109 protein-coding genes, 1 tRNA gene, 1 other RNA gene, 1 pseudogene and 1 CRISPR repeat array (1 of these 113 cut by a window edge) are annotated in these 115,343 nt (G+C 44.9%); of the genes and pseudogenes, 99 read left to right on the top strand and 13 right to left on the bottom strand.

What is annotated here, in order from left to right; genetic code table 11:
• The 29 genes from ACQCV8_RS02025 to ACQCV8_RS01885 all read left to right on the top strand — a co-directional run.
• Positions 1-387 carry the 3' end of an ADP-ribosylglycohydrolase family protein gene (locus ACQCV8_RS02025; protein WP_426842869.1) on the top strand. 1,725 nt of this gene lie to the left of the window's left edge, so only the last 387 of its 2,112 coding nucleotides appear in the window; its start codon lies beyond the left edge, outside the window; the stop codon is at positions 385-387.
• A gap of 309 nt (positions 388-696) precedes the next feature.
• The gene (locus tag ACQCV8_RS02020; protein ID WP_426842868.1) at positions 697-1,017 is read left to right on the top strand and encodes a WXG100 family type VII secretion target; all 321 of its coding nucleotides are present in this window, start codon (positions 697-699) and stop codon (positions 1,015-1,017) included.
• Between the two features lie 20 nt (positions 1,018-1,037).
• Positions 1,038-2,303: a hypothetical protein gene (locus ACQCV8_RS02015; protein ID WP_426842867.1), complete on the top strand. Its 1,266-nt coding sequence runs from the start codon at positions 1,038-1,040 to the stop codon at positions 2,301-2,303.
• Positions 2,304-2,315: 12 nt separating this feature from the next.
• Positions 2,316-3,110: a hypothetical protein gene (locus tag ACQCV8_RS02010; protein ID WP_426842866.1), complete on the top strand. Its 795-nt coding sequence runs from the start codon at positions 2,316-2,318 to the stop codon at positions 3,108-3,110.
• 13 nt (positions 3,111-3,123) lie between these two features.
• Positions 3,124-3,618 carry a DUF5381 family protein gene (locus tag ACQCV8_RS02005; RefSeq protein WP_426842865.1) on the top strand — a complete coding sequence of 165 codons (495 nt, stop codon included), beginning with the start codon at positions 3,124-3,126 and terminating at the stop codon, positions 3,616-3,618.
• A gap of 117 nt (positions 3,619-3,735) precedes the next feature.
• Positions 3,736-4,080, top strand: coding sequence for a flagellar protein FlaG (gene flaG, locus ACQCV8_RS02000; protein ID WP_426842864.1), 345 nt, complete (start codon positions 3,736-3,738; stop codon positions 4,078-4,080).
• Between the two features lie 18 nt (positions 4,081-4,098).
• The gene (locus ACQCV8_RS01995) at positions 4,099-5,595 is read left to right on the top strand and encodes a flagellar hook-associated protein 2 (protein ID WP_426842863.1); all 1,497 of its coding nucleotides are present in this window, start codon (positions 4,099-4,101) and stop codon (positions 5,593-5,595) included.
• A gap of 16 nt (positions 5,596-5,611) precedes the next feature.
• The gene (gene fliS / locus ACQCV8_RS01990; protein ID WP_426842862.1) at positions 5,612-6,013 is read left to right on the top strand and encodes a flagellar export chaperone FliS; all 402 of its coding nucleotides are present in this window, start codon (positions 5,612-5,614) and stop codon (positions 6,011-6,013) included.
• Positions 6,013-6,363, top strand: coding sequence for a flagellar protein FliT (locus ACQCV8_RS01985; RefSeq protein WP_426842861.1), 351 nt, complete (start codon positions 6,013-6,015; stop codon positions 6,361-6,363). The genes fliS and ACQCV8_RS01985 overlap by 1 nt, the downstream gene beginning before the upstream one ends.
• Before the next feature lie 227 nt (positions 6,364-6,590).
• Complete coding sequence (locus tag ACQCV8_RS01980) at positions 6,591-6,791, top strand: hypothetical protein (RefSeq protein ID WP_426842860.1); 201 nt, start codon at positions 6,591-6,593, stop codon at positions 6,789-6,791.
• A 530-nt stretch (positions 6,792-7,321) separates the two neighbouring features.
• A complete protein-coding gene (locus ACQCV8_RS01975; protein ID WP_426842859.1) occupies positions 7,322-7,714 on the top strand; it encodes a hypothetical protein in 393 nt (130 codons plus the stop codon).
• A gap of 206 nt (positions 7,715-7,920) precedes the next feature.
• A complete protein-coding gene (gene hpf / locus ACQCV8_RS01970) occupies positions 7,921-8,490 on the top strand; it encodes a ribosome hibernation-promoting factor, HPF/YfiA family (protein WP_426842858.1) in 570 nt (189 codons plus the stop codon).
• 193 nt (positions 8,491-8,683) lie between these two features.
• Positions 8,684-8,989, top strand: coding sequence for an antibiotic biosynthesis monooxygenase family protein (locus ACQCV8_RS01965; protein ID WP_426842857.1), 306 nt, complete (start codon positions 8,684-8,686; stop codon positions 8,987-8,989).
• Positions 8,986-9,339: a hypothetical protein gene (locus ACQCV8_RS01960; RefSeq protein WP_426842856.1), complete on the top strand. Its 354-nt coding sequence runs from the start codon at positions 8,986-8,988 to the stop codon at positions 9,337-9,339. Before ACQCV8_RS01965 ends, ACQCV8_RS01960 begins: the two co-directional genes overlap by 4 nt.
• A 241-nt stretch (positions 9,340-9,580) precedes the next feature.
• Positions 9,581-10,843, top strand: coding sequence for an arginine deiminase (arcA, locus tag ACQCV8_RS01955; protein WP_426842855.1), 1,263 nt, complete (start codon positions 9,581-9,583; stop codon positions 10,841-10,843).
• 394 nt (positions 10,844-11,237) lie between these two features.
• Positions 11,238-13,751 (top strand): preprotein translocase subunit SecA, encoded by a 2,514-nt coding sequence (gene secA / locus ACQCV8_RS01950; RefSeq protein WP_426842854.1) that lies wholly within the window; start codon positions 11,238-11,240, stop codon positions 13,749-13,751.
• 179 nt (positions 13,752-13,930) lie between these two features.
• Positions 13,931-14,863, top strand: a complete 933-nt coding sequence (locus ACQCV8_RS01945) for an alpha/beta hydrolase (protein ID WP_426842853.1) — start codon at positions 13,931-13,933, stop codon at positions 14,861-14,863.
• A 112-nt stretch (positions 14,864-14,975) separates the two neighbouring features.
• A protein-coding gene (gene prfB / locus ACQCV8_RS01940) for a peptide chain release factor 2 (protein ID WP_426842852.1) occupies positions 14,976-16,074 on the top strand; the annotation gives its coding sequence in 2 pieces (ribosomal slippage) (positions 14,976-15,038 and positions 15,040-16,074; 1,098 coding nt in all).
• Positions 16,075-16,216: 142 nt separating this feature from the next.
• Positions 16,217-16,573 carry a hypothetical protein gene (locus tag ACQCV8_RS01935; protein ID WP_426842851.1) on the top strand — a complete coding sequence of 119 codons (357 nt, stop codon included), beginning with the start codon at positions 16,217-16,219 and terminating at the stop codon, positions 16,571-16,573.
• 399 nt (positions 16,574-16,972) lie between these two features.
• A complete protein-coding gene (locus tag ACQCV8_RS01930) occupies positions 16,973-17,839 on the top strand; it encodes a YitT family protein (protein WP_426842850.1) in 867 nt (288 codons plus the stop codon).
• A gap of 47 nt (positions 17,840-17,886) precedes the next feature.
• The gene (gene cccB, locus ACQCV8_RS01925; protein WP_426842849.1) at positions 17,887-18,195 is read left to right on the top strand and encodes a cytochrome c551; all 309 of its coding nucleotides are present in this window, start codon (positions 17,887-17,889) and stop codon (positions 18,193-18,195) included.
• Positions 18,196-18,489: 294 nt separating this feature from the next.
• Positions 18,490-19,176: a cell division ATP-binding protein FtsE gene (gene ftsE / locus ACQCV8_RS01920; RefSeq protein ID WP_426842848.1), complete on the top strand. Its 687-nt coding sequence runs from the start codon at positions 18,490-18,492 to the stop codon at positions 19,174-19,176.
• Complete coding sequence (gene ftsX, locus ACQCV8_RS01915) at positions 19,169-20,059, top strand: permease-like cell division protein FtsX (RefSeq protein WP_426842847.1); 891 nt, start codon at positions 19,169-19,171, stop codon at positions 20,057-20,059. Before ftsE ends, ftsX begins: the two co-directional genes overlap by 8 nt.
• A gap of 73 nt (positions 20,060-20,132) precedes the next feature.
• Complete coding sequence (locus tag ACQCV8_RS01910; RefSeq protein ID WP_426842846.1) at positions 20,133-21,527, top strand: murein hydrolase activator EnvC family protein; 1,395 nt, start codon at positions 20,133-20,135, stop codon at positions 21,525-21,527.
• 181 nt (positions 21,528-21,708) lie between these two features.
• Complete coding sequence (locus ACQCV8_RS01905) at positions 21,709-23,178, top strand: S41 family peptidase (protein ID WP_426842845.1); 1,470 nt, start codon at positions 21,709-21,711, stop codon at positions 23,176-23,178.
• 296 nt (positions 23,179-23,474) lie between these two features.
• A complete protein-coding gene (locus tag ACQCV8_RS01900; RefSeq protein ID WP_426842844.1) occupies positions 23,475-23,915 on the top strand; it encodes a swarming motility protein SwrAA in 441 nt (146 codons plus the stop codon).
• A gap of 135 nt (positions 23,916-24,050) precedes the next feature.
• Complete coding sequence (locus tag ACQCV8_RS01895) at positions 24,051-25,232, top strand: PDZ domain-containing protein (RefSeq protein ID WP_426842843.1); 1,182 nt, start codon at positions 24,051-24,053, stop codon at positions 25,230-25,232.
• 194 nt (positions 25,233-25,426) lie between these two features.
• Positions 25,427-26,473, top strand: a complete 1,047-nt coding sequence (locus ACQCV8_RS01890; protein WP_426842842.1) for an acyltransferase family protein — start codon at positions 25,427-25,429, stop codon at positions 26,471-26,473.
• A 653-nt stretch (positions 26,474-27,126) separates the two neighbouring features.
• Complete coding sequence (locus ACQCV8_RS01885) at positions 27,127-27,660, top strand: STM3941 family protein (RefSeq protein WP_426842841.1); 534 nt, start codon at positions 27,127-27,129, stop codon at positions 27,658-27,660.
• Between the two features lie 105 nt (positions 27,661-27,765).
• Here ACQCV8_RS01885 and ACQCV8_RS01880 read toward each other — a convergent pair whose 3' ends face one another.
• A complete protein-coding gene (locus tag ACQCV8_RS01880; protein WP_426842840.1) occupies positions 27,766-27,999 on the bottom strand; it encodes a hypothetical protein in 234 nt (77 codons plus the stop codon).
• Positions 28,000-28,025: 26 nt separating this feature from the next.
• Between ACQCV8_RS01880 and ACQCV8_RS01875 the strand changes: the two genes are divergently transcribed.
• The 9 genes from ACQCV8_RS01875 (at position 28,026) to ACQCV8_RS01835 (ending at position 37,866) form a co-directional block, all read left to right on the top strand.
• On the top strand, positions 28,026-28,388 hold the full coding sequence (locus ACQCV8_RS01875; RefSeq protein WP_426842839.1) for an Ig-like domain-containing protein: 363 nt from the start codon (positions 28,026-28,028) through the stop codon (positions 28,386-28,388).
• A 159-nt stretch (positions 28,389-28,547) separates the two neighbouring features.
• Positions 28,548-29,927, top strand: coding sequence for an MATE family efflux transporter (locus tag ACQCV8_RS01870; RefSeq protein WP_426842838.1), 1,380 nt, complete (start codon positions 28,548-28,550; stop codon positions 29,925-29,927).
• Positions 29,928-30,047: 120 nt separating this feature from the next.
• On the top strand, positions 30,048-30,662 hold the full coding sequence (locus ACQCV8_RS01865) for an esterase/lipase family protein (RefSeq protein WP_426842837.1): 615 nt from the start codon (positions 30,048-30,050) through the stop codon (positions 30,660-30,662).
• A gap of 532 nt (positions 30,663-31,194) precedes the next feature.
• A complete protein-coding gene (locus tag ACQCV8_RS01860; protein WP_426842836.1) occupies positions 31,195-32,187 on the top strand; it encodes a LacI family DNA-binding transcriptional regulator in 993 nt (330 codons plus the stop codon).
• Between the two features lie 111 nt (positions 32,188-32,298).
• Positions 32,299-33,603, top strand: a complete 1,305-nt coding sequence (locus ACQCV8_RS01855; RefSeq protein ID WP_426842835.1) for an ABC transporter substrate-binding protein — start codon at positions 32,299-32,301, stop codon at positions 33,601-33,603.
• Positions 33,604-33,743: 140 nt separating this feature from the next.
• On the top strand, positions 33,744-35,072 hold the full coding sequence (locus ACQCV8_RS01850; RefSeq protein ID WP_426842834.1) for a carbohydrate ABC transporter permease: 1,329 nt from the start codon (positions 33,744-33,746) through the stop codon (positions 35,070-35,072).
• Between the two features lie 13 nt (positions 35,073-35,085).
• Positions 35,086-35,913 (top strand): carbohydrate ABC transporter permease, encoded by an 828-nt coding sequence (locus ACQCV8_RS01845; RefSeq protein WP_426842833.1) that lies wholly within the window; start codon positions 35,086-35,088, stop codon positions 35,911-35,913.
• 309 nt (positions 35,914-36,222) lie between these two features.
• Positions 36,223-36,846, top strand: a complete 624-nt coding sequence (locus ACQCV8_RS01840; RefSeq protein WP_426842832.1) for a DUF47 domain-containing protein — start codon at positions 36,223-36,225, stop codon at positions 36,844-36,846.
• A gap of 21 nt (positions 36,847-36,867) precedes the next feature.
• Positions 36,868-37,866 carry an anion permease gene (locus ACQCV8_RS01835; RefSeq protein WP_426843349.1) on the top strand — a complete coding sequence of 333 codons (999 nt, stop codon included), beginning with the start codon at positions 36,868-36,870 and terminating at the stop codon, positions 37,864-37,866.
• Positions 37,867-38,274: 408 nt separating this feature from the next.
• On the opposite strand, the gene ACQCV8_RS01830 is transcribed toward ACQCV8_RS01835, so the two are convergent.
• On the bottom strand, positions 38,275-40,974 hold the full coding sequence (locus tag ACQCV8_RS01830; RefSeq protein WP_426842831.1) for a M14 family metallopeptidase: 2,700 nt from the start codon (positions 40,972-40,974) through the stop codon (positions 38,275-38,277).
• 243 nt (positions 40,975-41,217) lie between these two features.
• On the opposite strand from ACQCV8_RS01830, the gene ACQCV8_RS01825 reads away from it, so the two are divergent.
• From ACQCV8_RS01825 to ACQCV8_RS01815, 3 genes are all read left to right on the top strand, one after another.
• Positions 41,218-41,367 carry a hypothetical protein gene (locus ACQCV8_RS01825; protein WP_426842830.1) on the top strand — a complete coding sequence of 50 codons (150 nt, stop codon included), beginning with the start codon at positions 41,218-41,220 and terminating at the stop codon, positions 41,365-41,367.
• A gap of 64 nt (positions 41,368-41,431) precedes the next feature.
• Positions 41,432-42,184 (top strand): VOC family protein, encoded by a 753-nt coding sequence (locus ACQCV8_RS01820; protein ID WP_426842829.1) that lies wholly within the window; start codon positions 41,432-41,434, stop codon positions 42,182-42,184.
• A 74-nt stretch (positions 42,185-42,258) separates the two neighbouring features.
• On the top strand, positions 42,259-42,825 hold the full coding sequence (locus ACQCV8_RS01815; RefSeq protein ID WP_426842828.1) for a biotin transporter BioY: 567 nt from the start codon (positions 42,259-42,261) through the stop codon (positions 42,823-42,825).
• A gap of 153 nt (positions 42,826-42,978) precedes the next feature.
• Here the strand turns inward: ACQCV8_RS01815 and ACQCV8_RS01810 are convergent, their stop codons facing one another.
• Positions 42,979-43,761, bottom strand: a complete 783-nt coding sequence (locus tag ACQCV8_RS01810) for an alpha/beta hydrolase (protein ID WP_426842827.1) — start codon at positions 43,759-43,761, stop codon at positions 42,979-42,981.
• Between the two features lie 202 nt (positions 43,762-43,963).
• Here ACQCV8_RS01810 and ACQCV8_RS01805 point away from each other — a divergent pair, with 202 nt between their 5' ends.
• The gene (locus ACQCV8_RS01805) at positions 43,964-44,542 is read left to right on the top strand and encodes a histidine phosphatase family protein (protein ID WP_426842826.1); all 579 of its coding nucleotides are present in this window, start codon (positions 43,964-43,966) and stop codon (positions 44,540-44,542) included.
• A 393-nt stretch (positions 44,543-44,935) separates the two neighbouring features.
• On the opposite strand, the gene ACQCV8_RS01800 is transcribed toward ACQCV8_RS01805, so the two are convergent.
• Positions 44,936-45,991, bottom strand: a complete 1,056-nt coding sequence (locus ACQCV8_RS01800; RefSeq protein WP_426842825.1) for an NAD(P)H-dependent flavin oxidoreductase — start codon at positions 45,989-45,991, stop codon at positions 44,936-44,938.
• A 318-nt stretch (positions 45,992-46,309) separates the two neighbouring features.
• Here ACQCV8_RS01800 and ACQCV8_RS01795 point away from each other — a divergent pair, with 318 nt between their 5' ends.
• Together ACQCV8_RS01795 and ACQCV8_RS01790 are read left to right on the top strand one after the other, a co-directional pair.
• Entirely contained in the window at positions 46,310-47,896 is a 1,587-nt protein-coding gene (locus ACQCV8_RS01795) for a peptide chain release factor 3 (protein ID WP_426842824.1), read from the top strand.
• A 74-nt stretch (positions 47,897-47,970) separates the two neighbouring features.
• Positions 47,971-48,111 carry a hypothetical protein gene (locus ACQCV8_RS01790; RefSeq protein ID WP_426842823.1) on the top strand — a complete coding sequence of 47 codons (141 nt, stop codon included), beginning with the start codon at positions 47,971-47,973 and terminating at the stop codon, positions 48,109-48,111.
• 53 nt (positions 48,112-48,164) lie between these two features.
• Here the strand turns inward: ACQCV8_RS01790 and yidC are convergent, their stop codons facing one another.
• The 3 genes from yidC to ACQCV8_RS01775 form a co-directional block, all read right to left on the bottom strand.
• The gene (gene yidC / locus ACQCV8_RS01785; RefSeq protein ID WP_426842822.1) at positions 48,165-48,977 is read right to left on the bottom strand and encodes a membrane protein insertase YidC; all 813 of its coding nucleotides are present in this window, start codon (positions 48,975-48,977) and stop codon (positions 48,165-48,167) included.
• Entirely contained in the window at positions 48,923-49,291 is a 369-nt protein-coding gene (locus ACQCV8_RS01780) for a hypothetical protein (protein ID WP_426842821.1), read from the bottom strand. Before ACQCV8_RS01780 ends, yidC begins: the two co-directional genes overlap by 55 nt.
• A 96-nt stretch (positions 49,292-49,387) precedes the next feature.
• Positions 49,388-50,482 carry an NADH:flavin oxidoreductase gene (locus ACQCV8_RS01775; protein WP_426842820.1) on the bottom strand — a complete coding sequence of 365 codons (1,095 nt, stop codon included), beginning with the start codon at positions 50,480-50,482 and terminating at the stop codon, positions 49,388-49,390.
• Positions 50,483-50,617: 135 nt separating this feature from the next.
• Between ACQCV8_RS01775 and ACQCV8_RS01770 the strand changes: the two genes are divergently transcribed.
• From ACQCV8_RS01770 to ACQCV8_RS01630, 29 genes are all read left to right on the top strand, one after another.
• A complete protein-coding gene (locus ACQCV8_RS01770; protein WP_426842819.1) occupies positions 50,618-51,274 on the top strand; it encodes a haloacid dehalogenase type II in 657 nt (218 codons plus the stop codon).
• 77 nt (positions 51,275-51,351) lie between these two features.
• Positions 51,352-51,588 carry a CsbA family protein gene (locus ACQCV8_RS01765; protein ID WP_426842818.1) on the top strand — a complete coding sequence of 79 codons (237 nt, stop codon included), beginning with the start codon at positions 51,352-51,354 and terminating at the stop codon, positions 51,586-51,588.
• A 457-nt stretch (positions 51,589-52,045) separates the two neighbouring features.
• Positions 52,046-54,025, top strand: coding sequence for an excinuclease ABC subunit UvrB (uvrB, locus tag ACQCV8_RS01760; protein ID WP_426842817.1), 1,980 nt, complete (start codon positions 52,046-52,048; stop codon positions 54,023-54,025).
• A 7-nt stretch (positions 54,026-54,032) separates the two neighbouring features.
• Positions 54,033-56,900, top strand: coding sequence for an excinuclease ABC subunit UvrA (gene uvrA / locus ACQCV8_RS01755; protein ID WP_426842816.1), 2,868 nt, complete (start codon positions 54,033-54,035; stop codon positions 56,898-56,900).
• Positions 56,901-57,058: 158 nt separating this feature from the next.
• Positions 57,059-57,376 carry a hypothetical protein gene (locus ACQCV8_RS01750; protein WP_426842815.1) on the top strand — a complete coding sequence of 106 codons (318 nt, stop codon included), beginning with the start codon at positions 57,059-57,061 and terminating at the stop codon, positions 57,374-57,376.
• 63 nt (positions 57,377-57,439) lie between these two features.
• Complete coding sequence (locus ACQCV8_RS01745; protein WP_426842814.1) at positions 57,440-58,561, top strand: DUF4097 family beta strand repeat-containing protein; 1,122 nt, start codon at positions 57,440-57,442, stop codon at positions 58,559-58,561.
• 7 nt (positions 58,562-58,568) lie between these two features.
• Entirely contained in the window at positions 58,569-58,766 is a 198-nt protein-coding gene (locus ACQCV8_RS01740) for a PspC domain-containing protein (RefSeq protein WP_426842813.1), read from the top strand.
• Positions 58,759-59,124 (top strand): phage holin family protein, encoded by a 366-nt coding sequence (locus tag ACQCV8_RS01735; RefSeq protein WP_426842812.1) that lies wholly within the window; start codon positions 58,759-58,761, stop codon positions 59,122-59,124. Before ACQCV8_RS01740 ends, ACQCV8_RS01735 begins: the two co-directional genes overlap by 8 nt.
• A 99-nt stretch (positions 59,125-59,223) precedes the next feature.
• Complete coding sequence (locus ACQCV8_RS01730; RefSeq protein ID WP_426842811.1) at positions 59,224-60,087, top strand: metallophosphoesterase; 864 nt, start codon at positions 59,224-59,226, stop codon at positions 60,085-60,087.
• Between the two features lie 252 nt (positions 60,088-60,339).
• Positions 60,340-61,266, top strand: coding sequence for an HPr(Ser) kinase/phosphatase (gene hprK, locus ACQCV8_RS01725; protein WP_426843348.1), 927 nt, complete (start codon positions 60,340-60,342; stop codon positions 61,264-61,266).
• Between the two features lie 24 nt (positions 61,267-61,290).
• On the top strand, positions 61,291-62,103 hold the full coding sequence (gene lgt / locus ACQCV8_RS01720; protein ID WP_426842810.1) for a prolipoprotein diacylglyceryl transferase: 813 nt from the start codon (positions 61,291-61,293) through the stop codon (positions 62,101-62,103).
• A gap of 15 nt (positions 62,104-62,118) precedes the next feature.
• Positions 62,119-63,078, top strand: a complete 960-nt coding sequence (locus ACQCV8_RS01715) for a nucleoside recognition domain-containing protein (RefSeq protein ID WP_426843347.1) — start codon at positions 62,119-62,121, stop codon at positions 63,076-63,078.
• Positions 63,053-63,700 (top strand): pyrophosphatase PpaX, encoded by a 648-nt coding sequence (ppaX, locus tag ACQCV8_RS01710; protein WP_426842809.1) that lies wholly within the window; start codon positions 63,053-63,055, stop codon positions 63,698-63,700. Before ACQCV8_RS01715 ends, ppaX begins: the two co-directional genes overlap by 26 nt.
• Positions 63,697-64,227 carry an acyltransferase gene (locus tag ACQCV8_RS01705; protein ID WP_426842808.1) on the top strand — a complete coding sequence of 177 codons (531 nt, stop codon included), beginning with the start codon at positions 63,697-63,699 and terminating at the stop codon, positions 64,225-64,227. Before ppaX ends, ACQCV8_RS01705 begins: the two co-directional genes overlap by 4 nt.
• A 1,134-nt stretch (positions 64,228-65,361) precedes the next feature.
• Entirely contained in the window at positions 65,362-66,534 is a 1,173-nt protein-coding gene (locus tag ACQCV8_RS01700) for an ATP phosphoribosyltransferase regulatory subunit (protein ID WP_426842807.1), read from the top strand.
• Positions 66,527-67,159, top strand: a complete 633-nt coding sequence (gene hisG, locus ACQCV8_RS01695) for an ATP phosphoribosyltransferase (protein WP_426842806.1) — start codon at positions 66,527-66,529, stop codon at positions 67,157-67,159. Before ACQCV8_RS01700 ends, hisG begins: the two co-directional genes overlap by 8 nt.
• 12 nt (positions 67,160-67,171) lie before the next feature.
• Complete coding sequence (gene hisD, locus ACQCV8_RS01690; protein ID WP_426842805.1) at positions 67,172-68,374, top strand: histidinol dehydrogenase; 1,203 nt, start codon at positions 67,172-67,174, stop codon at positions 68,372-68,374.
• 1 nt (position 68,375) lies between these two features.
• Complete coding sequence (hisB, locus tag ACQCV8_RS01685) at positions 68,376-68,963, top strand: imidazoleglycerol-phosphate dehydratase HisB (protein ID WP_426842804.1); 588 nt, start codon at positions 68,376-68,378, stop codon at positions 68,961-68,963.
• Positions 68,964-69,596 (top strand): imidazole glycerol phosphate synthase subunit HisH, encoded by a 633-nt coding sequence (hisH, locus tag ACQCV8_RS01680; RefSeq protein WP_426842803.1) that lies wholly within the window; start codon positions 68,964-68,966, stop codon positions 69,594-69,596.
• Entirely contained in the window at positions 69,593-70,330 is a 738-nt protein-coding gene (gene hisA, locus ACQCV8_RS01675) for a 1-(5-phosphoribosyl)-5-[(5-phosphoribosylamino)methylideneamino]imidazole-4-carboxamide isomerase (protein ID WP_426842802.1), read from the top strand. The genes hisH and hisA overlap by 4 nt, the downstream gene beginning before the upstream one ends.
• Positions 70,327-71,085, top strand: coding sequence for an imidazole glycerol phosphate synthase subunit HisF (gene hisF, locus ACQCV8_RS01670; protein WP_426842801.1), 759 nt, complete (start codon positions 70,327-70,329; stop codon positions 71,083-71,085). The genes hisA and hisF overlap by 4 nt, the downstream gene beginning before the upstream one ends.
• Positions 71,082-71,693, top strand: coding sequence for a bifunctional phosphoribosyl-AMP cyclohydrolase/phosphoribosyl-ATP diphosphatase HisIE (hisIE, locus tag ACQCV8_RS01665; RefSeq protein WP_426842800.1), 612 nt, complete (start codon positions 71,082-71,084; stop codon positions 71,691-71,693). Before hisF ends, hisIE begins: the two co-directional genes overlap by 4 nt.
• Positions 71,694-72,002: 309 nt before the next feature.
• Positions 72,003-73,439 (top strand): tetratricopeptide repeat protein, encoded by a 1,437-nt coding sequence (locus ACQCV8_RS01660; RefSeq protein WP_426842799.1) that lies wholly within the window; start codon positions 72,003-72,005, stop codon positions 73,437-73,439.
• 151 nt (positions 73,440-73,590) lie between these two features.
• Positions 73,591-74,541, top strand: coding sequence for a thioredoxin-disulfide reductase (trxB, locus tag ACQCV8_RS01655; RefSeq protein WP_426842798.1), 951 nt, complete (start codon positions 73,591-73,593; stop codon positions 74,539-74,541).
• A gap of 281 nt (positions 74,542-74,822) precedes the next feature.
• Complete coding sequence (locus tag ACQCV8_RS01650) at positions 74,823-75,281, top strand: 8-oxo-dGTP diphosphatase (RefSeq protein ID WP_426842797.1); 459 nt, start codon at positions 74,823-74,825, stop codon at positions 75,279-75,281.
• Between the two features lie 43 nt (positions 75,282-75,324).
• Positions 75,325-76,245 carry an RNase adapter RapZ gene (gene rapZ, locus ACQCV8_RS01645; protein WP_426842796.1) on the top strand — a complete coding sequence of 307 codons (921 nt, stop codon included), beginning with the start codon at positions 75,325-75,327 and terminating at the stop codon, positions 76,243-76,245.
• Positions 76,242-77,201: a gluconeogenesis factor YvcK family protein gene (locus ACQCV8_RS01640; protein WP_426843346.1), complete on the top strand. Its 960-nt coding sequence runs from the start codon at positions 76,242-76,244 to the stop codon at positions 77,199-77,201. The genes rapZ and ACQCV8_RS01640 overlap by 4 nt, the downstream gene beginning before the upstream one ends.
• A gap of 38 nt (positions 77,202-77,239) precedes the next feature.
• A complete protein-coding gene (gene whiA / locus ACQCV8_RS01635) occupies positions 77,240-78,190 on the top strand; it encodes a DNA-binding protein WhiA (RefSeq protein ID WP_426842795.1) in 951 nt (316 codons plus the stop codon).
• Positions 78,191-78,267: 77 nt separating this feature from the next.
• Positions 78,268-78,525, top strand: coding sequence for an HPr family phosphocarrier protein (locus tag ACQCV8_RS01630; RefSeq protein ID WP_426842794.1), 258 nt, complete (start codon positions 78,268-78,270; stop codon positions 78,523-78,525).
• Positions 78,526-78,606: 81 nt separating this feature from the next.
• Here the strand turns inward: ACQCV8_RS01630 and clpP are convergent, their stop codons facing one another.
• Positions 78,607-79,212 (bottom strand): ATP-dependent Clp endopeptidase proteolytic subunit ClpP, encoded by a 606-nt coding sequence (gene clpP, locus ACQCV8_RS01625; protein WP_426842793.1) that lies wholly within the window; start codon positions 79,210-79,212, stop codon positions 78,607-78,609.
• 282 nt (positions 79,213-79,494) lie between these two features.
• On the opposite strand from clpP, the gene ACQCV8_RS01620 reads away from it, so the two are divergent.
• The gene (locus ACQCV8_RS01620) at positions 79,495-79,752 is read left to right on the top strand and encodes a DUF2164 domain-containing protein (protein WP_426842792.1); all 258 of its coding nucleotides are present in this window, start codon (positions 79,495-79,497) and stop codon (positions 79,750-79,752) included.
• 54 nt (positions 79,753-79,806) lie between these two features.
• Positions 79,807-79,885: transfer RNA gene (locus ACQCV8_RS01615), tRNA-Arg, on the top strand.
• 293 nt (positions 79,886-80,178) lie between these two features.
• On the opposite strand, the gene yvfG is transcribed toward ACQCV8_RS01615, so the two are convergent.
• Positions 80,179-80,400 carry a protein YvfG gene (yvfG, locus tag ACQCV8_RS01610; protein WP_426842791.1) on the bottom strand — a complete coding sequence of 74 codons (222 nt, stop codon included), beginning with the start codon at positions 80,398-80,400 and terminating at the stop codon, positions 80,179-80,181.
• A 125-nt stretch (positions 80,401-80,525) separates the two neighbouring features.
• Here yvfG and rpoN point away from each other — a divergent pair, with 125 nt between their 5' ends.
• The 8 genes from rpoN to eno all read left to right on the top strand — a co-directional run bounded on the left by rpoN (position 80,526) and on the right by eno (position 89,499).
• Positions 80,526-81,860 carry an RNA polymerase factor sigma-54 gene (gene rpoN / locus ACQCV8_RS01605; RefSeq protein WP_426842790.1) on the top strand — a complete coding sequence of 445 codons (1,335 nt, stop codon included), beginning with the start codon at positions 80,526-80,528 and terminating at the stop codon, positions 81,858-81,860.
• On the top strand, positions 81,853-82,104 hold the full coding sequence (locus ACQCV8_RS01600; RefSeq protein ID WP_426842789.1) for a glutaredoxin family protein: 252 nt from the start codon (positions 81,853-81,855) through the stop codon (positions 82,102-82,104). The genes rpoN and ACQCV8_RS01600 overlap by 8 nt, the downstream gene beginning before the upstream one ends.
• A 120-nt stretch (positions 82,105-82,224) precedes the next feature.
• Positions 82,225-83,241 (top strand): sugar-binding transcriptional regulator, encoded by a 1,017-nt coding sequence (locus tag ACQCV8_RS01595; RefSeq protein ID WP_426843345.1) that lies wholly within the window; start codon positions 82,225-82,227, stop codon positions 83,239-83,241.
• Positions 83,242-83,290: 49 nt separating this feature from the next.
• Positions 83,291-84,298: a type I glyceraldehyde-3-phosphate dehydrogenase gene (gene gap / locus ACQCV8_RS01590; RefSeq protein WP_426842788.1), complete on the top strand. Its 1,008-nt coding sequence runs from the start codon at positions 83,291-83,293 to the stop codon at positions 84,296-84,298.
• A gap of 133 nt (positions 84,299-84,431) precedes the next feature.
• A complete protein-coding gene (locus ACQCV8_RS01585) occupies positions 84,432-85,616 on the top strand; it encodes a phosphoglycerate kinase (protein WP_426842787.1) in 1,185 nt (394 codons plus the stop codon).
• A 186-nt stretch (positions 85,617-85,802) separates the two neighbouring features.
• Positions 85,803-86,564: a triose-phosphate isomerase gene (gene tpiA / locus ACQCV8_RS01580; protein WP_426842786.1), complete on the top strand. Its 762-nt coding sequence runs from the start codon at positions 85,803-85,805 to the stop codon at positions 86,562-86,564.
• Positions 86,557-88,086: a 2,3-bisphosphoglycerate-independent phosphoglycerate mutase gene (gene gpmI, locus ACQCV8_RS01575; RefSeq protein WP_426842785.1), complete on the top strand. Its 1,530-nt coding sequence runs from the start codon at positions 86,557-86,559 to the stop codon at positions 88,084-88,086. Before tpiA ends, gpmI begins: the two co-directional genes overlap by 8 nt.
• Positions 88,087-88,203: 117 nt before the next feature.
• Positions 88,204-89,499, top strand: coding sequence for a phosphopyruvate hydratase (gene eno / locus ACQCV8_RS01570; protein ID WP_426842784.1), 1,296 nt, complete (start codon positions 88,204-88,206; stop codon positions 89,497-89,499).
• 128 nt (positions 89,500-89,627) lie between these two features.
• On the opposite strand, the gene ACQCV8_RS01565 is transcribed toward eno, so the two are convergent.
• The gene (locus ACQCV8_RS01565) at positions 89,628-90,641 is read right to left on the bottom strand and encodes a S66 family peptidase (RefSeq protein ID WP_426842783.1); all 1,014 of its coding nucleotides are present in this window, start codon (positions 90,639-90,641) and stop codon (positions 89,628-89,630) included.
• A 682-nt stretch (positions 90,642-91,323) separates the two neighbouring features.
• Between ACQCV8_RS01565 and secG the strand changes: the two genes are divergently transcribed.
• The 5 genes from secG to ssrA all read left to right on the top strand — a co-directional run bounded on the left by secG (position 91,324) and on the right by ssrA (position 96,298).
• Positions 91,324-91,557: a preprotein translocase subunit SecG gene (secG, locus tag ACQCV8_RS01560; RefSeq protein ID WP_426842782.1), complete on the top strand. Its 234-nt coding sequence runs from the start codon at positions 91,324-91,326 to the stop codon at positions 91,555-91,557.
• A gap of 429 nt (positions 91,558-91,986) precedes the next feature.
• On the top strand, positions 91,987-92,733 hold the full coding sequence (locus ACQCV8_RS01555; protein WP_426842781.1) for an alpha/beta hydrolase: 747 nt from the start codon (positions 91,987-91,989) through the stop codon (positions 92,731-92,733).
• 63 nt (positions 92,734-92,796) lie between these two features.
• Positions 92,797-95,094: a ribonuclease R gene (gene rnr / locus ACQCV8_RS01550; protein ID WP_426843344.1), complete on the top strand. Its 2,298-nt coding sequence runs from the start codon at positions 92,797-92,799 to the stop codon at positions 95,092-95,094.
• 90 nt (positions 95,095-95,184) lie between these two features.
• Complete coding sequence (gene smpB / locus ACQCV8_RS01545) at positions 95,185-95,655, top strand: SsrA-binding protein SmpB (protein WP_426842780.1); 471 nt, start codon at positions 95,185-95,187, stop codon at positions 95,653-95,655.
• A gap of 278 nt (positions 95,656-95,933) precedes the next feature.
• Positions 95,934-96,298, top strand: a transfer-messenger RNA (tmRNA) gene (gene ssrA / locus ACQCV8_RS01540).
• 120 nt (positions 96,299-96,418) lie between these two features.
• Here the strand turns inward: ssrA and ACQCV8_RS01535 are convergent.
• Both ACQCV8_RS01535 and ACQCV8_RS01530 read right to left on the bottom strand, forming a co-directional pair.
• Positions 96,419-96,841 carry a DUF6526 family protein gene (locus ACQCV8_RS01535; protein WP_426842779.1) on the bottom strand — a complete coding sequence of 141 codons (423 nt, stop codon included), beginning with the start codon at positions 96,839-96,841 and terminating at the stop codon, positions 96,419-96,421.
• Between the two features lie 193 nt (positions 96,842-97,034).
• On the bottom strand, positions 97,035-97,487 hold the full coding sequence (locus tag ACQCV8_RS01530; protein WP_426842778.1) for a hypothetical protein: 453 nt from the start codon (positions 97,485-97,487) through the stop codon (positions 97,035-97,037).
• Positions 97,488-97,641: 154 nt separating this feature from the next.
• On the opposite strand from ACQCV8_RS01530, the gene ACQCV8_RS01525 reads away from it, so the two are divergent.
• From ACQCV8_RS01525 to ACQCV8_RS01475, 11 genes and pseudogenes are all read left to right on the top strand, one after another.
• A complete protein-coding gene (locus tag ACQCV8_RS01525; protein WP_426842777.1) occupies positions 97,642-98,481 on the top strand; it encodes an aldo/keto reductase in 840 nt (279 codons plus the stop codon).
• Positions 98,482-98,765: 284 nt separating this feature from the next.
• Positions 98,766-101,181, top strand: a pseudogene (cas3, locus tag ACQCV8_RS01520) (CRISPR-associated helicase Cas3').
• 233 nt (positions 101,182-101,414) lie between these two features.
• On the top strand, positions 101,415-102,116 hold the full coding sequence (gene cas5c, locus ACQCV8_RS01515) for a type I-C CRISPR-associated protein Cas5c (RefSeq protein WP_426842776.1): 702 nt from the start codon (positions 101,415-101,417) through the stop codon (positions 102,114-102,116).
• Positions 102,117-102,127: 11 nt separating this feature from the next.
• Positions 102,128-103,993 carry a type I-C CRISPR-associated protein Cas8c/Csd1 gene (gene cas8c, locus ACQCV8_RS01510; RefSeq protein ID WP_426842775.1) on the top strand — a complete coding sequence of 622 codons (1,866 nt, stop codon included), beginning with the start codon at positions 102,128-102,130 and terminating at the stop codon, positions 103,991-103,993.
• A 20-nt stretch (positions 103,994-104,013) separates the two neighbouring features.
• On the top strand, positions 104,014-104,874 hold the full coding sequence (gene cas7c, locus ACQCV8_RS01505) for a type I-C CRISPR-associated protein Cas7/Csd2 (protein WP_426842774.1): 861 nt from the start codon (positions 104,014-104,016) through the stop codon (positions 104,872-104,874).
• The gene (gene cas4 / locus ACQCV8_RS01500; protein WP_426842773.1) at positions 104,864-105,520 is read left to right on the top strand and encodes a CRISPR-associated protein Cas4; all 657 of its coding nucleotides are present in this window, start codon (positions 104,864-104,866) and stop codon (positions 105,518-105,520) included. Before cas7c ends, cas4 begins: the two co-directional genes overlap by 11 nt.
• Positions 105,517-106,548 (top strand): type I-C CRISPR-associated endonuclease Cas1c, encoded by a 1,032-nt coding sequence (gene cas1c / locus ACQCV8_RS01495; protein WP_426842772.1) that lies wholly within the window; start codon positions 105,517-105,519, stop codon positions 106,546-106,548. The genes cas4 and cas1c overlap by 4 nt, the downstream gene beginning before the upstream one ends.
• Positions 106,549-106,557: 9 nt before the next feature.
• Positions 106,558-106,848, top strand: a complete 291-nt coding sequence (gene cas2, locus ACQCV8_RS01490) for a CRISPR-associated endonuclease Cas2 (RefSeq protein WP_426842771.1) — start codon at positions 106,558-106,560, stop codon at positions 106,846-106,848.
• Positions 106,849-107,005: 157 nt separating this feature from the next.
• Positions 107,006-110,340: a CRISPR direct-repeat array (repeat unit 32 nt; unit sequence GTCGCACTCTATGTGAGTGCGTGGATTGAAAT).
• A 339-nt stretch (positions 110,341-110,679) separates the two neighbouring features.
• Positions 110,680-111,369: an MgtC/SapB family protein gene (locus ACQCV8_RS01485; protein WP_426842770.1), complete on the top strand. Its 690-nt coding sequence runs from the start codon at positions 110,680-110,682 to the stop codon at positions 111,367-111,369.
• Between the two features lie 159 nt (positions 111,370-111,528).
• Entirely contained in the window at positions 111,529-113,658 is a 2,130-nt protein-coding gene (locus tag ACQCV8_RS01480; RefSeq protein WP_426842769.1) for a peptidoglycan D,D-transpeptidase FtsI family protein, read from the top strand.
• A 109-nt stretch (positions 113,659-113,767) separates the two neighbouring features.
• Complete coding sequence (locus ACQCV8_RS01475) at positions 113,768-114,031, top strand: hypothetical protein (protein ID WP_426842768.1); 264 nt, start codon at positions 113,768-113,770, stop codon at positions 114,029-114,031.
• A gap of 60 nt (positions 114,032-114,091) precedes the next feature.
• Here ACQCV8_RS01475 and ACQCV8_RS01470 read toward each other — a convergent pair whose 3' ends face one another.
• Positions 114,092-114,811, bottom strand: coding sequence for a YebC/PmpR family DNA-binding transcriptional regulator (locus ACQCV8_RS01470; RefSeq protein ID WP_426842767.1), 720 nt, complete (start codon positions 114,809-114,811; stop codon positions 114,092-114,094).
• Positions 114,812-115,343: the final 532 nt, after the last annotated feature.

The following is a 115,343-nucleotide window of genomic DNA, read 5'->3' as shown; positions in this document are numbered from 1 at the left end:
TACACAGGAAACTATTATGCAAAAAACTACAGCTGGTCAGCTGAATGGACCGCCCTCGAAGGAGAGAGCCACCTCCTGCTGTTCAGGGCCCGGGGAATTATGCGCCACTATCTGGCAGGCTTTGACGGAAAGGGCTTTGTTTCCTTGTACAGAAACGATTTTGGGCTGGAGAAATTGAAAACGGTTTCGTTTGAGTGGGAGCTTGGAAGAGCCTATCATATAGAAATTAACTGCTCCGGACCGCTATTCACCTTTTTAATAGACGGGACCCCGATCCTGCAGGGTGAAGACGGGCGGTTTGCGTATGGCATGTTCGGAATGGGGTTTTTACAGCCTGGTGCGGCCATGATCCGGAGCATGACCATAAACACGAGTGAAAGCATTTGACTGTCAGCAGCCAAATGCTTTTTTGTACTTGTCAATCATTGGATGAAAACATGACTTTTTTATCATTTATAATCTAAAGCTATTTTGGTACTGTTTTATATAGATGATTTAGGTTTTATTTCCATATGCGGAAGCTTTATACAGCCTTGAATATCAGCCTGATAAGCTTTTAAAATTATTTTTACATAACAGGAAAAAATTAATGTATTAGGGTTATTTATCAAATAAGATAAAAATTTGGAAAAATAGGTTTTTATGCCCCGTAAAAAGGTAATAGGGAAAATACGAAAAGTTTGCAGAGGTGACGAAATGGATACAGGGCAGGTATTAGCATTAGCAGGGAAATATAGTGCCGCGGCTGACGAAGTGGAAAGTTCCGCTCATAACCTGAAAAACGCAATAAATTTGCTGTCATTAGACTGGAGCGGCAAAGGAAGAGATGAATTTATTTCAGAATTCGAGGAGACCCTTCAAGCCTTTACAAAGCACGCGGAAGACTGCAGGGAAACAAGCGAGGAACTGAAAAGTGCAGCGGCGGAAATCGAGAAGGTAAACGAAGAGAAAAAGAGATTGGAAGAATTGAGAAGACAGGCAATGATCAATGCAAAATTAAACGATACATTCGCATAAGGGGAAGGAGCTTAATCAAAGTGGGATACAAAATAGAAGCCAATCCGGATAAACTGGAGGCTTTTGCTAACAGCATTGTAAAAGAACTGGCTTTTCTGGAAAAACAGGCGGATACACTGGATGACGAGCTGGACAACATCATTAAATACTGCTCCCCGGAGTACTTACACTGCTTCAGCGGTGTGGGAAATACGGCAGCTACCAGCGATCAAGTCATTGAGCGGCTGGATAAGCACGAAAGGGATATTCGGGATGCCGGGGGTAAGCTTGTGGAGCAGGATGATATTTTAATGAAATTGTATGATTTTTACGATCAATACAACACAGCGATGATTTTTGGCGGTTCCATGTTAGGGGCAGGCAAATATATGGCTTCAGGTGTAACTCAATTTTTGCTCAATGCGGATGGGAATTTCATTGTAAAAAACATGCAATTTTTAGATGATTTCGGAAGAATGGTTGATCAATCGAAATATAAAACTATCATTAAAGCTTTTATATCTCCTACTATGATGGGATTTAAAAACAAGTCAGTTTCTGAACTTCTCTTTAAGAGAATGACTGGTTTTTTTGCAGACGATGCTGCAAATTTCAATAATAATGTTCGGAACTGGGTTAACGGGAGCGTTGACGATCTAGGAAAAAAAGTATCTTTTATGGATGTTGTTAAAACTGGTGGAAAGTTTGCTAAGGGTAACTTTCTCCTGACTACCGTGGTTACAGCTGGTTCGGAAACATTTGGAGCAGGAGTTACAATCGCTGATAATTATAATAAATATGGGGACAATCCAGAGGTGTTAAAAAGAGAAAATGCAAAAGCTGTAGGGAAAGCTGCGAATAAAACGTTTTGGGTTACTGCCGGATCAGGTGTAGGTACTGTAATTGGAGGAGCTCTAGGAAGTTTCGGTACACCTGTAGGTACGGTTTTAGGAGGAGCAGCAGGAGGTGCTGCCGGAGCTTATGTAGGTGAAAGAATAGCCGAAGCGACTGCAGGTGCTGCAGAGTCTTTGGCGCTAAAATACGATGATACAATTCAAAGCGGGATAACTGGAATAAGGAATCTTGGTGGAGATGTATCGAAAGGGATCGAAAAAGCTTCTGCGGTTGCGTCCAAGGTTACTGAAGAAGTGGATAAACACTTAAATAAAGGCATAGATATGGTTGAAAAAGGGATCAATGATGCTGGAAAAAAAGTAAAAAATGAACTGAAGAAGGTTGAAGATACAGCAGCCTCTATGGTTAATGGAGCAAAAGACTTTTTATCAAATCCATTCTCATTTGGGTAAGGAGCTAATATTATGACAACTAAAATTAAATTAAGTTCAGACGAATTGCTATTTTGCTTATATAGTGAGAATTTATTTGAACAGGGTATTTCCATGAAACAAATGTATTATCCAAATATTAGTGATGAAGAGTTAAATCTTATTTTTCAAGTGGCCTGCCGGTCTTTGCTTTCTAAAGATATGGTAGAATACATTGAAAATAAGTATATACTAAAGAAGGAATATTCGGGATTTATTCAAGTTTTAAGTTTTAGTTCCTATAGCATTAAAGCTTCCAGATTTTCAGATGAACAAGACCAGGTTTCATGGAACGGGTATTTTAATGGAGCAGAGTGCTATCTCCATTCGATCATGGATAATCAACAGGTACATATGATTGAGTATTTTAAAGATCATGATAAATTAGTTCATGTTTTAACTGCTTTAATGGATGTAAAGCATTCATCAGACACAGCAGAGGATCTATTTGTATGTACCGGAGAACTGTTCGAAACTCTTTTAGTTGGAATTCAGGAGGATGAGCAAAAAGTAAATGACTTTATTAATTCTGCAGAGATTAAAAATCTAAAAGTCCATGAATTTATTAATGACTTAAAACTAAGAAATGGAAAAATGGATAGTGTAATGAGTTTTGAAACTAATAAAGGGGAAGACCAAGCGCTGCATAACTTATCATTTATAGTTCCAGGTGTTAATCATACGTGGTTCATTACTGGAAGTGCGAGAAATGCTTTCACGCTTAATTCTGCTACCCCTGACTTGTTTAAAAGTATCATTACAGAAAATAGAAGCTTTCAGTTAGCTTGAGAGGGGAATATTATTGAAGCAGATTAATCAAACCGACACCATTGAAGTAAAAGCAAACCCCAGGTTAGTGGGCTTTGGATTAGCAGCAATAGCAGTGGCCATCCTGGTTTGCGGCTGGCTTATGATTGACGCGTTTAATTCAGGATTAAAAACAAGCCTTCTCGGACTGGCAGGGGGGGTATTAGGAACCTTTTTAGGTTTATACTTTTTAATCCATTCTGGGCCTGTATTTTTTGGAGATAAGGTTCTGTTCAAAATTATTCCTGGACCTGACGGGAGAATAGAGTCGAAAAAACAATCCGTGCCTCTTCGTGACATAAAAGATATTACGGTCCAGCATGGGGGAATGACCCTTCGATCCTGGCTTTACTATGACCTGGTCATCCTGACAAAGCAAAATAAAAAAATTAGAATACCAACCTACAATGTTTTAAATGATCAGGAATTTAACTCCTATAAACGGGATTATATCCTTCCATACTTGAATCATGAGCAAATCAGGGTTTAAATAGATCCAACCATTACCAGCCTCCTAATCCAAAAGGAGGTTTTTTCGTATTCGTATAAACAACTTCCGGAACGCTCCGATATAACCATTAGATGAATAAATTGAGGAGTGTCCATAATGGCGGTTAATTCAATTTCTGCTCAAGCTATGCCACGTACGCAAGAAGCAGAATCAGTGAAAGTGAATCCTGTGCAGGCGATGAATTCGGCAGTTCAAGTAAAGGAAGCGGTACCGGCTTCAAAAGAAAAGCTTGAAAAAATTGTAGCGAGTTTGAATGAATTTATGGCACCGGCCAATACTCATACAGAATTTGTGCTTCATGAAAAGCTGAATGAGTATTACGTGACCGTTGTGGATGATGTGACGAGAGAGGTAGTCCGTGAGATTCCGAACAAAAAGGTATTGGATATGTATGCAGCCATGACGGAATTTGTTGGTCTGTTTGTAGATGAAAAAAGCTAAATGAGGCGGTGAATCATAATGACAATGAGAATTGGCGGTCTGGCAAGCGGTATGGATATTGACCAGATGGTAAGCGATTTGATGAAAGCAGAACGGATGGGCGTCGATAAACTGAAGCAAAAGAAAACCACACTGGAATGGCAGCGTGATAACTACCGTGACATGAATAAACTGCTGAAGGAATTGGATGATATGCTCAGTCCGATTAACAAAAATTCCTTAAGCCTGCAGTCAACCTTTAATCAAAAATCGGTCAGCAGCTCCAATGACGCCGCAGTTAGTGCGAAAGCAATCAGTGCCTCTGCAAATTTTTCTTCTTCCATCGGTGTGACGAGCCTGGCAGAATCAGGTTCTTGGAAATCTAATACAGGACATGCCTATGTTCAAGGAGAAAGAGAGCTTGTCTTTAAGGTAACCGATCCGGGAACCACTGCTGAAAGAGAAGTGAAGGTATCCATCGGTGCAGCCGATACGCTAGAACAGGTTCTGTCGAAGCTTAATTCATCTTCACTTGGTGTCTCTGCCATGAAGGCAACTGTAAATGGTGAAGGCTTTGAAAGTGTCATTCTTTCAAATAATAAGGCAGGTGCCGGCGGGGCAATTAAGGCCTCCGATGACACGACCAAAGCGTTTCTGGAAAGTCTCGGAATGTCAGTTGATGCCAGCAATACAATGGTTAAGGATAAAGAGGGGAAAAATGCCCTTGTCACGATTAATGGCTATGAGATGGAGCAAACCTCCAACACTTTTAATGTGAACGGCGTTGAATACACAATTAAACAGGAAACAACAAAGCCTGTCAGCATATCAAGCAGCACCGATACAGATGGAATTTTGGATTCCATTGTAAAGTTCGTTGATAAGTACAATGAAATCATCGGGAAAATCAATGGCGAAATTACGGAAGACCGCTACCGCAGCTACCAGCCGTTAACCGATGAAGAGCGTGATTCGCTTTCCGATAAGCAGGTTGAGCAGTGGGAGGATAAAGCGAAAAGCGGCTTGCTTAAAAATGACTCCATTCTTGCTTCCGGTTTGAACAAAATGAGAACCGATTTTTATTCTCCGGTAAATGGTACAGGAAACATTGCAGGGTTTGGCCAGCTAGCTGATATCGGCATCAAAACGACCTCGAACTATATGGAAAAAGGAAAGCTCGTCATCGATGAGACGAGGCTCCGGGAAAAGATAGCAGAGAATCCGAATGCCGTCTATGAACTTTTTAATGCAAAAGGAGCAACCCCCGAAACCACTGGTCTAGCGGGGCGTCTGCGCAGCACCATTAAAGATACGATTACAAAAGTGGAAACGAAGGCTGGAAACAGCTTAATGACAACACAGAAATTTTCGATTGGAAAAAACCTGGATAATCTGGACAATCAAATCGACCGTTTTGAAGACCGCCTCATTCAAATTGAGGACCGATACTGGCGCCAGTTTACGGCAATGGAAACCGCCATCCAGCGCGCCAACGAGCAATCCGCCCAGCTAATGAACTTTAACGGCGGATATTAATGAGGAGTGAATCAACTTGGCAGTAAATAATCCATACCAGGCCTATCAGCAAAATTCCGTGACCACCGCTTCTCCCGGTGAGTTGACCCTTATGCTGTACAACGGCTGCCTTAAATTCATTAAGCAGGCGCGTGCGGCTATGGACCAAAAGCAAATTGAACTGAAAAACACCAATCTTCAAAAAGCACAAAAAATTATTCAGGAGCTTATGGTTACCTTAAATATGGACCAGGAAGTCTCTCAAAATATGATGGCACTCTATGAATATATAAACCGCCGTCTTATGGAAGCCAACCTGGGGAACGACACATCCATACTGGATGAGGTAGAAGGCTATGTTACAGAATTCCGTGATACATGGAAGCAAGTCATCCAAATGAACCGCCAGCAGCAATATAAGCAAGGCGGCTCTGTCTAATGAGCTCGGTTGCGGATGTCCACTCCCTTACACAACAGCTGCTGAACCTGCTCGATCAATCCTCAGAAAAAGATGAACGGGACCCGTTAATTGAGCAGATTGATGTAAAGCTGAATGAAAGAGAAGCCATCATGAAACAGCTGGCTCCCCCTTTCTCAGTAAAAGAGCAGGAGCTTCTTCAGGAGCTGAACAGGTGGAATAAACAAATCATCCAAAAGATGACCGCCATTAAAACATTTATCCAAGCAGACATGCAGCGGCTGAAGAAAACAAAAGACGGCGCAAACAAATATGTAAATCCCTATCAATCTGTTCAGACTGATGGCATGTTTTATGATAAGCGGAAATGAAAGAAAAGCTCCCGGGTGTTTAACCGGGAGCTTTTTAGGTATTTGTTCTTCTTCACAAGCTTTGGGAAATGAGTCTTTTTGGACTGCTGGCATTCAGACTCTTTCCTTATAATGAGTTATGGTGTAATTTGTTGGATAAATTAGGTTTTTTATCCTTTATCGCTGGGAATTAACCTATAGGAAATGAGTAGCACAAAGCTTACATGAAAATAGAGGGAGAGATGAATATGAACTATACCAATCATCAAAACAACCATAACCAGGGACCGAAGCAGCCTTTTCCTCCAAAAAATAAAAAAGAAGAGAAGAAGGATAGACTGGATGGCTGTGGAGACGGCTGCTGCAGCTTTGATGGCTGTATGGTATTAATTGCGCTTCCAGCCCAGGCGATTGTAGCAGGGTATCTGCTGATAGATAAACTTTTCTAGATTCAAAAAATTAGGCTGCCTGACTCCAGGAAAATTGGTGCAGCAGCCTGATCGGATGTTCCTATATGTGTCTTAGAGAATCATTGATGTTTTTTTGAACCTGTTCTTCAGTAGCATACTCTTCATCTGCGGCTACAGCCCGTAATTGAACAGAATCATAACCGCCAGAATAAACACAAATCCGCCTGCTTCATAACAGTCCCCTATGAAAATCGGGAATCTTAGATTAGATAAGAGTCATAAAGGCAGTAGTATACATAAAGAGAAAGATCCCATTCACAAAAAGTAAGAATACATAAGGCAATGACCGGACTGCCCGCCACTGCTCTTCCTTTCTTTCGTGTGAGACATGATAGGAGTTCATTGCATCCCGCTTAACAATAACTTGTGTACAAGGCTCTTAACGATTCGAAAGGTTCATAGAATCAACGGGAATACTGGATAAACATGTTAGCTTTGAATGCTCTTTCCTCTCAACAATTCTCTCCCTGAACCGATATTAAATATAGTATAAGAGACCTATATCGAGGGTGGATAAATTGAACGAGTACGAGAGATTTGAACTTTATCATTTCTATTATCACTTGCTGAACACAGTTCAGGAAGGTCTTGATTATGTGCTGGAGAGCTTCCATCGTTTAGAATTGAACGAAGCGGAGAAAGTCTTTTCGGATATTATGCGGGCTTTTTATCATATTGACAGCTCCAACGTGCTGATCCTGGATAAAACGGCTGAAGAGGATCCTCAGCTAACCCTTCAAATCCGAAGGTTTGATGAAGTCATTAATGAACTGGATCATCTGGAGTTTATGTATTTTCAGCCCCTCACGTACGAAACGTATTTAAAGGATCGGCTGGCCCCCGCCTTCATTTCCTGGAGGGAAGGAATTCAGACAAGACTGCAGCCGTATATTCTGCATTAGCCGCTTATCTCAGGTGAGCGGTTTTTTTCTTAAGTGATTCCTTCCTTTCTAGCTTCCTGCCCACCCGGTAAGGACCTTCCTCCTGCCTGTTCAACACTTTTTTACAAAATTCACGATTTATTCACATTAATTTTACGTTTGAGCAGGAATACTAGAGGGGAAAGTAGAAGTAAGTTTACATATCCTTTACAAAGGAGGAGTTTTTAATGAGATACAATGTCAGAGGGGAAAATATTGAGGTAACTCCAGCTTTAAGAGATTACGTGGAGAAGAAGATTGGGAAGCTTGAAAGGTACTTTCAGGAGTCCGTAGATGCTGACGTGCACGTGAATCTGAGCTACTACAGCGATATTGAATCCAAAGTAGAGGTTACAATCCCGATGACAAATCTCGTCCTTCGCGGCGAAGAGCATAACGGGGATATGTACGCAGCCATTGATCTTGTAACTAGCAAGCTTGAGCGCCAAATCCGGAAGCACAAAACGAAAGTGAACCGCAAGTTCCGTGAACAGGATTCTGCTAAATTCATGTTCGCTAATGGAAATCCGGTCGAGACGCCAACCGCTGTTCAGACTCAAGAGGAAGATGAGGACAGCATGGAGGTTGTGAGAACGAAGCGATTCACCCTGAAACCGATGGATAGCGAGGAAGCAATTCTTCAAATGAATATGCTCGGCCACAGCTTTTTCGTTTTCACGAACGCAGAGACAAACCGTACCAATGTAGTATATAAACGTAAAGATGGCAAATACGGCGTCATTGAGCCGAACGAATAAGATCTGAATGCAACCGAAAAAGAGGCGCCGAGTCATGAGGTGCCTCTTTTTTGTGGTTCAATTTGACTAGAAAATTGGTATCTCATACCTTATAATGGTGAATAGAATGGAAAAATCTTGAGGCTGATCATTGTGGGCAAGCCCTATAAAGTATGGTAGGTTGAAAGGGATACAAAAAGAGGAGATGAAGTTGTTGTATATCGTTCATTCTACATTCCATGTACCTGAGAATAAAGCAGATGAGGTCATTTCCATCTATAAAACCCGTTCTAAAATGGTTGATCAGTACGAAGGGTTCCGTTCCTTCCAGCTGCTTCAAAATGAAAAGAAAAAAGGGGAATTGACCGTTCAAATAGAATGGGAAACAAAGGATCATTATATGAAATGGGTTCAAAGTGACGCCTTTAAAAAGGTGCACGAGCATGAAAAAAACTATCCTGATCAAGAGCTTGCGTCCATTGTTCCGATTGTAAAAAAGTATGAGGTGGTTGCAACATGAAGGATGAGCATAAAAATAAAGTGATTGACGAGGTTGTAGCTGGCATTTATGAGCACTATCCAGAGCTGCATGAGCGTTATGGGGAAGCTGGAAAACGCAAGTGCCGGGAAGACAATGAGCATCATTTTAAGCATCTGGCAACTGCCTATACAGCGGATATGCCGAAAATCTTCACAGATTATGCTCTCTGGCTGAACAACGTTTTGACCTCCAGAGGCATGAAAAGTGAGCATTTAATCGATAATTTTGAGCGGATTGAGCATGCGCTTGAATCTGTGGATTCTCCTGAGAAGGATGTTTATAAGCGGTTATTAGAAGAAGCAAATCAATTACTCTTAGTGAAGAGTTAAGGGCTCGGGATACAATCCGGAGTCTTTTTTTATTTCCAGGAATGAAGAAATGCTTCTTCATTCCATAGGTATTCATAGCCCCTTGTAATAAAAAATAACAGATTGGTGGAAAAAGTTTTTTTGTTCATATACATATAGATAAATATCCTATTTTTACTGATGAAGAATATTATTCATTGTGAAAGTTATCACTTTGCTGATTCCGGGTACAGACAAGGAGATAAAAAGGAGGCAGGACACGATGAATCAAACAGTAACCGCAGGTGCTGCAACGGGGTCATTACATGTAACGTCTGAAATAGGAACACTAAAAACGGTTATGCTGCACAGGCCTGGCAGAGAAGTGGAAAACTTGACGCCTGAGCTATTACATAAACTGCTGTTCGATGATATTCCATACCTGCCTGTCATACAGGAAGAGCATGATCAATTTTCAGAAACTCTGAGAGATCAAGGGATAGAGGTTCTGTATCTTGAAAAGCTGGTGGAAGAAGCGCTTCATTTTGGCAATGCAAGAGAAGATTTTATTGACCGGATTTTAAAGGAGAGCAAGTCCAACATCAATGGAGCAAGTGAGAGCCTTAAGGAGTTTTTGATGGATTTGCCGGGTGGACAGCTCGTCTCCAAAATCATGGCAGGCGTCAGGACGTCTGAAATCGATGAGGGACGGAAACGGCATTTATACGAATTTATGGCAGATCAATATCCATTCTATTTAGACCCGATGCCTAACCTGTATTTTACAAGGGATCCGGCCGCTGTCATCGGAAACGGGCTTACGATTAATAAAATGCATGAGGGTGCAAGAAGGCGGGAATCCCTCTTCATGGATTACATTATCCGCTATCACCCGCGCTTTTCAGCATCCAAAGTGCCAGTCTGGCTTGACCGCGACTACGACTTCCCGGTTGAGGGCGGGGATGAACTGGTTTTGAGCGGGGATACGATTGCCATCGGGGTAAGTGCGAGGACCTCCGCGCGGGGAATTGAACGTCTTGCCTTAAACTTATTCCAAAAACAGGACCGGGTGAAAAAGGTCGTTGCCATCGAAATTCCAAAGTCACGTGCCTTTATGCATTTAGATACTGTATTTACGATGGTCGATTATGATAAGTTCACGATTCATCCGGCTATCCTGGGACCGGGTGGCAATATGAACATTTACGTTTTAGAAAAGCATGAGGAAGATCCAAATCGGGTAGCGATTTCCTCACGCACCAATCTTATTGCGACACTGAAAGAAGTGCTTGACCTTGATGATGTAACGCTGATCCCCTGTGGAGGCGGAGATGCGATCGTTGCTGCCAGAGAGCAGTGGAACGATGGCTCGAACACGCTTGCGATTGCGCCTGGAGTAGTCGTGACCTATAACCGGAATTACGTATCGAATCGGATCATGAGGGAGCATGGCATTGAAGTCATCGATATTCCAAGCTCTGAATTGTCACGGGGCAGGGGCGGTCCGCGCTGTATGAGTATGCCGCTGGTTCGTGAAGATATTTAAAATGGCTGGCCCTGTAATGGGGCCGGTTTTTATTTGGCGCGGCCATACTCTGATATTTGAACTGAGACTTCGGCGTAAGAGGTGTCTGACTCTGCTTTCGCTAAAGGATGGAAGCTTTGGAACCTCATTCGGTACCCCCGTTTACAAAGTCTTACACCGTGCCGATCCTCACGCTTTTGCGGCATGAAATCTCCGGCAGTGCCTCTCCATCCTCTCAAACAGCCCTGCTTCTGAATCTAAAATCTCTCCATAAAGCCTGTATCCCGCCATCTTCCATCCCTCTGTATATTGTTGTCCGCGGGAATGAATAGTGTTAGAATTAACGATAGTTCGATGTGTTTTCAAAATTTGTAAGAACGAATTGATATTTAACAGCAGAGGAGCGTTTTTATATATGCTTGGTATCTTGAATAAAGTGTTCGATCCAAATAAACGCACAGTCAGCCGCTATGAGAAAATGGCGAATGAAATAGATGCGCTCGGAACTCAGATGGAACAGCTGACAGATGAGGCGCTTCAGGCTAAAACAGAAGAATTTAAACAGCGTATTGAAAAAGGGGAAACACTTGATAAGCTTAGAAATGAAGCTTTTGCGGTAGTCCGCGAAGCATCCCGCCGGGTAACCGGCATGTATCCATTTAAGGTACAGCTCATGGGGGGGATTGCCCTTCATGAAGGAAATATTTCTGAAATGAAAACCGGGGAAGGTAAAACTCTCACTTCCACGATGCCGGTTTATTTAAACGCGTTAAGCGGTGAAGGTGTTCATGTTGTAACTGTGAATGAATACCTCGCCAGCCGTGATGCCGTTGAAATGGGGAAAATCTTTGAGTTTCTCGGTCTAACGGTCGGCTTGAATTTAAATCAGCTTACAAAAGATGAAAAACGTGCTGCGTATGCCGCCGATGTAACGTACACAACGAATAATGAGCTTGGGTTTGATTATCTTCGCGACAACATGGTCCTTTATAAAGAAGAAATGGTTCAGCGGCCGCTTAACTATGCCATCATTGATGAGGTGGATTCCATCCTGGTCGATGAGGCGCGTACACCGCTTATTATTTCCGGACAGGCTGCGAAATCCACAAAGCTTTATATGCAGGCAAATGCGTTTGTGCGCATGCTGAAAATAGAAGACGATTATACGTTTGATGTAAAAACGAAAGGCGTTCAGCTGACAGAGGACGGGATTACAAAAGCTGAGCGTGCGTTCGGAATTGAAAACCTTTTTGACATTTCCCACGTTACGTTAAACCATCATATAAACCAGGCCCTTAAGGCGCAGGTTGTCATGCAGAATGATGTGGATTACGTTGTGGAGGATGGAGAAGTCGTGATCGTTGATTCCTTTACCGGCCGTTTGATGAAAGGCCGCCGCTACAGTGAAGGACTCCATCAGGCAATTGAGGCAAAAGAAGGCCTTGATATACAAAATGAAAGCATGACGCTCGCAACGATTACCTTCCAAAACTATTTCCGTATGTACAAAAAGCTTGCCGGGATGACAGGTACAGCAAAAACAGAGGAAGAAGAGTTCCGCAACATCTACAATATGAGTGTTGTCGCGATCCCGACGAACCGCGATATCGTCCGTGATGACCGTGCGGATCTTGTGTATCGGTCCGTGAAGGGGAAATTCATGGCAGTTGTAGAGGAAGTTGCGCAGCGCCACGATGTTGGACAGCCTGTTCTGGTTGGGACGGTCGCCGTTGAAACGTCTGAACTCATTTCTCAGCTTCTTAAGAAAAAAGGCGTGCCGCATTATGTGCTGAATGCGAAAAACCATGAGAGTGAAGCGGAGATTATTGAGAAGGCTGGTCAAAAAGGAGCCGTTACGATTGCTACCAATATGGCAGGGCGCGGTACCGATATTAAGCTCGGTGAAGGTGTAAAGGATTTAGGCGGTTTAGCCGTTGTTGGAACGGAGCGCCATGAATCCCGCCGGATTGATAACCAGCTCCGGGGACGTTCCGGACGTCAGGGAGACCCGGGTATCACTCAATTTTACCTTTCAATGGAAGATGAACTGATGCGCCGCTTCGGCTCTGAAAATATGATGAACATGATGGACCGTCTAGGAATGGACGATACTCAGCCCATCCAGAGCAAAATGGTCTCACGTGCTGTAGAATCCGCCCAAAAACGGGTGGAGGGCAACAACTTTGATGCCCGTAAGCAGCTCCTTCAGTATGATGATGTTCTTCGCCAGCAGCGTGAAGTCATTTATAAACAGCGCTTTGACGTACTCGACTCTGAAAACCTCCGCGGTATTGTCGAAGAAATGATCAAATCTGCTATTGAGCGGACAGTTGCCCTTTACACTCCTAAAGAGGTCGTTGAGGAAGAGTGGGAGCTTGAATCGCTCGTGGAATATGTGAATGGAAACCTGCTCGAAGAAGGCGCACTTGAGTTGAATGAGATCCGCGGCAAGGATACTGAGGAAATTGAAGAAGTGATTCTTGCAAAAACGAAGGAGAAATACGATCAAAAAGAAGAAGCGTTTGGAACGGAACAAATGCGCGAATTCGAGAAGGTTATCGTTTTGCGTGCCGTTGATTCGAAGTGGATGGACCATATTGATGCAATGGATCACCTTCGCCAGGGAATCCACCTGCGTGCGTACGGACAAAACGATCCACTCCGTGAATATCAAATGGAAGGCTTCGCCATGTTTGAAGCGATGATTGCTTCGATTGAAGAGGATGTTGCCAAGTACATCATGAAAGCAGAAATCCGAAGCAACCTTGAGCGTGAAGAAGTGGCTAAAGGCCAAACCGCTGTTCATCCGAAAGAAGGCGAAGGCGAAGCCCCAAAGAAAAAACCAGCCCGTAAAGTAGTTGAAATCGGCAGGAACGAAATGTGTTCGTGCGGAAGCGGAAAAAAATATAAAAATTGCTGCGGTAAATAATGCAGTAAAACAATAGAGACCTGTCCAAACGGATAGGTCTTTTTTAATGTCGAAGATTGGCAAAACCACAGGATTCATTGTATAATATTATTCTTTACAATAAATTTACGAAATTACTTATAAGTAGATCGATGATGGCGATAAATACGTGAAGACTATAATGAAAGGATAATGTGAAAGTGGAACAGCAAGCAGTACTTCCGATTAAACAGAAGGCAAACCGCTGGAGAAGGGCAGCCTACCTGGGATCGGGTTTAGGATTAGTTGCAGCGAATGCGTTTTATGGTTTAAGTTCATATATCATTTGGAGAGCCATGCACCCTCCAAAGATTGCCCTGAAAAAACACCCGGAGAATTTTGGAATCCGGACAGAGGAAATTCATTTTAAAAGCTCGGATGGTTTAACCCTTAAAGGCTGGTGGATGCCGGTTGAGAATAGCAGGAAAACAGTTATTTTCTCTCATGCCTATGGACTGAACCGCTATAATATGCCGTTTCCTATATTTGATCTTGTAAAGGTTTTTCAGTCTCAAGGCTACAATGTCCTTATGTATGATTTCCGGAATGCCGGTGAATCCGATGGGAATGAAACAACGATTGCTTTAAAAGAGCAGCTTGATTTAAATGGTGCGATTGATTTTGTAAAGCATGTGAAGGAAATGGACCATATTGTCCTGATCGGCTGGTCCATGGGAGCCAGTACTTCACTGCTGACGGGATGTATGCACAGTGATGTTAAAGGGATTATTGCTGACAGTCCATTTGCGAGTCTCGATACGTATGTAATGGATTCGTTCGAATATTGGACAAAGCTCCCACGTTTTATCGGCAGAGTTTCCTCATATGTAACAAAGCTGAATTTCCTTGGCTTTAAGCCTCACTTGGTGAAGCCGATTGAGGTGGTAAGAGAGGCGAAAGATAAAAAAATTATGATTATTCATGCTAAAAATGATCCGGCTATTTCCTGCACTGAAAGCGAAAAGATGAAGCAGGCAAATGATTCACTGGAGCTTTGGCAGCCTGAAATGGGCGGGCATATTGAAGCATACCGTCTGAACAAACCGGAATATGAACAGCGAATCGTGTCTTTTTTGAAAGAATGCTCTGAATAGGAACAAAGGGAAAAGACCATGGGTTCGGGAACAGGTACGAGCTACGCTGGACTTTTTAATCTCTGTGGTTTATGTTAAACAATAGCGTAAAAAAATACCCGAGGTGACTGAAATGGATTTAGTAGAAATTCGTCAGGAATTAGATAAAACAGCTAAGCGATTAGCTGACTTCAGGGGGTCTCTTTGACCTGGAATCAAAGGAAGCCCGCATTCAGGAACTAGATGAAGAAATGGCTCATCCTGCATTCTGGAATGACCAGAATGCAGCACAGGTCGTTATTAATGAAGCGAACGGATTAAAGGATGTAGTGAATCAGTTTTACGAGATGAGTGAGTCATACGAAAATCTGCAGGTTACACTGGAGCTTTTAAAAGAAGAGCCGGATGAAGAATTGCAGGAAGAGCTCGTCTCGGAACTGAAAGAGCTGTCTTCCCAAATGAATGAATTCGAACTGCAATTGCTGCTAAGTGAACCGTATGATAAAAACAACGCAATCCTGGAACTGCATCCTGGAGCAGGCGGAACAGAGTCTCAGGACTGGGGCTCTATGCTGCTTCGCATGTACACCCGCTGGGGAGAGAAAAAAGGATTTAAAGTTGAAACAATGGATTACCTTCCCGGAGATGAAGCAGGAATCAAATCTGTGACGCTTTTGATTAAGGGGCACAATGCATACGGCTATTTAAAGGCGGAAAAAGGAGTCCACCGCCTCGTGCGCATCTCTCCGTTCGACTCATCCGGACGCCGTCATACTTCATTCGTGTCATGCGAAATCATGCCGGAGTTTAATGAGGAGATCGAAATTGATATCCGCACGGAAGACTTAAAGGTCGATACGTACCGTGCAAGCGGAGCCGGCGGACAGCATATCAATACAACTGATTCCGCCGTCCGAATTACCCATCTCCCAACCGGGGTGGTCGTATCCTGCCAAACCGAGCGATCTCAAATTAAAAACCGCGAGCATGCCATGAAAATGCTGAAAGCGAAACTTTACCAAAAGAAGATTGAGGAGCAGGAAGCACAGCTTGCTGAAATTCGCGGAGAACAAAAAGACATTGGATGGGGAAGTCAAATCCGCTCCTACGTCTTCCATCCCTACTCTATGGTGAAAGACCATAGAACAAGCACGGAAATAGGAAATGTTCATTCCGTTATGGATGGAGAAATTGATCCCTTCATTGATTCCTATTTACGATCTAAGTTATAATCAGGAAAACACCCTTGCCCGGGTGTTTTCTTTTTTAAACTTACAGAGGCAGGTGCATGTAACAGATTTTTTCATGTTTCCACCCTGCTAACAGGTGGGTATGAATAGACTATACAAACGAACGAACCGGGAGGTGACAAGGTTGAAATCTGTCATAAAAGTGATTGCATCCGTGCTCTTGTTTTTCGGATTTCTATTTGGCGCAGCGGGGATTTTCCTTGCCGATCATACAGAACAGTCCTCCTACGCAGTAGCTATTGCTTTCGGGACAGGCGGTTTACTATTCATGATCTGGGCCAAAAAAACGGTCTATCTCTGGGGATTAACCTTTTTGGCAACAAGCGGGACGCTATTTTTCTCTGTCATCGTATACCGCTGCTTTCATGCCTCCGAATGGGCCATGGGAATTGGATTCTTATGTCTGGATGCGAGTCTTTTGATCCTAGCAGTTTTCACCCTGTTAGCCTGCCTTCGAGGAAAAGCACCGAAAAAAATATAAACCATTTTTGGACAAGCCGGCAAAAGCCGGTTTTTTGTTTGGCTCTCGGCTCTCAGCAAGAGAGGCTCTGCTCGGAACCACGTTCCAGCCGTTCGAAAACTAAGCATTCCTTTTCGGAAACCCCGTCCGGCTCGCAACCGGGAAGGCTCCGCTGGAAATGTCGCTCCAGCCGCTCGTAAAGCAAGTATTCCGGCTCGCCCCCTCAATCATCTCGCCCCGAATTCGACGCAGCCATGCCCCTCCCTGGCAGGAGCTTCAGGTCTAAAGCCGTATAATTCTTTAATCACCGGGGGAAAATACTTTGGCACTTTATCACTTTACTCTGCCTTCATTTACACCGCGCTTCACCGGTGCTATACTCTTGTCTGGTTAAGTATTCCATTGGAGGGACAATTTAATATGAAACAGCGGATGCGGTCTTTTACTCAGGAACCAATCACAGCAAAAATTCTGGAGTATGTATATATCCTTGCAGGATCAGCTGCCGTAGCGCTTGCCTTTAACCTATTCCTGCTGCCGAACCGGGTGGCTTCCGGCGGTGTAAGCGGGATCAGCACGATTTTAAATGATGCATTCGGCTTTGAGCCTGCTTATGTACAGTGGGCCTTTAATATTCCATTGTTTGTAGCGGGAGTTGTACTGTTAGGAAGACAGTTCGGTTTTAAAACCCTGATCGGTACGCTCTTTTTGCCTTTCATCGTTTATCTTTCAAAGGATATGGAGCCTGTAACGAGAGACCCGCTGCTTGGAGCACTCTTTGGAGGAATAGGAGTAGGACTCGGGTTAGGCCTTGTGTTCAGAGGAAAGGCTTCCACAGGCGGGACCGATCTGGCTGCTCAAATTATTCATAAATACACAGGCCTGACGCTTGGAACGTGTGTAGCAATTATTGACGGAATGATTGTGCTGGCCGCTACCTTTGCTTTTGACATTGAAGGGGGATTGTATGCCTTAATCGGGCTGTATGTCACGAGCAAAACCATCGACATCGTGCAGATCGGGCTCGGCCGTTCCAAAATGGCGATGGTGATCACGAGCCATGAAGAAGAAATTAAACAAGCCATTTTAAAGAAGATTGACAGAGGAGTTACGAAGGTATCAGCTTTCGGAGGATATACAGATATAGAAAAACCGATTCTCATGTGCGTAGTGGATCAGACCGAATTCACAAAACTGAAACAATTGGTCCGATCTATTGATCCGTCTGCCTTTGTAGTCGTTATGGATGCTTCAGAGGTGCTGGGAGAGGGTTTCAAGCGGGCGTGACTAGGTTATAATGGTAACGATATACAGCTTGATAGGAGGCTGCTCCATTGAAAAGAAAAGCATTTGCACTTATATTCGGCACATCGATCATGTTAACCGCCTGCGGCGGAGGCGGAGAATCTGCTTCTGAACCGTCTGCAACAGATGGCGAGCAGTTATTTAAGCAAAATTGCACAAGCTGCCACGGAGCTGATCTTAAAGGATCTTCCGGTCCCAGCCTGATAAAGGTCGGAGCAGAATACGATGCGGCAGAAATTGAAAGTATCATTCAAAACGGCCAGGGCATTATGCCCAGGGGGATTTTGGAGGGTGAAGACGCTAAAAAAGTGGCAGAATGGCTTGCTGAAAAAAAATAAGAGATTCCCGACCCGGGAATCTCTTGTTTTTTAGAGTGGATGTCGAAATATGGAACTTTCTTTCTGTAGAAACCTCCAAATACCTATACCCAAATTCAATAAAAACATTACTGTTTTTACAGCCTTGAAATGAAAATGTAATATAATTGGGGCTATTTTTGGCGAATGTTGGTGTTATAATGGACGTTGTGAGAAAAGATTTGGTAATAGGACTATGTTTATACAATCGACAATAAGCAACAATAATCGCAGTTGAAATAAATGATACAAAAAAACTAGTTTTGGGTGATTTGCATGATTGAAATGGAGAAGATATTTAAAACATACCCAAACGGTGTAGTCGCCATCAATGGAATTGATGTGAAGATTAACCAGGGTGAATTCGTTTATGTAGTCGGACCAAGTGGAGCCGGAAAATCTACTTTCATCAAGATGATGTACCGTGAGGAAAAGCCAAGCTCTGGTAAAATAGTCATAAACGGAGTGAATCTCGGAAAGCTGAAGGAAAGCAAGGTCCCCTTCCTGCGAAGAAGCATCGGGGTCGTTTTCCAGGACTTTAAGCTTTTGCCAAGATTGACGGTTTATGAAAATGTTGCGTTCGCTATGGAAGTAATCGGCGAGAACAGCAAAACGATTAAAAAACGCGTAATGGAAGTGCTGGATCTAGTTCAGCTTAAACATAAAGCCAGAAGTTTTCCTGATGAACTTTCAGGGGGAGAGCAGCAGCGTATTTCTCTGGCAAGGTCCATTGTCAATAACCCGGGTGTGGTGATTGCGGATGAGCCTACAGGAAATTTGGATCCTGATACATCATGGGAGATCATGAATGTGTTTGAAGAAATTAATAACCGCGGCACGACAGTGGTTATGGCGACGCACAACCGTGAAATTGTCAATACGATGAAAAAGAGGGTCATTGCAGTCGAAGACGGAAAGATTGTCCGTGATGAGGCCAGAGGGGAGTATGGTATTTATGATTAAAACCCTGGGCCGTCACTTCCGCGAAAGTCTTAAATCCCTCGGCAGAAATGCATGGATGTCCTTTGCATCCATAAGTGCAGTTGCTGTCACGCTTATACTGGTCGGAACCTTCCTCGTCATTATGATGAACCTCAACCACTTTGCGAATAACATCGAAAATGATGTGCTGATCAAAGTGCTGGTGGATGAGACAGCCTCCGAAGAGGAACGAACCAAGCTGGAAACGGATATCAACGGTGTAGATGGAATTGCCAGTGTTGAATTTTCATCAAAAGAAAAGGAGCTTGACCAAATTCAGCAGAACTTTGGCGAGCAGGGAGAAGCCCTGGAGCTGAGAGATCAGGGAAATCCGCTCAGAGATGCTTATATTGTGAAAGCAGAAGAGCCTCAGGAAACCGCAAAAATAGCTCAACAGATCGAAGAACTTGACAGCGCCTATAAAGTCAATTACGGCAAGGATGAAGTGAAAAAGCTCTTCAGCGGTTTGAATACAGCAAGAAATATTGGGATCGGGCTGATTATCGGCTTAGTCTTTACAGCGATGTTCCTAATATCAAATACTATTAAAATCACAATCTTTGCCCGCAGGCGGGAAATTGAGATTATGAAACTGGTAGGGGCCACGAACTGGTTTATCCGCTGGCCGTTCTTCCTGGAAGGACTAATGCTCGGAACGTTTGGAGCAGCCATTCCAATCGTTATACTCGTCTTTGCCTACAGCAGCTTATATGAATGGGCCGCACCGCAGCTGGCCAACTCTTTTGCCGAGCTGCTGCCGTTCTATCCGTTCGTATGGCAGGTATCCCTCATCCTGCTTCTTATCGGGGCGCTGATAGGAGTATGGGGAAGTCTGATGTCCGTAAGAAAGTTTTTGAGAGTATAAGGCAAAAAGGGCCGGACTGGCTTCAAAGGCCAGTCTGCCGCTGCCTTACATAGAGACAGGGGAGGAAAACAAGGTGAAAAGAAAGCTTTTAACTTTTGGGGTCGCTGCCATCGTCACGGTAAATGGCGTTCTAATACCGCTTAGCAGCGATCGGGTCCATGCAGAAACTTTAGAAGAGAGACAGAAAAACATTCAAGACAAGCAATCCGGGGTCGAATCTGACCTTTCAGGCAAGAAAAAGAAAATAGATGAATTAACAAAGAAGCAAGAAGAGCTTAACGCAGAAATCAAGCAAATTGATACGGAAATGACTGAAACTAACGCAAAAATCCGGGATAAGCAGACCGAAGTTGATCAGGCTAAAAAAGACATAGAAGACCTGAAAACGGAAATTGAGGAAATTAAGCAGCGGATTAAAGAAAGAAATGAAATAGTAAGGGAACGCGCACGTGCAATGCAGGAAAATGGCGGCATGGGAAGCTATTTAGATGTGCTTCTGGGTGCTCAGGACTTTGGTGACTTTATTTCAAGAGTCGGCGCAGTGTCCACGATTATTGGAGCTGACAATGATATCTTAAAAGCACATGAAGATGATAAAAAGAAACTTGAGGAAACAGAAGCAAAACTAAATTCGACCCTTCAATCTTTAGAGAATTCTTTAACAGAGCTTGAAGGACTGAAGGATGAACTGAATAAAAAGTCAGCAGAGAAAAACTCTGTGATGCAGGAAGTTATAAAACAAAACAAAGAAACTGAACATGAAATGCACGAGCTGGAAGATGAGTCCGCATTCCTTCAGGATCAGGAGGCAGCTGTTAAGCAGGAGATCCAGCGTGCGAAAGAAGAAGAAGAGAGACGCAAACGCGAAGCAGCGGCAGCTGAAGCAGCAGCTAAAAAAGAAGCTGAACAAAAAGCAGCCGCACAAAAAGCAGCAGAACAGAAAGCAGCGGAAGCAAGAAATAGCAGTTCTTCCAGCAGCAGCCAGTCAAACAGCAGGTCGTCAGGCAGCTCTTCAAGTGCACCCGCTCCAAAAGCATCCCAAGCTCCAACTCCGAGCGGAAATGGTATGTTCATTTGGCCCGCACAGGGAAGACATTCCTCTGAATTTGGCATGCGTGTGCATCCGATATCTGGCCAGAAGAAGCTCCATGGCGGTATTGATATCGCAAATGGAAATGTACCAATTCGCGCAGCAGCATCAGGTACAGTAGTCCGTGCAGCTTATTCCAGCAGCTGGGGAAATGTTGTCTTTATCACTCACAGCATTAACGGGAAAATATATACAACGGTCTATGCTCACTTGGATTCAATGAATGTCAGAAGCGGACAATCTGTCAGCCAGGGGCAGCAGATTGGAATCATGGGAACAACGGGAGGTTCTACAGGAACTCACCTTCACTTTGAAGTGCATCCAGGAGGATACTCTGGTAAAGGAAGCGCTGATAACCCAAGAAAATATTTGCCTTAATGGTCTGATAGAATGACAGGCGTCCTTTAACAGGGCGTCTGTTTTTTATTTCCTCAATTCGCTGCACTCTAAACATCTCCCAATTTTTACATGTTTTGTACAAGCCTGCATATACTATCAGGAGCACCGGTACGAAATGTAATGAAACGTTTGTTTAAGGGCAGACAGAAGGAGGACCAGGATGAATCAGAAGATAACCGCTCTAATGCTCGCGGCAGCCATGATGGCTGGAGCTGGAAGTATGTATGCCGGCATAGAGCTTCTCGAAAGGGAAAAGCAAGCAGAATCATCAGCAATTGAAAAGATTCATGCAGAGCCTGCCTCGGCAGAGCCGGCGGCTGACACCAATGCGGATGCTGCAGAGAGCATGGAAAAAATCAAAAAAGCATACGAGCTGATCTCATCTAAATATGTGGAGAAAATCGATCAGGAAGAACTCATGGAAGGGGCCATTCAAGGCATGCTTTCAAAGCTCGAGGATCCCTATTCCGTTTATATGGATAAAGAAACAGCCAAGCAGTTTTCAGACTCGCTTGACTCATCCTTTGAAGGGATTGGGGCTGAGGTGGGAAAACGCGATGATCACATCATTATCGTTTCCCCATTCAAAGGTTCTCCGGCAGCAAAAGCAGGGCTGCAGCCTAATGATGAAATCATCCGCATTAACGGTGACTCTATAAGGAATCTTGATTTAAATGAAACGGTGCTTAAGATTCGGGGAAAAAAAGGGACAAATGTCATAATCGAAGTGAACCGTCCGGGAACCAGGGGAAATTTAACTTTTTCCGTAAAAAGAGACACCATTCCGGTTCAGACCGTTTTTAGTGAAGTGAAAACCTATGAAGGCAAAAAAGTGGGCTACATGGAAATCACCTCTTTTGCAGAGAAAACAGCAGATGATTTTATTAAGCAGCTAAAGGATCTTGAAGCGAAGCAAATTCAAGGGCTTGTCCTAGATGTAAGAGGAAATCCAGGCGGCTATCTGCAAAGTGTTGAGGAGATTCTGAAGCAATTTGTGACAAAGGGTCATCCATATATTCAAATTGCTGAACGCTCTGGAGAAAAAACGGAGTATTTCTCGACACTTAAAGAAAAGAAAGCTTATCCTGTCAGTGTAATTATTGACAAAGGCAGTGCTTCTGCTTCGGAGATTCTGGCTGGCGCTCTGAAGGAAGCCGGCGGATATCCAATTGTCGGTGAAACGTCCTTCGGCAAGGGAACGGTTCAGCAGGCTGTGCCGATGGGAGATGGCAGCAATATCAAATTAACGCTTTACAAATGGCTTACGCCGGACGGAAACTGGATCCATAAAAAGGGTGTCGCTCCAACTGTCGAGGTCAGACAGCCTGAATACTACTACGCCGCTCCGATTCAAACGGATAAACCGCTTGCTCAGGATACGAATGGGGAACAGATTCAATTGGCCCAGGGACTGCTCAAAGCACTGGGGTTTGACCCCGGCCGGACAGATGGGTACTTCAGCAGCTCCACAAAAGCAGCTGTTCAGCTATTCCAGAAAAAGAATGGATTAGCGGCCTCTGGAATATTGGATGAAAAAACCGTTTCAAAAATTAATGAAACCGCGGCACTGAAACGTCTAAACAAAGAAGAGGACCGACAGCTTCAAGCAGCAATGAAGGTTTTATTCTAAATGATGAAATCTTAAACGAGCAGGCTGATGCCTGCTCGTTTTTGCATGGCCATAGTACAGGTGGGAGTTGCTGACCGGTAAGCAAGTCACAGATTCTGACACATGGAAGACATTACTCTGGCGGATAAAGAATAGCAGCTGGAAAGAAGCCGGCAACAAAAGACCTGTTAAACATGTAAAAATCGTAAAATATGTCATACTTACGAAACATATTTAAGAGGGAAGAATTGTTTAATCCATTTTTTCCTAGTTATAATTGCCTTACATGCCGTATTTTAGGCGCTTTTACATAAAAAATGCATCTTTCGAAAGTTGTTGAACCTGGAATTTGTATTTACTATGGAAGGAGACGCTGTTCTACAACACACGATATTGGGGGTTTATCATTGAAAAGGGCTAGTGTGATGAGAGAACAAATATACCGCAAGCTGATGAAAGAGTTAAAGGGCCAGCTGCAGCCATCACTTGTTTCAAATGCCAAGATTTCAAAATGGCTGCATCTTTTTTGCATGTATCTGGCTAATTACACGGAAGTGAAAGAAATGAGAGAAATTGAAGAGGAGATCATAGAGGAGTACTTCAAGTATTTAACGGCCAATTACAAAAGGCTGTCTCTCGGTCTCAGCGACATTAAACGATCTATGCAGCTGCTCGAAGATACGTTACATATAAAAATTGAAGCGCCGCTGCTGGATTTTTCGCTATCTAATTCATCCCTTTGGGGCAACCTTAAATAATCGCTTCAAAAAACCGGTTCCGTAACATATTCATTCCATTCAACATTTGATAGAATAAGGAATAGATAGATACGTTCAGGATGAATGTGTACGGAATACTGCCGGTGTACCGCCGGCCGGGATGGTGGATCCTATATGGATTGGACGATAGAATTGCTAAAAGGGGCAGGACGTTTTTTCCTGCATCCGCTTGTGTATTACATAGTGCTGTACAGCCTCTTTTTAGGGACCCTTCGTGTCAAACGGGAGCGTGCAGCCTTTCATACAAAGGTAGAAGATATTTACGATGACCTGAAATTTACTTTTACGAAGGGACTGTTTATAGGATTGATGGTTTCAGCCGTCATAATCCTTACAGGGCTGTCACTCCCCTTCGGCCTGCTGATTGCAGCGGGAATTGCGGCAGCGGGATTAAGTCTATTCTTTAAAGTTCAGCTGCTGTCAGCGGCCTTTACAATGGGAATTGCTTTTGCTGCCGCTGTCATCCTTCCAAGCTTCCCAACGGATGCCATTTTACGTTTTTTTGAAGGAATAGAAGAGACGAATCTTTCTGCTCTTACGATTCTGACGGGAATTCTCCTGTTGGCGGAAGGCTTATTGGTATATCGCTCGGGCCATATACGCACTTCGCCGGCCATTATGGTCAGCAGCAGAGGACTGCCGATCGGGAGGCACATCGCCAACCGCACCTGGATGCTCCCGGTCATCTTTTTTGTTCCGGGGGGAGCGCTGACTTCTGTTTTTTCATGGTGGCCAGTGTTTGAAATGAACGGACAAAGCTTCTCTCTAATCATCGCGCCGTTTTTAATTGGATTCCGCCAATCAGTGAGAGGATCTCTTCCGAAAGAAAGCATTCAGGTTTCCGCTAAACGGATTATCTGGCTCGGGCTTCTTACGTTAGTGATTGCCTGTGCATCGGTGTGGTGGCAGCCGCTCGCATTCGTTTCCATCCTGTGCGCGGTGGCAGGAAGATCATTTCTGATTATCCGCCAGAAAATGAATGATGACTCTGCCTCCTTCTTTTTCTCAAAAAAAGACAGAGGACTGATGATTTTAGGGATTCTGCCAGGCTCTCCAGCTGACAAAATCGGCCTTAAAGTTGGTGAGACCATTATTAAGGTGAACGGAACACCTGTTAAAAACACCGGAGAATTTTATGAGGCGCTGCAAAAAAACAGAGCGTTATGCAAGCTTGAAATGATTGGGCTCAATGGAGAAATCCGCTACGAACAGCGTGCTACATACGAAGGGGATCACCATGAGCTTGGTCTGCTGTTTGTGGAACAGCCGCGGATAAAGAGTCTGGATGCGGTATAATTCTTAAACTATTCGGGGAGTTACATTTCCCCGTTTTTTTTTGGTTTTTCTGATTTGGCGGTCCCTTTCGTCCTGCTCGTTTCGCTCTCCAGTAAAAGCTCATGAAATATCCTGTAATTCACAATGAAATCCCTCACTAACTTTGGTAGACTAATACTTGGTGATCAGTCGATTTAATAGATAGGAGCTTTATGATGAGCCAAAAGAAAAAACGTGTGGCTGAATTAGATATAATCAGGGGGATTACGATCTCACTTGTCGTGCTTGGCCATACAGCCATGCCTGATCGATATGATGTTTTCTTTTCACATTTTAGAATGCCGCTCTTTTTTATTGTGTCAGGGTATTTGTTCAGCCTTGTAAAATATGAAAGTGACGTGAAGCTCTTTTTTAAAAATAGGCTGATGAGGCTGGTTTTGCCCTATTTCTCTGCGTGCTTTTTGCTTTTAGGCATGCGGATTGGGATGGAGAAGTTTTATCAAATAGATAAAGGGGCCGATTTATCTTTTCTGCTGTTCGGTATCTTTAACGGCAATGGAAAATATCTCGTCGTTGATGGGCCGGCCTGGTTCCTCATCTGTCTTTTTATGACGGAGCTTTTCTATTTGCTGATGGCAAGGCTGCTCCACGGGAGACCGTTTGTCCTTAAGTTCGTCATTTTTGCAGCTGCAGGTGCTGCGGGTGCATGGATTGGGAAAAGTGTATTCCTCCCTTGGAATATGGATCTCGCAATGGTTGCGATGTTTTTCCTCTTTATCGGAAATGAGCTGAAACGGGTTCAGTTCTTTTCAAATCCCAAGCTTTATTATTCTTTGATCCTGCTGTCAATTTGTATTTATCCTTTTACAAGCGGAATGAATGACTTTGCTGACATGAACTATCGTAAATACGGCAATCTCTTTTTGTTTTATTTAAATGGCGTGACAGGAGCCTTTATCGTCTTCTTTATTACCCGTCTCTTTACTAAAAGCAAAATTATTACATTCGTCCTTAGCTATATTGGCCGTAATTCTATTAATCTGCTGTTATTCCACGTCGGGTTCATCTTTTATTTTCTTACCCTGTTTAATGAGAGGTACCCGCAGTCCATTACGGTTAACTGGGGCGTTGCATTTTTAATCGGTGTGACCGGCAGCTTGCTGATAGGGGCCATTATCCGCAGAAACCAATATTTGCGTCTCCTCTTTAACGGGGTTCCGCTGAAAAAGAAGCATCAGGAGCTGGAAAAGAAAACAGCATAAAGATTCAAGGCCTGTCCCACTAACGCTTTGGGCAGGCCTTTTTTGTCATTTCCATTAACTGGTAAATGGAAGAGGATGATTTCTCTTTCATTTCTCCGTGTTCGGAATTCCGCGACTTTTAAGCTGGATACTGCCAGACAGGGTAAGGAATTCGTTCTTCGGGCTCCCAATGATACCTGGGAAACACATGGGCATGCAAATAGGCATCTGTATTTCCGTAAATAGAATCATTTACTCTTATTGGAGTGCACACTTTTTGGATGGCTTCTCCGACTTAACTCAAGTCTAACAGGTATTCACTCCGCTGGGTGAAACGAAGTTCTACGAGTGTGTGAAACTCTTTGAAGGGAAAAAGCACACAATAACCCGGCAGAAACTGAGTGTCCCCAATCACTGCAGAACCGCTGCGCATTTCTGTTATAACCATTGGGTTTTCCGCGGTGAGCTGAGGCGATTCGATTTTCTTTCCACTCTGTATTTACACTCATTTATACCTCTCCCACTATAAGACTTCATCCGCTGGTCTTAATAAAAACTGATAGTATCCCCGTCGAGGAAATTATAAGGTAAATCGCCTAAAAAAAGGTTAGATTTGGAGTTTATATGGGTAAATAAGGCAGGTAATCATATTTTAGAATGGTGAGGGATGGCTGGTGAATAGGCTGGAGATTTATGAAAATAAGAAAAAGCTTTGGTTGTTTTTTTCGTTAATGGTGATTTTGGCTATTGGATTTATGATACCGATTGTCTTTTATGCAATGGATCAAAGCTCGATAGAATTGTATATTGTTATCCTTTCGATTTTTGTTGTAGCGGCTGTTGTTTGGGGGTCAGTAAAAGTTATTTCCCGTATAAACGCCAAGCTGCCGTACCTCATTTTTGATGAGGAGAGCATTACTATATCTCCATATCCTCAGCAGCATTTGCGTTTTTCTTTAGCAGATATCGACGGGGTCATCCCTTACTCTATTAATGGACAAAATTTTATCGGGATTGTGCTGAAGAATGAAGAGAAGCAGCTGGAAAAGATTCCCCCCAATCTTAAGAGAGCGGTAAAGATCAATAAAAGCACCGGCTTTCCTGCCTTTAATATTCACCTGAACTACATTTCCAGGCAGGATCTTCCCGCTGTTGTGGAGAGGTTTGAAAGGATTGGCCTGCCGCTGGGGCTGGAAACAGCGAACTAGAAGATTGGGAGTGCCGAGGGCGCTTCCATTTTTTTTTCGTTGTTTGGTAAGGTTTACAAATCTTTAACCTGTTTGTGGCTGAATGTCCATATTCCCTTCTTACACTTAATGACAAATTACTGTATAAGAACCGCTTAAGCTTACAATATCGACCGTTTGTGTTTTACCGTTTACTAAGTAAAATTTTTGATTGTCCGGACTGTATTTTGCAATTTCACCAATCTCGCCTTCTTCGTCTGAAGCACCGGTGCTGTATCCGGTAATTTTAGAAATATCAATGGTCTTTTGGAACGTTTGGTCTTCACTTGCAGATCCTGATTGGAAAGATGGAATAAGCATGGGACCTAATAAAACAGCGGCAGCAAATGGCTTTACGAACCTCCCTTTGCCCGACGAAACGCCAGCTGATTCTTGCAGGCCACGAAGTCAGCGGAACGGTCGCCGTTAACCAAATGGGAACTGCTCCATTTGTACCTGATACAATGGCGCCTGAACTGACCCTTAAGAGCATCAGTAAAAATGACAGACAGGTCAAAGGGAGAACTGAAGCAGGTGCAGCTGTTTATATTTTCACCGGAACAAAAACATACAAAGCTCAAGTAAACATAAGAGGGAAATTTGCAGCAGAGATTCCTCCTCAAAAGACCGGCTGGAGCATCATTGCAACAGCAATAGATGAGAGCGGCAATAAAACCGTGAAAAGCATAAAGGTTTCTGAATACAAGTAACAGGCCTAAAAGACCCGCATGCAGCGGGTCTTTTCCTTACCAGACATGATTCCTTCGCTTCAAAAATAAAAAATGATAAAAAAGAAGTGCCGGATAGAAAGAAACTGTGATACGATACTGTTTGTTTAACATTTCCAATTGGGTAAAGAAGGTGACAGCATGAACTTGCAGAAGGATGCAGGAGTGAACAAAAAGCCGGCGAAGGAATGGTCTCTCTTTGTCCTGACTTGGCCGATTTTTCTGGAAGTTTTTTTATTTATGCTTATGGGAATCGCGGATACCTTTATGCTCAGCGCCATCTCGGATGATGCTGTTGCAGGTGTCGGTGCCGCTAACCAGTATTTGCACATTGCCATTCTAATCCTGGAGGTCATCGGGAACGGGGCCTCGATTGTAGTCGCACAATACCTTGGCTCGAAAAGATTTGAAGAGGCTGCAAAAATATCGGCTTTGGCCGTTGTGCTCAATCTCGCTGCCGGGCTTATCATTAGTGCATGCTTTCTCTTTTTCAGCAGCAGTATGCTCCAGGCTCTCAATCTGCAAGGTGATGTACTGAACAATGCTCAAAATTATTTGCATATAGTCGGCGGGGCTATTTTCCTTCAGGCCATTATCAATTCACTCGCAGCCATTATCCGAGTTCACGGTTTTACAAAAGAAGCCATGCTCGTCTCACTCGGAATGAACGTGCTTCACATTGCGGGTAACTATTTGCTGATTTTCGGCACCTTCGGTTTTCCGGAAATGGGAGTGGAGGGAGCGGCTATTTCTTCTGCTGTCAGCCGGTTCGCAGCATTGACCGTCTTTTTCTGGCTCCTGTACAGGATCATGGACGTCCGTATTAAAATACAGGATTACATTTCATTCTCAAAAGAATATGTATTAAAAATATTTAAAATAGGCCTTCCCTCAGCCTTTGAACAAGTCATGTACCAGGCATGCCAAATCGTTTTCCTGTATTATGCGACGTTTCTCGGAGCCTCCTCCCTTGCAGCGAGGCAATACGCAACCAATTTATCGATGTTCATATTCCTTTTTGCCATAGCCGTCGGTATGGGGACAGCGATATTGGTCGGAAGATTTGTCGGAGGCGGTCAAAATGACTCCGCTTACGGGCAGGTATGGAAAAGCGTTAAATGGGCCAGTGTCGTTACACTGGGTATGGTTGGAGTCGTCATCCTGCTTCGTTACCCGCTCATGAAGATGTTTACGGATAACGAAGAGATCATTCAGCTCGGTGCAAGTGTCCTGCTGCTCAGTGTCGTTCTGGAAACAGGGAGGACGATGAACATTGTCCTGATCAATTCATTAAGAGCTGCAGGCGATGCCCAATTCCCGGTATGGATGGGAATGATTTCAATGGTTGGAATGAGCGTGCCTCTTGGCTATTTCTTAGTCTTCCAGCTGGATATGGGACTCGCGGGAATTTGGCTGGCGATAGCTGCAGATGAATGGACCCGCGCGGTTATTATGTTTTTTAGATGGAAAAGCAGGAAATGGGAAAAGTTCGCGCTCGTTAAGCAATCAGGGGCAGCGTAGCTTTTTCCGGGAGTCCGATCTTTCTTGAACGGGGGTTAGTAAATATTGCCGCTTGAACAGACGTCCATAATGTATGACCATAGAAGCAGGCAATTACCCACGATTCAAAAGGAGGACACCATGAAAAACTGGAAGAAGGCCGTAACATTCGGCATCACATCTGCATGTATTCTGTCTCTAAGTGCCCTTAATCCTGCCCCTTCAAAGGCTGCTGCATCGGAACGCGATCCGGTCATTTTTATTCATGGAGCAGGCGGGATCGGTCATAGCTTCACAATAATCGAAAACAGACTGGTGAAAAACGGCTGGGACCGGGACGAGCTCTATGCCATTGAAATGAAGGATAAAACAGGAAACAATCGAACGAATGGCAAACAGCTGGCTGAGTTTGTTGAAAAAGTGAAACAGGAGACCGGGAAAAGCAAAGTGGACATTGTTGGCCACAGTGCAGGCGGCATGAACGCTCTGCACTACGCAGCAAACCTTGACGGCGCTGAAAACGTGGAAGACATCGTCACACTCGGCGCCCCTAATCGCCTTGCAGCGAGTGAAGCCCCGGAACAGGTTTCGTACACCTCCATCTACAGCAAAACAGATTTTATCGTAAACAACCGACTATCCAAGCTGGATGGAGCAAAAAACATCCAAATCAGCGGGATTGATCACTTCGGTTTTCTATACAGCAGCAAAGTTCAGCCTCTTATTGAAGAAGGACTGAACGGCGGCGGAGAATAAAGTTTAGAGACTGGCCCATGAGGAAAGTGCTTCCTCTATAGGAGCCAGTCTTTTTTTGTCGGATGTTTTTGATAAAGGGGTTCAGGAGGTGGTGCCGGAGCTTTCGTGCTGTAAAGGGGTGAGGGACAGAGGCAGCGATTGGCAAGGCCTTGTGTAACAAGGCGCTGCGAATGAGGTGCAGGAGCTTTCACACATTAGCGAAATTGGGGCCAGGCACGGTGCCTGTCCCCTGCTGCTTCACCGCAGCGGGGGACAGAGACATGACTCCGCCATCCGCTGTCCGCCAGAGGTTCAAGGGAAGAGTGCCGGAGCTTTCATCCTGTAGTGAAAGTGGGGTCAGACCCCGCCGATTTCAAGTTTCAAAGCAGGATGGTGCCGACCCATCCAGCTTTTGTGCTAATCTTGATAAAATTCTTGGGAAATTCCCGAATTTTGTATTGTAATTTTCTGAAGTTTCATATACAATTTTTTTGAAAACGATTTCAAAGATCGATTTCAGAAACAAGGGGGGAATGGATAAGGGGGATCTCGATTGGCAACTATTACGGATGTTGCAAATCTTGCAGGATTATCACGGTCAACCGTATCAAGGGTTATGAATAATTATCCCTATGTGTCGGATGAGAAGAAGAGATTAGTAGAGGAAGCGATGAAGAAGCTGAATTACTATCCAAACTCTTCTGCTCAAAATCTGAGAAGCCAAAAGACGGATACCGTTGCTGTATTTATTCCAATGCTCACGAATCCATTTTTTTCGTATTTGCTCGAGGGTATTGATACAGTGGCAACTGAGAACGGGTTCCGGCTGCTGGTATGCCAGACCAGATATGACCAAAAGACAGAGATGAAGTTTTTTAATCTAGTAAAGTCTAAGCAAGTGGATGGAATTATTCTTACTTCTCTTGAAAACCCCTGGGAGTCTATTCAGGATTATGCATCATACGGACCGGTTGTCATGTGCAATGAGTATGACCATGCATCAAAAACTCCAAATGTCCGTCTTGATCAAGTTTACGGAGGCTATATAGGGACAAGGCATCTGATTGAAAAAGGCCATAAAAAAATTGCGTTTTGCCAAGGGAGCTTCCACAGCTTTATTTCAAAAGCAAGGGAAGCGGGATACAGGCTTGCCATGGAGGAGTTCCATCTTCCGGCTCATGATGAATGGGCGTTCAGGATAGCGGCGGATTACCATGACGGCAAAGAAGTGATGAGAAGAATCGCGGCGATGGCAGATCGTCCAAGCGCAATTTTCACAGGGAGTGATCAGGTCGCGGCCGGGATTGTTTACGAGGCCAAACAGCTGGGATTCAGAGTTCCGGAGGATTTGGCGGTTATCGGTTTTGATGACCAGCCGATCGCGGAAATGACGCTTCCGCAGCTGACAACCATCCGCCAGCCCTCTTATGAAATAGGGGAAAGGGCTATGAAGCTGCTGCTGAATCTCCTGCTGCCCCCTGAAGAGGCCCCTGATCTTCCGGAAAATCCTCTCCAGCTTGAAATTGTGGAAAGAGCTTCTACCTAGCGCGCATTAATGAAAGGGCTTACAAACTATCTGTTTTCATCCCCTCAATAACACTTACGGGGGAATCGGCGAAAGAAGATCCTATTAAAAAAATTAAAAGGGGTAATGAAGATGAAAATGAAAAAGACACGTTTTGCTGCTGCTGCAGCCCTTACTCTTTCACTGGCATTAACAGGCTGTGCCTCTAATCAATCTTCAGGTGAATCGGATTCAAAAGAAAAAGAAGGCAGCAAAGGCGAAAAAGTAACCATTACGTATGCCCGGGGTAAGGATGTTACACAAGGTACCACGAAGATGGTTGAAGCATTTGAAAAGAAACATCCAAATATTGATGTTGAATTCCGTGAAATGCCAGCTGATTCAGGAGCCCAGCATGATGCTTATGTAACCGCATTCAATGCAAACTCCTCTGAAATTGACGTGTTTGATATGGATGTAGTCTGGCCGGCTGAGTTTGCACAAGCCGATTACGTTCTTCCGCTGGACCGCTACATCCAGCAGGATGGAATTGACTTGAGCGAGTACAACGAAGGAGCACTTGCTGCCTCTCAATTCAACGGCAAGCAGTGGGCGCTTCCTAAATTCGTTGATGCAGGACTCTTGTTTTACCGCACGGATCTTGTGAGTGAAGAAGAAGTTCCTGAAACATGGGATGAGCTGATCGAGCAGGCAGCCGCTAAAAAGGGCGAGGGCGGAACGAAATTCGGTTATGTGATGCAGGCGAAGCAATATGAAGGACTTGTTTGTAACGCAATCGAATTCGTGGCAGCTTACGGGGGAGAATTTATTAACGAAAAGAACGAAGTCGTCGTTAACAGCCCTGAAACCATTAAAGGTCTTTCCAAACTAGTAGAAGTTGCGAAATCTGACTTTGTACCGGAGAACCTGACTACATTTACAGAGATTGAATCCGACCAGGCGTTCATTGAAGGCCAAACCGCGTTCCTGCGCAACTGGCCATATGAGTACGCAAGTGCCAACGATGAGGAAAAGTCAAAAATCGCCGGTAAAGTAGCAATTGCTCCGCTTCCGTCAGGGGATAAAGGCTCTGCAGCAGCACTTGGCGGCTGGCAGGCAGGAATCAACAAAAACTCTGAGCATCCGAAAGAAGCTTGGGAATTCCTTAAGTTTATGGCAGGAGAAGAAGGACAAAAAATCGATGCCATCCATGGCGGACACGCTCCAACCATCAACAAGCTTTTTGAAGATAAAGAAGTGCTTGAAGCAAATCCTACATTTGGAGATAAAAATTTCCAAGAAGGCTTAATGGCGGCAGTACCGCGTCCGGTTGCAGCTAACTACCAGGAAATCTCTGAAATCATTCAGATCAACGTTTCCAAGGCAATCGCAGGCGACATGACGGTGGAGGAAGCTGCCCAAAAAATGGAAACAGATATGAAAGGTCAAGTAAAATAACGTTTAATGGATTTGAGGCGCGCCTTTGCCCTGTATGAAGGGCAATGGCGCTTTTTATCTAAGACAGCAGATCGAGAGCAGCACTGCTGATTGACATTATGGCTGTACGGCCGCCGGATCTACCATAAGGGAGTGAGAGAATGGAAACGAAAACATCGACTTCTGCCCATGCACCTAAAAAACCGAAGCACAGGAAGAAAAAAAATCCCGAACGGCTTGTAGCGTATACGCTGATCGCGCCATCGCTGATTCTCATTCTGGCCATTGCCATCTGGCCTGTATTGCAATCATTCTATTACAGTATGTTTGACTTAAAGCTCAGTGATCCGGCTAAATCCGAAACTCACTTAAGCTATGAAATCGATCTCTCAAGATATTTGGATACGTATCCTTTTCTGATCAGCGGGATCGATAAGGAAATCGGGGCGAATCCCCAGGAAGAGCTGACGGCTGTCAAGGAGGATTTGACTGCGCTGGACAAGCGGCTGCAGGATAATCCGGATATTAAAAAGAACTATGACCTTGTGAACGACAAATTGATGAACTTTGAAAAAGTAGAGGAAGATACAGCAGTTGTTAAGATAGATGAAGCGCTAGCCAAGGACATTCTCAAAGAGTCCAAGGAAGCGGAAGAAACGCTGAAAAACCTTGAACTGGAAGATGAAAAAACGATTACTGGACTTGCGAATGGACTGAAGGATCCAATCCGGCAGCCGAATTTTATCGGGTTTCAGCATTACGCCGATAATCTAACCGATGCAAGAATGTGGAAAGCCCTTAGCAATACAATGGTATTTACCATCGTCTCTGTCGGGTTTGAGCTGGTCATCGGTCTTGCGATTGCTCTTTTAATCAACAAAGCCTTCTTCGGAAGAGGACTCATCCGGGCAACGATTTTGATTCCGTGGGCGATCCCAACCGCTGTATCAGCCCTGATGTGGAAATTCCTGTACGATGGTCAAAACGGGATCATCGCGAAAATCTTTGAAGAAGTCGGATTAGTGGATAAAATGGCCTACCTGCTTACAACGAATACAGGCGCCATGTTTTCGGTCATTTTTACGGACGTGTGGAAAACGACACCTTACATGGCATTGCTGCTCCTCGCAGGATTGCAGACGATTCCAGGCTCGCTGTATGAAGCAGCATCGATTGACGGAGCATCTAAATGGAAGCAGTTTACGAGCATCACGCTCCCTTTGCTTAAATCAAGTCTTCTCGTTGCCCTGCTGTTCCGTACGCTGGATGCATTCCGGGTATTCGACTTGATTTTCGTTCTGACCGGGGGAGGACCGGCGAACTCCACTGAAACAATTTCATTGCTTGCCTACAAGTATATGTTTAACCAGCAGAACTTTGGAGAAGGCTCCGCGATTTCCGTCATAGTATTTATCTGTGTCGCGATTATTTCAATGATATTCATTCGTTTCCTCGGAAGAGATTTATTAAACGACGGACCAGGGAAGTAGGAGGGAAAAACAGATGAATAAAAAACCAGGTATCCTTTTCTACGTGTTTTTGGCGGTGTTTGTATTTGTGGTCATGTTCCCGTTTCTATGGATCCTGCTCGCATCCGTAAAACCGGCAACGGAATTGTTCGGCGAGAAAGCCTTTACTCCTTTTACAGACAATCCAACCTTTAGAAACTATGTTTCCGTATTCGTGGATTTTCCGTTTTTAAAGTATTTGTGGAATAGCTTTGTGGTGGCCATCAGCACAACAATTTACACCGTTTTTGTCGCTTCCTTTGCCGCCTATGCGATCGCAAGGCTGAAGTTCAAAGGGAAAACAGTCATTCTCGGACTCGTGTTATCCGTTACCATGTTTCCCCAGATTGCAACGATATCACCGATCTATATCATTTTGAAAAATTTAGGGCTGACCAACTCCTACCTTGGATTGATCATCCCTTACACAACGATTGCTTTACCGCTTTCCATCTGGCTGCTTGTTACCTTCTTTAGAAAAATTCCTTTTGAACTGGAAGAAGCAGCAAAAATGGATGGAGCAACCATTATGCAGACGTTTTGGAGAGTCATTTTCCCTCTGGCTGCACCAGGCTTGTTTACGACGGCCATTCTCGTATTTATCGCAGCCTGGAACGAGTTCCTGTTCGCTCTGACCATCAACACCGATCAGGCGTACAAAACCGTCCCCGTCGGGATTGCATTGTTCCAGGGGCAGTTCTCGATTCCATGGGGTGAGATCTCCGCTGCAACAGTGATCGTAACGATTCCGCTTGTCATTCTCGTGCTGCTTTTCCAGCGGAGAATTGTTTCCGGACTCACATCCGGATCTGTGAAAGAATAGAGAGTAAAATCGAAACCCCGGATCGCCGAGCGCAGTCCGGGGTTTTTGTCATGAACAGGGAATAAGAACGCATTTTAGCGGTACCAGAATAGATTAGACAGGGGTTAAATATAATAAGTTATCGGGTTGCTAATCCTGAGAAAAGAGGAAACATCGTTTAGAGAAAATAAATATTCAAACCAACGATTGTTAATATTACGAGTTTAAAAAAGTTAAAGGGATCTGTTTCGTGATTCGGCAAATTTATTTATTGCCTAAGGATGCAAAATTAATAGATATAAATAACTGGCTCCGTGGAGGGATCGAGAAATGGTTTTCTCAAAAAAGAAGGACAAGTTTTCAGATATGCTGATTGATATTTCGGAAAACATGAAAACAGCTTCTGAATACTTCGTCACATATAAAATCTCAAATGCCCATGATTTAAAAGAGTTTTTTAAAACTGTGAAGGATTATGAAACTAAAGGGGATACCCTGGTTCATACCCTCAATAAAGAGTTAAACCAAGCCTTCATAACACCGATTGAACGTGAAGACATCCTCCAGCTGGCTTTGATTCTGGATGATGTAATCGACGGATTTGAGCAGGCTGCAGCTTTATTCGAAATGTATTCTGTGACTCAGCCTACAGATCATATGAGAAAATTTGCCGCCCTGCTGAATGAAGCCGTTATAGAAATTTCAAAAGCCATCTACTTGCTTTCCGAACGCAAGCTGGAGCTTGTACGCGCGCGCTCCATCCGCATAAAAGAAATAGAGTCGAATTGTGATAACCTTCTTCGCACTTCAGTGAAGAATCTATTTGCTGTGGAAAGGGAAAATCCGATTAAACTCATCCAGCATAAAGAGATATTGGAAACGATGGAGGAAATCGCTGACACCTGTCAGGAAGTTGCCAACACACTTGAAACCATCATCATAAAAAACGCGTAAGGGCGGGCTGATCCTTTGGAAATGGCCTTAGTCATTACCATCCTTATCGTAATCGGAGCCTTGGTATTCGATTTTATTAACGGGTTTCATGACACAGCAAACGCCATTGCCACATCGGTTTCCACAAAAGCTCTAAAACCCCACCACGCAATTATTCTGGCGGCGGTCATGAACTTTATCGGGGCAATGACTTTTACGGGAGTGGCCAAAACGATTACAAAGGATATTGTGGACCCATTCACGCTTCAAAATGGATCCATCGTCATCCTTGCTGCCTTGACAGCCGCTATAGCCTGGAATTTAATTACCTGGTATTACGGAGTACCAAGCAGTTCTTCCCATGCCCTGATCGGCTCGATCGCCGGCGCTGTAATAGCAGTGGCGGGGCTGGGCGCATTAAACTGGGCAGGTTTTATTAAAATTATCCAGGCGCTGATTATCTCACCGCTATTGGCTTTCGGAATCGGATTTGTCGTTTACAGCATCTTCAAGGCCGTCTTTAGGAAAAATCATCAGCTGACCAAAACCAACAGCCGCTTCCGCCGCATTCAAATTGCAACAGCAGCTCTTCAAGCCTATTCGCATGGCACGAACGATGCCCAAAAGGCGATGGGGATTATCACGCTTGCCCTTATTGCCAATGGATTTCATACCCGTCCGGGTACCATCCCGCTATGGGTGCAATTCTCCTGCGCGGTCGCAATGGGGATCGGTACTTCCGCAGGAGGCTGGAAAATCGTCAAAACAGTTGGCGGGAAAATTATGAAAATCCGTCCGGTGAATGGAGTTGCAGCCGATTTAACCTCAGCGGCCATCATCTTTGGAGCTACATACCTTCACCTCCCGGTCAGTACTACCCATGTTATATCCTCATCGATTCTTGGAGTAGGATCTGCACATCGGGTTAAAGGGGTAAAATGGGGAACCGCGCGCATGATGCTGATCACTTGGATCATCACTCTTCCGATTTCTGCATTGCTCGCAGCGATTATGTACCTGATCTATGACTTGTTCTTTTAATCTATACAAAGAACCTCCTTCGCAGAGGGTTCTTTTAGTATGTTCCTAGTTTCTAGGATGAAGATAGCCATCGGTGCCGGAGCTTTATTGCTCTAAAGGGTCGGGGGACAGAGACATGCCCCGGTCGAGCCTTATGCAGCAAGGGCTAGAGGATCAGGTGCCGGAGCTTTAGTACGGCAGTGGACAGCGGGACAGGCCCCGTGCCAGACCCGCCCCGCTTTAACGCATAGCGGGACGGAGACCTATGCTCCCAAAGCCTTGCGGCACAAGGGAGGGGGAGCATAGTGCCGGAGCTTTAGCACTTTATCAGAGTGAGGGCCAGACCCCTCAATTGAGGGGGAGCATAGTGCCGGAGCTTTAGCACTTTATCAGAGTGAGGACAGAGACCACTCCGGTCCGTTATGCCGCTTATTTCCCGGCGGCGTAAATGGAGTTCGCCAGCAGCCGGTAGCTATACTGCGGATGTGCTTTGTTCGTCAGGTCCGTTGAAAAGAGAGTGATGCTGTCTTTTGAGATCGCTATAGCCTGCCCCTTTAACGAGTGGTGATTCGGCCACCAGCCGCTTACGAAAAAGTCGTCCTGTTTTGAAACCCGGGCAAGCACGGATGCATCTTCCGGTACAGCTTTCATATAAGAGCCGCTTGCAATGTACAATTTTTCCTTGTTGCTGTATCCGCTTGTGAGCAGCTGTCCTGCTGCGACATCTGTCCAGAGCAGTCCTTCATGATAAGCGCGGGACCCGGTGGTCGTTGAATAATCGAAGCCTGGTAAAAGGTTCTCTTTTTCAACAAAATTTAAGGAGCTGCTTCCGATTCCGATATACGGTTTTCCATTTTGAATGAGTGTTTTATTTCCGAGCCCTGCATCGTCTACGATCACGTCCGCTTCCGCTTCGCTTGCTGCAGACTCAAAACCTAATTGCCTAAGGACGTATTTGGATGCCGCTGAACCGGCAGCGAATACTTTCGGCTGCTTAAGCGGTTTTTTGCTGCCTGTTCCAGTATAAGGAGTGGTTTCCAAATAATATTTTTTCCTGATTGCATCCAGATCTTTAGTGAGAACGAGAAAGTCACCCGTTTCATATCCTTTTTCCGGTTCTAGTATCTGCTGGACCGGTTTCTTGTTTTTCAGCAGTTCATTTACTGCTTTCACAGCTTCATTGTTCACGTTTTTGATAACAAAATACTCGGTATTGCCCTTTAATTCTGTTTTTGGAGCTTTTACCTTTTTCACTGGCTTCATTTTGCTGCTGAAGGCATCTTCGGATCTAACCTCCATCCGTGTGAAGCCGCGGAGGTCGTGGAAGTTATTGATCACTTCTGCATACATTTCGTCCCATTCAGATAAATCTTCGCCATCATAAAGGACGGCATTGACGAAGCCCCGCTTCGCCTGCTTCATATCAATGACATAGGAGCCTTCAGGATACGATTGCTTGCCGACTTTGATTTTTTTGACAGACTGGCTCACTTCAATGCCGTTGCGAATCAAATACTCGGCCATGTTGTGCGCTTCCATCACATTCTTTTGAAGCTTCCGGTCCACGGGAATAACGTAATAATCAGGGAAAAAGCTCTCGTTGTTCCTGCGGTCACGGCCGATCGCTTCTCCTTCAGGATTGACAAACCACTTATCCACTGCGCGGTCATCAATACCCTGTACACCCCGGGCGTATACATCCAGCTGGCTGCTGAACAGTTTCTCCTTGTTGTCGGAGACATATTTGGCAGCACCCAGGCCGGCGTTTACCAGAGCGTCATAGGACTCAGAATTAATGTCCGGGATTTCCACTGTATGGCCCATTGCTCCGTGAAACATGGAATAGGTCGACGTATAGGAAGGGGTCGCATCATCAAAGCCGCTCGGCCAGTCATTCAGCGGGATGAGGTAGCTGTCATATTTCGTATTCGCGATCCCTGCTTTTCCCATTTCCTCGGCTTGTTCAAGCATTCCATCCATCAGCAAATCATACTCATAGTTTGGATTGTGGGGAGGGGTACATGGCTCGATGACAAATTCGTCATAAAAACCATGAAAGTCCAGCATGGATATAGGTGACCATTTAGCCATGGCCTTTGATAGATGCTGTGTTTCAATTTGTGTCTGGTACGTATTATCCCGATTCAGGTCAAATCCGTTCGCGTTTTGACGGGTGTTGTGGACACGGCCATCCGGATTTTGGGTGAAGTTGAAAAGGAAAATGGCGTTATCGAGAACCTCATCGATATCGAGGCGGACTTCTTTTTCTTCCCCGCTGCTTCCGGTCGTTTTAAAGGCTCTGTTCTCTTTAGTGGCAAAAATCCGGTACAGCTCGATGATCGCGTCTACACCCGGAGATTCGTCCGGATGAATATTGTTAATCCAAATCGGGACTTTGTAATCCTTCAGCTTTCCTTTTTCAATTTGTTCTTTTAAGTCCATGGGATCTTCAAGTTTTTGGCTGGCAATCTCATTCAAATACTGGTCTACAGAGGCTTTGTCCTTAGCCAGGACCATAAAATGCATCGGTCTGCCCTCGACCGAATTTCCGAGGTTTTGATAGGAGACGAAGCGTCCATTAATGGCTTCTTTGCTGATTTGATCAATGGCAGGCTTGATTTCCTCCCATTTTAAATATTCATCATAAACATTCAGCTTAAGGGGGACGCTTGCGGTTTGCTCTTTTTCGGTATCCGCTGCTGCTAATTCATAGTTGCCGATCAGAGCAGGGTAAAGCGTGCGCAGACTTCTCGGGGAGACGTCTTCAGTCCCGTAAAGAAGACTGAATTTCAGTTTGGCTTTTACTTTTGTGGTTCCTTCTATGTAGGAGGGCTTCTCTGAAAAAGTGATGTATGGGGCGCCTGAGTAACTCTTTGCCTTCGCAACCCATTGCTTCCATTCATTCAGCGGTTTTCCGCCAAATGTCCATTCCAATTTGTTTAGATCCACGGTGTACCCGAGATCCATTGTTGCTTCAATCTCCCGTGCTTCGGTCATTGAAATGAGAGGCTGGTCGACCTTCAGTGAGGCGGCGGATTCAGGTACAGCGCTTGCTTCCTGAGCGGGCGGCATCGCCATTGAGATAAACAGCATAAAAGCAAACAGCAGCGTTACACTTTTTTTATACATGTTTCCCCTTCCTTTCTCGTAATCTTCCAAAAAGGTAAAGCGTATAAAAAGATTAACACAATCTGGAAAGGAAAAGAAGTTTTATATACATATAATTTTATAAATATGTATTGTCAGATAATAAAATTTTAATTATTTCTGTATGTTTTGATAGAAGGATAATCACTTAATGAATGAATATGCATTTGGTTCTGGGTTATAGCTGCGCTTTTTCCCCATAAACTTGTACAAGGGGGGATGCGTATGCTTCCATTTTTGTTTGTGTTATCGGCTTTTCTTTTTATCTGTGCGACGGTATCGATTCTTAAGTCCTGGTGGAAACCGGGCTGGCGCGGTTTAAGCGCATGGGAGCTCTTAATAGAAAGAGAGGAGGAAAGAGAAGACGCAAATTAGGTCTTCCTTGTTTTTCAATAAATCCACTCTACTATTAAAGCAAAAGCAGGGGGGATGAAGAGGGATGAAGCTTGATCATATTGTTCATTATGTGCAAAAGCCTGCCGGACAGGCAGGAGCTGAATTTCAGCTGCTTGGGTTTCATACGGTTCCAGGGGGACGCCATGAGGATTGGGGGACAGCCAATAGCTTAAGTTATTTTGGCCTGGAATACATTGAACTGCTGTCCATAGAAAACCAGGAAAAAGCAGCAGCGTCCGATAATCCGCTTATCAGCATGTGTGCCTCTTTAAAAGAGCAGGGGCTGTGCCAAGTGGGGATTCGAACGGAGGAAATGGAAGAGCTGGCGGACCTTCTGCTACATCAGGGTTTGACTGTATCAGGTCCGTTCCCGGGGAGCCGCAAGCGGGAGGATGGGAGCGTTATTTCCTGGAGGATGCTGTTTGCCGGCCATCCTGAATCGGACTGTTCCCTGCCGTTTTTCATTGAATGGGGGACTCCGGATCAAGTCAGGAAGGAAGACTTGATCCGGACAGGTGCACTTGCTCCTCATCCTAATGGAATAAAAGCGATTAAAGAGGTTCTGTTTTTTACAGAAAATCCTTTAGAACTTGCATCCAGATGGTCTGAATGGTTTGGCCTGGAGAAGCAGTCCGCGGAAAGCGGCCAAGCGAAGCTCCGCCTTGGGGATCAAAACCTGCTTTTTCAGCAAAGGGAAAAGCACGTTCAGCCTGGAATGTATGCCGTTTCTTTTAGTGAAAGAAAAACGAAAGAGCTCCGTGAAAAGAAATGGCTCGGGGGGACATATTTTGTCTGAGACTATATTTTCTAAACAGCCTCTATATGTTAACATTATAAACACAAAGGTTAACATATAGAGGGGGAAAAAGGGTGGAGAATGAAAGAAAGAAACTCCGCATGCTGATTTTATGCGGAATGTTTGCCGCGATTACCGCGGTGTTTGCGCAGATTGAAATTCCGTTGCCGCTTGTTCCGATCAGTGGACAAACGTTGGCTGTAGGTATTGCGGCAACCATCCTCGGGAGCCGTTACGGGGCGATGGCTATGCTTGTTTATGCGGGGCTTGGAGCGGCTGGGCTTCCTGTTTTTGCGGAGGCAAAAGGCGGGCTTCATATCCTGGCGGGACCAACCGGCGGCTATATTGCAGGTTTCGTTGCCGCAGCTTTTCTCACAGGGCTATTCCTGGAAAAAACGAAATTTACATTTGGATTTGCACTGGCTGCGAATATCATCGGTATGGCGGTCACGCTCCTTTTTGGAACCGTCTGGCTTAAAATTGTCATGGCATTCTCATGGGACCAGGCTCTCGCAGCTGGTACTGCACCGTTTATCGTTGTAGGGCTCATTAAAGCCTTTCTTGCAAGCTGGATTGGAATTGCTGTAAGAAAGCGGCTTGTGCTGGCAAAAATGCTTGAACATAAGGCGGAAGCTGCTTAATCTCCAAAGCTCATTCCTGAATGGGCTTTTTTGCTGTTTAGATCACGATGTAATGAGACTTTGTGATAGAAGGATCTTCACCCGGCTCCAGTGCTTAGTCCTTCGAGGCTTTAAGTCCCTCAACATGCGGAGGCCCGCAGCGCTCGGGTCAGTTCAGGAGAGCCGCAGGACGCTGCGGCCTTGGCAGAACTCATTATTTGTTTTGTAGGAAAAAAATAAGCCGGCATTTTGTACGATTACATCCTGGTCATAGTCCATAGAAGCAACATGATAGGAATTGGGCAGCGGGATTAGCTTTTTTCTGCTGGAAGAAATGGCTGCAATAATGTTTTGAGAACAGGCTGCAGGAACTACATGATCTTCAGGAGAATAAAAAACAGCGGCGGGGCACGAGACTTGCTCAAGCATTCCGGCTGCTTCGGCCATCGTCTTCTTCAGCTCGTAAACAGCTGCAGCAGGTACTTGATCATAAGCAATCTCCTCCGCTGCCTGATTTTTGATATCGGGTCTTCCTTCTTTTACATATCCTGTCGGTTCTTTGATTGCATCATAGCAGGGAGCTTCAAGAGCGGCATTGATTAAGCCGATTCCATCCATATCCGGGAATTTGCCGGCGAGCTTGATTGTCAGGCTTCCGCCCATTGATTGCCCGATCACATACACATTTGTGTAGCGATTTTTTAGCTGGAGATAAGCTGTTTCCAATGAGTGATACCAATCCTGCGCGGTGCAAGCCTTCATATCAGACGGGCTAGTGCCATGGCCGGCAAGTCGGGGGGCATGGATCGAATATCCAAGTTCAGCGAATTTTTCTCCGAGAGATTCCATGCTTTGCGGAGTCCCGTTGAATCCATGGCATAAAAGAATCACTTCCTCCGTGCTTTTTTGTATGGAAAAGGAATGGGCTCCTGGCAGGACCGGTTTTAATTCTTGCATATCATTCTGCCTCCTTGCCTGTTATCCTATATGCTGAAAACGATGGTGCAATTTTAATTAAATCATATAAGATTACTAGGTTTTAAACACATTAGCATGGATGACAGGAACTGTCAATGAGAGATTATCCAGAACGGAAGAACGCAGTTTTGCCAGGAAATGATAAACTGGAAAAATAGGATACTGAAGGAGAGTGAAAGCGATGACGACGCTTGGGATGATCCGGCATGGAATTACAGAATGGAATATGGAGGGCAGGGCTCAGGGAAGTTCTGATATCCCGTTGCATGAACAAGGGATATTGGAGGCAAAAAGGCTTGCCCAAAGGATAAGGGAAGAACGGTGGGATTTGCTATATTCGAGCCCGCTTAAAAGAGCAAAGCAAACTGCAGACATCATCAGTGCAGAGCTTGGCGGTATAGAAGTGGCAATAGATGAACGGCTTCGTGAAACGGGCGGCGGGCAGATTGAAGGAACCACGGAGGCAGAACGGCTGGAGAAATGGGGCAGCGGATGGAGAGAGCTTGATCTGGACCGGGAAACTTCCAGGCAAGTGATAGAGAGAGGTTTGCACTTTATTGAAGATGTGGTGCAAAAGCACCCTGACAAACAGATCCTAGTCGTATCCCACGGCTCCTTTCTGCGGCATGTACTTCAGGAGCTCGTGCCGTCGGGTGAAAAGCAGGAAGCACTTAAGAACACGTCCATTACCCACTTGACTGCAGATAAGGAAAAATGGTCCTGCGGCTTATACAACTGTACAAAGCACCTGGAAATCTGATAGACCGTCGCCTCATTTCTCTGCTGGGAGAAACGGGGTTTTTATCTCTTTTTTTGCTGTTCATATAGATGGTCCTTTGGACAGCGCTGAAAAATGCCAAATCGGTTGCACTCCCTTCACAATGCCCTTCTGTACTGGATATTTGTCCTGGCAGCTGACTGCCAGGAGGTCCCTTTTCAAGTGTTTCACCTCGCCTTTTCCATAGTCTCGATTATTAAATCCTTGCAATGGGGTGCCGGTATTACTGCCCTCACTTAACTAGTCTGAAAAAAGGAGTCTATACGCCAGCATTATTACCGAAAGAGCCGTTGGCAAGGATAGGTGAGCCTGTTTTCTACTATTATATATATCCCTTTATTTACTGAGTGGTTTGTTAAAGAGCGGCGATAATGATCATTTCGTTATTTCTTCCGCAAAGGCTGCAATGGAATGAATGAGTTCCTCAGCGGATTGACTGCGGCTTAAGCGGGGGCTTTGTCCGCACCATAATGACATATATTCCGGATTGTCCTGATCAAACGCCGCTTTGCGCAGTGGTTTCGTTAACTCATTCTGCATCGGATACGGCAGGATTCTTGTTTCCTGTTCCATATCATAAATAAACTGGTTTTTTATCCCCCGTGCTTCTTTGCCGGAAAAAGCTTTGGTTAAAACAATCTGATCCTCCCTTGCGTTTAAAACGGCTTCTTTATAAAGGGGATGGGCCTGGCTTTCAAAGGTAGTCAGGAAGGCTGTTCCCATTTGGACTCCTTGAGCCCCCAAGCATAATGCCGCCCGAAAACCCCTTGCATCCATGATGCCGCCTGCAGCGATTACAGGTACTTTGACGATATCGCAGATTTGCGGAACAAGGGACATCAGCCCAAGCATATGCTGCCCGGGCGGACCGGAGAACGTACCCCGGTGTCCTCCCGCTTCACTGCCTTGGGCAGTAATGGCATCCATCCCCTGCTCTTCCAGCAGAATGGCTTCCATCACGGATGTGGCCGTTCCAATGACAAACGTACCGTTTTTTTGAAGCTCGGCCACATCTTCTTTAGCCGGCATCCCAAATGTAAAAGAGCAGACTGAAACCTTCTCTCTCAAAACCGTTTCCAGCTGCTCCTCATAATGCCCTTTTCCTCCAAGCTTTGCAGGAGGGCTTTCCTGAACGGCTAAATCTTTGCGGATAGGGCGAAGAGCTTCATATGCATTTTGAATCTCGCTTGCGGAAGCATCCGTCTGTTCAGGAACGAACAAGTTGACAGAAAAAGGCCTTTCCATGCTGCTTTTAATGTCAGAAATTAAATCAGCAAGATCCTCCGCGTTCATATACCCTGCTCCAATCGAGCCAAGACAGCCGGCCCGTGACACCGCACAAACTAACTCCGACCCGGTTATGCCTCCTGCCATAGGAGCCTGGATAATCGGATATCGGACGCTTAATCGTTCTTTCAAAGACGCTGTCATGTACAACTCCCCCATTCCATAATGAAAACTTAGACATTTTTAGCTGAAATCCTTTAAATTCCTCGTAAATCCTGTCTTTAAGATGCTTTGGTGCCCGGCTGCAGACCTATGACCCGTGAGCTGCCGCAATCACAGAAGGAAGCTGCAAAAGAGAAGTCGGGGATTGAAACCAATTCAGATGGAATGAATAAGATAATTGGGCATTGGAGCCAATAGCTTTTTGTCCTTCACTTATGGTATATTTTTTGAAGTGCATCTAACTTGAGAGCCGCTCTGCAGGTCAGAGCTGAATAAATTGATATAGAACGAGGTATATACATGAACTTAAAACAGGAAATTAATAAACGCAAAACCTTTGCGATTATTTCCCACCCGGATGCCGGGAAAACAACGCTCACAGAAAAATTGCTTCTTTTTGGAAATGTGATCCGGTCAGCAGGAACGGTTAAAGGAAAAAAATCAGGCAAGTTTGCAGCATCCGACTGGATGGAAATCGAGAAAAAGCGGGGAATTTCCGTTACTTCCAGCGTCATGAGCTTCCCTTATCATGATTTTCACGTCAACATTCTCGATACCCCCGGACATGAAGACTTCAGTGAAGATACGTACCGCACATTGACTGCTGTAGACAGTGTAGTCATGATTATTGACTCGACTAAAGGGGTCGAGCCTCAGACGATTAAGCTGTTTAAAGTGTGCCGGATGCGTGGAATTCCAATTTTTACATTTATGAACAAGCTGGACCGCGAAGGCCGGGATCCGCTTGAACTGCTGGAGGAGATTGAAGAAGTTCTTGGAATTGAATCTTATCCGATGAACTGGCCGGTAGGAATGGGAAAACGGTTCCTCGGTATTTATGACCGCTATTCCGATTCTTTCGTCCGCTTTACCGGAAACGAAGAAGAAACGGTATACAAAGCAGGGGAGATGGAAGAAAAAGCCGAGGATGTTTACGAGAATCCGACTTATCAGGATACGCTTGGGGAGCTTGAGCTTTTAAATGAGGCGGGCAACGAATTTGATGCAGAGCGTGTGAAAAATGGCGAGCTGACGCCTGTTTTCTTTGGAAGCGCCCTTTCTAATTTCGGCGTTCAAACCTTCTTTGACACATTCCTTCAGTTTGCTGCCTCTCCGCAGCCCCGCAGAACTAACGAGGGCTTTGTGGAGCCTGAGAAAGAAGATTTTTCGGGCTACGTATTTAAAATACAAGCCAATATGAACACGAAGCACAGAGACCGGATCGCATTTCTGCGGATTTGCTCCGGCACATTCGAACGCGGAATGAACGTGACGCTGAGCAGAACGAATAAAGTGATTAAGCTGTCCCAGTCACAGTCCTTTATGGCAGGAGACCGGGAGACAGTGGATACAGCTTATCCAGGGGATATTATCGGCATCTATGATCCAAACGCCTATCAAATCGGCGATACACTCGTCGCCGGGAAAGACCGGTTTGAATACGAGGAATTGCCGCAATTTCCGCCTGAAATGTTCAAAAAGGTCCGTGCGAAAAACGTGATGAAATCGAAGCAATTCAAGAAAGGAATCGATCAGCTCGTACAGGAAGGAGCCATCCAGTTTTTCCGCCAGGAGCTGAACGATGATATTATCCTCGGCGCAGTCGGACAGCTTCAGTTTGAAGTGTTTGAGGAACGGATGCGCTCTGAGTACAATGTGGAAATTGAACTCAGTTCACTCGGCGACCGGATCGCCCGCTGGATTGAAGACGAAAAAGTCGACCGCAAAAAATTTGATAACCGCAGTCTGCTTGTCAAAGACCGTTATGGACAGTATGCGGTTCTATTTGAAAATGACTTTACGTACCGGTATTTCCGGGACAACAACAAGGATATCAAATTGATCGACTTGCTTGAAAGCAACGATTACCAAAGCTATAAAAGGTAGGCATGAAAAACGTGCCCAGAGCATAATGCTCTGGGCACGTTTTTTTTGCTTTTTAGCCGTCAGGGCAAGATAATGTGGATGGCTGTGATCCGGATGCTGTCGGATACGAGCGGGATTTTGCCGAATGCGATCCGGATGCTGTCGAATATGAGCGGGATTTTGCCGAATGCGATCCAGATGCTGTCGAATATGATCCAAATGGTAATTGTGCCTGAAGTCGAATCCCATAATGAAAAGCGTCCCCGCAGCCTGGGGACGCTTCCGGGATTTAATATTCCAATGTCTTCGGGACAGAGGGCAGGTTCTTGTCCTTATAGATCTGCCTGGCAAGCAGCGTTTGCAGGATAACGAATAATCCGCCGATGGCCCAATATAGAGGGAGGAACGCTGCTGCTCCAAAAGAAGCAGCCCCCATCATAATGGGCATGATATAAGTAAAGACCGCCATTTGCTTTTGCTGTTCGGCAGGCTGATCCATCTGGGAGACCTTAGCCTGCAGGAAGTAAACAGCAGCAGCAATGATTGGCATAATTGGGTCCGGACTTCCCAAATCAAACCATAAAAAAGAATGGGCGGCAATTTCCGGAGTCCTTTGAATCGCAAAATAAAAACCAAAAAGAATCGGAGTTTGTATAAGAATGGGCAGGCAGCCGGCTGCGAGCGGATTGTACCCGTGCTTTTGATAGAGCTGCAAAGTTTCCTGCTGCATGAGCCGCTGAGCATCCGCATCTTTTTTCTTATCCTTGTATTTTTCCTGAAGTTTTTTCATTTCAGGCTGCAGCCCCGCCATCTTCTTTTTCATTTCCTGCTGATTTTTATATTGCTTCATCATAAATGGCATCAAAAGCAGGCGGACAAAAAAGGTGACAAGGATGATCGCTATTCCATAGCTGCCGCTGAACAGGGAAGCGGTATAGGTAATCAATGCGGACAAAGGGAATACAACAAAATGATTAAAGATTCCTGCCGTTTCGCTGCTGATCGGTGTATGATCCGCCTGACAGCCGCTTAAAAGCAGGATGATGATCAGGAAAAAGCTAGACCGTTTAAGGAACGTGAATATGGGTGATTGGTTTGGCATGTGTGCCCTCCTCGTATGGTTGGATAAACTGGGATATACGAGAAGGGGCGGCGGTCGCCATCATCATCCGGAGCGGCAGCCATTTTCATCACGTTTATGATCCACGCGTGAACCTTGTCTTGTCCGCCGGTAAATAACCGCGGCGGTTTTCGATCGGAAACCGCTGGTGTAAAGCCGTCTTTAAACGGCAGTCCTGCATGAACGTTTTTGCCGGCTGCAAAAGTAAGAGCCAATGCTCCGCCGGCTGAAACAATAAGACTGATGAGCATAATAAAGTGGCTGACATCATTCAAAAAATCCAGATCCATTAGCACCCATATTCACCTCCTTCTTATGTAATACTTATATTATATCATTTATCTGGCGCGGACATACGAAACCGCCATCAAAGGATGGCGGTTCTGCTTCGCTTAAAGCTCTGAATCTTTAATATGTGCAAGCGGCATCAGGATTTCTTCTGGGTGAAACGGAGCAAGCTCTTTCCCTTTTTCTATCTTCCTGGGAGCATCCGGATTGGCCAATGCACCAGTGCCGAGGCTTACAAAATCAGCATCCCCCGAACAAAGTAAGGAAGAAGCCTTCCTCGGATCCTGAAGCTGTCCATTTGCGATCACAGGCAATCCGCTGAATGCTTTAGCAGCCGCGGCGAGTGATTTTGTTCCATCACCGAAGGATGAGGCGGTTCCGTCTGCATCCGTTACATGAATATAGTCCAGCGGTGCTTTTCCGAGAGTTGAAAAAATGGCTTCCGCATCTTCTTCACCGTTCTTCCATTTGTAGCGGGGATCCGAGACCTTTGCCTGTGAAATCCGAATGCCGATGATCATATCGTTGCCTGCTGCCTGCTGAACGTCATAGATGATTTCAAGCAGGAATCGCAAGCGGTTTTGCAAGGACTCCCCGTATGAGTCTTCTCTCGCATTTAATTCGGGGGTTAAAAACTGATCCAATAAATAGCCGTTGGCTCCATGGATTTCAACTCCGTTAAAGCCAGCCTGACGGGCATTCATTGCAGCTGCTGCAAATCCTCTCTTCACATTTGTGATGTCATGATCGCTCATTTCCCTAGGCGTCGGATAAGGGCCTTTGCCCCCGTAAAATTCGAGCTGCTCTCCACGCGGCGGGATGGCGGATGGAGCTGCCGTTTCATTTGTATAGCGGTTTCCCTGTGATTGCCCCCCGGCATGCATAAGCTGGGCAATCATTAAAGCCCCATGTTTCTGGACCGTTTCCGTAATGGGCCTCCAGGAAGCAATATGTCCTGCCGACACAAGACCCGGCTGATTTTCATATCCCTGGCTGTAAAGGTCGTCCGTATAAATTCCTTCTGATATGACAGCGGCAAAGCCCCCTTTGGCGTACCGCTTATAATACCGCTCCATACGGGAATTGGCCATCCCGTCCTCATCAGCACTTATTCTCGTCATAGGGGAAACAAGCAGCCGGTTCTTTAACTTATAAGGCCCTAGAAGCTGGCTTGAAAACAGCTCAGAATAGGTAGACATCGTCATTCCTCCTAATTTTGCGTCTAGAATCACACATACCCTTTTTCCGAAAAAAATCACATCCTGGCACCTTGGGGTGTTTGCGTACATGCAGATTGTGAAATAAAAGAAATAGACAAAAAGGAGGCTTACTCAATGACAATCAAGGCCATTTTATTTGATGCATACGGAACATTGTTTGATGTGTTTTCAGTAAAAGAAAAATGCGGACAATTTTTCGAAGGTAAAGGAGAGGAATTAAGCAAAACCTGGCGGGAAAAGCAGATGGAGTATTTTTTTCTTAGCCAAATTCTTCAAAAATACGAACCATTTAACGAACTCACAGAAAAAGCATTAAGAGCAGCACTGGACCTTCATGGAGAAGAAGCAGACCGGAATACAATGAGCGAGCTTATGAAAGCATATGAACAGCTCACTCCATTTGAAGAAACAGAAGAGGTCTTAAAAAGTCTTAAAGGCAGACAAACGTACATTTACTCGAATGGTACGAAGAAAATGCTTGATCCTTTGATTGAACATAACGGCTTAACAGACTGGATCGGAGCTTTAAGTGCAGATGAAATCCGGCAGTATAAACCCTCACCGGCCGCCTACAGCTACGCGATGGAAAAGCTCGGGCTGAATAAAAAAAACATTTTATTTGTTTCATCCAATCAATGGGACATTGCAGGTGCCGCAAGCTTCGGATTCAGAACAGCCTGGATCAACCGGAAAAACGAACCCGTCTCAAGCCTCGGCTATCATCCAGAATATATTTTCAGGGACCTGAAAGGCCTTGAAGCTGTTCAATGATGAGAGGCCTGCATGCAAAACTTTTTTTTCCGTGATAGAATAAATCTATTACTATACAGGGAAGAGGGAGTTACCCAATGCTGACGAAGGCGATCTTGGCATTGATTTTTCCATTTGTTCTCGTTGTGCTCTTTACGAGAGTCACATACAGTTATATTGTCGGAACGTTGCTGACTGCGGCATTAATTATTGCATCCTACCTTAAGGGCTACACCCAGTTTGATTACATCGTGGGGCTGGATGCTGTATCCCTTGTAGCCGGAGCCATGTATGCGAGGAAAATGACGCGAAAGCCAAACCATTTGAATAAATAGACACAGGCGCTGTCTAAAAACCTTTCAAAGAGAAGAAAGCCCGGGAAAGCTGATTGAGCATTCCCGGGTATTTTAATTTGATTATGTCTATTCCCAAAGGTTCGTTCCCCTTTTCAAACCCGTCCCTGAAACCGATAACGCGCAGCAGTCTCCTTTGCATTATTGCATTGAGTAATCTCCGCCATTGCAAATAGAGAAAATACCCCCAATTACCGAACCAAAAAGCAAAGCAGCTGCCTTATGGCTTGATTAACTTTCCCTCTGAAACGAAAAAGCCGAAGCGGGCACCCTCTTATGTGCCGGAATTTCTGATTAAAAAGATTGCAGAACACTAAAAGCGGGAAACCTGTAAGACAGAATGAAAAAATACCGCAAACGTCAGTTCGTATGTTTGGAAAAACTTCCACGGACTATGGTAAAATATGATTACGATATTGCGTGAATTGGAGGCCTTTTTGTGGAACAGCGCTTTGAATTAGTTTCGAAATATCAGCCGGAAGGGGATCAGCCTGCGGCTATTAAAAAACTGGTTGAAGGAATTAATGAGGGCAAGAAGCATCAGACGCTTCTTGGTGCAACAGGAACGGGGAAAACCTTTACTGTTTCAAACGTCATTAAGGAAGTAAACAAGCCAACGCTTGTCATTGCCCACAATAAGACGCTGGCCGGCCAGCTCTACAGCGAGTTCAAAGAGTTTTTCCCGAACAACGCTGTAGAGTATTTTGTGAGCTATTATGATTACTACCAGCCGGAAGCCTATGTTCCGCAGACGGATACCTTCATTGAAAAGGATGCAAGCATCAATGATGAAATTGATAAGCTGCGCCATTCGGCCACGACTTCATTATTTGAGCGCAGAGACGTCATCATCATTGCCAGTGTATCCTGCATCTACGGCCTCGGTTCACCGGAGGAATATAAAGAACTCGTCGTTTCCCTGCGGACCGGCATGGAGCTTGAGCGCAACCAGCTTTTAAGACGCCTTGTAGACATCCAGTATGAACGGAATGACATCGACTTTAAGCGCGGAACGTTCAGAGTGCGGGGAGATGTAGTGGAAATTTTTCCGGCTTCAAGAGATGAGCACTGCATCCGGATTGAATTTTTCGGAGATGAAATTGACCGGATCCGCGAGGTGGATGCATTGACGGGCGAGATATTGGGCGAGCGCGAGCATGTCGCTGTCTTCCCTGCATCCCACTTCGTCACAAGAGAAGAAAAAATGCGCGTAGCCATTGAAAACATAGAAAAAGAGCTGGATGAAGAATTAGCCAAAATGCGCGAGGCCGGTAAACTGCTTGAGTCCCAGAGACTTGAACAGCGGACACGCTATGATCTTGAGATGATGAGAGAAATGGGATTCTGTTCAGGCATTGAAAATTACTCCCGTCATCTTACATTGAGGCCTCCAGGCTCAACCCCTTATACCCTGATTGACTACTTTCCCGATGACTTCATGATCGTAGTGGATGAGTCCCACGTAACTCTTCCGCAGGTGCGCGGCATGTTCAACGGGGACCAGGCAAGAAAGCAGGTTTTAGTGGACCATGGCTTCCGCCTGCCCTCGGCTAAGGACAACAGACCGCTCCGTTTCGATGAGTTCGAGGAGCACATGACGAATATGATCTATGTTTCAGCCACTCCAGGTCCTTATGAAATCGAACATACAGATGAAATGATCGAACAGATCATCCGCCCGACCGGATTGCTGGACCCGAACATTGAAGTGCGGCCGATCCAGGGGCAGATTGATGATTTAATCGGAGAAATCAATGCAAGAGTGGAACAAAATGAACGGGTTCTAGTCACGACCCTGACGAAAAAAATGTCAGAGGATCTGACGAATTATCTGAGGGAGATCGGCATTAAGGTCACGTATCTCCATTCTGAAATCAAAACGCTTGAGCGGATCGAAATTATCCGGGATCTGAGACTCGGCAAGCACGATGTTCTTGTCGGCATTAACCTTTTAAGAGAAGGACTTGATATACCGGAAGTATCGCTGGTGGCAATTCTTGATGCCGATAAAGAAGGCTTCCTCCGCTCAGAACGGTCTCTCATTCAGATTACAGGCCGGGCAGCGAGGAACTCAAACGGCCACGTCATTATGTATGCCGATAAAGTCACCAATTCAATGGATATTGCCATTAAAGAAACACAGCGACGCCGTGAAACGCAAGAGGAATATAACAGCAGGCATGGAATTGAACCAAAGACAATCCAGAAGGAAATTCGCGATGTAATCCGAGCCACAATGGAAGCGGTGGAGGAAGATACCGATCAGGCAGCACCGAAAATAGCGAAGCTCACTAAGAAAGAGCGCGAAAAAGTAATTGCCCAAATGGAAAAGGAAATGAAGGAAGCAGCGAAAGGCCTCGATTTCGAACGGGCTGCCGAGCTTCGTGACTTGCTAATAGAGCTGAAAGCGGAAGGATGACAAATGTATGGCCAGTGAAGAGATTGTTGTAAAGGGAGCCAGGGCCCATAATCTGAAAAACATAGATGTTTCCATTCCGAGAAACCAGCTTGTCGTTTTGACAGGCCTCTCGGGGTCAGGCAAGTCTTCCCTTGCATTTGACACGATTTATGCGGAAGGACAGAGACGGTATGTTGAATCGCTCTCTGCCTATGCAAGACAGTTCCTCGGGCAAATGGATAAACCGGATGTAGATTCCATCGACGGGTTATCTCCTGCTATTTCCATTGATCAGAAAACCACGAGCCGCAACCCGAGATCCACCGTTGGAACCGTTACAGAGATCTATGACTACCTGAGACTGCTGTATGCCCGTGTCGGCCGCCCGGTCTGCCCGAATCACGGCATTGAAATTACTTCCCAGACGATTCAGCAGATGGTGGACAGGATCACGGAGCTCCCGGAGCGGACAAAGCTGCAGGTTCTCGCTCCAATTGTTTCAGGAAGAAAAGGCACACATGCCAAAACGCTTGAGGACATAAAAAAGCAGGGCTATGTGAGGGTCCGGGTCAATGGCGAGATGCAGGAGCTCTCTGAGGAGATTTCCCTTGAGAAAAATAAAAAGCACTCGATTGAAGTCGTGATCGACCGGATTGTGTTAAAAGAGGGAATTGAAGCAAGGCTGAGCGATTCTCTTGAAGCGGCCCTCGCCTTAGGAGAGGGAAAGGTCATGATCGACGTGATTGGGGAAGAGGAGCTGCTTTTCAGTGAGCATCATGCCTGCCCCTATTGCGGATTTTCAATCGGCGAGCTTGAACCGAGAATGTTTTCATTTAACAGCCCGTTCGGCGCCTGCCCTTCCTGTGACGGCCTTGGGTCTAAGCTTGAGGTCGATTACGATCTCGTGATTCCAAATGATCATTTAACCCTTAACCAAAATGCGATCGCACCGTGGGAACCGACCAGCTCACAGTACTACCCGAAGCTTCTCGAAGCAGTGTGCAGCCATTTCGGAATTGATATGGATGTTCCGGTCAAAGACATGCCGAAGCATCAGCTCGACAAAATTCTTCACGGGAGCGGGAAGGAAGAAGTATACTTCCGCTATGAGAATGATTTTGGACAGGTAAGGGAAAACTATATAAAATTCGAAGGCGTTATGAAAAATATCGAACGCCGGTACCGGGAGACAAGCTCTGACTATATCCGTGAACAAATGGAAAAATATATGGCCCAGCAGCCTTGTCCCGCATGTAAAGGATACCGCCTGAAAAAAGAAACGCTGGCTGTGAAAATTAACGGACGCCATGTAGGCGAATCCACCACACTTTCTGTGCAGGATGCATACGATTTTTTTGGAAGTCTCGATCTGACAGAAAAAGAATTGAAGATTGCGAACCTGATTTTACGAGAGATCAGGGAACGGCTCGGGTTCCTTGTAAACGTCGGACTTGATTATCTGACGCTTAACCGGTCTGCCGGTTCTTTATCCGGGGGTGAAGCCCAGCGGATCCGGCTTGCCACCCAGATTGGTTCAAAGCTGACCGGAGTTCTCTATATTCTGGATGAGCCATCAATCGGACTTCATCAGCGTGACAATGACCGCCTGATTGAAACACTGCAAAACATGAGAGATATCGGAAATACGCTGATTGTTGTCGAGCATGATGAAGACACGATGCTCGCAGCAGATTATTTAATTGATATAGGACCGGGTGCAGGAGTCCATGGTGGGAATGTTATTTCTGCAGGCACCCCGAAGCAGGTAATGAAGGATAAAAATTCTTTAACCGGAATGTATCTGTCAGGTAAAAAGTTCATACCGCTCCCTCAGGAAAGAAGAAAGCCGGACGGCCGCTATATTGAGGTCAAGGGAGCAAATGAGAACAACCTGAAGAATGTGAACGTTAAGTTCCCGCTGGGGACTTTTATCTCGGTAACGGGTGTTTCCGGGTCAGGAAAAAGCACCCTTGTAAACGAAATACTTCATAAGTCGCTCGCACAAAGACTTCACAAAGCGAAAACAAAGCCCGGCGAGCATAAGGAAATACTGGGGATCGATTATCTGGATAAGGTTATTGATATCGACCAATCTCCAATCGGGCGTACACCCCGTTCCAACCCGGCAACCTATACGGGCGTTTTTGATGATATCCGCGATGTATTTGCTTCAACCAATGAAGCAAAGGTGAGAGGGTACAAAAAAGGACGATTCAGCTTCAACGTTAAAGGCGGCCGCTGCGAGGCATGCCGCGGGGACGGAATTATCAAAATTGAGATGCATTTTCTTCCCGATGTCTATGTGCCATGCGAAGTGTGCCACGGAAAACGCTACAACCGGGAAACGCTTGAAGTAAAGTATAAAGGGAAAAACATCTCAGACATTCTCGAAATGACGGTAGAAGATGCTCTGGAATTTTTCGAGAACATCCCGAAGATTCATCGTAAGCTCCAGACCATATTTGATGTAGGATTAGGCTACATCACGCTTGGCCAGCCGGCTACCACACTGTCCGGAGGAGAGGCGCAGCGGGTTAAGCTGGCTTCGGAGCTGCATCGCAGATCGACCGGCCGCTCCTTGTATATTCTTGATGAGCCGACTACCGGTCTTCACGTCGATGACATTGCAAGACTCCTGAAAGTCCTCCAGCGGCTTGTAGAAAACGGTGATACGGTTCTCGTTATCGAGCACAATCTTGACGTGATCAAAGCCGCCGACTATCTTGTGGATCTGGGACCTGAAGGAGGAAATGGCGGCGGACAAATTATCGCTGCAGGAACCCCTGAACAAATAATGGAGGAAAAAGCTTCCTATACCGGCCGTTATTTGAAACCGATCATTGAACGTGAACGGGAACGCATGAATAACCTGGTTAAAGAAGCGGTAGCGAAATAAAGGAGATCAGCCCTTTTAATGGGGCTGGTCTTTTTCTAATGCCGTGTGCCTGTGCGGCTGGCAAGCCCATTGCTGGTTGACCAGGCTGACGCACCCCCTTAAAAACGAAACCTACTGAAGCAGTATTCCGTACTACTTATTAAAGGAGCTGAACCGTAATGAAAACAAATAAAGTCTTATCGTCCCTATGTTATTTCAGTGTGCTGTTTGCCCCATTCTTATTTCCGCTGATTGTTTATTTTGCCGTAGATCATCCGGAGTCAAAAGCACATGCGAAAAAGTCGTTTTTCTCACATGTGATCCCCGCTGTAACAGTAGCTGCTTACATTCTAATTTTCTTTGGCGCCGCTTTTGCCGAGCAGGATCAGCTTGTTGGGATTGTATTTTTATCCGGTTTTCCGGTCGTCCTGATTGTGAACCTTATTGTATTTGTTTGGAACATTGTGAAAGGAATCAAGATTTTAAAGACCGTATAAAGGGATTGATTTTCATTTTGCCGAATAGGGTTAATAAGAGTGCCAATTGAAGGAGGAATAACTGTGCAGGAAGAACGCAGAAGAATTCTTAGGCTCGTTGAGGAAGGGAAGCTGACAGTAGAGGAGGCTCTTGCCCTTATTGAAAAATTGGATCATGAAAAAGAGAGCCATGAAAAGAAATGGGCTTCCTTTTCACCGTCCATCCTGTTGAAGAAGGATGAAAAAGAAGGACAGACATCAGGTTCTGCAGAGAATCAGGAGGGGTTTGGGTCCGGCAGCAAAACCGCATCCAAACTCATGGGCTGGGTTGACTTTGCAGTGAAAAAAGTGAAAGAGCTCGATTTGGATTTGGCAATTGGTCCTGCTTTTGATGTCAGCCACATATTTCAGTACAGCGGGAAAGGCCTTATGGAATGGGATGTTCAAATTGTAAATGGCAACGTCACATTCAAGCCGTGGCATGAGGATGAGGTAAGAATTGAATGCGAGGCGAAAGTTTATCAGATTGAGGATGCGGATCAGGCAAAGGAGGCATTCCTGAAAAATTTCTACTGCGACCTGGAAGGAAGCAAATTAAGGGTTCAGTGCGATAAAAAAGCCATGAAGGCAAATGTGGTGATTTTCCTGCCTGCAAAGGTATATGAATCGGCAAAAGTTAAGCTGTTTAACGGCCCGATAAGAGGGGAACAGCTAACAGTGAAGGATTTTAAAGCTAAAACCGCCAATGGAGTGATTTCCTTAACCTCACTCACTGGTGAAAAAGCAGAGCTGGAAACAGCAAACGGTCAGATTAAACTGGCACAGCATGAATTTCAAACCGTCGAGGCAGAGACCATCCATGGAATGATCGATGTAAGCGGAGCGGGGCGCAAGCTGGACCTGCAAAGCTTTAACGGAAGGATTCAGCTTCAGGTGTCCGATCCGGAATGCAAAACCATTCATTGCAGCGCAGCAACAGGCAGCGTTGAAATATCAATCCCTCAAGCCATCAAATCCGCAGGGCAATTGAAAACCAATCTCGGCTCTCTGCATTGCTATTTGGATTCGCTTGAGATTACCGGAGAAAAACATGAAACCATCGCCAAAGAGCTGAAATTCCGGTCCAATGAACATGCTGCTGGAGATCTTTCTGTATTTGCTGATTCGAAAACCGGCTCTGTTGTATTAAAACATATTGAGAGGTGAAATCAAGATGCTGACAAAATCACGGACGAACAAAAAACTTGCTGGAGTACTGGGCGGCATTGCGCAGAGATTCGGATGGAATGCGGATTTGCTGCGTGTCATCTTTATCATCGCCCTATTTCCGACGGGAGGAGCTCCATTAATCATTGCTTACTTCGTACTCGTTCTTTTATTAAATAAAGAAGGAAACGAATCTAATGGGTAGGTGGATCATCAGCGTTCTCATTAACGCCGTTATTTTAATGGTGTGTGCGCTGATTTTTAAAGACAATTTTTATATCGCCAGCATCTGGGCTGCCGTTGGAGCAAGCCTGGTGCTGTCAATTATCAATTTTTTAATCAAACCCTTCCTGGTCATCCTGACCTTGCCGGTAACGGTTTTGACATTCGGGCTTTTCCTGTTTGTTATTAATGCCATTACCCTGATGATTACGCAGGGGCTCATGGGAGATGCCTTTAATATTGACGGATTCGGAACCGCCATTTTGGCATCGATTGTCATTTCACTCCTGCATCTTGTGGTGCAGAAGGGTGTCATTGAGCCAATGAGGAAAGAAAAGTAGACCAGCGTGCAAACGCTGGTCTTTTTCTTATCCTGACTCCTTCATTTTTCCACCTGTAAATTCACAAAAATGTGGGAATAATAACGATCAGGTGATGAAATGAAATACATTCGCATTCTTCTCATTGTGCTGGTCGTTTTTTTCTTAACCGCCCTGCCGTTTAAAGGGCATGCAGACGAAGATTCCTTCTCCTTTGTATGGATGTCGGATACCCAGTATTACGCGAAAAGCTATCCGGAAATTTTAACGAGCCAAATGAATTGGCTGGTCAACCGCCGAAGAACAGAGCGGCTCTCCTATTTAGTCCATACCGGTGATCTCGTTCATAACCCGGATCAGTTCAGCCAGTGGGAAAGAACCGACCGTGCTTTTCAGAAGCTGGAGACTCATGGTTTTTCATACGGCGTTTTACCAGGAAACCACGACTTTATTGAAAATGGTTCCCATCAGCCTTATTATCAATTTTTCGGCGCTCATCGCTTTAAATCTAAGCCTTATTACAAAGGCTCTTTTCTTGATAACTGCGGCCACTATGACACGGCCGGTGGAAAAGTCTTTATATATATGGGATGGTGCAAAGCAGGAAAGGGAGAGCTCAAATGGATGAATCGGGTTTTAAAGCATCATAAAGACAAGGAGGCCGTTCTGGCGTTTCATGATTACCTGACCTTTAAGGGAACACGCAGCCGGAATGGGGAAAAAATATATAGACACGTCGTCGTTCCAAACAAAAATGTAAAGCTCGTGCTGAGCGGGCATTATTATGGGACCGCTATGAAAATGGACATTCCTCAAAGCGGGAGAATAGTGTTTCAGATGCTCTCCAACTATCAAAGCTTTTCTAAAGGCGGAGGCGGCTATTTGAAAATATTCACATGGAATCCCTCAGGAATCCGGGTCAGAACCTACTCTCCTTATTTAAATAAAGAACGGGGAAAGCCATTTGAGCTGAAGTACGAATAAACCTCCTTTTCAGGAGGTTTTTTGGTTTCCTCCGGACCAGGTCCATCGTACCTGCCCTTGCATTAAGACCTGGGAAGCTGAGAAGCGTTTCCAACTGCCGAATGTCCCATTAGGCTTTATGAACTTAACCCCTTGTGAGCCCGATTCTATCTGGAGGGATTTAATATTCTGAAAAGCTATGTGGTCCGTAATAAAAGTGCTAAAATGGAAGAAGATTTTACATATGGTGGTTTGGCAAAAGGAGGGCTCATGATGCCTAAAGTACGAACGAAAGATTTAATGGAGAAATTCACTATGGAATTGGTGAGCGGTGAGGAAGGCATTAACCGGCCGATTACGACGAGTGACTTGTCAAGGCCAGGTCTTGAGATTGCAGGCTATTTTGCCTATTATCCAAAGGACCGCGTCCAAATTCTGGGAAAAACAGAGCTCTCTTTTTTTGAGAAGCTGCAGCGGCACGAAAAAGAAGAGCGGATGAATGCGTTATGCACCTCTATTACACCGGCTATCATTGTTTCAAGGGAGCTGGAAATCCCGGAGGAACTCATGGAGGCTTCAGAAAAAAGCGGAGTTCCCGTTTTACGGTCCTCAATGAAAACAACCCGCCTTTCCAGTCATTTAACGAATTTTCTTGAAAGCAAGCTTGCTCCTACGACCGCCGTTCATGGTGTGCTCGTTGATATTTACGGAGTAGGCGTGCTGATTATTGGAAAAAGCGGAGTGGGGAAAAGTGAGACAGCCCTTGAGCTGGTTAAACGGGGACATCGTCTCGTAGCCGATGACTGTGTGGAAATCAGGCAGGAGGATCAGAATACGCTGATCGGAAATGCACCCGAGTTAATTGAACATCTGCTTGAAATCCGCGGTCTGGGTATTATCGACGTCATGACATTATTCGGTGCCGGAGCGGTTCGCACCAATAAGCGGATTACGCTTGTCATCGATCTTGAAACGTGGGATCCGAAAAAGCAATATGACCGCCTTGGTCTAGAGGAAGAAACGATGAAAATCATTGATACAAACATTCAAAAGCTGACGGTACCGGTTCGGCCGGGACGAAACTTAGCTGTTATTATTGAAGTGGCTGCCATGAACTTCCGATTGAAACGAATGGGACACAATGCAGCAGAGCAATTCACGACAAAGCTTGCCGATGTAATTGAAGAAGGCGAACGATAAGAATCAGAACAGGAGTTGAAGAACATGTTTGGAACGATTCAGCCAATTGATCCGATTGCTCTTAATCTGGGAGGGCTGCAGATCCATTGGTACGGAGTAATAATAGGCCTAGGTGCCCTTCTCGGATTATGGATAGCGGTCCGGGAAAGTGTGAGAAGGGGTCTCCATAAGGATACATTTGTCGATTTGGTTCTCTTCGCGATTCCGATCGCTATTATTTGCGCAAGGCTCTATTACGTTGCCTTCCAGTGGGATTACTATTCTCAAAATCCGGCAATGATCCCTCAAATTTGGCAGGGCGGCCTTGCGATCCATGGCGGTCTGATTGGTGCCGTGATCACTGCGGTTATTTTTGCGAAAATCAAAAACTTATCATTCTGGAAGCTTGCGGATATCGCAGCCCCAAGCATTATCCTTGGTCAGGCAATTGGACGCTGGGGCAACTTTATCAACCAGGAGGCCTTTGGAGGACCGGTTACGAGAGAATTTCTGGAAAACCTGTATTTGCCTGAATTTATCATTAATCAGATGTACATAAATGGCCAGTATTATCACCCGACCTTCTTATACGAATCGCTTTGGAATTTCGCAGGCTTCGCCTTGCTCCTATTCCTGCGCAGAGTAAATTTAAGAAGAGGAGAACTGTTTTTATCCTACGTCATCTGGTATTCCATCGGAAGGTATTTCATCGAAGGGATGAGAACCGACAGTTTAATGCTGACGGAATCACTGCGAATTGCTCAGGTGATTTCAATCGTGCTGATTCTAATCGCTATTGGCTTTATCGTTTACAGAAGAATAAGCGGATCGGCAAAAGAGCACTATCTTGATGCATAAGGGGGAGTGATTAGACTGAAGGGGAGCTTAGCAAAAGGCTGGAAGGCAGGACTGGCTACAACATGGACACTTGGAAAAGTGATTTTTCCCGTCACGCTGCTTGTAGGGATTCTTCGCCATACACCGGTTCTGGATTATCTTATTCAGGCCATCACCCCTTTGATGGGACTGATTGGTCTAAGAGGAGAAGCGGCCATACCGCTGGTTCTCGGTAATTTTCTGAACCTTTATGCCAGAATTGCCGGTATTTTAACACTTGATTTAACCGTTAAAGAGGTATTCATCCTCGCCGTTATGCTTTCGTTTTCTCATAATCTGATCATTGAATCTACAGTTGCTGCAAAGGTAGGCATCAAGCTCTGGCTGATTCTCGCTGTCCGCATCGGCCTCGCGCTCCTATCCGCTGCCGTTATTAATCTTGTGTGGCGCGGCGGAAGTGAAATGGCACAATACGGCTTTATCCAAAAGAGCGAAGCCGCCCCGAACGGCTGGGGAGAAATTTTACTCGATGCATTTGGAAAAGGCCTGCTTGGAATCGTTCAGCTGGCGGCCATTGTTATCCCTCTAATGCTGATCATGCAGCTGTTAAAGGATTATGGCTGGCTGACGGTTTTTTCAAAGTGGATGGCGCCTGTAACAAGATTCCTTGGAATGAGGGAAAACACTTCTATGACGCTTGTGGCAGGTTTAACAATTGGTCTTGCTTATGGAGCTGGAGTGATGATCCAAGCGGTAAAAGAAGATGGGGTCAGCTACCGTGACCTGACACTCGCCTTTATTTTTCTCGTTTCCTGCCATGCCGTAGTAGAGGATACGCTGATATTTGTTCCGCTTGGCATCCCTGTTCTTCCTCTATTTCTCATTAGAGTCATCACGGCGGTATTATTGACCGTAATTATTGCAAAGCTATGGAAACAGCCAGATTCTTCAGCAAGAAAGGAACCCGCAAATGAAAAGAAATACCATTCTGTTTGATTTGGACGGAACGTTAATTAATACGAATGAATTGATCATCGAATCCTTTTTACACACACTCAATCATTATAAGCCCGGTGAATATGTGAGGGAGGACGTGCTTGCGTTCATCGGTCCGCCTCTCTCTGATACGTTCACCGCAGTGAATCCGGAAAAAGTGGAAGAAATGATCGTCATGTACAGAGCCTTCAATCATAAACGGCATGATGAGCTTGTAACCGAATTCGCAACAGTGTACGAGACGGTCGAAAAACTTCACCAGGCAGGCTATAAGCTCGGAATCGTTACAACGAAAATAAGAGACACCGTGAACATGGGGCTGAAGCTGACAAAACTGGATCAGTTTTTCGATGTCGTCGTTACGCTAGACGATGTCATAAACGCTAAGCCCCATCCCGAACCAGTGCTTAAAGCCCTTAAATTGCTCGATTCCAAGCCGGAAGAGGCGATCATGGTTGGAGATAACCACCATGATATCGAATCCGGAAAAGCAGCCGGAACCCTTACAGCCGGTGTTGCCTGGACCATTAAAGGAAGAGAATACCTGTCAGGCTATAAACCCGACTTTATGCTGGAGCAAATGAGTGATTTGCTGCCAATCGCAGGAGTGGAGGAAAGGTGAGGAAAACAACCCGCTACCCTGTATCCGGCTCTAATTCCCTTTGGCACATTTACAAAACTGTGCCATTCTGGAAGGTAGCTAAAAACTTTATGGTTATTCAGATTGCCAGATACACCCCATTTCTCGGGATGAAAAACTGGCTTTACCGGACGTTTTTAAAAGTAAAGGTTGGAGACCAAACCTCCTTCGCCCTCATGGTCATGCTGGATATCATGTTTCCGGAAAAAATTAAAGTGGGGCGTAATTCCGTAATCGGCTACAACACAACCATCCTTGCGCACGAATACCTGATTAAAGAATACCGTCTTGGCGACGTGATCATAGGGGACGAAGTAATGATCGGAGCCAACAGCACCATCTTACCCGGAGTCACAATCGGCCACGGTGCCATTGTATCCGCCGGAACCCTCGTCCACAAAGACGTTCCGGATGGAGCCTTTGCTGGCGGAAACCCGATGCAGATCATTTACACAAAAGAAGAAATGGAAAAACGAGCACTCATGGAGCCCGCCGGACAGAACGATTAATCTGTTTAGCGGGTTTTTTCCTATATGGGTGATGAATCGGGGAAAAGAGACTGGCGGGTAGGGGACGGTTGTGATTTTGGGGGATGCTTGGACCGGTGGATGTCTGACAAGAATGTCAGACAACGCGGTTGAAGGGTGTGGATGTCAGACAAGGATGTCAGACAATGCGGTTGAAGGGTGTGGATGTCAGACAAAAATGTCGGACAACGCGCCTGAAGGGTGTGGATGTCAGACAAGAATGTCAGACAGCGCGCTGAAAGGTGTGGATGTCAGACAAGAATGTCAGACAACGCGCTGAAAGGTGTGGATGTCAGACAAGAATGTCAGACAACGCTTTGAAAGGTGTGGATGTCAGACAAGAATGTCAGACAACGCGGTTAAAGGGTGTGGATGTCAGACAAGAATGTCAGACAACGCGCTGAAAGGTGTGGATGTCAGACAAGAATGTCAGACAACGCGCTGAAAGGGCTGAATGTCAGACAAGAATGTCAGACAACGCGCTAAAAGGGGTGGATGTCAGACAAGAATGTCAGACAACGCGCTGAAAGGGGTCGATGTCAGACAAGAATGTCAGACAACGCGCTAAAAGGGGTGGATGTCAGACAACAATGTCAGACAACGCGCTAAAAGGGGGTGGATGTCAGACAAGAATGTCAGACAATGCGCCTGAAGGGGTTGGATGTCAAACAAGAATGTCAGACAACGCGCTAAAGGGGATGGATGTCAGACAACAATGTCAGACAACACGCCAAAGGGGTGGATGTCAGACAAGAATGTCAGACAACGCGCTAAAAGGGGTCGATGTCAGACAACAATGTCAGACAACACGCCAAAGGGGTCGATGTCAGACAACAATGTCAGACAACACGCCAAAGGGGGTGGATGTCAGACAACAATGTCAGACAACGCGCTAAAGGGGGTGGATGTCAGACAACGCCACCCCTCCCCCTAACAACATCCTTCCCATTAAAAAAACTCACTTACGCTTCAGAAGTTCAAAACCGCCCAAAATAGGGAAGCATACATTCAGGGCAGAACGAATACTTGAACAGATATCTTTATTTTGTTAGTATGGTAACATATTAGCGAGCTAAAGCATTTGGAACATTTCGTATAAACGGGGGGACTGATTCGATGTTTATGTTTGAAAAGCCGCTTGGCATGAGAGACACGCTGCCGGCTCTTTATAAAACAAAGAAGGCAGTGAGGGAAAAGATTACGTCGGAAATCAGCGGATGGGGCTATGATTTTATTGAGACTCCAACGCTTGAATATTATGAAACGGTCGGCGTTCAGTCGGCAATTTTGGATCAGCAGCTGTTTAAGCTTCTGGACCAGCAGGGGAAGACGCTGGTGCTGCGCCCGGATATGACGGCGCCGATTGCACGGGTAGCTGCTTCGAGATTGACGGGATCGTCTCCGCTGCGTCTGGCGTATCAGGCGAATGTTTACCGGGCGCAGCAGAGAGAAGGAGGACGGGCCGCTGAGTTTGAACAAATTGGTGTCGAATTGATTGGAGATGATTCAATCAGCGCGGATGCGGAGGCCATTTCTCTGATGATTTCTGCTCTTAAAGCTTCCGGATTGGGGAACTTCAGGGTAGCGATCGGTCATATAGGGTTTGCGGATGCTCTTTTTAAAGAAATACTGGGCAATCAGGAGAGGGCGGATAAACTGAGAAGATTCTTATATGAAAAAAATTATGTAGGGTACCGTGAGCATGTAAAATCACTGGCTCTATCATCGATTGACAAGGAACGGCTCTTAGATTTCCTCACTTTTCGGGGAGATGCTGCGAAAATGGAGCAGGCTCTTTCGATATGCGAGTCGGATGAATGCAGGCAGGCGATAGATGAGCTTCAAAAGCTTTGGGATATGCTGGAGCAATTTGGGGCTGCTGAATATGTGAGGGTTGATTTAAATATCGTAAGCCATATGAGCTATTACACAGGGATATTATTTGAAGTGTATACAGACAAAACAGGCTTTCCTCTTGGCAACGGGGGAAGATACAACCGTTTAATGGAGAAGTTTGACCGGCCTGCAGCAGCGACAGGGTTCGGCCTGCAGCTTGGACACCTTCTTGAAGCGCTGGATGTGATGGAAAAAGGCGAGTGTAAGCATTGTGTGATTTTTTCCCAGGAGCGGATGAAGGAAGCGATTGATTTTGCCGGAGAGCTGCGCGGCGATGGAAAGCAGACGGTTCTTCAAAACCTGTCCGGGGTTACGGATGTGGATGCCTTTACGAAACAGTTTGAAGAGGTTGTGTATTTCATCGGTTCAAAAAGGGGGGAGTATAATGAGTGATGTACTTACAATCGCGATGCCGAAGGGCCGGATTTTTGAAGAGGCAGCGCATTTGCTTAGAGAAGCGGGCTATAAGCTTCCACCGGAGTTTGATGACAGCCGGAAGCTCATTCTTGATATCCCTGAGGAGAAGCTTCGTTTTTTTCTTGCGAAACCAATGGATGTCTCTACATATGTTGAGCATGGTGTTGCGGATGTAGGAATAGCAGGGAAAGACGTTCTTCTTGAGGAAGAACGGGATGTGTACGAAGTGCTGGATCTTAAAATAAGCCGGTGCTATTTAGCCGTTGCCGGATTGCCCGATCATCCAATGAGTGATGTGGCGCCAAGAATTGCTACGAAGTATCCGAACATTGCTTCCGGTTATTTCAGAGAGCAGGGGGAGCAGGTTGAGATTATCAAGCTGAATGGTTCGATTGAGCTGGCACCGATGATCGGACTGTCTGACCGGATCGTTGATATTGTCTCTACTGGCCGGACTTTGAAGGAGAACGGGTTAGTGGAGTATGAGCATATATGCGAAGTGACCTCCAGGCTGATTGTTAATCCGGTCAGCTATCGGATGAAAGATGTGCAAATTGATGAATTGGCTGAGCGGCTGTCACGGGCCGTTGCTGAAAGGTAGGGAGGGACTGGAATGGTAAAAGAAATCATTGATTCGGTCAGAGAGCGCGGGGACGAGGCATTAAGACAGTACACGGAGAAGTTTGACGGTGTATTTCTTGATTCATTTCGTGTGACGGCACAGGAAATTCAAGATGCCTATGAAGAGATCGAAGACTCGCTGCTTGCTGTGATTCGCGAGGCGATTGAAAATATCCGGCTTTTTCACAGTAAGCAAAAGCGGGATTCCTGGTTCATGACGAACCCGGACGGAACGGTGCTAGGTCAAAAGGTTACACCGCTTGACTCGGCCGGAGTTTACGTACCTGGCGGGACAGCTGCTTATCCCTCATCTGTTCTCATGAACGTGATTCCAGCGCAGACGGCGGGGGTCGAAAGGATTGCCATGGTTTCCCCTCCTTCCAAGGAAGGGAAAATTCCGGCCGGTGTTCTTGTGGCTGCCAGCGAGCTCGGTGTTACAGAAATCTATAAGGCCGGTGGTGCCCAGGCGGTTGCGGCACTGGCGTATGGAACGGAGTCCATTCAAAAAGTTGATAAAATTGTTGGCCCCGGGAATGTTTACGTAGCGGCAGCGAAGAGGGAAGTTTTCGGAGACGTGGACATTGATATGATTGCAGGTCCGAGCGAGATTGCTGTCGTTGCAGATAAAACGGCGAAAGCTAATGAAGCTGCGGCGGATTTGCTGTCACAGGCGGAGCATGATCCGCTTTCAAGAAGTATTTTAATCACCACCTCAAGTGATTTTGCAGAAAAGGTGAAGCTAGAGGTGGAAAAACAGCTGGAGGACCTGCCGAGAAGAGACATCGCCAAGGCTTCGATGGATCAAAACGGGCAATTTTTAGTGGCTGAATCAAAGGAAGAAGCGATTCGGATTGTGAATGAATTAGCACCGGAGCATTTAGAGCTGCTGGTGGAGGACCCGTTTGAATGGCTTGGCTCGATTCGGCATGCTGGCGCGATTTTTATGGGCCGATACAGCTCTGAACCGGTTGGGGACTATTTTGCAGGACCGAATCATGTGCTGCCGACGAGCGGTACAGCCCGGTTTTCAAGTCCGCTTAATGTGGATGACTTTACGAAAAAATCCAGTGTGATCTACTACAGCCGGGAAGCGTTTGAGAAAAATGCCGGAAAAATTGCTGAGTTTGCGAGATATGAAGGGCTTGAGGCTCATGCGAGAGCAATCGAAGAACGATTGAAACAGGGGGAATCTTAAAATGTCCAGAAAGTCTTCCATAGAACGGAATACGAATGAAACGCAAATCAGCCTGGAACTGAATATTGACGGAGAAGGCCGGTCCGAGCTTGAAACCGGTGTACCCTTTATGACACACATGCTGGACCTTTTCGCAAAACACGGGCAGTTTGATTTGACGATTCGCGCAACAGGGGATACAGAGGTAGATGATCATCATACAACAGAGGATATCGGGATTTGCCTTGGCCAGGTTTTCCGTGAAGCCCTTGGGGATAAAAAAGGCATAAAGCGCTACGGTTCAGCTATTGTTCCGATGGATGAAGCTCTTGCGCAAGTAGTCGTAGACCTAAGCAACCGGCCTCATTTCGAAATGAAGGGCAGTCTTCCAAGCGCTAAAACAGGAACCTTCGATACCGAGCTTGTTCATGAATTTTTGTGGAAGCTTGCCCTTGAAGCCCGCATCAATCTTCATGTGATCATTCATTACGGGCTAAATACCCACCATATTATTGAAGCCATTTTCAAGGCGCTTGCCCGGTCCCTTGACGAAGCATCCGCCATCGATCCCCGAATAAAAGGGGTGCCTTCAACGAAAGGACTGCTGTAGATGATCGGAATCATTGATTATGGAATGGGGAATATCTTCAGTGTCCGAAAAGCGCTGGAACGAATGGAAATCCCCCATTTTGTCTCTGGCCTCCGGGAGGAGCTTGCTGAAGCGGACGGATACATTCTTCCGGGCGTAGGTGCTTTTAAAGATGCGATGCAAAATCTTCACGCTGCAGGGCTGGTGGATTTTATCCGCTTAGAATCGGATAAGGGAAAGCCAATTCTTGGGATTTGCCTGGGGATGCAGCTGCTTTTTAATGAAAGTGAAGAAAATGGAAGGACGAAAGGGCTTGGCCTTCTGGAAGGCAAAGCAGCAAAGATCCCTTCCAAAACGGCAGACGGCAAACAAAAGGTGCCCCACATGGGCTGGAATCAGCTGAAGATCAAGAATGAGTCCTTCCTGCTTACAGACCTTGATGAAGAGCATGCTTATTTTGTGCATTCTTATTATATAAAATCAGACAAAAGTGAAACGGTGCTGGCAAGTGCTGATTACGGGGTAGAGGTGCCTGCGGTTGTAGGGCGGGGCAATATCTTTGGAACTCAATTTCACCCGGAAAAAAGCAGCAAAGCAGGACTTGCCATCTTAAAGCGGTTTTCAGAAAAAGTAGAAGAGGAGGCCTCTGGATGAATCCGTTTATTTTATACCCGGCCATTGATATGAGGAACGGTAAGTGCGTCAGGCTCGTTCAAGGCGACTACAATCAGGAAACGGTGTATGGAGATTCCCCTTTTGAAATGGCAAGGCGGTTTGCAGATGATGGAGCCGAATGGATTCACATGGTCGATTTAGATGGAGCGAAGAACGGCCAGCCAGTAAATCATGAGCATGTTTTGAAGGCGGTCCGTGAACTGGATGTAAAGGTCCAGATTGGAGGAGGAATCAGGACTGAGCGAGATGCAGAAATCTATCTCAGCGAAGGAGTGGACCGTGTGATTCTGGGAAGTTCCGCTATTTCGAATCCTGATTTCGTCAAGTCCATGCTTCGCCAGCATGGGAAAAGTATTGCTATTGGACTTGATGCAAAAGATGGCTTTGTCTCCACTGAGGGATGGCTGAATACATCACAGGTTCAGGCCGAAGATCTTGGAAAAGAACTGGCCGGTTACGGAGCTGAAACGTTTATTTATACAGATATAGCAACGGACGGGATGCTTTCGGGGCCAAACGTAAAGTCTACAGCCGCGATTGCACGTGCGACAGGGAAGACGGTTATCGCCTCAGGCGGGGTAAGCTCTATAAATGACCTGCTTGCATTAAAAGACTGCCAATCTGATGGCGTAGCAGGTGCGATTATTGGAAAAGCCCTCTATACAAGCCGCTTCCGCTTAAAGGATGCACTGAATGAGGTGACGGGCAGATGATCACAAAACGAATCATCCCCTGTCTCGACGTTAAGGATGGAAGGGTTGTAAAAGGGGTTCAGTTTGTTGAACTTCGGGACGCCGGCGATCCGGTGGAGCTGGCAAAGTTTTACGATGAAGAAGGAGCGGATGAGCTTGTCTTTCTGGATATCTCCGCTTCCCATGAAGGCCGCAAAACGATGATTGAGGTTGTCGGACAGACAGCTGCGGAGCTTGCCATCCCGTTTACGGTCGGGGGAGGCATCAACAGTCTGGAGGACATGAAGGCGATACTTAGAGCGGGAGCGGACAAGGTCTCCGTGAACACGGCCGCTTTATTGAATCCGCATCTCATTTCAGAAGGTGCTCTTTATTTTGGTTCCCAGTGCGTGGTAACAGCTATCGATGCTAAGTATGACGAAGAACTGGGCAGCTTCAGGGTGTACACACACGGAGGGCGGAAGCCGACGGAGTGGGAAGTGACGGCCTGGGCAAAAGAAGCTGTGAGAAGGGGGGCAGGAGAGATTCTGCTCACAAGCATGGATCAGGATGGAGCGAAAACGGGATTCAATCTTAACCTGACCAAAATGGTTAGTGAATCGGTTCCGGTACCTGTCATTGCATCAGGAGGTGCCGGAAATGCCGGACACTTTTATGAGGCCTTTACAGAAGGGCAGGCGGACGCGGCTCTCGCTGCCTCTATTTTTCATTATAAAGAGACATCCGTCAGGGAAGTGAAAAATCAGCTAAGAGACAGAGGAGTGAACATTCGATGAATATAGAAGAAATCCGTTTTGACGAAAGAGGCCTTGTACCCGCAATTGTGCAGGATGCAGTCAGCAAGGAAGTTCTAACCCTTGCCTATATGAATAAAGAATCGCTTCAAAAAACAATGGAAAGCGGGGAAACGTGGTTCTTCAGCCGGTCCCGAAATGAGCTTTGGCATAAAGGCGCCACGTCCGGCAACACTCAGGCAGTTATTGAGCTGCGCTGGGATTGCGACCAGGACGCCCTGCTCGTACTGGTTGAAGCGAATGGACCGGCATGCCACACCGGCTCGTTCTCCTGTTTTGAAAAAACCACAGAGACGAAAGCAGTACCTAATCCATATGCCATCCTGAGTGAGCTTGAGCACGTGATCGCTAAACGCGATGCAGAGAGACCTGAAGGCTCCTATACCACGTATCTTCTGGAAGAAGGAGCGGACAAAATTCTGAAAAAAGTGGGAGAAGAAGCGGCCGAAGTGATCATTGCTGCGAAAAACAGAAGCCATGAGGAGCTTAAATGGGAAGCGGCTGATTTGATCTTCCATCTTCTGGTCCTATTGAGGGAACAAAAGCTTCCATTCCAGGATGTACTGAAGGCTCTTGAAGAACGAAAATAATAGCTCTTTAAAATGTTAAAGGACCCAAAAATGCTGAGTGCAGGAGCGTTTTTGGGTTTTTGTGCTGGACCCATGCTCTATAGTATTTCGCGGCCGTTGCCAGCAAAACCCCAATCCCCATAAATTTTCAGTGATCCTTCCCAAACCGCCGCGTAATCTTTCCCACTCTCCAGCATCAAGTTGTCCCTCTCCAATCCAAGAAAAAGGAAATTTTCCTTTTTTGTGGATGAATCATCTTGAGCCCTGTTGTGTACAGGTTGAATTATGGTATACTAACGTACGGTTAACTGTATGAAATGGAGGATTTCCGTGGGAAAACAACTATTTGATCGACAGCAAAAAGCACAGGTTGTTCCTTTCTTCCAGAATGGTGCCTACTATTACAGGAGAGCTCTCAAGGCTTATCGGGTAGAACGCAATCTGGATAGAGCGAGCAAGCTTTTAAAACGGGCGGCAGCCCTGGAGCCTGATAACTCCAATTTTCTTTCCCAGCTTGCTATGATTCATACGGAAATGGGAAATTATCAGGAATCAAATGAAATTTTGACTGCTATTATTGAAAAAGTGGATCCGGCTATGACGGACTGCCACTATTTCATGGCTAATAATTTTGCCCATCTTGGATTGTTTCATCAGGCATACAAATGTGCTGCTGCTTATTCAGCTGAAGCTCCCGATGGAGATTTTATAGAAGACAACGAAGAACTGCTGGAACTGCTGATGATTGAAGGAGAAGAGGAAGATCCCTCCTTTGGCGATTCAGATGAATTGATCATAAAGCAAGAGACGGCAAGATCCCTTCTGGAAAATGGAAAGCTCGATGAAGCAATTTCCCTGCTGCATGAAATTGTTGAAGAGTTTCCTGAATTCTGGTCAGCATACAACAACTTGTCTCTCGCTTATTTTTATTCAGGGGATGTAGCAAATGCAAAGCATTATCTTGAGCTTGTGCTTCAATTGAATGAAGGCAATCTGCATGCGCTCTGCAATCTTCTTGTTTTTTATTATTATGAACGTGAGGATGAAAAAGTTGCAGCGCTGACGGAACAGCTGTCCAACGTTCATCCGATTATGATTGAGCACCGCTATAAACTCGGAGCAACTTTTGCGCTTATCGGAAAATACGAGCAGGCTTTTAAATGGCTGCGGAGTCTGCAGCGTCAAGGATTTGAAGGGGATGATACCTTCTTTTACTGGCTTTCCTACTCAGCCTGGCATCTTGGCCAGGAAGAGGTGGCAAAATCGGCTTGGGAGCGGGTATTAAAAGAAAATCCGTCCAAGGTAGGTTCTGAGCCTTGGGAGCAGCAATCTTCTCTTAAAGGCATAACGCTGAAGGAACGGCTGACGCTGGTTTATATTGCAGCTAAATCCAATCAGCTTGAAGAAATCAGGCATCATCATGCGTTAAGGCCCCAATCCGATCTTGAGCAGGAATTTCTAAGGCATACCCTCTCTCCGGATATGGAGAAGAAGGGGGCTGGCGCTTATTTGTTTGCTGCGGCGGAAGCACTCGGCAAACAGCTTCAGTCTGCAGAAGAGAAGACGTTCTTATCCTTTTTTGAAACGATGCTTAAAGCAAATTCTGCTAAACACAGTTTGAAGAACACGAAGGCCTGGTCCGCTGCTTTTTTCTACATTATGAAAAAAGAAGACGGGGAGAGGGTGACGAAACTGGAAGTCGCCGATGTATTCGGGGTAACAGTGTCAACCTTAACGAAATACGAACGCCTTGTAAAAGATCTATAAAGTGTTAAAAAGCACTCCTCACGCCAGAAGCTGTGCTTTTTTTCTGAGCAAAATTATGGCGTGTTTTTTTATTATTTAATAGGATGATACTAAGGATTATCAAGATCATCCAAGCGAACCAATCCAGTTTGATTGTAAGGAGTGAAAAACCATGACGGAAGAAAAAATTTATGACGTGATTATTGCTGGAGCCGGCCCCGCTGGACTGACTGCAGCTGTTTATACTTCCCGCGCAAACCTTTCAACTTTGATGATTGAGCGCGGTGTGCCTGGCGGCCAAATGGCTAATACAGAGGATGTAGAAAATTATCCGGGATTTGACCACATTCTCGGACCTGAGCTTTCTACAAAAATGTTTGACCATGCGAAAAAGTTCGGTGCAGAATATGCTTATGGCGATATAAAAGGAATCGTGGACGGCGAAGAGTATAAAATCGTCCGTGCAGGAAGCAAAGAGTATAAAGCCCGTGCAGTAATTATCGGGACAGGTGCAGAATACAAAAAGCTGAATGTTCCGGGTGAAAAAGAGCTTGGCGGACGCGGAGTATCCTACTGTGCAGTATGTGATGGAGCATTCTTTAAAAACAAAGAACTTGTCGTTGTAGGCGGAGGAGATTCGGCTGTTGAAGAAGGCGTATATTTAACGCGGTTTGCTTCAAAAGTAACGATCGTTCACAGACGCGATGAACTCAGAGCTCAAAAAATCCTGCAGCAGCGGGCATTTGATAACGATAAAATTGATTTTATCTGGAACCACACGGTGAAAGAGATTCATGAGGACGGCGGGAAAGTGGGCAGTGTCACGCTTGTTAATACACAAACAGGTGAAGAGAAGCCATTCACCGCAGACGGAGCATTTATCTATATAGGAATGGTTCCTCTATCCAAGCCGTTTGAAGACTTAAGAATTACGAACGAAAACGGATATATCGAAACAAATGAACGGATGGAAACGAAAGTGCCCGGCATCTTTGCTGCAGGCGATATTCGTGAAAAAACCCTTCGTCAAATTGTAACAGCTACAGGAGACGGAAGCATAGCTGCCCAAAGTGCGCAGCACTATGTAGAAGAGCTTCAGGAAAAGCTGAAAGCCGTAAAGTAAAACCGTAATTATGTTTTAACTCTTCTGTAACACAGGTGAAATAAATAAGGGGTAGAATAAGAATAGTAATTGACCCCCTTTTATAAATACGTTTAGAGCGCAGGTGCCCTTTCCTGCGCTCCTTTTTTGTGTTGTGGCAAACCGGGGCTGTAAGATTCCTCTGCGGCTTAGGGAGGTTATGGAGCGGGCCCGGGTGTTTCGCTTTTAATTTGTGGGAGAACTGTTTAAATAGTATAATTAAGTGAATGAAATCTGGCGTGATAACAACGAGGTGAAAGACGTTGCAGCGTGTAGCAAATTGTGTTTTAAAAAAAGGCAGCAAAGTCCTTCTTCTTCAGAAGCCGAGAAGAGGCTGGTGGGTCGCTCCCGGAGGGAAAATGGAGCAGGGGGAATCTCTTAAAGATTCCGTTATCCGCGAATATCGCGAAGAAACAGGCATATATTTAAAAAACCCTGTAATAAAAGGAATTTTCACATTTCTGATTAAAGAAGAAGATCAGATTGTGTCTGAATGGATGATGTTCACCTTTTTCGCAGAGGATTACAGCGGCGAACATGTGGATGAGTCTGAGGAAGGCCTGATCGCCTGGCATGAAGTTGATGCAATTGCCGATTTGCCGATGGCTCCGGGAGATCATCATATTCTGGATTTTGTGATAAAGGGTTCAGGTGTCATTTATGGCACGTTTACGTATACAAAGGATTTTAAGCTATTGAGTTATAGGCTGGATCCCCAATAAAAAAACCCTTTACGCTTATAAGAAGGGGAGGAGGAAATTCCGGATGGAACTGACAAGCCAGAACATTGGACAGGAAAACACTGCAAAGACCCACTCAGACATTCAAATGGTCATTATTACCGGAATGTCCGGGGCTGGGAAAACCGTTGCCATTCAAAGCTTCGAGGACTTAGGCTTTTTTTGTGTAGACAATCTGCCGCCGACTCTTCTGCCTAAATTTCTTGAGCTGATGAAAGAATCAGGGTCGAAAATGAATAAGGTCGCTTTGGTTATGGATTTAAGAGGCCGGGAGTTTTTTGACAGCCTGCTTCAGGCTCTTGATGAAATTGGTAATTCCGCTTGGATTACTCCACAGATTCTTTTCCTCGATGCCAAGGATTCTGCGCTCGTTACACGCTACAAAGAGACGAGACGTTCGCATCCACTGGCATCTACCGGACTTCCGCTCGAGGGAATCCGCATTGAAAGAGAGCTTCTTGAAGAATTAAAGGGGCGGGCTCAAATTATTTATGATACGACAGAAATGAAGCCGCGTGAGCTGCGGGAAAAGATTTTAAAGCAATTTTCCGCAGCCGAAGAGCAAACCTTTACGGTGAACATTATGTCGTTCGGTTTTAAGTACGGGATTCCAATTGATGCGGATCTTGTATTTGATGTAAGGTTTCTGCCAAATCCTCATTACATCGAGCATATGAGGCTGAAAACGGGACTCGAGGAAGAAGTATCCTCCTATGTGCTGAAATGGAATGAGACTTCCAAGTTCCTGGAAAAGGTTCTGGATCTGCTGACCTTTATGCTTCCTTATTATAAACGGGAAGGCAAGAGCCAGCTTGTTATAGCGATCGGCTGTACAGGAGGCCAGCATCGCTCTGTAACTCTGGCGGAACATATCGCGGCGTTTTATAAGAAGGATTACAAAGCCCATGTATCCCACCGCGATATTGAAAGAAGAAGCAGGAAATAGACGTGCTGCCTAAAATCGTCATTATCGGTGGAGGCACCGGGCTCTCCGTGCTGCTGAGGGGGCTTAAGGCGTATCCGGTAGATATAACGGCGATTGTAACGGTTGCTGATGATGGAGGAAGCTCTGGGCGCCTCCGGGATGAATTGAAGATTCCGCCTCCTGGGGATATACGGAATGTCCTGGCTGCACTGTCTGATGTGGAGCCTTTAGTTGAAGAGCTGTTTCAGCATCGATTCAATAAAGGAGACAGCTTAACCGGCCATTCTTTGGGGAATCTCATTCTAGCTGCCATGACCAATATTACCGGGGATTTTACCCATGCCATTAAAGAAATGAGCAAAGTGCTGAATGTGAGAGGGCGGGTCCTTCCGGCAGCCAACAGCAGTGTCATGCTGCATGCAGAAATGGAAGACCGATCCGTCGTTTCAGGAGAATCAAAGATTCCTGCTTCAGCAAAAAAAATTAAGCGGGTGTTTCTGACTCCGGAAAACATTGATCCATTGCCGGAAACGATTGAGGCTATACAGGAAGCGGATTTAATTATACTCGGACCGGGAAGCTTATACACAAGCATCCTGCCGAATTTGCTCGTTCCGAAAATTGGACAGGAAGTATGCAAGGCAGAGGCGAAGAAGGTATATATATGCAATGTGATGACCCAGCCGGGTGAAACGCTCGGGTACAAAGCGAGCGATCACATAAAGGCTTTATATGATCACATGCACTGTGCTTTTATCGACACAATCCTTGTCAATGCAGATACAATTCCTGACACGATTAAACAGCGGTATGCTGCGGAACTTGCCCAGCCTGTGCACGCAGACCTGGATGAACTGAACCGGCTTGGGCTTTCAATCGTGCATGACCATTTAATAACGGATGACCGTGATGTCATTCGGCATGATACGAATAAAGTTGCCAAGCTGCTTTACGGGATTCTCAAAAAGTCCATCTAGAGCAATCGCGTGCACAACGGAAAATGGAGGTGCAGAATATGTCTTTTGCATCCGAAACCAAAAAAGAACTGACGCAGGTTGAAATTAAGGGCTGCTGCCTGAAAGCAGAGTTATCTGCTTTAATCAGAATGAACGGCTCCCTCTCCTTCTCGAACAGAAAATTGGTTCTGGATATTCAGACAGAAAATGCGGCAATTGCCCGCCGTATTTATATATTATTAAAAAGGCAATATGAGGCCTCAGTAGAACTGCTTGTCAGAAAAAAAATGAGGCTCAAGAAAAATAACGTCTACATTGTCAGGCTGACAGTGCAAGCAAGGGAAATATTGGAGGACCTCAAAATCCTTGGAGAATCCTTTACGTTTGTCCGGGAAATTTCCCCTCAGCTCATTCAGAAGAAATGCTGCAAGCGTTCCTATATGAGAGGTGCCTTTCTTGCCGGAGGCTCGGTAAACAACCCGGAAACTTCCTCATACCATCTTGAAATATTTTCTCTATATAAAGAGCACAGTGACTCTTTAAGTGAATTGATGAATACGTTTCGCTTAAACAGCAAATCGCTTGAGCGGAAAAAAGGATTTATCGCATATTTAAAGGAAGCGGAGAAAATCGCGGAATTCCTCAGCATTATCGGTGCTCATACAGCGCTGCTGAAGTTTGAAGATATCCGGATTGTCCGTGATATGAGAAATTCAGTGAACCGGCTCGTTAATTGTGAGACCGCTAACCTGAATAAAACCATTGGAGCGGCTTTGAGACAGGTTGAGAACATCCGCTACATTGACAGCAAAATCGGACTTGATATGCTTCCCGATAAGCTCAGGGAAATTGCGAGACTCCGTGTCGATTATCAGGATGTCACATTAAAGGAACTCGGTGAAATGGTCTCGAGCGGAACCATCAGCAAATCCGGCATAAATCACCGGTTAAGAAAGCTGGACCAAATTGCTGAGCAGCTCCGCGAAGGCAAGCCGGTAACGATGAAATAGATAACGGGATGCAGTGCATACTTGCTTCAAAGGCAAGTATGCGCTTAACATAATCACGATTGGGAGAGGGGATTCATATGGCAGAAAAAACAGTGGAGGTCCGGCTGAAGAATGGCTTGCAGGCACGCCCTGCCGCGTTGTTCGTTCAGGAAGCGAACCGCTATGGCTCGGATATTTTTCTTGAAAAAGAAGGAAAAAAAGTCAATGCGAAGAGTATTATGGGGCTAATGAGCCTTGCCATCGGCACAGGCTCCACCATCACGCTGATTGCAGAGGGGCATGATGAGGAAGAGGCGCTTGAAGCCTTATCTGAATATGTGCATCAGGAAGTTTAAGAAAATGGGCATCTGCTTGCGGCAGGTGCTTTTGTTTATAAAAAAACCGGATGGCTTATAAAGCCGATCCGGTTCGAGGTCTTATTTCTGTTCGTTGTTATCGAGGATGTTGCGGTTCATAATTTTGTCAATCAAGCCGTATTCAAGGGCTCTTTCAGCTGTCATGAAGTTGTCGCGGTCTGTATCACGGCTGATGACTTCAAGCGGCTGTCCCGTACGGTCTGAAAGAATTTGGTTTAACTTTTCACGAAGGAAAAGAATGCGTTTAGCGGCAATCTCAATTTCAGTTGCCTGTCCCTGTGCTCCTCCAAGCGGCTGATGGATCATAACCTCACTGTTTGGAAGGGCATAACGCTTGCCCTTAGTACCCGCTGCAAGAAGGAATGCTCCCATTGATGCAGCCATACCGATACAAATAGTGTTCACCTCGGGCTTAATAAATTGCATCGTATCATATATGGCCATACCCGCTGTAATGGATCCGCCTGGGCTATTGATGTAAATGGAAATGTCCTTCTCCGGATCTTCTGCTTCCAGGAACAAGAGCTGGGCAACTACAGCGTTTGCCACGTTGTCATCAATTCCGCTTCCAAGCATGATGATTCTGTCTTTCAGCAGGCGGGAATAAATATCGTATGCACGTTCTCCGCGGTTCGTTTGCTCAATTACTGTAGGAATTAAATTCACAGTATAGCCTCCCTTATAATATGTAATTTTTTTATGTACTCTCATCATACATTTAAGGTCAATAAAGGTCAAACAAAAACAACCGGATATCATCCGCTTTTATTACTCTATACTGACTGTATTCATGATACCCGTTCGCACGGTATTTAAACAGCGGAACAGGCAAAAACAAAAGTTCTGCCCTTAAAAAGAGATTCTCTGTCATAAACAGAAAAAATGGAGCGTATCTGGTAAGATAAAGACCATACCATCGTTTGGCGGGAAAAGAAAGGGCGGGGACCTATGATCAAATTTAAAAAAGAGGAAAAAGCAGATATGGCAACTAAACTGCAGGATTATCTGTATAAAGAGTGGGATGAAGAAATCGGGGATCTGGCTGCAGAAATCTTTCTAGATTATATATCGAGCGAGCTTGGGCCGTATTTTTATAATAAAGGGGTAGAGGATGCTCGTTCCCTGCTCAATGAAAAGCTTCTTGATTTGGAAGAAGAGTACTATTCTCTGGAGAAGCCGCTGCGTAAACGAAAGCTGGATTCATAAAAAGCTTGATTTATTCATTTTAGTGTCATATAATATTCCTTGCTGACACTAAAGGCGCTCGTAGCTCAGTCGGATAGAGCGGTGGTTTCCGGTACCACGTCTGCCGGGGGTTCGAATCCCTCCGAGCGCGCCAATTACATAAACTAAAGGGTAACCTTTCCAAATCCTTCTGCAGTGAGTCAAACACCTCATTTCAGGAGGATTTTTATTTTTATTTATTGGCAACAAGCCTGTGTAAATGAAAAGGCTCTGCCGATTGGCAGAGCCTTATGAATATTATAAGCTTTTCCTTCAAAGCTCCATTCCCGATATGTACACTCCAGTGCACATAGGCACTGGCTGGAATGAATGGAGTGTGCAGCAGCATTGACTGCTGATTACAGGATTGTACCAGATCTTGATTGAAAAAGGAAGAGGCAAAAATTGCTACTTTCTCTGCTCGGATTTCACGTTATTATATGCTTCATCCAAATGCTGAATTCGTTTGAGCACTTCCGCATTTTTAGTCAGCTGATCCTGGACAAGGGTGGAGACAACGGAACGGTAATAGCTGTTCATGGCATCTGTCTTCCCCATTTTGCCCTGATTCAGATCTGCGTGCTGTCTGAAATTTTGTTCAAAATAGGGGATGGAAAATAAATCACTCATAAAGGGTCCTCCTTTCACCTGCTTGGGATGGGTTCATACAGCGGATATTTTTACCGGATGCATGCTTTTATTTTCTCTCCTAAAACGAGCCGTCTTCATGTAAAATGTGGAGAGGGGGTGCAATTATGAAAATCGGAGCAGGTCTATCACAGGAGCAATCACTGAAGCTGCATTTATCACAGGAGCTGAAACAAGCCATCACCCTTCTTCAATACAGTTCCGCTGAGCTCATGCAATATATTCAGGAGCTGGCTCTTGATAATCCGTTAATTGAAATAAAAGAGAACTCAGAGTTGAGTGTATTTTATCATAAAAAAAATCCTCAGGGAAAAAGCGGGGCTGCCAACTTGATTGAGCTGGTCCATGACCGTTCCGCCAGTCTGGCAGATCACCTTCACAGTCAGCTGAGAATGACCAAAGCGTCCGGAAGTGTTTTGGCAGGTGCGCGCCTTTTAATTGAACAGCTTGATGAAAACGGTTACTTAACGAAGGATGCCGTGGTGCTGCTGGGCGGAGCAGGTCTTTCCGTCTCTGAAGCTCAGTGCAGTCTGCTGGCCCTGCAGAGCTTAGAGCCTGCAGGTGTCGGGGCAAGGACCCTGCAGGAATGTCTGCTTCTGCAGATAGAGCGGATAAAAGAGAGACCGGAGCTTGCAATCAACGTAATCCGGGACCATTTTATGCTGTTTGCAGAACGTTCCTGGAAGACCGCTGCTAAATTGGCAAATTGCAGATTGGAAGATATTCAGGAGGTATATGACTTTATTCAGACGCTTAATCCGAAGCCGGGCAGTGTATATGGGGGGAACCAAACGTCTTATGTAATCCCTGATCTTGTGGTGAAATGTTCCGAGGGCAGCTGGGAGGCCGGCTGTAATGATGAAGCCCTTCCGGAAATCGGCATCAGTCCCGTATACAAGAAATTAAAGGGATCTTCAGAAGAAAGAGAGCTGAAAAAATACCTCACCGAAAAACAGCAGCAGTGCATATGGCTGGTGAAAACGATAGATCAGAGAAAAGAAACGATGGTTAAAGTCATGAAAGAAATTCTTGCTGTCCAGCATCGTTTTTTTCGAACCGGAAAGCAGGAAACGCTTAAACCGCTTACGCTGAGCGATCTATCAGAAGCTTGTGGCATTCATGAATCGACAGTCAGCAGAACGCTGAGGGGAAAATATGTTCAGACACCGTTTGGAACGCTTGAAATGAAGTCGTTCCTGACGAACAAAATCAGCTCTGAAAATGAGGCCGGGCAGTCTGCAGCCGGAGCAAAAGAAATGCTGGCCCGCCTAGTCAGGGATGAAGATAAAACTTCACCGCTTTCGGACCAGATGATTGCAGCAGTCCTGCTCGAAAGGCATGATCTTAAACTATCAAGAAGAACGGTGGCAAAATACAGGGATCAGCTTAAAATCCCATCTTCATCAAGACGCAGACGCTATACGGAGGCAGGCAATGATTGACTTAATTCTTTATTCCAAAAAGGGCTGCCATTTATGTGAGGAAGCGGCAGCCCTGTTAAATGAAATGAAAAACGAGTGGGACCTCTCTTTTACCGTTATCGATATAGGCAGTGATGATGGATTAACCGAAAAGTACGGATTGATGATTCCGGTAATCGAATACAGTGGAATCGAGCTGGCGTATGGCAGGATTAAAAAAGATTTTTTAAGTAAGCGGATACATGAACACGTTAGCATTGAATAAACTTTATCCCCCTGTTAAAATAAAAATTGCAGCAGGGATATTTTTTTTGAGTAAGCGGGACATAATATGTCTCATAGGGACGCAAAAAGTCCCGATGACACGTTTGAAAGGATCGCAAAAATGAGAGAAATGATAGAGGTACAGAAGAAACTAGTTCCTGACCTGCTTAGCGCGATGCAAAAAAGGTATCAGATTTTGCAGTACATACGACTTATGCAGCCCATTGGACGCAGAAGCCTATCCATAAGCCTTGGCATCACTGAGCGCGTATTGCGGGCAGAGGTTCAGTTTCTAAAAGACCAAAATCTGATTGCGGTCGAAACTTCAGGCATGACGCTGACAGAAGACGGAAAAGTGCTTTTAAAAGCTCTGGAAGAGATGATGAAAGATGTTTTAGGCCTCACTCTAATGGAAAATAAACTTAGAGAGAAGCTTAATCTCAAGAAAGTCATTATCGTATCCGGGGACAGTGACCATTCGTCCTGGGTAAAGAAAGAAATGGGGCGCGCATGTGTCACCTGCATAAAAGAACGTCTTTCCGGAGATCATATCGTCGCTGTTACGGGTGGAACAACCCTTGCTGCAGTAGCAGAGATGATGACCCCTGATTCAAACCGCGATTTGCTTTTCGTTCCTGCAAGAGGGGGACTGGGTGAAAATGTGGAAAATCAGGCCAATACGATTTGCGCGAAAATGGCGGAGCGCGCAATGGGAAATTACCGGCTTCTTCATGTTCCCGACCAGTTAAGCGCTGAAGCTTGGCAATCTTTAATAGAAGAACCTTCAATTAAAGAACTTTTGAAAATCATCAAGTCTTCCAGTATGGTCGTACACGGAATAGGAGATGCTATGACAATGGCAGAAAGGCGGAAAACTGCTGCTTTTGACATGGGGAAAATTGAACATGGAAGGGCAGTCGCGGAAGCATTCGGCTATTATTTTGATGAAACGGGGAAAGTGGTTCACAAGGTTCATACAGTAGGGATTCAGCTGGATGACCTCGTCCATCTTAAGCACGTCATAGCAGTCGCAGGCGGATCTTCAAAAGCTAAAGCCATCCACGCCTATATGAAACAGTCGCTTGATTCCATCCTTGTAACGGATGAGGGCGCAGCAAAAGAGTTATTAAGGGATTAATCATCCCTAAATATAAAAATATTTCTCACTTTAAAAGGAGGAAACATTCATGGCAACTAAAATTGGTATTAACGGTTTCGGACGTATCGGACGTAACGTTTTCCGCGCAGCTTTGAAAAATTCAAACGTAGAGGTAGTAGCAGTAAACGATCTAACTGACGCAAACATGCTTGCTCACCTACTAAAATATGACTCTGTACACGGCAAGCTTGACGCAGAAGTATCTGTAGACGGCAACAACCTGATCGTGGACGGAAAAACTATCCAGGTAACGGCAGAGCGCGACCCTGCTAAACTTGCTTGGGGCGACCGCGGAGTAGAAGTAGTTGTTGAATCAACTGGTTTCTTCACAAAGCGTGCTGACGCTGCGAAACATATCGAAGCTGGCGCTAAAAAAGTAATCATCTCTGCACCTGCAACAGACGAAGATATTACAATCGTTATGGGTGTTAACCATGACAAATATGACGCTGCAAGCCACGATGTCATCTCTAATGCATCTTGCACAACGAACTGCCTTGCACCATTCGCGAAAGTATTGAACGACAAGTTCGGCATCAAACGCGGTATGATGACAACGGTTCACTCTTACACTAATGATCAGCAGATCCTTGATCTTCCGCACAAAGACTACCGTCGCGCGCGTGCAGCTGCTGAAAACATCATCCCTACTACAACGGGTGCTGCTAAAGCTGTTTCCCTTGTACTTCCTGAGCTTAAAGGCAAACTAAACGGAGGAGCAATGCGTGTTCCAACTCCTAACGTTTCCCTGGTTGACCTTGTTGCCGAGCTTGATAAAGAAGTAACAGCTGACGAAGTAAACACAGCTCTTAAAGAAGCAGCTGAAGGCGATCTTAAAGGAATTCTTGGCTACAGCGAAGAGCCATTGGTATCCGGAGATTACAACGGAAACATCAACTCTTCTACTGTAGACGCTCTTTCCACTATGGTTATGGAAGGCAGCATGGTTAAAGTAATCTCTTGGTACGATAACGAGAGCGGCTACTCAAACCGTGTAGTTGACCTTGTTGACTACATCGCTTCTAAAGGACTTTAATAAACGCGATTCGGTTACGTTTGGACGAACCGAAGAAGAAACGATATAATGAAACCGAAAAGGGGAAGGGGATTTACAGCAATTCCCCCTCCCTTTTTCTATGGTTTTTATCCGTAAGAAGGAGGCCTTTGAAATGAACAAAAAATCTTTAAAAGACATCGAGATTCAAGGTAAGGTTGTATTCTGCCGCGTTGACTTCAATGTTCCGATGGAAGAAGGCAAAGTGACAGATGATACGCGCATCCGTGCGGCATTGCCGACAATCCAGTACATGGTTGAGCAGGGAGCAAAAGTTTTGCTTGCAAGCCACCTTGGACGTCCTAAAGGCCAGGTTGTGGAAGAACTTCGTCTAAATGCGGTTGCAGAGCGTCTTCAGGAGCTTCTTGGCAAAAACGTAGTAAAAACAGATGAAGCTCATGGCGACAGCGTGAAAGAAGAAATTGCAAAGCTTGATAACGGCGATGTGCTTCTTCTAGAAAACGTGCGTTTTTACCCTGGCGAAGAGAAAAATGATTCTGAGCTGGCAAAAGCGTTCGCAGACCTTGCAGATGTGTATGTAAATGATGCATTTGGTGCAGCACACCGCGCACATGCATCAACAGCAGGAATTGCAGAGCACCTTCCGGCAGTATCCGGTTTCCTTATGGAAAAAGAACTGGATGTTCTCGGAAAAGCACTTTCTAACCCGGAGCGCCCTTTCACGGCAATCATCGGCGGTGCGAAAGTAAAAGACAAAATCGGTGTCATTGATCACCTCCTTGACAAGGTGGACAACCTGATCATCGGCGGCGGCTTGGCTTACACTTTCATCAAAGCTCTTGGACACGGTGTAGGAAAATCCCTTCTTGAAGAAGACAAAGTGGATTTGGCTAAATCCTTCATGGAAAAAGCAAAAGCAAACGGCGTAAACTTCTACATGCCAGTTGACATCGTTGTTGGAGATGATTTCTCTAAAGATGCCAACACTCAAGTTGTGTCAATTGATAACATTCCGGAGGATTGGGAAGGCCTTGATTGCGGACCTAAATCCCGTGAGATCTACGCAGACGTTATCAAGAAATCAAAGCTTGTGATCTGGAATGGACCGCTTGGAGTATTTGAACTTGAACCATTCTCCCACGGTACGAAAGCAGTGGCCGATGCTCTTGCAGAAGCAAACGATACATATTCGGTCATTGGAGGAGGAGACTCTGCTGCGGCAGTTGAGAAGTTCGGTCTTGCTGACAAAATGAACCATATCTCAACTGGCGGCGGTGCTTCCCTTGAATTCATGGAAGGCAAAGAACTTCCTGGAGTAGTGGCACTTAACGATAAATAAGAAATGCTGAAGCGCCTTGAAACAAATTTTGCCTGAAGAGGATCGTGACCTTGAACGGCGAAGCGCTGCAAGCATGACCTGGATCATTCCGGTCACAAATGAGTCTTCTTCATCAGCAGCTCATTTTTAGCAAAAAGGCTGTGTGCGCAGCCCAATGACCTTTTAACATGAAAGGACGGCTTAGCTATGAGAAAACCGATCATTGCAGGTAACTGGAAAATGAACAAAACAATGGCAGAAGCGAAAAGCTTTGCTGAAGAAGTAAAAAGCCTTGTTCCTTCATCTGAACAAGTAGATGCGGTAGTCTGTTCACCGGCTCTATTCCTTGACCGTCTTGTAGAGATTGCAAAGGGAACAGATCTGAAAATCGGTGCGCAAAACATGCACTTCGAAGAAAATGGTGCTTTTACCGGAGAAGTAAGCCCAGTTGCGCTTAAAGATCTTGGTGTAGAGTATGTCATCCTTGGCCACTCTGAGCGCCGCGAAATGTTCTCAGAAACAGATGAAACAGTAAACAAGAAAACTCTTGCTGCATTCAGCCACGGCCTGAAACCAATCGTTTGCTGCGGAGAAACGCTTGAAGAGCGTGAATCCGGAAAAACAAACGAGCTTGTTGGAAACCAGGTTAAAGCGGCACTTTCCGGTCTTTCAGAAGATCAGGTTAAACAAACGGTTATCGCCTATGAGCCAATCTGGGCAATCGGAACAGGCAAATCTTCTTCTGCAGAGGATGCAAACGAAGTATGTGCTTATATCCGCAAAGCGGTAGCAGAACAATTTTCACAGGAGGCAGCAGATGCAGTCCGCATTCAATACGGCGGAAGCGTAAAGCCTGCCAACATTAAGGAATACATGGCCCAATCCGATATCGACGGCGCACTTGTCGGCGGAGCAAGCCTTGAAGCTCAATCTTTTGTTCAATTGCTTGAGGGTGGAAAGAATGAGTAAGAAACCCGTAGCACTGATTATCCTGGACGGCTTCGGCCTTCGCGGTGAAACAGAAGGAAATGCTGTAGCACAGGCGAAAAAGCCGAATTTTGACCGATACTGGGAGCAATACCCGCATTCAACTCTTACTGCCAGCGGTGAAGCAGTTGGCCTTCCTGACGGCCAGATGGGGAACTCTGAAGTAGGACACTTGAATATCGGTGCAGGAAGAATTGTGTACCAAAGCTTAACGCGTGTAAACGTGGCAATCCGTGAAGGCGAGTTTGAAAAAAACCAAACCTTCCTGGATGCGATGGAAAGTGCGAAAAAAAACGGCACAGCCCTTCATCTTGCAGGCCTGCTTTCAGACGGCGGAGTTCACAGCCACATTGAACACCTCTTTGCCCTGCTGAAGCTTGCAAAATCTGAAGGTGTTGAAAAAGTATACGTTCACGGCTTCCTTGACGGACGAGACGTCGGCCCTCAAACAGCTGAAAAGTATATCAAAGCCCTGCAGGAAAAACTTGAAGAGTATGGCGGCGAGCTTGCAACTGTTTCTGGACGCTATTATTCCATGGACCGCGACAAACGCTGGGACCGTGTGGAAAAAGCGTACCGTGCAATGGTTTACGGCGAGGGCCCGGACTACCGTGACCCAATGGAGCTTGTAAAAGACTCTTACGAAAACGGAATCCATGATGAATTCGTGATTCCTTCTGTCATGACGAAGGAAGATGGTACACCGGTAGGAACGATTCAGGACAATGACAGTGTCATTTTCTACAACTTCCGTCCCGACCGTGCGATTCAAATTTCCAATACCTTTACGAATGCTGATTTCAGAGAATTTGACCGCGGCGAAAAAGCACCTGCGAATCTTCACTTTGTCAGCCTGACTCGCTTCAGTGAGACCGTTAAAGGATTTGTCGCATTCAAGCCTGTAAACCTGGATAATACAATTGGGGAAGTACTGGCACAAAACAACTTAAGACAGCTTCGGATCGCTGAAACCGAGAAATATCCGCACGTTACGTTCTTCATGAGCGGAGGACGTGAAGAGGAGTTCGAAGGGGAGACGCGAATTCTGATCGACTCGCCAAAGGTTGCCACATATGATCTGCAGCCTGAGATGAGTGCGTACGAAGTAGCAGATGCTTTGCTTGAAGAAATTTACGGCGATAAGCAGGATGCCATCATTCTGAACTTTGCCAATCCTGATATGGTCGGCCATTCAGGGAAAGTGGAACCAACGATTAAAGCGATTGAAGCCGTTGATGAATGCTTAGGCAAAGTAGTGGATGCCATCCTTGAAAAAGGCGGCACTGCGATTATCACAGCAGACCACGGGAATGCAGATGTCCTGATTTCAGAAAACGGCGAGCCTCATACAGCTCATACAACGAATCCTGTTCCGGTTATCGTAACAAAACAGGGATTGGAGCTGCGTGAAGACGGAATCCTGGGAGACCTTTCTCCTACAATGCTTGACCTGCTTGAAGTGGATCAGCCGGGCGAAATGACAGGTAAATCCTTAATCAAATAAAGGCTATGTTAAAACAAGCTGCTGCCACAGATTGATTGGGCTGAAGGCGAACGCCTGCCAGCTGCAATCTGAAGCCAATTAAAATAAAAATTTTTTAACTCAAAGGAGAGAAATTAAATGCCAGCTATTGTTGATGTATATGCACGTGAAGTCCTTGACTCCCGCGGAAACCCGACTGTTGAAGTAGAAGTATACACAGAATCAGGCGCATTCGGACGCGCACTAGTTCCAAGCGGCGCTTCTACTGGAGAGCACGAAGCAGTAGAATTGCGCGATGGTGACAAAGACCGTTACCTTGGAAAAGGCGTTCTTCAAGCAGTAGAGAACGTAAACAACGTGATCGCTGAAGAAATCATCGGTCTTGACGTAACAGATCAAGTTGGAATCGACACAATCATGATCGAGCTTGATGGAACTGAAAACAAAGGCAAATTGGGCGCTAACGCAATCCTTGGTGTTTCCATGGCTGTTGCTCATGCTGCTGCTGACTTCGTTGGCCTTCCGCTTTACCGTTACCTTGGCGGATTCAACGCGAAACAGCTTCCAACTCCAATGATGAACATCATCAACGGCGGATCTCATGCTGATAACAACGTAGACTTCCAGGAGTTCATGATCCTTCCTGTTGGAGCACCTACTTTTAAAGAAGCAATCCGTATGGGAGCGGAAGTATTCCACGCTCTTAAATCCGTTCTTAAAGGCAAAGGCCTTAATACAGCTGTTGGTGACGAAGGCGGATTCGCTCCAAACCTTGGTTCCAACCGTGAAGCTCTTGAAGTAATCGTTGAAGCCATCACGCAAGCTGGCTACGAAGCTGGCAAAGACATCATGCTTGGCATGGATGTTGCTTCTTCTGAATTCTACAACAAAGAAACCGGCAAGTATGATCTTGCAGGCGAAGGCCGCAACGGATTGTCTTCTGCTGAAATGGTAGACTTCTACGAGCAGCTTGTGAACGAATTCCCGATCATCTCCATTGAAGATGGACTTGACGAAAACGACTGGGATGGCCACAAGCTTCTTACAGACCGCATCGGCGGCAAAGTACAATTGGTTGGAGATGACCTATTCGTAACGAACACGAAAAAACTTGCTCAAGGAATCGAGCAAGGTGTAGGAAACTCTATCCTGATCAAAGTGAACCAAATCGGTTCCCTTACTGAAACATTTGAAGCCATTGAAATGGCAAAACGCGCTGGCTACACAGCTGTTGTATCCCACCGTTCAGGTGAAACAGAAGATGCTACCATCGCTGACATCGCTGTTGCAACAAACGCTGGCCAAATCAAAACAGGTTCTATGAGCCGTACAGACCGTATCGCAAAATATAACCAGCTTCTTCGCATCGAAGACGAGCTTGGCGGTCTTGCGATCTATGATGGCATGCAGTCTTTCTACAACCTTAAAAAATAAGGCGTAGATGAAATAAGGAGCTGACGTAAAAGGATGGAACCATCCTTTTACTGTCAGCTCCTTTTTTTGCAGTTATTACATTTCTGCTTATCTTTAATTACGATCTCCAGAAGAACTTTGTTCACAATCTATGGCCGGAAGGTTTGGGCTACAGTTCCTTTGCCGGCCGATACCGCTGCCTCTGCATAGGCTCCATTTATAAACGTGATTTGAGGCGGTACATGACCGCAATCGATGTCGTAGATGACAGGGATATTCAGCTCCTCTGCAAGCTCCCGGTAGACATCCTCTGCCGTATATCCGTTCACCGGCTCATTCGCCGCACTCCTGCCAAACAGCAGACCGGAGCTGTTTTCAAACCATCCAGCAAGCCTCATTTGAACAAGCGACCTTCTTAAATCCGTTGTGCTCAATTCGCAGTTCTCCAAATACCAAAGGACAGGCTCATTTTTCGTTTTCTCCTGAAAACCCGCTGTGTCTCCAAAAGGCGTGCCAATCAGATGCCGGATTACATCAATACAGCCTCCGAGAAGCCTTCCATGGAATTTTTCACTGTGTCCAGAGACTGTTTTCCAATAGGTTGGTTCAGTTAAGTGGAAAACGGAGGGAGAAGGGTTATCGAAATCCCACTTGTCTTGATAAAGCCGGGAAGATTCCTGCAAAACCGTTTGCCCTGTTTTTGTGGATAAAACATCTTGCCACTTTGCTGTAGTTTCGTCTGAATACTCGCCTCTGAGGTCAATCAAATTTGTCCCGTGTGCAGTAGCAATTCCGGTTTTTAACGTGATGGCCAGCAGCAGAACACTCAAATCAGAGTAGCCCAATACCCACTTCGGTTTTATTTGCTGAAAATCTACAAACTCGAGCATTTCAATCAGCAGCTCCCCGCCCCATGGGGGAATGACGATGCCAATGCTGTCACTGGCCATCATTGCATTAAACTCAGCTGCCCTTACAGCAGCAGGGGCGGACTTCGCTTTATTCTGCCGCCAGATCGTATCCCCGCATACTGTACCGAATCCTTTTTCCTCCATTCGGCTGCAGGATTGCCGGATCAGCTCATGCAGCTCCTTTTCTACTCCGGAAGAAGGAGCCGTAACCCCTATTACCGCTCCTTTATCCAAATAAGGATAGGTGATCATCCTATTAGCCTCCTTTGTTTCTGTCATTTTACAGGAAATGGTCGGTTGGTGCGATAACTGATTTTGTCGAATGTAGGAGATCGGTGTCGGTTGGCCCGTATCCGTACAGAGTTGGCCCGTAAATGGGGAGAGTTGGCCCGTAAATGGGGAAAGCTGGCCCGTATCAGGACAGAGTTGGCCCGCAAATGGGGAAAGTTGGCCCGTATCCGGACAGAGTTGGCTAGCAAATGGGGAAAGTTGGCCCGTATCCGGACAGAGTTGGCCCGCAAATGGGGAAAGCTGGCCCGTATTCGGGCAGAGTTGGCTCGCAAATGGGGAGAGTTGGCCCGTATCCGGACAGAGTTGGCCCGCAAACGGGGAAAGCTGGCCCGTAAATGGGGAAAGCTGGCCCGTATCCGGACAGAGTTGGCCCGCAAATGGGGAAAGTTGGCCCGTATCCGGACAGAGTTGGCCCGCAAATGGGGAAAGCTGGCCCGTATCCGTACAGAGTTGGCCCGTATCCTGTCAAGCTGACCCACATCGAGGAATAACCGGCCCGGATCATAAAAAACTCTTTGTTTAGCAGAAGGTGTTCTCCCGCTTCAGCTTTAAAAATTATTGACAGCATCCGAGCCCTATTGTACTAAGGCTTTCCTTATGGTACATTTAAACCAATGCAAACGTGTTCCAGGAGGTGTAGTCTATGCATACCTTGCTAATTGTTTTGTTGGTTATAACTTGTCTTGCACTTATTACAGTAGTTCTATTGCAATCCAGTAAAAGCACAGGGTTATCCGGCGCGATCTCAGGCGGAGCAGAGCAGCTTTTCGGAAAGCAAAAAGCCCGCGGCCTTGATTTGATTCTGCACCGTGTAACAATTGTTCTCTCCGTGCTTTTCTTCGTATTAACAATTGCAATATCTTACTTTAACTTATAAGATGCAGAAGGAGGTCTGAATACAGACCTCTTTTTTATTTCCCGGCACATATACAGCAGCTGGAATGCTTGTCGAAATCTCCCGAATAGCCGATATAATGGTAATTCGGCCGATAAAATCAAAACTCGGTCGATATCCGCCGTACATCAGCCGATATAAGTTTAATCTTCGGCGATTTTAGAAGTTTTCACCAGTTGAAGCCGTGTAAAAACGTCGATGAACGGCTTTAATGGGTGTTTTGCATTTTTTCAAGCTCTGTTCCCTATAAAAATGCCTCCTTACACCCGGATTTGCCGCAGGCTTGGCAGAACATCCTCTCCCACAGCGCCCTGCGCTTTTCTTTTCCCCGAACGTTTGTTTAAATAGAAAAGAGGGAGAATACACATAAGATCCAGCAACTATTCAACTGGCGAAAAAGGAGATTCAGCTATGAGAAAAGTGATGCCTAAGCCTTTTTTCTTTGAAGGCGGAGAGAAAGCGGTCCTGCTGCTGCACGGATTTACAGGAAATACAGCGGATGTCCGAATGCTTGGACGATATTTGAATGAACGGGGCTATACATGTCATGCCCCTCAATATAAAGGACATGGTGTTCCGCCTGAGGAGCTGGTTCATACAGGGCCTGAGGACTGGTGGAAGGATGTTATGGAAGGGTATGAATTCCTGAAGGAGAAGGGCTACGAGCAGATCGCTGTCGGCGGTTTGTCCCTGGGCGGGGTATTTTCCTTGAAACTGGGTTACACTGTACCAGTAAAGGGTATCGTGACCATGTGCGCCCCCATGTACATAAAGAGTGAAGAAGTCATGTATCAGGGTATTTTGGAGTACGCACGCAATTACAAAAAGTTTGAAGAGAAAAACCCTGAGCAAATTGAGCAGGAGATGAAGGAGTTTGAAAAAACTCCGATGAACACGTTGAAAGCCTTGCAGGAACTGATTGCCGATGTCCGCAAGAACGTGGATATGATTTATTCTCCAGCATTTGTCGTCCAGGCACGCCATGACCACATGATTAATACCGACAGTGCAGATATTATTCATGATGAAGTGGAATCGGATATGAAGCAGCTGAAGTGGTATGAAAACTCCGGCCACGTGATAACCCTTGATAAAGAAAAAGACCAGGTCCATCAGGATGTCTATGAATTCCTGGAGAAACTGGACTGGCAGATATAAGTTAAAGGAGGGATTTAGTTGAACCAGGATATACAAAAGCATGTAGACCATCTTCTCACATTTATGCGTGATGAAGCGTATAAGCCCCTCACCATCCAGGAACTTGAAGACGCATTCGGAGTAGCCGAAGCGGACGTGTTCAGGGATTTTGTGAAAGCACTTGTCCATATGGAGGAGCAGGGTCTTGTTGTTCGCACAAGAAGCAACAGGTACGGTCTTCCTGAAAAAATGAACTTAGTGAAGGGGAAGCTATCCGGCCATGCAAAGGGATTTGCCTTTGTCATTACAGAGGACCCGGCAGATGACGATATTTTTATTCCTCCAAATGAGCTCGGCAATGCGATGCACGGCGATACGGTCCTTGTCCGTGTAAGTTCCAGTTCATCAGGCGCCCGCAAAGAAGGAACCATTATCCGTATTCTGGACCGCGGTATGAAAGAGGTTGTCGGGACCTATACGGAAAGCAAGAATTTCGGTTTCGTCATTGCAGATGACAAAAAAATAGCGAACGATATTTTTATTCCGAGAGATGCTTCAAACGGAGCGGTAGAAGGACACAAAGTTGTAGTGAAGATCACAACCTACCCTGAAGGAAGAATGAGTGCTGAAGGGGAAGTCATTCAGATTCTCGGCCATAAAAATGATCCGGGAGTCGACATTCTGTCGGTCATACATAAGCATGGCCTTCCAGGCGGATTTTCCCCGGATGTGCTGAAGCAGGCGAATGATGTTCCTGATCAGATTAATGAAGAAGATTATAAAGACCGACGTGACCTTCGAAACGAAACCATTGTCACGATCGATGGGGCGGACGCGAAGGACCTTGATGACGCTGTGACGGTAACAAAGCTTGAAAACGGCCACTACAAGCTTGGCGTCCATATCGCGGACGTCAGTCATTACGTAACCGAGGATTCGCCAATTGATGTCGAAGCATTTGACCGTGGGACTAGCGTTTACTTGGTGGACCGGGTTATCCCAATGATTCCGCACCGTTTATCGAACGGATTATGCTCCTTGAATCCTAAGGTAGACCGGCTAACCCTTTCCTGTGAGATGGAAGTCGATGAAACCGGTGACGTTGTAAGCCATGACATTTTTCAAAGCGTAATTAAAACGACAGAAAGAATGACCTACACGGATGTGAACAGCATTCTGGCTCAGGATGAGAAGGTTCGGTCCAAGTATGACACGCTCGTTCCGATGTTTGAAAGAATGGCGGAGCTTGCGCAAATTTTGCGGACCAAACGGATGAACCGCGGTGCCATCGATTTTGATTTTAAAGAAGCGAAGGTTTTAGTCGACAGCGACGGAAAACCATACGATGTCGAGCTGCGCGAACGCGGTGTTGCGGAACGTTTGATTGAGGAATTTATGCTCCTTGCCAACGAAACCGTGGCTGAGCATTTTCACTGGATGAAGGTCCCGTTCATCTACCGTATCCATGAGGATCCGAATGAAGGAAAGCTTCAGCGGTTCCTTGAGTTCATCACGAACTTTGGCTACAGCGTAAAAGGAGCAGGAAATGAGATTCATCCGCGTGCCTTGCAGCAAATTCTTGAAGAAGTGCACGGACAGCCGGAGGAGATGGTCGTCTCCACAGTCATGCTCCGTTCGATGAAGCAGGCGAAGTACGATCCGGAAAGTCTTGGACACTTTGGCCTTGCTACAGAGTTCTATACGCACTTTACCTCGCCGATCCGCCGCTATCCCGATTTAATCGTTCACCGACTTATCCGAACGTACTTAATCCAAGGGAAAACCGACGAGTCTACAAAGCAGAAATGGTCTGAAAAGCTTCCAGCTATTGCAGAACAGACTTCCAACATGGAACGCCGCGCTGTAGAAGCGGAACGTGAAACAGATGATTTGAAAAAATCCGAATACATGCTGGATAAAATCGGGGAAGAGTACGATGGCATCATCAGCTCTGTTACTAATTTCGGGATGTTCATTGAGCTTCCGAATACGATTGAAGGACTCGTACATGTCAGCTACATGACCGATGATTATTACCGCTATGATGAGCGGAGCTATGCAATGATCGGTGAACGCACAGCAAACGTCTACCGAATCGGTGATGAGATTACCGTCCGTGTCGTCAATGTAAACAAGGATGAACGGGCCATTGATTTTGAAATTGTCGGCATGAAAGGAACAAGAAGACGTCCTGTTAAGGATGCGCCAAAATCCATCAGTGCCGGACAGGGCCGCAGAAAAACTACGAAAGAACGCGGCAGCTCAAAGGAACGAAGCGGTTCTCCGGAAGACGGCTGGTCAACACGGGGACCGAAGCCTAAGAAGAAAAAGAAAAAAACGTTTGAAAATGCACCAAAGGCAAAACGGAAGAAGAAGCGGTAACGGATCAGGGCGGTGCCAGGCATCGCCCTTCCCGCTTGATCGGTGCCATGATAAAATAGAGAGAATATAGAGAGTTGAGAGGGGTTTCACATGCCAAAAGGTCAAGGGAAAGTGCTGGCTCAAAATAAAAAAGCCAACCACGATTATTCAATAGAAGAAACATATGAAGCTGGAATTGTTTTGCAGGGAACAGAAATTAAAGCAATCCGTGCGGGAAGAGTCAACTTGAAGGATTCCTTTGCCCGCATTCAGGCCGGGGAGCTGTTTGTCCATAATATGCACGTCAGTCCGTACGAGCAGGGAAACCGCTACAACCACGACCCGCTCAGAACACGCAAGCTTCTCCTCCACAAACGGGAGATCAGCAAGCTGATCGGATTGACCAAGGAAGAGGGCTACGCGCTCGTTCCTTTAAAAATCTATTTGAAAAATGGTTTCGCAAAGGTTTTAGTCGGCCTTGGAAAAGGGAAAAAGAAATATGATAAGCGCGAGGATCTTAAAAAGAAAGAAGCAAAGCGTGATATTGAGCGCGCCTTCCGCGACCGTCAAAAAGACTTTTAACGAGAGTGTGAGATCAAATGTCCTGGATTTACTTCGGAATTGCAGCAGCTTTCATTCTATCTGCCGTACTTGTCTTCCGCAGAAGCAGAAGATAAACATTATTTTACAATTGCAATATCGAGGATATTTGGTATAATAGAACACGTACCGATGATAACTGAATAAGCAACAGCTTATCTTATCACCCGCCCTGTGACGGCCAGACTTCAGCCAGGACCCGATCAGGCAATCCCGTATTCCTATTCGGATAAAAGCCTAACCGCTTTTACTCTTATAATGGGGACGTTACGGATTCGACAGGGATAGTTCGAGCTTGGGTTGCGAGCCGAGTCGGCGAGCTCGTTAATAACGCCAACGCCAATAATAACTGGCAAAACTAACAACAACCTCGCTGTAGCTGCGTAACAACAGTTTATAGCGGTTCCTCCCTCCATCGCCCATGTGGTAGGGTAAGGGACTCACTTTAAGTGGGCTACGCCGGATCTCGCCGTCTGAGGGAGAAGGAAGAGAACAACCAGACTAGCTGCCCGGACGCCTGCTGGAAGGCATATGGAGCAGTGAACTAACAATATGCCAGCTACGCTCGTAGACGCTTAAGTGCCGATATTTCTGGACGTGGGTTCGACTCCCACCGTCTCCACCAAATACATACTTTGGTGGCCTATCTTTTTTATAGAATATACCTGTTAAAAGGAAATTCCTTCACTAAGGCATTTCCTTTTTTATTTACAGAGAAAGGCATCCGCTGAACGGATGCCTTTTTTCAGATGCGGTCTTCGTCCGCCCTCCATGCTTGAACGCTTTGCTTAATTTCCTTCGGATTGAGCTTCTCAGCGGCCGCTTTCTCAGCGAGCCCAGGTAATTCCTCATCCGGCGCAAATCTCAAAGCAACGATCTGCTTCATTGTAAGGGCCGGGTTCAGCAGCTTTCCAGTGATCACGAAATGCCGGAGGTTCTCCTCTGCCCGGATTGCGCGGTCCTGGGCCTTGAGCGGATAGATTCGCACTAAAATAAAGATCAGAACCAAGCATATGGAGACGAGAAACATGAACAAGGCCGTAACCACGTCTCCTCCTCCGGCAGCATAAACAATCGCTGCAGCAAGAACAGCCAGAACCAAAATGGTTAATACATAATGATAAAGCGGATGCATCCTAGTATGATTGCTGTAATTTTGTTTTTCCATAGAAATCCCTCCCCAACTGTATTGTATGCTTCAGCGATTTAAGTATAATGGCTACATGAAAAAATAAAAAGGATGAAGAAATTTGATGATTTTAAAGTAACCTCTTCCAGCTATATCCTGAGCAAAAAATCACAGCAGAGCTGGCTCCTGGAATGCCAGTTATCCTTATATCGAATCTCAATCAAACCTCCAGTCACAAAAAGGCATACCTGAACAATCCATAGTATAACGGCCCAAGAAATACAACCAAACTTCCCCCAATGACAAGCGGACGCGCGGATTTAGGAATTTCTTCGTAGATGGCTTCTCCGTTTATTTCCTTCAGTTTAAAGCTGAAAATAATATCCCACAGCAGCCCGCCAAAAAACACAAACTTCCATAAGAGCGGACTGAAAAAGCTTGAATCTGTCACATATCCCATTAACCCGATCCAGGTGATGACAGAGATAACAAAATCCAGGCGAAACAAATTTGTCTTATATCCGCCTTTTAATAAAAATCCGATTGCGGCTGTACCGAGAATTCCTAAGTAAATGACCCATAAAATATGTACCACTTGATCTACCTGCTTTCTATCATAATGGCTGCAGCTTCCAAATGCCGTATAGAGCTGCTTTCCTAACCCGCAACTATCATTATAGCTCATGCGATGCATGCTGCAGAAGATGAAGATTTCCGATGATTACTTCCAAGTGCCTATCCCACAAAAAAGTGCCTTCTATTCATATCCTGATTTTTAGGGAATACTATTAATATCTTGTCAGCATATGACGAGTACAACTCATTAAGGAGATGTAAGCATGAATATACAGTCATTGACTTTAAATAATGGAATACAGATGCCGGAGCTAGGGTATGGGGTGTTTCGCGTTGAGGAAGGCCCCGAGCTTGCGAAGGCTGTCAAAGCTGCCATTCAGATTGGCTACCGCAGCATCGATACCGCGTCCATTTACGGAAATGAAAAAAGTGTAGGGGATGGAATCAGACAGGCGATTGAAGAGGGACTGGTTTCGAGAGAAGAATTATTTGTGACGTCCAAAGTATGGAATGATGGGTTATCTTTTGATGAAACGGTCGCTGCGTACGAAGAGAGCCTGGTGAAAATGGGCTTGGATTATCTTGACCTTTACTTAATCCATTGGCCTGGGAAGGATAAATATCAGGAGTCCTGGAAAGCTCTTGAAGCTCTTTATAAAGAAAGCCGCGTAAAAGCCATCGGAGTAAGCAACTTCCAGGTTCACCACTTACAAAGTCTGCTTAAGGATGCCGAAGTGAACCCGGTCATTAACCAGATTGAATTTCATCCTAAGCTGACCCAAAAAGAAGTGAGGGAATATTGCCTGGAGCAAAACATCCAAGTCGAGGCATGGTCCCCGCTCATGAATGGGGACCTGCTGAAAAATGAAACGATTCAAGGGATTGCCAAGGCTCATAACAAATCGGCTGCCCAGGTCGTTCTTCGCTGGGACCTGCAGCATGGGGTCATCACGATTCCAAAATCGATGAATGAAACAAGAATGCGTGAAAACATCAGTCTTTATGATTTCACCTTAACCGGAGAACAAATGGACCAGCTGGACGCTTTAAACGAAAACACCCGCAGCGGTCCAGATCCTGATGAATTTGATTTTAAAATGTAAAAGAGGCGCTTTGGAGGATCAGCATGCTGATTCTTCAGAGCGGCTTTTTTTATTTTGTCTTGATTAGTCTTAAAATTACATCAATTATTGAAGATAGGAAGGCAACCTGGATTATAAATATAATTACAAAGGATAAGAGTACAGGGAGCTGTGCGGTAGAAAAATGAAGAAACTCCATGAGAATCTTTTTACTATAAAGGGTTATCAATTAAAAGAGGAATTTCCATATTATTGTCGAAAATCTAAGTCACTATTTAATAAAAACAATCGAGAGGAAGTGTTTTATGCCGTTTATTGCTCATATTCGCGAAATTGATGGGGAAATTCAAACAGTGGAACAGCATCTGATAGCTGTAAAGAGTCTTGCGGAAGTGTTAGGAGATAAGTTGAATGTTCGTCATTTAGCTGGTCTGGCGGGTATGCTGCATGATCTGGGTAAATTTTCTGAAGAATTCAGGTGTTACATTATTGAAGCAGTCAAAAATCCTGATGCGCCGCCAAAGAGAGGGAGTGTAGATCATTCTACTGCGGGGGGTAGATTGCTTTATCAGCTGTATCATGCACCAACCAATTCTTCTTCTGAAAAAATGGTTGCCCAGATTGTTGGAAATACGATAATTTCACATCACTCTGACTTGCAAGACTACATGTCACCTGACTTATCTTCACCATTTCTAACAAGAGTAAGAGATAAAGAGGCGCCTGAACTCGCTAAGATGGATACCATTAGTAGTTTGTTTTTCTCAAAAGTTATTTCAAGAGAAGCTTTTGCAGATTATGTTAGGAAAGCCATACAAGAGTTTGATGCTTACATAGCGTCCAATAAGGAGGATAGGTTGGAGAAAAAGGTCTTTTTTTTGACCAAGTTTCTCTTTAGTACTCTAATTGATGCTGATCGAACAGATACGAGGATATTTGAAGAGAAAAGTAAGATCGAGAATGCAAATGGGAGCGAAAAGCTTCAGCAATATTACACGAAGTTACTCCAATATGTGGCCACCTTTTCAGCAGATACACCAATAAATGCTTTACGTGCAAGAATGTCTATTGAATGTGAACAGCATGCTAAAAAGCCCTCAGGTATCTACACGCTATCCATTCCAACCGGTGGAGGCAAAACGCTCTCCAGTCTAAGGTACAGCCTTAAGCATAGCATCACCCACGGCAAACAACGAATCATTTATATTGTTCCATACACAACCATCATTGAACAAAACGCTGAGGAAGTAAGGTGCATTTTACAGGATGAAGAGGGGATACTCGAACATCATTCTAATGTAATATACGATCAAGAAGATGACGATGAGTCCACGGAAGGAGCCCATACAACTCCGCAAAAACTTATGCTTGCAAAAGATAATTGGGATTCTCCCATTATTTTTACGACACTGGTACAGTTTCTTAATGTTTTTTATGCGAAAGGGAATCGCAATACAAGAAGGCTCCATAATTTAACCAATGCAGTGGTGATTTTTGACGAGGTACAAAAGGTCCCGACAAATTGTATATCCATGTTTAATGAGGCACTTAATTTTCTATACAGTTATGGGAGAAGTTCGATTTTGTTATGTACAGCTACTCAGCCGGCTCTAGATCTTGTGAGAAACAAGTTGAGACAAACAAAAGACGCCGAGATTATTAAAAACATTGATAGAATAATAGACGAGTTTAAAAGAGTGGAAATCGTTGATTTGGCATCGAAACAAATCTTTACAACAGATGCATTAGCACAGTTAGTCGAAGATCATTCGCTTCACTACAAAAGTCAGTTAATCATTCTGAACACAAAAAAAGCAGTAAAAGATCTTTACGAAACACTTAAAGAAAAAATGCCTGCAGCCTCGATAAAGCATCTAAGTACATCAATGTGTCCTGCTCACCGGAAAGAAATAATAGAAGAAACTAGACAATATCTTCAAGAATTACAGCCGGTTATCCTCATTAGTACTCAGTTAATTGAAGCGGGTGTAAACATTAGTTTTGAAAGCGTTATTCGATCATTGGCAGGTCTGGATTCCATAGCACAAGCGGCCGGGCGATGTAATAGGCATGGAGAAAAGGAAAGTGGAACCGTATTTGTCATAGATCATCAAGAAGAGCAGCTCTCCAAGTTGAAAGAAATACAGGTCGGAAAAATTATCACAAAAAAAATGCTTCTAGACCAAGATTGTTTCCAAAAAAAATGTTGAACTTTTATCAAGAAAAATTATGAATCGATATTTTCAGGAATTTTATCATGAGCTGAAAGATAAATTTGACTATTCTATAAAGTCTTTGGATCAAAAAATGTGGGACATTTTAGTGGAGACAAGGAGTTCAGCAGCATACTTTCGTGCACGTATGAGCAGGGATAACGTGCAAATACCCTTATTCTTTGTGAACAGTTATAAAACAGCTAGCGCTCATTTCGAGGTCATTCCCCAAACAACAATAACGGTAATCGTACCATACGGTGAGGGAAATAACATTATTGCCGATTTAAACGGAGAAAAGTCAATTCACAACCTTTCTGTCACTTTAAAACGAGCACAACAGTTTGCAGTTAACATCTTTTCGCATGAATTCAATCAACTGAGTAAGGAACATGCCATAAAACCACTGCTGGATGGCCAAGTTTATGCTCTCTATGAAACGGCTTACCATGAAGAGTATGGAGTTGATATAACGGCAAATAGTAGCAGTAGCTTTTATGGGTACTAAACACGAAAAGAACCTATCTTTCGATTAAAAGGTAGGTTCTTTTTATCGTATATTATATTTTTCAATCCACGCTCATAGAAGCGACAAAAAAATTGTACCACAATAAACACAATTGAGAAATAAAGTTCATATAGTATACAATAAATTAATTTACTGGGAATACTTTACATAATTATGGATAATATGGTAATTTATAATTAGAAAATAAATAAAAAAAAAGGAGGGTTTGGTATTTGAGGAATTCTATTGAATTTGAAGTATATGCAAAGTACGCTCTGTTTACCGATCCCTTGACGAAACTTGGTGGGGAAAAGCTTTCTTACCAAATACCCACATACCAAGCGCTTAAAGGAATAGTAGAGAGCATCTACTGGAAGCCCACGATCATGTATATAATTGATTCTTTAAGAATAATGAGTCCAATCCAAATGGAGTCAAAGGGTATTAGACCCATTGAGTATGGAGGAGGAAACACTCTTGCGAACTATACATATTTGAAAGATGTGCGGTATAGAGTGCGAGCTCACTTCATCTTTAACCCGCACCGTCCTGATTTAGCTTTCGACCGAAACGAAAACAAGCATTACTCTATTCTAAAGCGTTCCTTAAAAGTAGGAGGGAGAAGAGATATCTTTCTTGGGACCCGAGAATGTCAAGGGTACGTAGAACCTTGTGTATTTGACGAAGAAACCGGCTTTTATGATGAAATGAACTTGCACTTCGGTACAATGGTTCACGGAATTAATTATCCAGATGAGATAGGGAAAAATGAAATCAGTATAAGGCTTTGGAATCCAGTGATGAGAAAGGGAGTCATTGACTTCCCGCGACCAGATCAATGCACCATGGTCCGTCCACTTGGCCAAATGGAAGCAAAGACTTTTGATGAGTCCAACATGGAATCTGTAGAACAGTCGGAAGTGAGATTTATGTAGGAGGTGATGCTATGAGTTGGCTATTAGATCTTTATGAAACATATGAAGTAAATCAACATCAAGTAGGAAAAGCCTTTGAAAAATATAACGGACAAACATTTACTCTTCTTCCTATTTCTCATACGACACAGAATGCCCACATTGAAGTAGAGATTACAGAAGAAGGCGACTTCCATTCTGGCCGGGTGTTATCCAAGGACGAATTGAACACGTTAATTCCTTCTAGAGAAGATGCTGCCAGCAGGGCAGGATCAGTAGTTGCTCCTTACCCTCTTCATGATAAACTCATTTACGTTGCAGGGGATTATGACAAATTTGTAGATGGTGGTAAAGCCGAACATTTTAATAGATACATAGATAATTTATCAGAATGGGTTCACTCCCCCTTTTCAAATAATAAAGTCAACGCCATTTATACCTATTTAAAGAAAGCGACCTTAATTAAAGATTTGGTAGAAGCAAAAATATTATTTTTAGATAATTCAAATAGGTTGATAGGTAAATGGGACAAGCAATACGAAAATCTACACACGACTAAACCAGACATTTTCAGTGTTCTTCCATCAGAACAAGAAAGTGCATTCGTCCGTTTTAATGTCCGTGCTAGCGGTTTTATAGAAAAGGTATGGGAGGATATGGATTTCATAGATTCCTATATTCTCTATTATCAAGGTGTTTTGGGTGAGTCGGATATTTGTTATGTTACGGGTGAAATAATGCCGAGCACCGAACGACATACGAATAAAATCCGTAATGCTGGTGACAAAGCAAAATTAATCTCCTCCAATGATAAAAGCGGATTTACTTATCGAGGTCGATTTAGGGAGAGTAAACAAGCTGTGAGTATAAGCTATGAGGTATCACAAAAAGCCCATAATGCCCTCAAGTGGCTTATTCAATACCAAGGAAAACAAGTAGATCTGCGCGTTTTTTTAATATGGAGTAAGAAACTAGAGGAATTACCAGATCCGTTAGCTGACCCGTTTTACTTAGAATCAGACCCGATAAGTCAACATTCTTTTACAAACAAAGAGTTTGCTAAAGAAGTCGGTAAAGCTATCTCGGGTTATAAGAGCAACTTAACTATAAATTCATCTGTAAATATCATGACACTGGATGCGGCAACACCTGGCAGGTTAGCTGTTTTATACTATCGAAATATGGATTCTTCTCTATACTTAGAACGACTAAAGAATTGGTTTTCGAATGGGGTATGGCTTCATCGCTTTAAGCGGAACGACGAAAAAGTGGTTCAATTCTTGGGTGTTCCTTCCCCGAAAGAAATTGCGTTCGCTGTTTATGGGTCAAAAACAAACGATAAAGTGGTGAAGGAATTAATCGAGCGCTTATTACCCTGCATCGTAGACCAAAAGCCTGTACCAGTTGATATTACGCGTAGAGCTGTTCAGCGTGCATCAAATCCAGTGTCCATGGAAAAGTGGGAATGGGAAAAAACGCTTAGTGTGGCGTGTTCTCTATTGAATAAAAAGGAGGAATATGAAGTGGCTTTAGACATAACAAATAATGAACGGGACTATTTGTTTGGTCGATTACTAGCTGTTGCGGATGTACTAGAAAGACAAGCGTTAGGAAGAGAAGAGACTAGAGCGACGAATGCCATTCGTTATATGAATGCGTATTCTCAGCATCCAGCAAGAACCTGGAAAACAATTCAATCAAGCTTACAACCCTATCAGGCCAAAATGGGAACAGGAGCTGTTTATTTATCAAGAATTATAGACGAGATCGCATCTCAATTTGCACAGGAAGATTTTTCAGACCGGTCTTTATCAGGAAAGTATTTGTTAGGATTTTACAGTCAAAGACATGCCTTGTACCAAAAACGTGAAGAAAAAAGTGAAGTAACAACTAATTAAATTACAGGGGAGAGAAAAACATGAACACATTAAAGAATAAAATTGACTTTGCTGTAATCCTTTCTGTGAAAAATGCTAACCCGAATGGTGATCCATTAAATGGAAATCGTCCAAGGCAAAATTTTGATGGTTATGGTGAGATTTCAGATGTTGCCCTAAAACGTAAAATCCGGAATCGTCTGCAAGATATGGGATTACCTATTTTTGTGCAATCCAATGATCGTACATCGGATGGTTATAATAGTCTGAGAGATCGAGCAGAAGGAAATGAAGAACTAGGTAAAATGTTCAAAAATAAAAAATTATCTAAAGACGAGTTTGCGAAAGTGGCTTCTCAAGAGTGGATAGACGTTCGAGGCTTTGGGCAAGTATTCGCTTTTAAAGGTTCAAAAAATGATGGTGTTTCTGTTGGGGTAAGGGGCCCTGTTTCTATTCATACGGCTACTAGCGTAACTCCCATTGATATAAGCAGCCTGCAAATTACGAAGAGTGTTAATTCTGAGCCCGGAGAAAAAAAAGGATCAGATACAATGGGTATGAAACATCGTGTGGACTTTGGGATGTATGTTTTTTACGGAAGCATGAATACTCAACTTGCCGAGAAGACAGGCTTTACTAATGAAGATGCTGATTATATTAAGGAAGCATTGATTTCATTATTTGATAATGATGCCTCTTCCGCACGGCCTGAAGGAAGCATGGAAGTTCACCAAGTTTATTGGTGGGAGCATAATTCAAAGTTAGGTCAATATTCATCCGCTAAAGTACATAGGCAGCTGGTCATTACCCCATTAACTGATATCCCCAAAAGTCATAACGATTTTAACTTCAAGTTACAAGAATTAGACGGATTAAAAGCGACTGTTTTGAATGGGCGTTAATGAAGAAGAAAAGTTTTTATTGTTGTCAGGTATCCAGCATTTTCGCTTTTGTAAGAGACAGTGGGCACTCATCCATATTGAACAGCAATGGGCTGAAAATGTGAAAACCATTGAGGGACAGCATCTCCATAAAAATGCTGATGACCCATTTAAAAGAGAAAAAAGAGGGAAGAAAATAGTAGTACGAGGAATGCCGATCAAGTCAAATGAGTTGGGGATAACGGGAGTTTGTGACGTTGTAGAGTTCTTACAGAACTCAAACGGTGTACCAATTTTTGGCTGGGAAGGGTCATACCTTCCCTTCCCTGTGGAATACAAGCGAGGAAAACCGAAAAAAAATGATATAGATGTCGTTCAACTTGCCGCCCAAGCAATGTGTCTGGAAGAAATGTTGATGTGTACAGTTGAAACGGGATATATCTACTATCATGAAATAAAACATAGAGAAGAAATCCCTTTAGAAGAACACAAGATTATGGTTCCATCCATTATCCGTGAAATGCATGAATATTACTCAAAAAAATACACACCAAAGGTAAAGGGAGGACCGCATTGCAATAGTTGCTCCCTCCAATCCATGTGCTTACCCAATATGTTATCCAAGCGCCCCGTTAAAAGCTACATAAATGGGGTGATTGGATTATGAAAAAGCTGCTAAACACATTATTTGTCTCTCAACCAGATCTCTATCTTAAATTGGATGGAGATAACATAGTTCTAACAGCCGATCAAAATACTGTAGCAAGAATTCCATTACACAATTTAGAGGCAATCGTAATGTTTGGGTATAAAGGAGTTAGTCCTGCATTAATGGGCTATTGTGCAGAAAGAGATATTCAACTTGTGTTTTTTTCAATGTCCGGTCGCTACCAGGCAAGAGTCATAGGGAAAAGTAGAGGAAACGTAGTTTTAAGAAAAAAACAATATCAAGTATCCGAACAAGAAAACGAATCGGCCAAGATTGCTCGAAATTTTATCGTTGGAAAAATTTTTAATTGCAAATGGATACTTGAACGGGCATCAAGAGACCACCCAATGCGTTTAGACGTAGCACAATTTAAACAAACCTCCAGGCTTTTGACTAGCCTTATGCAAGAAGTTAGAATATGTGAAGATTTAGAAAGGTTAAGAGGATTAGAAGGTCAAGCAGCATTAGCATATAATAGATTGTTCGACCAATTAATCCTGCAACAAAAAGAAGATTTTTTCTTCCTTCATCGAACAAGAAGACCCCCTCTTGATAATGTAAATGCAATGTTATCATTTGCATACACGTTGTTAGCGAATGAAGTTGCCTCCGCTTTGGAAGGTGTTGGATTAGATTCATATGTGGGGTTCCTTCATCGTGATAGACCTGGAAGAATATCCTTAGCGCTGGACGTAATGGAGGAACTGCGCGGAATATTTGCCGACAGATTTGTACTGTCTGTGATCAATAAAAAAGTTATTCAAGCCAGCGACTTCATCCAAAAAGAAAACGGGGCAGTAATAATGACAGATGATGGTAGAAAAAGATTTTTAGCTGCTTGGCAATCCAAAAAGCAAGAAAAAATAACTCATCCTTACCTAGGAGAAAAAATAGCATGGGGTCTTGTTCCCCACGCCCAAGTTCTTCTGCTTGCAAGATATTTAAGAGGTGACCTTGATGAATATCCTCCATTTTTCTGGAAGTAGGGTGATGGGATGCTAGTATTAGTAACATATGATGTAAGTACAGTCACCAGTGGGGGGCAAAAAAGATTAAGACGTGTTGCAAAGGCTTGTCAAAACGTTGGACAGCGTGTCCAAAATTCTGTTTTTGAGTGTATTGTAGACGCTACACAACTAGCAAGATTAAAAATAGAATTAATTCAGATCATCAATGAAGAGCATGATAGCATCCGTTTCTATATTTTAGGGAAAAATTATGAAAACAAGGTAGAACACTTCGGGACAAAAGAAAGCATTAATCTTGAAGAGCCTCTCCTGTTTTAGTGCGAGAGTGAAGTGCACATAATATCCCAGGGAGATTCGCACTTGAAATTGATGGGAATAAACCAATAATCAGTAGAAAATTATGTTTTCTTAGTAGTTTCTAAGGGAGAATAGCATTTTTGCTTGTGTAAAACTTCTTTTTGAGGCAAAAATCGCTGTCGCACTCTATGTGAGTGCGTGGATTGAAATCGCGCTGTCCTTGTGCTACTATTTTATCAGGATTAGTCGCACTCTATGTGAGTGCGTGGATTGAAATTTGCTTCTCTCTCCGCCTCTGGTGTAATCGCGACGTCGCACTCTATGTGAGTGCGTGGATTGAAATTCCCGGCGTTTGACACAATGCGAACAATCCATGGTCGCACTCTATGTGAGTGCGTGGATTGAAATTCCTAACACAATAGATGAAAAGACAACAGTTACCAGTCGCACTCTATGTGAGTGCGTGGATTGAAATATAGCAGGCGGGACAAATGATTACGGTCTGGGTGTCGCACTCTATGTGAGTGCGTGGATTGAAATATGCATTGTTGGTTTAGTGACATACCATGTGTCCGTCGCACTCTATGTGAGTGCGTGGATTGAAATTTTAAACAGGTCGATATCATTTTTTGGTTTTCCTGTCGCACTCTATGTGAGTGCGTGGATTGAAATTGAAGCCTCGTGAGATGATAGCATCACAAACACGTCGCACTCTATGTGAGTGCGTGGATTGAAATTGGCTTCCAGGGGCTTGTGACAAGATCATTGAGCCGTCGCACTCTATGTGAGTGCGTGGATTGAAATTCATTCGTCAAGCCAAGCTGGAGCCGCCGGCTAAGTCGCACTCTATGTGAGTGCGTGGATTGAAATTGCATGGTCAATGTAATCTTGAAAACCGCTGAGGTCGCACTCTATGTGAGTGCGTGGATTGAAATTTCCCATAGGTTTGAGATACAGTTGCCATGATTTGGTCGCACTCTATGTGAGTGCGTGGATTGAAATCAGGGCATATTGTTTTGTCCTGAGATAGTCAACAGTCGCACTCTATGTGAGTGCGTGGATTGAAATTTGACTCAATATGACGAGGGATATGAAGAAGAAAGTCGCACTCTATGTGAGTGCGTGGATTGAAATAGGTGTCACTATATTGCAGGGCATTAGAGGATTTGTCGCACTCTATGTGAGTGCGTGGATTGAAATAACAGAGAGTCCATCATCCGTTTCCAGGAGATTGGGTCGCACTCTATGTGAGTGCGTGGATTGAAATAAACACAAGGCATTATCGCTCAGATGGTACACCGTCGCACTCTATGTGAGTGCGTGGATTGAAATGAAAATATCCTAACACTCCGGAAACCAGGTTACTGTCGCACTCTATGTGAGTGCGTGGATTGAAATTGCGCTTGCTCCTGTGGCTGCTCGCATTTTACTAAGTCGCACTCTATGTGAGTGCGTGGATTGAAATCAAATTGTCGCATCAGTTTATCAGACGTTCGCATGTCGCACTCTATGTGAGTGCGTGGATTGAAATTTGAAGAAATTGTGGCAAAAGAGTTTACAAGGCGGTCGCACTCTATGTGAGTGCGTGGATTGAAATCTGAAAACGGATACGTGAATCTGCATTAAAGCTAGTCGCACTCTATGTGAGTGCGTGGATTGAAATTATTTGCGTGTGGGTATCGAATGTATATGTGAAAGTCGCACTCTATGTGAGTGCGTGGATTGAAATTTCAGCACCTTAATTACCTTAGTCTGGCTAAAGGTCGCACTCTATGTGAGTGCGTGGATTGAAATCAAACTCTTTCACCGCATCGGCTGCATAATCCAGGTCGCACTCTATGTGAGTGCGTGGATTGAAATTGCGTTGTGGCTGTTTTCCTGGACGCTGGTACTCGTCGCACTCTATGTGAGTGCGTGGATTGAAATCTAGTTTGGTATTATAATCTAATTAGGCAGAGTTGTCGCACTCTATGTGAGTGCGTGGATTGAAATTTTGTCGCTTGTAATCAATTATAAAGCTCCTGCAGTCGCACTCTATGTGAGTGCGTGGATTGAAATCTAAAATATTTAAGGCAATTGGAATACCTGTTATGTCGCACTCTATGTGAGTGCGTGGATTGAAATACGCTTAGTGTGGCTGGCTTCCATTAAGCAGTAGGTCGCACTCTATGTGAGTGCGTGGATTGAAATTGCGTGCACCTTAATTTCGTTTGCCGTACGCTCTGTCGCACTCTATGTGAGTGCGTGGATTGAAATAGGTACTCAATTAAGTCACACATGTATTTTTCCGCGTCGCACTCTATGTGAGTGCGTGGATTGAAATAAATTTAGTCAATATGGATCCTCCAATATTTTTGTCGCACTCTATGTGAGTGCGTGGATTGAAATCTACACAAACGGGCGGCCCGCAGTAGCGCCTAGAGTCGCACTCTATGTGAGTGCGTGGATTGAAATAGTTAGCTGGTAACTAACACTCTATGAAAAGACGTCGCACTCTATGTGAGTGCGTGGATTGAAATCCCCTTTTTTTAATTGAAAGGCTCGCGCATGTACGTCGCACTCTATGTGAGTGCGTGGATTGAAATGGATAATTGCCTCTATCGCTTGTGCTATATACCTGTCGCACTCTATGTGAGTGCGTGGATTGAAATTATATCATCGAAAGTTTTGTTATATACCCTAACAAGTCGCACTCTATGTGAGTGCGTGGATTGAAATATCATCTAGCATGGCCTTAGTTCCCATTGCCTCGCGGTCGCACTCTATGTGAGTGCGTGGATTGAAATTTTTTCCGCACAAAAAAAAGACCCCGTTTTATCGTCGCACTCTATGTGAGTGCGTGGATTGAAATCCCCATCCAGAGAACAAACCAAATGTCAAGCAATGTCGCACTCTATGTGAGTGCGTGGATTGAAATCCTTTGCAATCTTTTTCGCAATGGATTGCAGGATAGTCGCACTCTATGTGAGTGCGCGGATTGAAATCTCACCATTTGCGCCCCATATTTTCGTGCGTTTGGTCGCACTCTATGTGAGTGCGTGGATTGAAATAAATTCGATTTTAAACGGTTCTGTTTCCGTCACGAGTCGCACTCTATGTGAGTGCGTGGATTGAAATCGCTTTCCGGCGCTGACTGTAGATTAAGACGCTGGTCGCACTCTATGTGAGTGCGTGGATTGAAATTTCGACTGCCATTTTTTCGTCAATGTCTACTCGCCGTCGCACTCTATGTGAGTGCGTGGATTGAAATTACTAATTGCTGTCTGCCCCACGCAGTAATAGCGTCGCACTCTATGTGAGTGCGTGGATTGAAATTGTAATGTTTTGGTCTAGCTTTGCCTGAGTGCCGTCGCACTCTATGTGAGTGCGTGGATTGAAATTAAAAACGGTTTTGTTACGAGTCAACTAGGTCAAGTCGCACTCTATGTGAGTGCGTGGATTAAAATCGAGAAACTGTGGGCTTTAATACAGCAGGGGAAGAGTCGCACACTATGTGAGTGCGTGGATTGAAATCGTGAGTTATCCATCCTGCTCATGTATGACGCTTGTCGCACTCTATACAAACAAATAGACTGCAAGAGGGCCCCCCTTACCTTATAAGAAGAAAAAACATATGGGAAGGTCAATTGTGCATAACTCCATCCGGTTTCCAATGAAAAACTCCTTTCATATAAAGCATGGCATTTTTTGAAAACTTGGCTCCCGGTTTTTCCATCGAACGGGCTTGTCTTGCACAAGCATAAATTTTGCTGTATCTGCTTATAACTCTGCGTCCGATAAAAATCCGTCCTCATTTCCTCTATCCCTATTCTCATATACTGGCAGGAGACAGCTGCAAAGGAGGGGAAAACGGTGGAAGGGATCTTGCAAACCGATGTACTGTTAAAGCTGAGTTTGGCCGCCGCCGCGGGAATCATTATCGGATTGGAGCGGGAGCTGAAGGGGAAACCGCTTGGGTTAAAAACGTGTCTCATCATTTCACTCACTGCTTGTTTGCTGACAGTTGTTTCCCTTGAGTCTTCTTTTCTATATGCGGAAGCATATACCCGTCCGATGGATCCGGGAAGAATTCCATCTTATGTCATAAGCGGAATTGGATTTCTTGGAGCTGGAGTTATCTTAAGACGGAGCAATGAGGTCATATCCGGGTTGACGACGGCAGCTCTTGTATTTGCCTCTGCAGCCATTGGAATAACAATAGGAGCAGGGTTTTATGCAGAAGCTTTGATCAGCGTGGTCTTTATTTTTACGGGAATCCGCATTATTCCATACATTCTGGAGAGGTTTTTGATCAAGCGGCTCGGACATAAAGAATTTAAGGTGAAAATGTATACAGAAAAAGACTCAAATCTAACGGGTATATTGGATGAATTAAGCAGTAAAGGGCTCTGCATTACGCGCGTTCGTTTAAAGGAAGAAAAAGAAATGATTACGATTTACTGTATTGTCACATCCAGAAAAAAAACCGGTGTGACCGAAATATTTTACTGGATTAGAGGGACATCCGGAGTTTTCCTTTTGGATTTAGAGCATATGGATTGATCCGTTCCTGAAAAATAGGAAAAAAACCTGGGTGCCAGGTCTTTTTTATCCTCATGGGTGTATTTTCCTTGTAAAAAAATGTAGAATAAGAGAGTGAGTGAGACTGGAAAAATTTCCAGATAAAATATATCCTCTCAATTCGAAGGGAGATCCTCCACTATGACAGATCCGGCCACAAATACCTCTGAAAACCGCGAGCTGAAGAAAACGAGACAGCTGCGCATTAATATTCTTTTTCTTGCTGTATTTTTTATTTTTGTCCTTGTGATTGTCCGATTAGGCATTGTTCAAATTGTCCGCGGTGAGGAATATGTTAAAGAGGTTTCCAGAACAGAGACCAATATATCCTCCTATCCGGCACCCAGGGGGAAAATGTATGACAGGTATGGAAGAATCGTTGTTGACAATATTGGAGTGCCCGCAATCACGTATACGGTAGATAAAAAAACAAAGCCTGAGGATAAAATTAAAACAGCAAGCGAGCTGATTAAGCTTATCCAGGTGGAGGCAGAGGCGGTTAAAAAAATCAAAGAACAGGAAAGCGGCAGGGATTTGAAAGACTATTGGCTTGCCGCCTATCCTGATAAGGCCAAGGAGCTTCTATCAAAAAGCGATTTGAAAAAAGAAGGGAAAGACCAATACCGGATTCAGTTAGAAAAAGTTCCTAAGAAAGAAATTGAGAAATTGAAGCAGGATAACCGCCAGCTGTCTATGGCTGTTTTATTCAAAAGGTTCTCATCAGGCTATGAATATGAACCGCAGATCATTAAATCCCAGCTGCCTGCGGAGGAAGGGGAGACAGGCCCTGAATTTATCTTAACGAACGAGGAGATGGCCCGCGTTTCAGAGAATTTGGAAAAGCTGCCAGGGGTCAATATCATTACAGACTGGGAAAGGCAATATCCATATAAGAATCTCCTCGGATCCCTTCTCGGAAATGTCACATCGTCAGCTGAAGGAATTCCAAAGCATAAGCTGGACTACTTTCAATCGCGGGGCTACGCACGAAATGACCGCGTCGGTAAAGCTTATATCGAAGAACAGTATGAGCAGTATCTGAATGCGTCAAAGGCTAAAATTGAATATACAACCGATAAAGATGGAAATGTGACAGAAGAGGTGATAAGCACTGGAAGAAGGGGCTATGATCTCCAGCTTACATTTGATATGGAGCTTCAAAAAGAGGTTGAAAAGATTTTAGAGGAAGAGATTTTAAAGGGAAGAAGATCGTCCGGCAACCGTTTAGCCGATTCTGCCTTTGCCGTGGTGATGGATCCGAATACAGGGGATATCCTGTCTATGGCCGGGAAGCAATACCGGCTAAGCGAGAGCAGCAAGCCCTTCGATTTTTCATTCGGAACGTATAAGTCGCAGTATGAGATGGGGTCGGTTATAAAAGGCGCCACGATTCTCACAGCCTATCAGCACGGCCTGCCGATGTATACGACCTACTATGATGCTCCAGTGAAATTTGCGGGCACCGGACCGAAGTCGTCCGCAGGGGACCGGTCACTCGGACCCGTCAATGACATAGAGGCTCTAAAAAAGAGCTCGAACATTTATATGGTTAAGGCTGTGATAGAGCACATATCCGGATTCAGCTATGTAAAAAAGGATATGAAGTTTAAAGGAAGCTATGAGGATTTTGAGACTCTCCGCAACGGGTTTTACCAGTTTGGATTAGGGGTTCCGACAGGAATTGACCTGCCGGGTGAATCAAAAGGGTTTAAGTCAAAACCTTCAAATGAAGGACAGCTCATGGACTTTTCTTTTGGCCAGTTCGATACGTACACACCTCTCCAGCTGGCGCAATATGTATCTGCGATTGCAAACGGAGGCTACCGGGTTCAGCCCCGAGTGGTTAAGTCGATTCATGTCCCAACCAACCAGCCCGAGCTTGGACCGTATCATTTGAGCAAGGAACCGGAAATATTGAACCGCGTCAACAATTCACCAGAAGAAATCCGTCAAATTCAAAAAGGATTTAAGGCTGTCACCCAAACCGGAGGAACAGCTGCCGGGAAATTCCCGGGACTGGATGTAGCCGGAAAAACCGGTACGGCCCAAACAACCTATGTATATCCGAACTCAGATCGGAAAGAAATAACATTCAATATCACATTTGTCGGATATTACCCTTCAAGCGACCCGGAAATAGCTTTCAGTGTCGTCGTACCTTATGCAAAAGAAAACATGAACAAAGATATTTCAGCACGAATCGTCAAAGCCTATGCAGAGCTTCAGAAAAAATACGGCGGAGCGGATGACAAGGAGGAACTGGCGGAGTAAAGAGGGTCCCGTCGCTATAAGCGATGGGGCTTTTTCTAATAACTTAGGTATAGTTAAAGCATTTTTGTTTCATAGTATGAGAAACAGCCATACAAGGAGCGATCCTGCCTTGACACAATTCCCCCTCATTCATACGAATTGCTGGGATGCTATCCTGGCAGTCCCTGCTGTCTTGATTATTACTCAGTTTCTGAAGATTTTCTCTCCTATACCAAGGCCTTATATCCCGTCGCTGGCTACGGTAACCGGGCTTGTCATCTCCATTTTTGTTAGCCACCGGCATGATTTAGCTGCCGGCTTGATTATGGGTTTTTTTTATGGAAGTGCGGCAATCGGCAGCTACGCTTCACTGAAAACTTCATGGAGAGCTTAGCGTGAAGGCCTTGCAACCGCCAAATAAAAAAAGCAGACCTGAGATGGTCTGCTTTTCCCATTATTCACCTGAATCCACGTTATGATAAACCTGCTGAACATCCTCTAAATCCTCTAGGGCATCTATCATTTTTTCAAATTGAGCCAGTGCATCCTCTGGAAGCTCTACATCATTTTGGGCAAGCATGGACAGCTCGGCCACGGTGAATTCGGTAATGCCGGCACCTTTGAAGGCTTCCTGCATGGCATGGAATTGATCGGGATCCGCATAAACTATCACTGAATCTTCTTCTTCGATGATATCACGGGCATCCACATCAGCCTCCATCAATAGCTCCAGAACGTCGTCCGATGACTTTCCTTCCACTCCAATGACAGCTGTTGCATCAAACATGTATGCGACAGAACCGCTGACTCCCATGTTTCCGCCGTTTTTCCCGAACGCTGCGCGCACCTCGGAGGCTGTGCGGTTTACATTGTTTGTGAGAGCATCAACAATCACCATTGAACCGTTAGGACCAAACCCTTCATAACGCAGGGAATCGTAGTTTTCCTCAGATCCGCCTTTTGCTTTTTCAATGGCGCGGTCAATGATATGTTTCGGCACATTGTATGTTTTCGCTCGCTCAAGAACGAACTTCAGAGACTGGTTCAACTCCGGGTCAGGTTCTCCCTGTTTGGCAACCACATAGATTTCACGGCCAAACTTGGCATAAATGCGGCTCGTGTTCTTGTCCTTTGCCGCTTTCTTCTCCTTAATATTGTTCCACTTACGGCCCATATACGTTCACTCTCTTTCGGTAATAAAATCTATAATAGGTTTTTGGTAAGAATAAGGAAGGCAATGGAAGATCCATTGCCTTTTATTATACCGTAATTTGGCGGGTGGTTACGAGTGTTTCTTGTACCGGGATGCCTCAAATAAGCGGATTTGTTCTGGAGATTCTGGAATGCCTTTTGGAACGCGTGTTGCCTTTTCAGTTTCTTCCGATGCAATCATTGTCAGAATCGAAGCAGTGGTCAAAATCTTTTCCAGGGGGTCTTTCCAAGTGTTCCGATTCTACTTTAACCGAAACCATTTTCGGATAGATAGGAAGCAGCATTAGTCGGTATTTGTCGAAAAGTCGATATATCAAAATAATAGCCGATAAAAAATTATTTCGGTCGAAAAAATAAAATAATGACCGATAAAATTCCATTTCGGTCGATTTATGGGAATTTCGGTCGATATCACAAAATTCATGGGTAAATCCGTAGAAGGAAGACCACGTTTTTTGAAGAATACTCCTTAATAAGAAGAAAGGAGCATGAAA

Origin of the sequence: Metabacillus sp. 84 (genome assembly GCF_050107715.1) — a bacterium.
Classification (GTDB): domain Bacteria; phylum Bacillota; class Bacilli; order Bacillales; family Bacillaceae; genus Metabacillus_B.
The sequence above is the reverse complement of the archived record's forward strand: the minus strand, read 5'-3'. Positions and strand labels throughout refer to the sequence as shown.

What these genes read in the sequence shown, in the direction of transcription:
- ACQCV8_RS01985 (WP_426842861.1), top strand. Translation starts at nt 6,013, where the DNA reads ATGAGCTCGGTTGCGGATGTCCACTCCCTTACACAACAGCTGCTGAAC.
- ACQCV8_RS01620 (WP_426842792.1), top strand. Translation starts at nt 79,495, where the DNA reads ATGATCAAATTTAAAAAAGAGGAAAAAGCAGATATGGCAACTAAACTG.
- ACQCV8_RS01735 (WP_426842812.1), top strand. Translation starts at nt 58,759, where the DNA reads ATGGGTAGGTGGATCATCAGCGTTCTCATTAACGCCGTTATTTTAATG.
- ACQCV8_RS01525 (WP_426842777.1), top strand. Translation starts at nt 97,642, where the DNA reads ATGAATATACAGTCATTGACTTTAAATAATGGAATACAGATGCCGGAG.
- ACQCV8_RS01960 (WP_426842856.1), top strand. Translation starts at nt 8,986, where the DNA reads ATGAAGGATGAGCATAAAAATAAAGTGATTGACGAGGTTGTAGCTGGC.
- yvfG (WP_426842791.1), bottom strand. Translation starts at nt 80,400, where the DNA reads ATGAGTGATTTATTTTCCATCCCCTATTTTGAACAAAATTTCAGACAG.
- rnr (WP_426843344.1), top strand. Translation starts at nt 92,797, where the DNA reads ATGCGTGATGAAGCGTATAAGCCCCTCACCATCCAGGAACTTGAAGAC.
- ACQCV8_RS01870 (WP_426842838.1), top strand. Translation starts at nt 28,548, where the DNA reads ATGAACTTGCAGAAGGATGCAGGAGTGAACAAAAAGCCGGCGAAGGAA.
- cas4 (WP_426842773.1), top strand. Translation starts at nt 104,864, where the DNA reads ATGGGCGTTAATGAAGAAGAAAAGTTTTTATTGTTGTCAGGTATCCAG.
- ACQCV8_RS01895 (WP_426842843.1), top strand. Translation starts at nt 24,051, where the DNA reads ATGGATTGGACGATAGAATTGCTAAAAGGGGCAGGACGTTTTTTCCTG.
- secA (WP_426842854.1), top strand. Translation starts at nt 11,238, where the DNA reads ATGCTTGGTATCTTGAATAAAGTGTTCGATCCAAATAAACGCACAGTC.
- ACQCV8_RS01600 (WP_426842789.1), top strand. Translation starts at nt 81,853, where the DNA reads ATGATTGACTTAATTCTTTATTCCAAAAAGGGCTGCCATTTATGTGAG.
- ACQCV8_RS01530 (WP_426842778.1), bottom strand. Translation starts at nt 97,487, where the DNA reads ATGAGCTATAATGATAGTTGCGGGTTAGGAAAGCAGCTCTATACGGCA.
- ACQCV8_RS01930 (WP_426842850.1), top strand. Translation starts at nt 16,973, where the DNA reads ATGAAACAGCGGATGCGGTCTTTTACTCAGGAACCAATCACAGCAAAA.
- ACQCV8_RS02010 (WP_426842866.1), top strand. Translation starts at nt 2,316, where the DNA reads ATGACAACTAAAATTAAATTAAGTTCAGACGAATTGCTATTTTGCTTA.
- ACQCV8_RS01845 (WP_426842833.1), top strand. Translation starts at nt 35,086, where the DNA reads ATGAATAAAAAACCAGGTATCCTTTTCTACGTGTTTTTGGCGGTGTTT.
- hisB (WP_426842804.1), top strand. Translation starts at nt 68,376, where the DNA reads ATGTCCAGAAAGTCTTCCATAGAACGGAATACGAATGAAACGCAAATC.
- hisH (WP_426842803.1), top strand. Translation starts at nt 68,964, where the DNA reads ATGATCGGAATCATTGATTATGGAATGGGGAATATCTTCAGTGTCCGA.
- uvrA (WP_426842816.1), top strand. Translation starts at nt 54,033, where the DNA reads ATGGCCAGTGAAGAGATTGTTGTAAAGGGAGCCAGGGCCCATAATCTG.
- ACQCV8_RS01470 (WP_426842767.1), bottom strand. Translation starts at nt 114,811, where the DNA reads ATGGGCCGTAAGTGGAACAATATTAAGGAGAAGAAAGCGGCAAAGGAC.
- tpiA (WP_426842786.1), top strand. Translation starts at nt 85,803, where the DNA reads ATGAGAAAACCGATCATTGCAGGTAACTGGAAAATGAACAAAACAATG.
- ACQCV8_RS01820 (WP_426842829.1), top strand. Translation starts at nt 41,432, where the DNA reads ATGAAGCTTGATCATATTGTTCATTATGTGCAAAAGCCTGCCGGACAG.
- hpf (WP_426842858.1), top strand. Translation starts at nt 7,921, where the DNA reads ATGAGATACAATGTCAGAGGGGAAAATATTGAGGTAACTCCAGCTTTA.
- ppaX (WP_426842809.1), top strand. Translation starts at nt 63,053, where the DNA reads ATGAAAAGAAATACCATTCTGTTTGATTTGGACGGAACGTTAATTAAT.
- ACQCV8_RS01880 (WP_426842840.1), bottom strand. Translation starts at nt 27,999, where the DNA reads ATGCTTATTCCATCTTTCCAATCAGGATCTGCAAGTGAAGACCAAACG.
- smpB (WP_426842780.1), top strand. Translation starts at nt 95,185, where the DNA reads ATGCCAAAAGGTCAAGGGAAAGTGCTGGCTCAAAATAAAAAAGCCAAC.
- ACQCV8_RS01765 (WP_426842818.1), top strand. Translation starts at nt 51,352, where the DNA reads ATGCTGACGAAGGCGATCTTGGCATTGATTTTTCCATTTGTTCTCGTT.
- ACQCV8_RS01850 (WP_426842834.1), top strand. Translation starts at nt 33,744, where the DNA reads ATGGAAACGAAAACATCGACTTCTGCCCATGCACCTAAAAAACCGAAG.
- ACQCV8_RS01980 (WP_426842860.1), top strand. Translation starts at nt 6,591, where the DNA reads ATGAACTATACCAATCATCAAAACAACCATAACCAGGGACCGAAGCAG.
- ACQCV8_RS01805 (WP_426842826.1), top strand. Translation starts at nt 43,964, where the DNA reads ATGACGACGCTTGGGATGATCCGGCATGGAATTACAGAATGGAATATG.
- ACQCV8_RS01830 (WP_426842831.1), bottom strand. Translation starts at nt 40,974, where the DNA reads ATGTATAAAAAAAGTGTAACGCTGCTGTTTGCTTTTATGCTGTTTATC.
- gap (WP_426842788.1), top strand. Translation starts at nt 83,291, where the DNA reads ATGGCAACTAAAATTGGTATTAACGGTTTCGGACGTATCGGACGTAAC.
- ftsE (WP_426842848.1), top strand. Translation starts at nt 18,490, where the DNA reads ATGATTGAAATGGAGAAGATATTTAAAACATACCCAAACGGTGTAGTC.
- ACQCV8_RS01795 (WP_426842824.1), top strand. Translation starts at nt 46,310, where the DNA reads ATGAACTTAAAACAGGAAATTAATAAACGCAAAACCTTTGCGATTATT.
- ACQCV8_RS01565 (WP_426842783.1), bottom strand. Translation starts at nt 90,641, where the DNA reads ATGATCACCTATCCTTATTTGGATAAAGGAGCGGTAATAGGGGTTACG.
- ACQCV8_RS01555 (WP_426842781.1), top strand. Translation starts at nt 91,987, where the DNA reads ATGAGAAAAGTGATGCCTAAGCCTTTTTTCTTTGAAGGCGGAGAGAAA.
- ACQCV8_RS01700 (WP_426842807.1), top strand. Translation starts at nt 65,362, where the DNA reads ATGTTTATGTTTGAAAAGCCGCTTGGCATGAGAGACACGCTGCCGGCT.
- ACQCV8_RS01890 (WP_426842842.1), top strand. Translation starts at nt 25,427, where the DNA reads ATGAGCCAAAAGAAAAAACGTGTGGCTGAATTAGATATAATCAGGGGG.
- ACQCV8_RS01535 (WP_426842779.1), bottom strand. Translation starts at nt 96,841, where the DNA reads ATGGAAAAACAAAATTACAGCAATCATACTAGGATGCATCCGCTTTAT.
- lgt (WP_426842810.1), top strand. Translation starts at nt 61,291, where the DNA reads ATGTTTGGAACGATTCAGCCAATTGATCCGATTGCTCTTAATCTGGGA.
- ACQCV8_RS01835 (WP_426843349.1), top strand. Translation starts at nt 36,868, where the DNA reads ATGGCCTTAGTCATTACCATCCTTATCGTAATCGGAGCCTTGGTATTC.
- ACQCV8_RS01585 (WP_426842787.1), top strand. Translation starts at nt 84,432, where the DNA reads ATGAACAAAAAATCTTTAAAAGACATCGAGATTCAAGGTAAGGTTGTA.
- flaG (WP_426842864.1), top strand. Translation starts at nt 3,736, where the DNA reads ATGGCGGTTAATTCAATTTCTGCTCAAGCTATGCCACGTACGCAAGAA.
- gpmI (WP_426842785.1), top strand. Translation starts at nt 86,557, where the DNA reads ATGAGTAAGAAACCCGTAGCACTGATTATCCTGGACGGCTTCGGCCTT.
- cas8c (WP_426842775.1), top strand. Translation starts at nt 102,128, where the DNA reads ATGAGTTGGCTATTAGATCTTTATGAAACATATGAAGTAAATCAACAT.
- secG (WP_426842782.1), top strand. Translation starts at nt 91,324, where the DNA reads ATGCATACCTTGCTAATTGTTTTGTTGGTTATAACTTGTCTTGCACTT.
- hisIE (WP_426842800.1), top strand. Translation starts at nt 71,082, where the DNA reads ATGAATATAGAAGAAATCCGTTTTGACGAAAGAGGCCTTGTACCCGCA.
- rpoN (WP_426842790.1), top strand. Translation starts at nt 80,526, where the DNA reads ATGAAAATCGGAGCAGGTCTATCACAGGAGCAATCACTGAAGCTGCAT.
- ACQCV8_RS01995 (WP_426842863.1), top strand. Translation starts at nt 4,099, where the DNA reads ATGACAATGAGAATTGGCGGTCTGGCAAGCGGTATGGATATTGACCAG.
- ACQCV8_RS01730 (WP_426842811.1), top strand. Translation starts at nt 59,224, where the DNA reads ATGAAATACATTCGCATTCTTCTCATTGTGCTGGTCGTTTTTTTCTTA.
- cas1c (WP_426842772.1), top strand. Translation starts at nt 105,517, where the DNA reads ATGAAAAAGCTGCTAAACACATTATTTGTCTCTCAACCAGATCTCTAT.
- ACQCV8_RS01630 (WP_426842794.1), top strand. Translation starts at nt 78,268, where the DNA reads ATGGCAGAAAAAACAGTGGAGGTCCGGCTGAAGAATGGCTTGCAGGCA.
- hisG (WP_426842806.1), top strand. Translation starts at nt 66,527, where the DNA reads ATGAGTGATGTACTTACAATCGCGATGCCGAAGGGCCGGATTTTTGAA.
- ACQCV8_RS01480 (WP_426842769.1), top strand. Translation starts at nt 111,529, where the DNA reads ATGACAGATCCGGCCACAAATACCTCTGAAAACCGCGAGCTGAAGAAA.
- arcA (WP_426842855.1), top strand. Translation starts at nt 9,581, where the DNA reads ATGAATCAAACAGTAACCGCAGGTGCTGCAACGGGGTCATTACATGTA.
- ACQCV8_RS01900 (WP_426842844.1), top strand. Translation starts at nt 23,475, where the DNA reads ATGCATCTTTCGAAAGTTGTTGAACCTGGAATTTGTATTTACTATGGA.
- eno (WP_426842784.1), top strand. Translation starts at nt 88,204, where the DNA reads ATGCCAGCTATTGTTGATGTATATGCACGTGAAGTCCTTGACTCCCGC.
- rapZ (WP_426842796.1), top strand. Translation starts at nt 75,325, where the DNA reads ATGGAACTGACAAGCCAGAACATTGGACAGGAAAACACTGCAAAGACC.
- ACQCV8_RS01825 (WP_426842830.1), top strand. Translation starts at nt 41,218, where the DNA reads ATGCTTCCATTTTTGTTTGTGTTATCGGCTTTTCTTTTTATCTGTGCG.
- ACQCV8_RS01810 (WP_426842827.1), bottom strand. Translation starts at nt 43,761, where the DNA reads ATGCAAGAATTAAAACCGGTCCTGCCAGGAGCCCATTCCTTTTCCATA.
- cas7c (WP_426842774.1), top strand. Translation starts at nt 104,014, where the DNA reads ATGAACACATTAAAGAATAAAATTGACTTTGCTGTAATCCTTTCTGTG.
- hisA (WP_426842802.1), top strand. Translation starts at nt 69,593, where the DNA reads ATGAATCCGTTTATTTTATACCCGGCCATTGATATGAGGAACGGTAAG.
- ftsX (WP_426842847.1), top strand. Translation starts at nt 19,169, where the DNA reads ATGATTAAAACCCTGGGCCGTCACTTCCGCGAAAGTCTTAAATCCCTC.
- yidC (WP_426842822.1), bottom strand. Translation starts at nt 48,977, where the DNA reads ATGCCAAACCAATCACCCATATTCACGTTCCTTAAACGGTCTAGCTTT.
- ACQCV8_RS01875 (WP_426842839.1), top strand. Translation starts at nt 28,026, where the DNA reads ATGGCTTTACGAACCTCCCTTTGCCCGACGAAACGCCAGCTGATTCTT.
- ACQCV8_RS01595 (WP_426843345.1), top strand. Translation starts at nt 82,225, where the DNA reads ATGAGAGAAATGATAGAGGTACAGAAGAAACTAGTTCCTGACCTGCTT.
- ACQCV8_RS01770 (WP_426842819.1), top strand. Translation starts at nt 50,618, where the DNA reads ATGACAATCAAGGCCATTTTATTTGATGCATACGGAACATTGTTTGAT.
- cas2 (WP_426842771.1), top strand. Translation starts at nt 106,558, where the DNA reads ATGCTAGTATTAGTAACATATGATGTAAGTACAGTCACCAGTGGGGGG.
- ACQCV8_RS02020 (WP_426842868.1), top strand. Translation starts at nt 697, where the DNA reads ATGGATACAGGGCAGGTATTAGCATTAGCAGGGAAATATAGTGCCGCG.
- ACQCV8_RS01740 (WP_426842813.1), top strand. Translation starts at nt 58,569, where the DNA reads ATGCTGACAAAATCACGGACGAACAAAAAACTTGCTGGAGTACTGGGC.
- ACQCV8_RS01840 (WP_426842832.1), top strand. Translation starts at nt 36,223, where the DNA reads ATGGTTTTCTCAAAAAAGAAGGACAAGTTTTCAGATATGCTGATTGAT.
- hprK (WP_426843348.1), top strand. Translation starts at nt 60,340, where the DNA reads ATGCCTAAAGTACGAACGAAAGATTTAATGGAGAAATTCACTATGGAA.
- ACQCV8_RS01905 (WP_426842845.1), top strand. Translation starts at nt 21,709, where the DNA reads ATGAATCAGAAGATAACCGCTCTAATGCTCGCGGCAGCCATGATGGCT.
- ACQCV8_RS01855 (WP_426842835.1), top strand. Translation starts at nt 32,299, where the DNA reads ATGAAAATGAAAAAGACACGTTTTGCTGCTGCTGCAGCCCTTACTCTT.
- ACQCV8_RS01800 (WP_426842825.1), bottom strand. Translation starts at nt 45,991, where the DNA reads ATGACAGCGTCTTTGAAAGAACGATTAAGCGTCCGATATCCGATTATC.
- ACQCV8_RS01750 (WP_426842815.1), top strand. Translation starts at nt 57,059, where the DNA reads ATGAAAACAAATAAAGTCTTATCGTCCCTATGTTATTTCAGTGTGCTG.
- hisD (WP_426842805.1), top strand. Translation starts at nt 67,172, where the DNA reads ATGGTAAAAGAAATCATTGATTCGGTCAGAGAGCGCGGGGACGAGGCA.
- ACQCV8_RS01775 (WP_426842820.1), bottom strand. Translation starts at nt 50,482, where the DNA reads ATGTCTACCTATTCTGAGCTGTTTTCAAGCCAGCTTCTAGGGCCTTAT.
- whiA (WP_426842795.1), top strand. Translation starts at nt 77,240, where the DNA reads ATGTCTTTTGCATCCGAAACCAAAAAAGAACTGACGCAGGTTGAAATT.
- hisF (WP_426842801.1), top strand. Translation starts at nt 70,327, where the DNA reads ATGATCACAAAACGAATCATCCCCTGTCTCGACGTTAAGGATGGAAGG.
- trxB (WP_426842798.1), top strand. Translation starts at nt 73,591, where the DNA reads ATGACGGAAGAAAAAATTTATGACGTGATTATTGCTGGAGCCGGCCCC.
- ACQCV8_RS01865 (WP_426842837.1), top strand. Translation starts at nt 30,048, where the DNA reads ATGAAAAACTGGAAGAAGGCCGTAACATTCGGCATCACATCTGCATGT.